This is a genomic window from Paracoccus salsus, assembly GCF_021556615.1.
Classification (GTDB): domain Bacteria; phylum Pseudomonadota; class Alphaproteobacteria; order Rhodobacterales; family Rhodobacteraceae; genus Paracoccus; species Paracoccus salsus.
Genome location: NZ_JAKGGD010000007.1, coordinates 57,672 through 167,161 on the forward strand (window position 1 = coordinate 57,672; position 109,490 = coordinate 167,161).

At 66.1% G+C, this 109,490-nt stretch carries 118 protein-coding genes and 3 pseudogenes (2 of these 121 cut by a window edge); 79 read left to right on the top strand and 42 right to left on the bottom strand.

Features of this window, described 5'->3' with window-relative positions; genetic code table 11:
* The 3 genes in view from L1965_RS13535 to L1965_RS13545 are tightly spaced (at most 44 nt apart) and all read right to left on the bottom strand, a layout consistent with a single transcriptional unit that may run on beyond the window.
* Positions 1-1,658, bottom strand: partial view of a PHA/PHB synthase family protein gene (locus L1965_RS13535; RefSeq protein WP_235756981.1) — the 5' portion only. It extends 229 nt beyond the left edge of the window; only the first 1,658 of its 1,887 coding nucleotides appear in the window; its start codon is at positions 1,656-1,658; the stop codon falls past the left edge of the window.
* Positions 1,659-1,702: 44 nt separating this feature from the next.
* Positions 1,703-2,434 carry an acetoacetyl-CoA reductase gene (gene phbB / locus L1965_RS13540; RefSeq protein ID WP_235756982.1) on the bottom strand — a complete coding sequence of 244 codons (732 nt, stop codon included), beginning with the start codon at positions 2,432-2,434 and terminating at the stop codon, positions 1,703-1,705.
* 39 nt (positions 2,435-2,473) lie between these two features.
* A complete protein-coding gene (locus tag L1965_RS13545; RefSeq protein ID WP_235756983.1) occupies positions 2,474-3,049 on the bottom strand; it encodes a thiolase family protein in 576 nt (191 codons plus the stop codon).
* 342 nt (positions 3,050-3,391) lie between these two features.
* Between L1965_RS13545 and L1965_RS13550 the strand changes: the two genes are divergently transcribed.
* The 7 genes from L1965_RS13550 (at position 3,392) to L1965_RS13580 (ending at position 9,120) form a co-directional block, all read left to right on the top strand.
* Positions 3,392-4,048, top strand: a complete 657-nt coding sequence (locus tag L1965_RS13550; RefSeq protein ID WP_235756984.1) for a hypothetical protein — start codon at positions 3,392-3,394, stop codon at positions 4,046-4,048.
* 12 nt (positions 4,049-4,060) lie between these two features.
* Positions 4,061-4,831: an SDR family NAD(P)-dependent oxidoreductase gene (locus L1965_RS13555; protein WP_235756985.1), complete on the top strand. Its 771-nt coding sequence runs from the start codon at positions 4,061-4,063 to the stop codon at positions 4,829-4,831.
* Positions 4,832-5,175: 344 nt separating this feature from the next.
* Positions 5,176-5,763, top strand: a complete 588-nt coding sequence (locus L1965_RS13560; RefSeq protein ID WP_235756986.1) for a P-type ATPase actuator domain-containing protein — start codon at positions 5,176-5,178, stop codon at positions 5,761-5,763.
* 86 nt (positions 5,764-5,849) lie between these two features.
* Entirely contained in the window at positions 5,850-6,506 is a 657-nt protein-coding gene (locus L1965_RS13565) for a DUF305 domain-containing protein (RefSeq protein ID WP_235756987.1), read from the top strand.
* A gap of 185 nt (positions 6,507-6,691) precedes the next feature.
* Positions 6,692-7,285, top strand: coding sequence for an HPF/RaiA family ribosome-associated protein (locus L1965_RS13570; protein WP_235756988.1), 594 nt, complete (start codon positions 6,692-6,694; stop codon positions 7,283-7,285).
* A 157-nt stretch (positions 7,286-7,442) separates the two neighbouring features.
* Positions 7,443-8,222: a potassium channel family protein gene (locus tag L1965_RS13575; protein WP_235756989.1), complete on the top strand. Its 780-nt coding sequence runs from the start codon at positions 7,443-7,445 to the stop codon at positions 8,220-8,222.
* Positions 8,223-8,304: 82 nt separating this feature from the next.
* Positions 8,305-9,120, top strand: coding sequence for a formate/nitrite transporter family protein (locus tag L1965_RS13580; RefSeq protein ID WP_235756990.1), 816 nt, complete (start codon positions 8,305-8,307; stop codon positions 9,118-9,120).
* An 84-nt stretch (positions 9,121-9,204) separates the two neighbouring features.
* On the opposite strand, the gene L1965_RS13585 is transcribed toward L1965_RS13580, so the two are convergent.
* The 5 genes from L1965_RS13585 to L1965_RS13605 all read right to left on the bottom strand — a co-directional run bounded on the left by L1965_RS13585 (position 9,205) and on the right by L1965_RS13605 (position 13,665).
* On the bottom strand, positions 9,205-10,638 hold the full coding sequence (locus L1965_RS13585) for a mechanosensitive ion channel family protein (protein WP_235756991.1): 1,434 nt from the start codon (positions 10,636-10,638) through the stop codon (positions 9,205-9,207).
* Positions 10,639-10,793: 155 nt separating this feature from the next.
* On the bottom strand, positions 10,794-12,065 hold the full coding sequence (locus tag L1965_RS13590; protein WP_235756992.1) for an MFS transporter: 1,272 nt from the start codon (positions 12,063-12,065) through the stop codon (positions 10,794-10,796).
* A gap of 16 nt (positions 12,066-12,081) precedes the next feature.
* Positions 12,082-12,825, bottom strand: coding sequence for a ZIP family metal transporter (locus L1965_RS13595; RefSeq protein WP_235756993.1), 744 nt, complete (start codon positions 12,823-12,825; stop codon positions 12,082-12,084).
* 88 nt (positions 12,826-12,913) lie between these two features.
* Complete coding sequence (locus L1965_RS13600) at positions 12,914-13,366, bottom strand: sll1863 family stress response protein (RefSeq protein WP_235756994.1); 453 nt, start codon at positions 13,364-13,366, stop codon at positions 12,914-12,916.
* Between the two features lie 11 nt (positions 13,367-13,377).
* Complete coding sequence (locus tag L1965_RS13605) at positions 13,378-13,665, bottom strand: sll1863 family stress response protein (protein ID WP_235756995.1); 288 nt, start codon at positions 13,663-13,665, stop codon at positions 13,378-13,380.
* Positions 13,666-13,790: 125 nt separating this feature from the next.
* Between L1965_RS13605 and L1965_RS13610 the strand changes: the two genes are divergently transcribed.
* From L1965_RS13610 to L1965_RS13640, 7 genes are all read left to right on the top strand, one after another.
* Positions 13,791-14,168, top strand: coding sequence for a cupin domain-containing protein (locus tag L1965_RS13610; protein WP_235756996.1), 378 nt, complete (start codon positions 13,791-13,793; stop codon positions 14,166-14,168).
* A gap of 4 nt (positions 14,169-14,172) precedes the next feature.
* Complete coding sequence (locus L1965_RS13615; RefSeq protein WP_235756997.1) at positions 14,173-15,585, top strand: dihydrolipoyl dehydrogenase; 1,413 nt, start codon at positions 14,173-14,175, stop codon at positions 15,583-15,585.
* A gap of 36 nt (positions 15,586-15,621) precedes the next feature.
* On the top strand, positions 15,622-16,893 hold the full coding sequence (locus L1965_RS13620) for an MgtC/SapB family protein (RefSeq protein ID WP_235756998.1): 1,272 nt from the start codon (positions 15,622-15,624) through the stop codon (positions 16,891-16,893).
* 180 nt (positions 16,894-17,073) lie between these two features.
* Positions 17,074-18,360 carry a DUF2254 domain-containing protein gene (locus tag L1965_RS13625; RefSeq protein ID WP_235756999.1) on the top strand — a complete coding sequence of 429 codons (1,287 nt, stop codon included), beginning with the start codon at positions 17,074-17,076 and terminating at the stop codon, positions 18,358-18,360.
* Between the two features lie 348 nt (positions 18,361-18,708).
* Positions 18,709-19,674, top strand: a complete 966-nt coding sequence (gene folD, locus L1965_RS13630) for a bifunctional methylenetetrahydrofolate dehydrogenase/methenyltetrahydrofolate cyclohydrolase FolD (RefSeq protein WP_235757111.1) — start codon at positions 18,709-18,711, stop codon at positions 19,672-19,674.
* Positions 19,675-19,691: 17 nt separating this feature from the next.
* Positions 19,692-20,576, top strand: coding sequence for a formyltetrahydrofolate deformylase (gene purU, locus L1965_RS13635; protein ID WP_235757000.1), 885 nt, complete (start codon positions 19,692-19,694; stop codon positions 20,574-20,576).
* Between the two features lie 204 nt (positions 20,577-20,780).
* Complete coding sequence (locus tag L1965_RS13640) at positions 20,781-21,062, top strand: glycine cleavage T C-terminal barrel domain-containing protein (RefSeq protein WP_235757001.1); 282 nt, start codon at positions 20,781-20,783, stop codon at positions 21,060-21,062.
* 127 nt (positions 21,063-21,189) lie between these two features.
* Here the strand turns inward: L1965_RS13640 and L1965_RS13645 are convergent, their stop codons facing one another.
* From L1965_RS13645 to glyA, 3 genes are all read right to left on the bottom strand, one after another.
* A complete protein-coding gene (locus L1965_RS13645; protein WP_235757002.1) occupies positions 21,190-21,903 on the bottom strand; it encodes a hypothetical protein in 714 nt (237 codons plus the stop codon).
* Complete coding sequence (locus L1965_RS13650) at positions 21,878-22,978, bottom strand: GSCFA domain-containing protein (RefSeq protein WP_235757003.1); 1,101 nt, start codon at positions 22,976-22,978, stop codon at positions 21,878-21,880. Before L1965_RS13650 ends, L1965_RS13645 begins: the two co-directional genes overlap by 26 nt.
* A 451-nt stretch (positions 22,979-23,429) precedes the next feature.
* The gene (glyA, locus tag L1965_RS13655) at positions 23,430-24,725 is read right to left on the bottom strand and encodes a serine hydroxymethyltransferase (RefSeq protein WP_235757004.1); all 1,296 of its coding nucleotides are present in this window, start codon (positions 24,723-24,725) and stop codon (positions 23,430-23,432) included.
* A gap of 176 nt (positions 24,726-24,901) precedes the next feature.
* Between glyA and L1965_RS13660 the strand changes: the two genes are divergently transcribed.
* Together L1965_RS13660 and L1965_RS13665 are read left to right on the top strand one after the other, a co-directional pair.
* Positions 24,902-25,663 carry an NAD kinase gene (locus L1965_RS13660; protein ID WP_235757005.1) on the top strand — a complete coding sequence of 254 codons (762 nt, stop codon included), beginning with the start codon at positions 24,902-24,904 and terminating at the stop codon, positions 25,661-25,663.
* Between the two features lie 102 nt (positions 25,664-25,765).
* Positions 25,766-26,203 (top strand): hypothetical protein, encoded by a 438-nt coding sequence (locus L1965_RS13665; RefSeq protein ID WP_235757006.1) that lies wholly within the window; start codon positions 25,766-25,768, stop codon positions 26,201-26,203.
* Positions 26,204-26,321: 118 nt separating this feature from the next.
* On the opposite strand, the gene L1965_RS13670 is transcribed toward L1965_RS13665, so the two are convergent.
* The 3 genes from L1965_RS13670 to L1965_RS13680 form a co-directional block, all read right to left on the bottom strand.
* Positions 26,322-27,344: a hypothetical protein gene (locus tag L1965_RS13670; RefSeq protein ID WP_235757007.1), complete on the bottom strand. Its 1,023-nt coding sequence runs from the start codon at positions 27,342-27,344 to the stop codon at positions 26,322-26,324.
* A gap of 91 nt (positions 27,345-27,435) precedes the next feature.
* Positions 27,436-28,344, bottom strand: a complete 909-nt coding sequence (gene rpoH, locus L1965_RS13675; protein WP_235757008.1) for an RNA polymerase sigma factor RpoH — start codon at positions 28,342-28,344, stop codon at positions 27,436-27,438.
* A 161-nt stretch (positions 28,345-28,505) separates the two neighbouring features.
* The gene (locus L1965_RS13680; RefSeq protein ID WP_235757009.1) at positions 28,506-29,534 is read right to left on the bottom strand and encodes an RluA family pseudouridine synthase; all 1,029 of its coding nucleotides are present in this window, start codon (positions 29,532-29,534) and stop codon (positions 28,506-28,508) included.
* Here L1965_RS13680 and L1965_RS13685 point away from each other — a divergent pair.
* Positions 29,533-29,871: a DUF6476 family protein gene (locus tag L1965_RS13685; protein WP_235757010.1), complete on the top strand. Its 339-nt coding sequence runs from the start codon at positions 29,533-29,535 to the stop codon at positions 29,869-29,871. The two genes, L1965_RS13680 and L1965_RS13685, sit on opposite strands and share 2 nt — an antisense overlap.
* Here L1965_RS13685 and L1965_RS13690 read toward each other — a convergent pair.
* Complete coding sequence (locus L1965_RS13690; RefSeq protein ID WP_235757011.1) at positions 29,859-30,110, bottom strand: accessory factor UbiK family protein; 252 nt, start codon at positions 30,108-30,110, stop codon at positions 29,859-29,861. The genes L1965_RS13685 and L1965_RS13690 overlap by 13 nt on opposite strands.
* A 207-nt stretch (positions 30,111-30,317) precedes the next feature.
* On the opposite strand from L1965_RS13690, the gene lgt reads away from it, so the two are divergent.
* The 10 genes from lgt (at position 30,318) to L1965_RS13740 (ending at position 39,220) form a co-directional block, all read left to right on the top strand.
* The gene (lgt, locus tag L1965_RS13695; RefSeq protein WP_235757012.1) at positions 30,318-31,205 is read left to right on the top strand and encodes a prolipoprotein diacylglyceryl transferase; all 888 of its coding nucleotides are present in this window, start codon (positions 30,318-30,320) and stop codon (positions 31,203-31,205) included.
* Positions 31,202-32,260, top strand: a complete 1,059-nt coding sequence (locus tag L1965_RS13700; RefSeq protein WP_235757013.1) for a class I SAM-dependent methyltransferase — start codon at positions 31,202-31,204, stop codon at positions 32,258-32,260. Before lgt ends, L1965_RS13700 begins: the two co-directional genes overlap by 4 nt.
* The gene (gene pgeF / locus L1965_RS13705) at positions 32,244-33,008 is read left to right on the top strand and encodes a peptidoglycan editing factor PgeF (RefSeq protein WP_235757014.1); all 765 of its coding nucleotides are present in this window, start codon (positions 32,244-32,246) and stop codon (positions 33,006-33,008) included. The genes L1965_RS13700 and pgeF overlap by 17 nt, the downstream gene beginning before the upstream one ends.
* 282 nt (positions 33,009-33,290) lie before the next feature.
* Complete coding sequence (gene rpsA / locus L1965_RS13710) at positions 33,291-34,970, top strand: 30S ribosomal protein S1 (RefSeq protein WP_235757015.1); 1,680 nt, start codon at positions 33,291-33,293, stop codon at positions 34,968-34,970.
* A gap of 225 nt (positions 34,971-35,195) precedes the next feature.
* Complete coding sequence (gene ihfB, locus L1965_RS13715; protein WP_235757016.1) at positions 35,196-35,480, top strand: integration host factor subunit beta; 285 nt, start codon at positions 35,196-35,198, stop codon at positions 35,478-35,480.
* Positions 35,481-35,549: 69 nt separating this feature from the next.
* Complete coding sequence (locus tag L1965_RS13720; protein WP_235757017.1) at positions 35,550-35,969, top strand: LapA family protein; 420 nt, start codon at positions 35,550-35,552, stop codon at positions 35,967-35,969.
* A 6-nt stretch (positions 35,970-35,975) separates the two neighbouring features.
* Entirely contained in the window at positions 35,976-36,608 is a 633-nt protein-coding gene (locus tag L1965_RS13725) for a phosphoribosylanthranilate isomerase (protein ID WP_235757018.1), read from the top strand.
* A 60-nt stretch (positions 36,609-36,668) separates the two neighbouring features.
* Positions 36,669-37,124, top strand: a complete 456-nt coding sequence (locus tag L1965_RS13730) for a GNAT family N-acetyltransferase (RefSeq protein ID WP_235757019.1) — start codon at positions 36,669-36,671, stop codon at positions 37,122-37,124.
* A 47-nt stretch (positions 37,125-37,171) separates the two neighbouring features.
* Positions 37,172-38,398: a tryptophan synthase subunit beta gene (gene trpB / locus L1965_RS13735; protein WP_235757020.1), complete on the top strand. Its 1,227-nt coding sequence runs from the start codon at positions 37,172-37,174 to the stop codon at positions 38,396-38,398.
* 111 nt (positions 38,399-38,509) lie between these two features.
* The gene (locus L1965_RS13740) at positions 38,510-39,220 is read left to right on the top strand and encodes a hypothetical protein (protein WP_235757021.1); all 711 of its coding nucleotides are present in this window, start codon (positions 38,510-38,512) and stop codon (positions 39,218-39,220) included.
* Between the two features lie 130 nt (positions 39,221-39,350).
* On the opposite strand, the gene L1965_RS13745 is transcribed toward L1965_RS13740, so the two are convergent.
* A complete protein-coding gene (locus L1965_RS13745) occupies positions 39,351-39,728 on the bottom strand; it encodes a DUF2237 family protein (RefSeq protein ID WP_235757022.1) in 378 nt (125 codons plus the stop codon).
* Positions 39,729-39,887: 159 nt separating this feature from the next.
* Complete coding sequence (gene pth, locus L1965_RS13750; RefSeq protein WP_235757023.1) at positions 39,888-40,616, bottom strand: aminoacyl-tRNA hydrolase; 729 nt, start codon at positions 40,614-40,616, stop codon at positions 39,888-39,890.
* A 169-nt stretch (positions 40,617-40,785) separates the two neighbouring features.
* Between pth and L1965_RS13755 the strand changes: the two genes are divergently transcribed.
* From L1965_RS13755 to L1965_RS13775, 5 genes are all read left to right on the top strand, one after another.
* Positions 40,786-41,418 carry an ATP-dependent Clp protease proteolytic subunit gene (locus tag L1965_RS13755; RefSeq protein WP_235757024.1) on the top strand — a complete coding sequence of 211 codons (633 nt, stop codon included), beginning with the start codon at positions 40,786-40,788 and terminating at the stop codon, positions 41,416-41,418.
* A gap of 165 nt (positions 41,419-41,583) precedes the next feature.
* Positions 41,584-42,849 carry an ATP-dependent Clp protease ATP-binding subunit ClpX gene (gene clpX, locus L1965_RS13760; RefSeq protein WP_235757025.1) on the top strand — a complete coding sequence of 422 codons (1,266 nt, stop codon included), beginning with the start codon at positions 41,584-41,586 and terminating at the stop codon, positions 42,847-42,849.
* Between the two features lie 185 nt (positions 42,850-43,034).
* Complete coding sequence (locus tag L1965_RS13765) at positions 43,035-43,409, top strand: NADH:ubiquinone oxidoreductase subunit NDUFA12 (protein ID WP_235757026.1); 375 nt, start codon at positions 43,035-43,037, stop codon at positions 43,407-43,409.
* Positions 43,410-43,889, top strand: a complete 480-nt coding sequence (gene mlaD, locus L1965_RS13770; protein WP_235757027.1) for an outer membrane lipid asymmetry maintenance protein MlaD — start codon at positions 43,410-43,412, stop codon at positions 43,887-43,889.
* On the top strand, positions 43,886-44,242 hold the full coding sequence (locus L1965_RS13775; protein ID WP_235757028.1) for a DUF2155 domain-containing protein: 357 nt from the start codon (positions 43,886-43,888) through the stop codon (positions 44,240-44,242). Before mlaD ends, L1965_RS13775 begins: the two co-directional genes overlap by 4 nt.
* Here L1965_RS13775 and aat read toward each other — a convergent pair.
* From aat to hisA, 6 genes are all read right to left on the bottom strand, one after another.
* Positions 44,209-44,838, bottom strand: coding sequence for a leucyl/phenylalanyl-tRNA--protein transferase (aat, locus tag L1965_RS13780; RefSeq protein ID WP_235757029.1), 630 nt, complete (start codon positions 44,836-44,838; stop codon positions 44,209-44,211). The genes L1965_RS13775 and aat overlap by 34 nt on opposite strands.
* 10 nt (positions 44,839-44,848) lie before the next feature.
* Complete coding sequence (gene accC, locus L1965_RS13785) at positions 44,849-46,195, bottom strand: acetyl-CoA carboxylase biotin carboxylase subunit (RefSeq protein ID WP_235757030.1); 1,347 nt, start codon at positions 46,193-46,195, stop codon at positions 44,849-44,851.
* Positions 46,196-46,202: 7 nt separating this feature from the next.
* On the bottom strand, positions 46,203-46,709 hold the full coding sequence (accB, locus tag L1965_RS13790) for an acetyl-CoA carboxylase biotin carboxyl carrier protein (protein WP_235757031.1): 507 nt from the start codon (positions 46,707-46,709) through the stop codon (positions 46,203-46,205).
* A 115-nt stretch (positions 46,710-46,824) separates the two neighbouring features.
* Complete coding sequence (locus tag L1965_RS13795; protein ID WP_235757032.1) at positions 46,825-47,136, bottom strand: phosphoribosyl-ATP diphosphatase; 312 nt, start codon at positions 47,134-47,136, stop codon at positions 46,825-46,827.
* A complete protein-coding gene (hisF, locus tag L1965_RS13800; RefSeq protein WP_235757033.1) occupies positions 47,133-47,894 on the bottom strand; it encodes an imidazole glycerol phosphate synthase subunit HisF in 762 nt (253 codons plus the stop codon). Before hisF ends, L1965_RS13795 begins: the two co-directional genes overlap by 4 nt.
* A gap of 104 nt (positions 47,895-47,998) precedes the next feature.
* Positions 47,999-48,715 (bottom strand): 1-(5-phosphoribosyl)-5-[(5-phosphoribosylamino)methylideneamino]imidazole-4-carboxamide isomerase, encoded by a 717-nt coding sequence (gene hisA, locus L1965_RS13805; protein ID WP_235757034.1) that lies wholly within the window; start codon positions 48,713-48,715, stop codon positions 47,999-48,001.
* 138 nt (positions 48,716-48,853) lie between these two features.
* Between hisA and L1965_RS13810 the strand changes: the two genes are divergently transcribed.
* The 3 genes from L1965_RS13810 to L1965_RS13820 all read left to right on the top strand — a co-directional run bounded on the left by L1965_RS13810 (position 48,854) and on the right by L1965_RS13820 (position 52,286).
* Complete coding sequence (locus L1965_RS13810; protein ID WP_235757035.1) at positions 48,854-49,246, top strand: DUF2147 domain-containing protein; 393 nt, start codon at positions 48,854-48,856, stop codon at positions 49,244-49,246.
* A 163-nt stretch (positions 49,247-49,409) separates the two neighbouring features.
* Complete coding sequence (locus L1965_RS13815; protein WP_235757036.1) at positions 49,410-51,335, top strand: acyl CoA:acetate/3-ketoacid CoA transferase; 1,926 nt, start codon at positions 49,410-49,412, stop codon at positions 51,333-51,335.
* A gap of 108 nt (positions 51,336-51,443) precedes the next feature.
* On the top strand, positions 51,444-52,286 hold the full coding sequence (locus L1965_RS13820) for an MBL fold metallo-hydrolase (RefSeq protein ID WP_235757037.1): 843 nt from the start codon (positions 51,444-51,446) through the stop codon (positions 52,284-52,286).
* A gap of 220 nt (positions 52,287-52,506) precedes the next feature.
* Here the strand turns inward: L1965_RS13820 and L1965_RS13825 are convergent, their stop codons facing one another.
* From L1965_RS13825 to L1965_RS13835, 3 genes are all read right to left on the bottom strand, one after another.
* On the bottom strand, positions 52,507-53,670 hold the full coding sequence (locus tag L1965_RS13825; RefSeq protein ID WP_235757038.1) for an NAD-dependent epimerase/dehydratase family protein: 1,164 nt from the start codon (positions 53,668-53,670) through the stop codon (positions 52,507-52,509).
* 109 nt (positions 53,671-53,779) lie between these two features.
* Positions 53,780-54,448, bottom strand: coding sequence for an ABC transporter ATP-binding protein (locus tag L1965_RS13830; protein WP_235757039.1), 669 nt, complete (start codon positions 54,446-54,448; stop codon positions 53,780-53,782).
* Entirely contained in the window at positions 54,445-55,896 is a 1,452-nt protein-coding gene (locus L1965_RS13835; RefSeq protein WP_235757040.1) for a KpsE/RkpR family capsule polysaccharide export protein, read from the bottom strand. The genes L1965_RS13830 and L1965_RS13835 overlap by 4 nt, the downstream gene beginning before the upstream one ends.
* A gap of 121 nt (positions 55,897-56,017) precedes the next feature.
* On the opposite strand from L1965_RS13835, the gene L1965_RS13840 reads away from it, so the two are divergent.
* A complete protein-coding gene (locus L1965_RS13840) occupies positions 56,018-56,860 on the top strand; it encodes an ABC transporter permease (protein ID WP_235757041.1) in 843 nt (280 codons plus the stop codon).
* A 31-nt stretch (positions 56,861-56,891) separates the two neighbouring features.
* On the opposite strand, the gene choV is transcribed toward L1965_RS13840, so the two are convergent.
* The 3 genes from choV to choX form a co-directional block, all read right to left on the bottom strand.
* Positions 56,892-57,911, bottom strand: a complete 1,020-nt coding sequence (gene choV, locus L1965_RS13845; RefSeq protein ID WP_235757042.1) for a choline ABC transporter ATP-binding protein — start codon at positions 57,909-57,911, stop codon at positions 56,892-56,894.
* Entirely contained in the window at positions 57,908-58,756 is an 849-nt protein-coding gene (gene choW / locus L1965_RS13850) for a choline ABC transporter permease subunit (RefSeq protein ID WP_235757043.1), read from the bottom strand. The genes choV and choW overlap by 4 nt, the downstream gene beginning before the upstream one ends.
* 109 nt (positions 58,757-58,865) lie before the next feature.
* A complete protein-coding gene (choX, locus tag L1965_RS13855; RefSeq protein WP_235757044.1) occupies positions 58,866-59,807 on the bottom strand; it encodes a choline ABC transporter substrate-binding protein in 942 nt (313 codons plus the stop codon).
* Positions 59,808-59,894: 87 nt separating this feature from the next.
* Here choX and betI point away from each other — a divergent pair, with 87 nt between their 5' ends.
* Genes betI through betA form a run of 3 tightly spaced genes read left to right on the top strand, consistent with a single transcriptional unit; the run spans position 59,895 to position 63,587 of the window.
* Positions 59,895-60,461 (top strand): choline-binding transcriptional repressor BetI, encoded by a 567-nt coding sequence (betI, locus tag L1965_RS13860; protein WP_235757112.1) that lies wholly within the window; start codon positions 59,895-59,897, stop codon positions 60,459-60,461.
* Positions 60,462-60,478: 17 nt separating this feature from the next.
* Positions 60,479-61,918, top strand: coding sequence for a betaine-aldehyde dehydrogenase (betB, locus tag L1965_RS13865; RefSeq protein WP_235757113.1), 1,440 nt, complete (start codon positions 60,479-60,481; stop codon positions 61,916-61,918).
* Between the two features lie 40 nt (positions 61,919-61,958).
* Positions 61,959-63,587, top strand: coding sequence for a choline dehydrogenase (betA, locus tag L1965_RS13870; protein WP_235757045.1), 1,629 nt, complete (start codon positions 61,959-61,961; stop codon positions 63,585-63,587).
* A 46-nt stretch (positions 63,588-63,633) separates the two neighbouring features.
* On the opposite strand, the gene L1965_RS13875 is transcribed toward betA, so the two are convergent.
* A complete protein-coding gene (locus L1965_RS13875; protein ID WP_235757046.1) occupies positions 63,634-64,386 on the bottom strand; it encodes a DsbA family protein in 753 nt (250 codons plus the stop codon).
* Between the two features lie 153 nt (positions 64,387-64,539).
* Between L1965_RS13875 and L1965_RS13880 the strand changes: the two genes are divergently transcribed.
* The 3 genes from L1965_RS13880 to L1965_RS13890 all read left to right on the top strand — a co-directional run bounded on the left by L1965_RS13880 (position 64,540) and on the right by L1965_RS13890 (position 69,519).
* Positions 64,540-65,673, top strand: a complete 1,134-nt coding sequence (locus L1965_RS13880; RefSeq protein ID WP_235757047.1) for a pyridoxal phosphate-dependent aminotransferase — start codon at positions 64,540-64,542, stop codon at positions 65,671-65,673.
* Entirely contained in the window at positions 65,670-66,872 is a 1,203-nt protein-coding gene (locus tag L1965_RS13885) for an N-acetylmuramoyl-L-alanine amidase (protein WP_235757048.1), read from the top strand. The genes L1965_RS13880 and L1965_RS13885 overlap by 4 nt, the downstream gene beginning before the upstream one ends.
* A 97-nt stretch (positions 66,873-66,969) precedes the next feature.
* The gene (locus L1965_RS13890; RefSeq protein WP_235757049.1) at positions 66,970-69,519 is read left to right on the top strand and encodes a penicillin-binding protein 1A; all 2,550 of its coding nucleotides are present in this window, start codon (positions 66,970-66,972) and stop codon (positions 69,517-69,519) included.
* 103 nt (positions 69,520-69,622) lie between these two features.
* On the opposite strand, the gene L1965_RS13895 is transcribed toward L1965_RS13890, so the two are convergent.
* From L1965_RS13895 to L1965_RS13900, 5 genes and pseudogenes are all read right to left on the bottom strand, one after another.
* A complete protein-coding gene (locus L1965_RS13895) occupies positions 69,623-70,087 on the bottom strand; it encodes a hypothetical protein (RefSeq protein ID WP_235757050.1) in 465 nt (154 codons plus the stop codon).
* Positions 70,088-70,330: 243 nt separating this feature from the next.
* Positions 70,331-70,438, bottom strand: a pseudogene (locus L1965_RS16180) (DAK2 domain-containing protein); the annotation flags it as partial.
* Entirely contained in the window at positions 70,435-70,569 is a 135-nt protein-coding gene (locus tag L1965_RS16185) for a hypothetical protein (protein WP_369334678.1), read from the bottom strand. The gene L1965_RS16185 and the pseudogene L1965_RS16180, both read right to left, overlap by 4 nt.
* Positions 70,570-70,658: 89 nt before the next feature.
* Positions 70,659-70,901 (bottom strand): annotated as a pseudogene (locus L1965_RS16190) (dihydroxyacetone kinase subunit DhaK); the annotation flags it as partial.
* Positions 70,885-71,667, bottom strand: coding sequence for a ZIP family metal transporter (locus L1965_RS13900; protein WP_235757051.1), 783 nt, complete (start codon positions 71,665-71,667; stop codon positions 70,885-70,887). The pseudogene L1965_RS16190 and the gene L1965_RS13900, both read right to left, overlap by 17 nt.
* Before the next feature lie 262 nt (positions 71,668-71,929).
* Between L1965_RS13900 and prfB the strand changes: the two genes are divergently transcribed.
* From prfB to L1965_RS13920, 4 genes and pseudogenes are all read left to right on the top strand, one after another.
* Positions 71,930-73,057, top strand: coding sequence for a peptide chain release factor 2 (prfB, locus tag L1965_RS13905; protein WP_235757052.1), 1,128 nt, complete (start codon positions 71,930-71,932; stop codon positions 73,055-73,057).
* 103 nt (positions 73,058-73,160) lie between these two features.
* Positions 73,161-73,294: pseudogene (locus L1965_RS13910) on the top strand (aldo/keto reductase); the annotation flags it as partial.
* 48 nt (positions 73,295-73,342) lie between these two features.
* Complete coding sequence (locus tag L1965_RS13915; RefSeq protein ID WP_235757053.1) at positions 73,343-73,636, top strand: aldo/keto reductase; 294 nt, start codon at positions 73,343-73,345, stop codon at positions 73,634-73,636.
* Between the two features lie 411 nt (positions 73,637-74,047).
* Complete coding sequence (locus L1965_RS13920; protein WP_235757114.1) at positions 74,048-75,115, top strand: patatin-like phospholipase family protein; 1,068 nt, start codon at positions 74,048-74,050, stop codon at positions 75,113-75,115.
* A gap of 122 nt (positions 75,116-75,237) precedes the next feature.
* Here the strand turns inward: L1965_RS13920 and L1965_RS13925 are convergent, their stop codons facing one another.
* The 3 genes from L1965_RS13925 to L1965_RS13935 all read right to left on the bottom strand — a co-directional run bounded on the left by L1965_RS13925 (position 75,238) and on the right by L1965_RS13935 (position 77,450).
* Positions 75,238-76,161: a pseudouridine-5'-phosphate glycosidase gene (locus L1965_RS13925; RefSeq protein WP_235757054.1), complete on the bottom strand. Its 924-nt coding sequence runs from the start codon at positions 76,159-76,161 to the stop codon at positions 75,238-75,240.
* A 63-nt stretch (positions 76,162-76,224) separates the two neighbouring features.
* Positions 76,225-77,106, bottom strand: coding sequence for a PfkB family carbohydrate kinase (locus L1965_RS13930; protein ID WP_235757055.1), 882 nt, complete (start codon positions 77,104-77,106; stop codon positions 76,225-76,227).
* On the bottom strand, positions 77,103-77,450 hold the full coding sequence (locus L1965_RS13935) for an ArsR/SmtB family transcription factor (protein ID WP_241865537.1): 348 nt from the start codon (positions 77,448-77,450) through the stop codon (positions 77,103-77,105). Before L1965_RS13935 ends, L1965_RS13930 begins: the two co-directional genes overlap by 4 nt.
* A 230-nt stretch (positions 77,451-77,680) precedes the next feature.
* Between L1965_RS13935 and L1965_RS13940 the strand changes: the two genes are divergently transcribed.
* The 5 genes from L1965_RS13940 (at position 77,681) to L1965_RS13960 (ending at position 80,354) form a co-directional block, all read left to right on the top strand.
* On the top strand, positions 77,681-78,028 hold the full coding sequence (locus L1965_RS13940; protein WP_235757056.1) for an AtpZ/AtpI family protein: 348 nt from the start codon (positions 77,681-77,683) through the stop codon (positions 78,026-78,028).
* A 2-nt stretch (positions 78,029-78,030) separates the two neighbouring features.
* Entirely contained in the window at positions 78,031-78,786 is a 756-nt protein-coding gene (locus L1965_RS13945) for a F0F1 ATP synthase subunit A (RefSeq protein ID WP_235757057.1), read from the top strand.
* Between the two features lie 64 nt (positions 78,787-78,850).
* Positions 78,851-79,087 carry a F0F1 ATP synthase subunit C gene (locus L1965_RS13950; RefSeq protein WP_101751961.1) on the top strand — a complete coding sequence of 79 codons (237 nt, stop codon included), beginning with the start codon at positions 78,851-78,853 and terminating at the stop codon, positions 79,085-79,087.
* Between the two features lie 80 nt (positions 79,088-79,167).
* Positions 79,168-79,797, top strand: coding sequence for a F0F1 ATP synthase subunit B' (locus tag L1965_RS13955; protein ID WP_235757058.1), 630 nt, complete (start codon positions 79,168-79,170; stop codon positions 79,795-79,797).
* A complete protein-coding gene (locus tag L1965_RS13960) occupies positions 79,794-80,354 on the top strand; it encodes a F0F1 ATP synthase subunit B (protein ID WP_235757059.1) in 561 nt (186 codons plus the stop codon). Before L1965_RS13955 ends, L1965_RS13960 begins: the two co-directional genes overlap by 4 nt.
* Positions 80,355-80,766: 412 nt before the next feature.
* On the opposite strand, the gene L1965_RS13965 is transcribed toward L1965_RS13960, so the two are convergent.
* Positions 80,767-81,438 carry a YiaD family glycine zipper/OmpA-like lipoprotein gene (locus L1965_RS13965; RefSeq protein WP_235757060.1) on the bottom strand — a complete coding sequence of 224 codons (672 nt, stop codon included), beginning with the start codon at positions 81,436-81,438 and terminating at the stop codon, positions 80,767-80,769.
* Between the two features lie 217 nt (positions 81,439-81,655).
* Between L1965_RS13965 and nth the strand changes: the two genes are divergently transcribed.
* From nth to L1965_RS13995, 6 genes are all read left to right on the top strand, one after another.
* Complete coding sequence (nth, locus tag L1965_RS13970; RefSeq protein WP_235757061.1) at positions 81,656-82,318, top strand: endonuclease III; 663 nt, start codon at positions 81,656-81,658, stop codon at positions 82,316-82,318.
* Positions 82,315-83,328: an adenosine kinase gene (locus L1965_RS13975; protein WP_235757062.1), complete on the top strand. Its 1,014-nt coding sequence runs from the start codon at positions 82,315-82,317 to the stop codon at positions 83,326-83,328. Before nth ends, L1965_RS13975 begins: the two co-directional genes overlap by 4 nt.
* Before the next feature lie 169 nt (positions 83,329-83,497).
* Positions 83,498-84,622, top strand: coding sequence for a Hint domain-containing protein (locus L1965_RS13980; RefSeq protein WP_235757063.1), 1,125 nt, complete (start codon positions 83,498-83,500; stop codon positions 84,620-84,622).
* Positions 84,623-84,762: 140 nt separating this feature from the next.
* Positions 84,763-86,025: a beta-ketoacyl-ACP synthase II gene (gene fabF / locus L1965_RS13985; RefSeq protein WP_235757064.1), complete on the top strand. Its 1,263-nt coding sequence runs from the start codon at positions 84,763-84,765 to the stop codon at positions 86,023-86,025.
* A complete protein-coding gene (gene mltG / locus L1965_RS13990; protein WP_235757065.1) occupies positions 86,022-87,206 on the top strand; it encodes an endolytic transglycosylase MltG in 1,185 nt (394 codons plus the stop codon). Before fabF ends, mltG begins: the two co-directional genes overlap by 4 nt.
* A 123-nt stretch (positions 87,207-87,329) precedes the next feature.
* Positions 87,330-87,767, top strand: a complete 438-nt coding sequence (locus tag L1965_RS13995; protein ID WP_235757066.1) for a hypothetical protein — start codon at positions 87,330-87,332, stop codon at positions 87,765-87,767.
* Between the two features lie 323 nt (positions 87,768-88,090).
* Here the strand turns inward: L1965_RS13995 and L1965_RS14000 are convergent, their stop codons facing one another.
* Positions 88,091-88,438, bottom strand: a complete 348-nt coding sequence (locus L1965_RS14000; protein ID WP_439332095.1) for a transposase — start codon at positions 88,436-88,438, stop codon at positions 88,091-88,093.
* 424 nt (positions 88,439-88,862) lie between these two features.
* Here L1965_RS14000 and L1965_RS14005 point away from each other — a divergent pair, with 424 nt between their 5' ends.
* The 19 genes from L1965_RS14005 (at position 88,863) to cysE (ending at position 104,587) form a co-directional block, all read left to right on the top strand.
* A complete protein-coding gene (locus L1965_RS14005) occupies positions 88,863-89,282 on the top strand; it encodes a hypothetical protein (protein WP_235757068.1) in 420 nt (139 codons plus the stop codon).
* Entirely contained in the window at positions 89,233-90,579 is a 1,347-nt protein-coding gene (locus tag L1965_RS14010; RefSeq protein WP_235757069.1) for a DNA-packaging protein, read from the top strand. The genes L1965_RS14005 and L1965_RS14010 overlap by 50 nt, the downstream gene beginning before the upstream one ends.
* A 112-nt stretch (positions 90,580-90,691) precedes the next feature.
* Positions 90,692-91,876, top strand: coding sequence for a phage portal protein (locus tag L1965_RS14015; protein WP_439332093.1), 1,185 nt, complete (start codon positions 90,692-90,694; stop codon positions 91,874-91,876).
* A gap of 4 nt (positions 91,877-91,880) precedes the next feature.
* Positions 91,881-92,114 carry a GTA head formation protein, RCAP_rcc01685 family gene (locus L1965_RS14020; RefSeq protein WP_235757071.1) on the top strand — a complete coding sequence of 78 codons (234 nt, stop codon included), beginning with the start codon at positions 91,881-91,883 and terminating at the stop codon, positions 92,112-92,114.
* A gap of 3 nt (positions 92,115-92,117) precedes the next feature.
* Positions 92,118-92,648 carry an HK97 family phage prohead protease gene (locus L1965_RS14025; protein WP_235757072.1) on the top strand — a complete coding sequence of 177 codons (531 nt, stop codon included), beginning with the start codon at positions 92,118-92,120 and terminating at the stop codon, positions 92,646-92,648.
* Between the two features lie 135 nt (positions 92,649-92,783).
* Positions 92,784-93,962, top strand: a complete 1,179-nt coding sequence (locus tag L1965_RS14030) for a phage major capsid protein (RefSeq protein ID WP_235757073.1) — start codon at positions 92,784-92,786, stop codon at positions 93,960-93,962.
* A gap of 192 nt (positions 93,963-94,154) precedes the next feature.
* Positions 94,155-94,769, top strand: coding sequence for a head-tail connector protein (locus L1965_RS14035; protein ID WP_235757074.1), 615 nt, complete (start codon positions 94,155-94,157; stop codon positions 94,767-94,769).
* Positions 94,769-95,107 (top strand): head-tail adaptor protein, encoded by a 339-nt coding sequence (locus L1965_RS14040; RefSeq protein WP_235757075.1) that lies wholly within the window; start codon positions 94,769-94,771, stop codon positions 95,105-95,107. Before L1965_RS14035 ends, L1965_RS14040 begins: the two co-directional genes overlap by 1 nt.
* Complete coding sequence (locus L1965_RS14045; RefSeq protein WP_235757076.1) at positions 95,104-95,523, top strand: DUF3168 domain-containing protein; 420 nt, start codon at positions 95,104-95,106, stop codon at positions 95,521-95,523. The genes L1965_RS14040 and L1965_RS14045 overlap by 4 nt, the downstream gene beginning before the upstream one ends.
* A 12-nt stretch (positions 95,524-95,535) precedes the next feature.
* Complete coding sequence (locus tag L1965_RS14050) at positions 95,536-95,949, top strand: phage major tail protein, TP901-1 family (protein ID WP_235757077.1); 414 nt, start codon at positions 95,536-95,538, stop codon at positions 95,947-95,949.
* A complete protein-coding gene (locus tag L1965_RS14055) occupies positions 95,949-96,263 on the top strand; it encodes a gene transfer agent family protein (RefSeq protein ID WP_235757078.1) in 315 nt (104 codons plus the stop codon). Before L1965_RS14050 ends, L1965_RS14055 begins: the two co-directional genes overlap by 1 nt.
* A complete protein-coding gene (locus L1965_RS14060) occupies positions 96,260-96,490 on the top strand; it encodes a rcc01693 family protein (RefSeq protein ID WP_338421490.1) in 231 nt (76 codons plus the stop codon). Before L1965_RS14055 ends, L1965_RS14060 begins: the two co-directional genes overlap by 4 nt.
* An 18-nt stretch (positions 96,491-96,508) precedes the next feature.
* On the top strand, positions 96,509-97,165 hold the full coding sequence (locus L1965_RS14065) for an RcGTA-type gene transfer agent tail tape measure protein (RefSeq protein WP_439332094.1): 657 nt from the start codon (positions 96,509-96,511) through the stop codon (positions 97,163-97,165).
* 16 nt (positions 97,166-97,181) lie between these two features.
* On the top strand, positions 97,182-97,814 hold the full coding sequence (locus tag L1965_RS14070) for a DUF2460 domain-containing protein (protein ID WP_235757118.1): 633 nt from the start codon (positions 97,182-97,184) through the stop codon (positions 97,812-97,814).
* Positions 97,811-98,644, top strand: a complete 834-nt coding sequence (locus tag L1965_RS14075; protein ID WP_235757079.1) for a phage/gene transfer agent baseplate hub protein — start codon at positions 97,811-97,813, stop codon at positions 98,642-98,644. Before L1965_RS14070 ends, L1965_RS14075 begins: the two co-directional genes overlap by 4 nt.
* A complete protein-coding gene (locus L1965_RS14080; protein WP_235757080.1) occupies positions 98,637-99,071 on the top strand; it encodes an NlpC/P60 family protein in 435 nt (144 codons plus the stop codon). The genes L1965_RS14075 and L1965_RS14080 overlap by 8 nt, the downstream gene beginning before the upstream one ends.
* A gap of 22 nt (positions 99,072-99,093) precedes the next feature.
* On the top strand, positions 99,094-102,978 hold the full coding sequence (locus tag L1965_RS14085) for a baseplate multidomain protein megatron (RefSeq protein WP_235757081.1): 3,885 nt from the start codon (positions 99,094-99,096) through the stop codon (positions 102,976-102,978).
* Entirely contained in the window at positions 102,965-103,678 is a 714-nt protein-coding gene (locus L1965_RS14090; protein WP_235757082.1) for a DUF2793 domain-containing protein, read from the top strand. The genes L1965_RS14085 and L1965_RS14090 overlap by 14 nt, the downstream gene beginning before the upstream one ends.
* A gap of 81 nt (positions 103,679-103,759) precedes the next feature.
* Entirely contained in the window at positions 103,760-104,587 is an 828-nt protein-coding gene (gene cysE / locus L1965_RS14095) for a serine O-acetyltransferase (protein WP_235757083.1), read from the top strand.
* Here the strand turns inward: cysE and L1965_RS14100 are convergent.
* Positions 104,584-105,642, bottom strand: a complete 1,059-nt coding sequence (locus L1965_RS14100) for a quinone-dependent dihydroorotate dehydrogenase (RefSeq protein WP_235757084.1) — start codon at positions 105,640-105,642, stop codon at positions 104,584-104,586. The two genes, cysE and L1965_RS14100, sit on opposite strands and share 4 nt — an antisense overlap.
* Positions 105,639-105,974, bottom strand: a complete 336-nt coding sequence (locus L1965_RS14105) for a DUF952 domain-containing protein (RefSeq protein ID WP_235757085.1) — start codon at positions 105,972-105,974, stop codon at positions 105,639-105,641. The genes L1965_RS14100 and L1965_RS14105 overlap by 4 nt, the downstream gene beginning before the upstream one ends.
* Before the next feature lie 155 nt (positions 105,975-106,129).
* On the opposite strand from L1965_RS14105, the gene L1965_RS14110 reads away from it, so the two are divergent.
* From L1965_RS14110 to L1965_RS14120, 3 genes are all read left to right on the top strand, one after another.
* Positions 106,130-107,731 carry a bifunctional metallophosphatase/5'-nucleotidase gene (locus L1965_RS14110; RefSeq protein WP_235757086.1) on the top strand — a complete coding sequence of 534 codons (1,602 nt, stop codon included), beginning with the start codon at positions 106,130-106,132 and terminating at the stop codon, positions 107,729-107,731.
* Positions 107,732-107,900: 169 nt separating this feature from the next.
* A complete protein-coding gene (locus tag L1965_RS14115) occupies positions 107,901-108,143 on the top strand; it encodes a hypothetical protein (protein ID WP_235757087.1) in 243 nt (80 codons plus the stop codon).
* 31 nt (positions 108,144-108,174) lie between these two features.
* Positions 108,175-109,490: the 5' portion of an ABC-F family ATP-binding cassette domain-containing protein gene (locus L1965_RS14120; RefSeq protein WP_235757088.1), read on the top strand. It continues 541 nt past the right edge of the window; 1,316 of the gene's 1,857 nt are visible here — the first part of the coding sequence; its start codon is at positions 108,175-108,177; the stop codon falls past the right edge of the window.

A 109,490-nucleotide genomic window follows, 5' to 3' on the forward strand; every position in this document is an offset into this window, starting at 1 on the left:
TGCCCCGGCTCGCTGACGATCCCGGCATTGTGCCCGCCGCTGGTCAGCACGAAGGTCACCTGCGGTTCTGTCAGCAAATGCAGCTTGTAGACCGAGTGCCACGGCGCGATATGGTCCGAGGTGGTCGAGACACAGAAGATCGGAACCTCGATCGCGTCGAGTGTCACCGGCTTGCCGCCGATACGGTATTGCCCCTGCGCCAACTCGTTGCCCAGATAGAGCTTGCGCAGGTATTCACTGTGCATGCGATACGGCATGCGCGTCGCGTCATCGTTCCAGGCCATGAGGTCGAACATGTCCTGGCGCTTGCCCATGAGGTATTCGTGGATGTAACGCGACCAGATCAGATCGGCCGAGCGCAGCAGCTGAAACGCCCCCGCCATCTGCCTGGTGTCGAGATACCCCTGATCCCACATCATGTTCTCGAGAAACGAAACCTCGCTTTCACTGATGAACAATTGCAGCTCGCCGGGTTCGGTGAAATCGACCTGTGTGGCCAGCAGGGTCAGCGAGGCCAGCCTGTCCTTGCCGTCGCGCGCCATCTGGGCCGCCTTGGCCGCCATCAGCGTGCCACCCAGGCAATAGCCCATGGCATGGACCTTCTGCTCGGGCACGATCGTCTCGACCGCGCCGAAGGCCTGCTCGATCGCGTCGAAATAATCCGACATTCCCATGTCGCGATCCTCGGCGGTGGGGTTGCGCCAGGATACCATGAACACCGTGTAGCCCTGTTCGACGAGGTAGCTGACCAGCGAATTGTGCGGGCTGAGATCGAGGATGTAGTATTTCATGATCCAGGCCGGCACGATCATGATCGGCTCGGCCTTCACCTTGTCCGTCTTCGGGGCATACTGGATCAGCTCCAGAAGCCGGGTCCGGAAGACCACCTTGCCCGGGGTTGTGGCGACATCCCGGCCCGGGATGTAATCCTCTGTTCCAACCGCCGGTTTGCCGGAAATCGCGCGCTCCCAGTCCTCCAGGAAATGCTGCATCCCGCGCATGAGGTTCGCGCCGCCCTCGTGCAGCGTCGCCTCGGCAACCTCGGGGTTGGTGGCAATGAAATTCGAGGGCGAGACCATATCCAGCATCTGCCGCGTGGCGAACGAGACGACATTCTCGTCGCTCTCGGTCACGCCGTCGATGTCGCAGGCGGCATTGTACCACCATTGCTGTGTCAGCAGAAAGCTCTGGTGCATGAGGTTGTAGGGCCAGCGTTGCCAGCCCTCGTGATCGAAGCGGTGGTCGTGGTGCAGGGGCTCGATACAGCCCGGCGTGTTCGGGTCGCGCGCCAGCTGGTTCAGGTAAACGCCAAAGCGCATCGCCTTGCGCGCGGCCTTCTCGGCCAGCTGCACCTGCTTGCCGGGGGCGCCCATCAGGTGAATGCCCCAGGTAAAGAACGTGGATGCCAGGCCATAGGGCGTGACCCCCAGCGTGAAGCGGGCAAGATGGGCATTGAAGGCGCGATCGAGGCTCTTGGTGCTGTAGCGGTCCGGCATCTCGAGGGGAGAATGATGGACGATCTCGGGCGGTTCCGGCGCCAGTTCGCCGCGTGCCTCCGCCTTTTCATCCGCGGTCGCATCCGCGACCGGCGCAGGCTGGTCCTTGTCCTTGGGTTTCCGGTTCTCGGTCTTCTGACGGTCTGTGCGTGTCTCGGGCATCGGGCTCCCTCATGCGTGATCGCTTTGGAACGGAGTTTAGGCGGCTAGCCCATGTGTAGGCCACCATTGATTGCAAGTGTCGCCCCGGTGATGAAGCCGGCGTCGTCCGAGGCGAGGAACCGCACGCAGCGTCCGATCTCGTCGGGATCCGCCAGACGTGAAACCGGCACCATTTCGAGGAGCTTCTTCAGCATTTCCTCGGGCACCGATGCGACCATTGCCGTGTCGGCGTAACCTGGCGCGATCGCGTTCACGGTCACACCCTGTCCCGCAGATTCGCGGGCCAGCGCGCGGGTGAAGCCCTCGATGCCGGCCTTTGCGGCGCAGTAATTCGTCTGACCTGCCTGGCCCCGCGCGGCATTGACCGACGAGATGTTGATGATCCGCCCGAAGCCGCGCTCGCGCATGCCGCCGATCACCTGCCGCGTCACGTTGAACATCGACCCCAGATCGACGCCGATCACGGCATCCCAATCCGCACGGTCCATCTTGTGAAACATGACGTCCCTGTTGATCCCGGCATTGTTGACCAGGATGTCGAGCGGTCCGATGGCCTCTTCCACTTCCTTCAGGCCCTGCACACAGGCGTCATGATCGCTGACATCCCATTCGAAGACCGGCATTCCGGTTTCTTTCGCGAAGTCGTCGGCCCGTTCGCCGGCGCCAAGATGGGCGACAGCAACGGTCACCCCCGCCGCGGAGAGGGCTCTGGCTGCCGAGGCGCCAAGGCCCTGCACGCCCCCTGTCACGAATGCGGTTCTGGTCGCGTTGGTCATTCCATTCTCCCGGTTTTCCTGGTGTTTCATCGTCAGTCATCATCCGTCATCACGCTCGGGCAGCCCTGCGATTCCCTGCCCTCCGGCGATGCAGAGCGTCACCAGCCCACGGCGGATGCCGTCGCGCGCCATGGGGTGCAGCAGCCCTGTGGCACCAACGGCCCCGGTTGCCCCGATCGGAGGGCCGTGCGCGATGGCGCCGCCTTCGACAGTCACGAGGTCTTCGGACCGGCCGGGTTCGTCGGTCAGCGCAAGGGTGATGGCCGCGAACGCCTCGTTGATCCCGGCGCGCTCGACGTCGCCCGCCGCCCAACCGGCGCGGTCGAACGCCTCGGCCCCCGATCCGGAAGCGCGGGTGACGGTCATCGCCGGAATGGAAGCGGGCAGCCCGCCGTTCAACGCGGCCTGGCGTGCGGGGTTCATCGCCGACCCGGCCTGGATCACGTTGCCGAAGACGACCGTAGCGTCCTTTTCCGGATCAAGGCCGCTGCGCCGCAGCTCCTCGCCGACGAGGCGCGCGCCAGGCCCTGACGCTGCGATCGCGTTGACGCTGCCGCCGGATCGTCCGATCGGCGTGCGGACGCAATGACACAGGACGTCGGCGCAATCTGGCATGGTCAGCGCTCTTTCCTTCCGGGTCTGCAACAGGCTGACATGCGCGCCAGCCGGACATCCTCGAGGCCCGTCCGGACCGTTCTCTTTCCGCCGCGTCCCGAAAGGGCGCCCCGGCGGCGTCCCGGCGGCGTCGAGCCCGACGCTAAAGGTTCATCGAGGCGACGCCATTAACGCATGTTAATGTTTGCCGGACATGACACAGGTAACCCTTCTGGTGATGTGTCGGGACAGGTGAGGCTTTGGCCAAGCCGGTCCGGTCATGCGAATGACACGGGGCGGGCCTAGACTCGCCCGATCCGTGACTGCACCGAGAGGTCGAGATGGACGCAGAGGACCCAGTCCATGGATAGTTTCGTCCTGATCGCCGAAGGCGACCCCGGACAGGCGCCACAAGGCCGGTACGAATTCCGCATCTGGCCGCGCGTCTGGCCGCGGGCGGCAAGGCTGGTTCAGAAATCCTGGCCGCTCGCGGGCGCTGACCGGCGATCCGACATCTACCTGTTCACGCCGCATAGCCCTCTCCGGCTGGTGAAGCTGCGCGGCGGAACGCAACTCGAAGCGAAAAGGCGGGGCCGCGATCTTGGACCGCTGCAATACTGGACACATCATTCCTATCCCCGCTTTCCGCTCTCTCATCGGGCGCTTCGGGCCCTGGCGCAGGAACTGGGGACGGCTTGCCTGCCTGCTGAAGCCGGCCTCTCGCCGGCTCATCTGGTTGCCGGTCTCGGCGCATCGGCGCCCGATGTCCTGCCGGTAACCGTGGGCAAGGCGCGGCTGCGTTTCCAGAAGGCGGGCAGCAGCCTCGAGATCTGCCATGTCGTCAGCGCCGGTCAGTCACGGCGCACGCTTGCCGTCGAGGATCCCGATCCCGACAGCGCGCTGCGGGCGCTTGACGGCCTCGGCATCGGCCACCTGCCGAACCTGTCCTACGGCGACGCGCTGTGGGCCCGGACGATACCGGTGTCCCCGACATCGACGCCTTCAAATCGAACACTCTGAAAGGATGAACACATGAAACGCCTCGAAGGAAAGACCTGCATCGTCACCGGTGGTGCCCTGGGCATCGGCAAGGCCACGTGCCTGCGGCTTGCGAGCGAGGGTGCGCGCGTCGCCGTGACCGACATCGCCGACGACGACGCCAAGGCGGTCTGCGAGGCCATCGCGGCACAGGGCGACACCGCCGAATTCTGGCATCTCGATGTCAGCGACGAAGCCGAGGTGCGCGCGGTCTTCGACGCGGTCGCCGACCGCTTCGGCCAGATCGATGTCGTGGTGAACAATGCCGGCATTTCCGGGGTCAACAAGCCCACAGACGAGATCGACGCCGACGACTGGCGCAAGGTGATCGAGGTGAATGTCAACGGCGTGTTCTATTGCACCAAGGCGGCGATCCCCCACATGAAAAAGGCGGGCGGGGGAAGCATCATCAACCTGTCCTCGATTTACGGCCTGGTCGGCGCGCCGGATCTGCCGCCCTACCACGCCTCGAAGGGCGCGGTGCGGCTGATGACCAAGACCGATGCGCTTCTGTATGCCAGGGAAGGGATCCGCGTGAACTCGGTCCATCCGGGCTTCATCTGGACGCCGCTTGTCCAGGCGATCGCGCAGGCCTCGGATGAGGGTGAGGACGCCTTTCGCAAGGGCCTCGACGATCTTCATCCGGTCGGCCATGTCGGCGAACCCGAGGATATCGCCGCGGGGATCGCGTATCTTGCCTGCGACGATGCGAAATTCGTGACCGGATCCGAGCTTGTGATCGATGGCGGATACACGGCGCGATAGGCTGACCGGGTCCACGGGACGGACGGCCCATCGATGCCGCAGCGATCATGCCCGCCATGTGCGGCGCGGTTCCGGCACCGGATGCGGACCGTCACCCGCGCGGTCCGACCGCGGGGACGCTTTCTCCGGCGCGGATCCGGACCGTTCCCGCGGCGGGCCGGCTGAAGAAACACGGCCCCAACCGGCTTCGGAAAACAGCAGCGCCCGAGCCTGATCGTCATCCTCAGGCACCCGTTCGAAAACGTCATCGTCTGGCTTCTGGCCGGGGCTGCGGTCGTTGTTGTCCCGGTCCTGAACGGCGCGATCGGCCTTTTTACCGAACGGCGCGCGGCGCGCGCGATCGGGTGCCCGGCGAGTTTGTCGTGCTTGAGGCCGGCGACGTGGTGACGGCCGATCCGAGGCTTGTCGAGGCATCGAACCCGAAGCCCGACGAAACTGTGCTGACGGACGAGGCGGTTGCCGATGATGCCGCGTCGGGCGAGGGCATCGAAGTCGCGACCGGCATGGCGACCGGGACCGGGCGGATCCGCGACCGCGCGCAAGGCGCCGAGGAAGAGGCGCCGCCGCTGGATCGGCGCCTGATCCGTGGGGCCCGTCCGGTCTGGCTGACGCTGGCTCTTGCGGCGCTGACGATCGCTGCGGGCATCCTGCGCGGCGACGAGATCGAGCCCGGGCAAGACGACCGTCCTGGATGGGCGTGGCCTGTCGGGGCGCTGTGCAACAATGCCGAGCTTGGCGACGGCTTCGAGGATGGCCGGGCCGGCGACCCGATGGAGATCGCGCTGCGGACGCGCGCGGTCGCCCAGTCGTGGAACGTCTTCAACCTGCGCGATCCCGAGGCGGGCCTGACCCTCCGGGAGCCGCCGGGCTCGTCCTGGCCGCGGTCGCAAGCCTCGTGCCTCTGGTTTCAAGGCAGGCCCGGATCGTCCTGAGGTTCAGGCTTTCCGCGATGGCGGGGTGAAGCCCGTCGGTCGCCGCGCGACCTGCAACGCGCGATGTGTGGCCGGCCGGCGCGGCCATGTCCCGTTCAAGCCGCTTTTGGGGCCTGAACGATCAGGGATATCGGCGTTGCCTGCGTGTCCGGTCAACGGTCGTTCGGATCGTGCGTTTCACCGCAGGGAAATGCGGCCATCCCCCGCGCTTGCAAAGCATGCGTTCCTGGGGCGATCATCGCCGACACAGAGGACGAGAGGGAGAACATCATGTCGATTCCGGGTGTATCACCATGGCCTATCTGAGATTCGCCGCAATGATCGCGACATCCACAGCGGCAATGTACATCATGATGTACCTTAACACATACAGCCTTGACCATGTGTTCTGGAGCCAGACCCGCGCATGGATGGCGCTCTACATGGGGGCCGGAATGGCGGTGATCATGCTCGCCTTCATGCTTGGCATGTATAGGCATCGCACGCTCAATATCGCGATCTTTGTCGCAGCCGGACTGGTCTTCGCTTCATCGGTTTACCTGGTTCGCAGCCAGAGAACCGTTGATGATGTCGCCTGGATGCGGGCCATGATCCCGCATCATTCGATTGCCATCCTCACAAGCGAAAGGGCCGGGCTGACGGATCCCCGGGTCCGCGAACTGGCCGACGAGATCATCGCAACCCAGCGCAGAGAGATCGAATTGATGGCAGAACTGATCGCCGACCTCAGGACCCGGCAATAGGCGCGCTGTCGTCCTGTGATCGGCGGGCATTGACGCAGGTTAAGGCGTGACCGCAGCACCGTGTCCTAACCTCGCCGTCCAGGCTCGGCCGAAAGATTTTCGTTTTCACGAACAGAGCCTTCGGCCGGCGACCCGGAATGCGGCGAACGGGTCGAGGCTGTGGCAGATACAAGGGAGACGTCTCGATGCAAACAGCTGTCGAAATTTCCTTCAAGCATGTCGAACCCACGGACGAGATCAAGGCGCTGATCTCTGACAAGGTGGCGCAGCTTGAAAAATTCTATTCAGGCATCACCAGTTGTCATGTCTATGTCCGGGCTCCTCACCGGAGCCAGCGCACCGGAAACCTGTTCGAGGTCACCATCGAACTGCGCGTGCCCGGCAAGGAGCTTGTAGTGCGGCACGATCAGAATGACGTCGCCGAGCACGAGCACCTGAAGGTCGCAATCCGTGACGCCTTCGCGGCGATGGGCACGGAGCTGAAAGGCTGGAAGGCCCAGATCAAGGGCGAGACAAAGCTTCACGATGGGCCGCTTCAAGGCAAGGTCGTCGAGATCCACCACGACCGGGATCATGGCCAGATCATCGCGACCGACCACCGGCTGATCTATTTCCATCGCAACAGCGTCGTCGACGGCAGCTTTGACGATCTGCAGCCGCGCGATGAGGTGGAACTGGTCGTCCAGACCGATGAAAGCGATATCGGGCCGCAGGCCAGCACGGTGCGTCGCATCGGCGCGCTGCAATACGATCCCACGACAAAGCCCAGTCGCCGCTGACCGCCACCGATGCGCAAGCCAACGGGAAGGACGTCTGGTCCGGACGCGAACAGTCGCGGCGGCCCATGCCCTGGGCCGGCCATCAGGACGGCGTCGGGGGCCGAACCGGGGCCATTCGTCCCGTTCCCTGGCCGGGTTTTCTTGCTAACGTGCCGGCATGAAAGAGCTCCATCGCAGAATCATGCTTCTCTACACAGGTCAAAGCAAGAACGCCCGACGGTTCCGCTATGGGCTGATCGGCTTCGATATGGTCAGCATCCTCTATTTCATCGCCACGGCCGCCTTGCCCGCCACCGCGCTTACCGTTGCCCTGAACGCGGGTCTTGGATTTGTGATCCTGCTGGATCTGGGGGCCCGGCTCTGGATTTCCGGGAACCCGCGCAGGGAACTTGCCCGGATCTACACGCTTGCGGACATGATCGTCGTCGCCTCCATCATCCTGACGCCGATCTTCAGCCAGAACCTTGCGTTTCTTCGTGTTCTGAGGGGGCTGCGGGTGATCCACGCCTATCACCTGCTGCGCGATCTGAGGCGCGAGAGTCTGTTCTTCCGCCGTCACGAGGATGCGATCCTCGCGGGGGTGAACCTGTTCGTCTTCATCTTCGTGACGACGTCGTTCGTCTTCGTTCTGGGCTTCGACGAACAGGACGGGGTCGCCGCCTATATCGACGCGCTCTACTTCACGGTGGCGACGCTGACGACCACGGGCTTCGGCGACATCACCATGACGACGCCGGGCGGCAAGCTGTTGGCCGTTTTCATCATGGTTTTCGGCGTCGCACTTTTCGTGCAGTTGGCGCGGGCGATTTTCCAGCCGTCCAAGATCAAGTACAAATGCCCGGAATGCGGCTTGAACCGGCACGAACCGGATGCGATCCACTGCAAGCATTGCGGTGAAGCGCTGAAGATCGAGACCGAAGGCGAGACAGGGACCTGACCAGGCAAGCCCGCGCCCGACCACGCGCCGCGAGGCTGCATGATCCGGGAGTCAGGACCGGGAAAATTGGGGAAACGGGCGCATGGCCGAAGAAGCCGATCTGGACCTGGACGAAAAGCGACAGGCCGACCGATACGAGGCTGTGCCCTCGGCCGTCATCTTCGAGGCGATCCGCCGCGAAGGCGAGCACGAACTGTCGCGCTCGGCAAGCGCGCTGTGGTGGTCCGGCGTGGCGGCGGGCTTTGCGATCAGCACCTCGGTGCTTGCCAAGGGGTCCCTTGCCTCGATCCTGCCCGACTCAGGCTGGGCTGCGGGCATCTCGAACCTGGGTTACACCGTCGGCTTTCTGATCGTGATCCTGGCCCGGATGCAGCTCTTCACCGAGAACACGATCACGCCGATCCTGCCGCTGTTTCTCAGGCCGACATGGGCGAAGGCCGTCAATATCGCCAGGCTCTGGGGCATCGTGTTCGCGGCCAACATGACGGGCTGTCTGGCGGCGGCGCTGGTGCTGGTCCACGGGCATGTCGTGCCGGATACGCGCTTCGAGGGCATCCTGTCCATCTCGTATCATTATGCCGAAGCGACGCCGTTCGAGCATTTCGCCTGGGGCGTTCCGGCGGGTTTTCTCATCGCCGCGCTGGTCTGGATCCTGCCGCGCATGGACAGTGCGGGCGAGGTGCTGATGATCGTGATCATCACCTACATCATCGGACTTGGCGGCATGTCGCATGTGGTGGCGGGCGCGACCGAGCTGTTCATCCTTGTGGTAAGCGGCAAGCTGGGGCTGGCCGAAGCCGTGTTCGGCGGCATCGTGCCGGCCTTCGCGGGCAACGTGCTGGGCGGCACCGGCATCTTTGCGGCGCTGACCTACGCGCAGGTGCGCAACGAGATCTGAGGCGCGGGCCGCGTTCGTTCCCTTGCCGTGTCGAAAGCGCGGCAGGGCCTGCAACGATCGATGCGGCTTGTAGCGTTCTGTCCCTCAGGACGGGTCCGTGCCGCGTTCGTCCGGCGACAAGAGGTTGGTCCTGGCTTCGGGCAGATCGGTGTCCTCGGCCTGGCGCCTGAGATCGCCATCATCGGATTTGAGGTCGCCCTCGCCGGACGAAACGGTCGCCGCATCGGCCTTGTCGCCGGCGGCAAGGGGTCGTGGCGTGTCCTGGGCATCGCCGGCTTCGTCGCGACCGTCGGGGATCCGCAGCAGCGGCACACCCTCGGGAAAGATGACTTCATGGACGGGTGCGGGCATCGAGATCCCTGCGTCCTGAAGCGCACGCTTGACCTGGCGCATCAGGGATGACCGGAGCTTGACGATCGAATAGGTCCTGCCGTCAAACCAGAACTGCACCCGGATGTTCACCGTGGATGGACCCAACTCATCGACGATGGCACCTGGTTCGGGATCGCCAAGAACGGCAGGATGCGCGCGCAGCGTCGCAATGATCAGTTCCTGTGCCTTCGCGATTGAATTGGCATAGCCGATGCCGACGGTGAATTCGGTCCGTCGATTGGGGTTGCTCGAGAAGTTGGTGATGACGCTCTTGAAGACCGCCGAATTCGGGATCTGGATGTGATTGCCATCCAGGGTCAGCAGGATCGTGGTTCGCATGTTGAGGTTCTGCACGATCCCTTCATGTTCGCCGATCCGTATCCAGTCTCCGGCCCTGAAGGGATTGCGGGCACTCAGCAGGATGCTCGCCAGCGAGTTCTCGGCGATTTCGCGGAAAGCCAGACCGACGATGATGCCGACCAGTCCGGTGCCGCCCAGAACCGTGACGGCAAGCCGTGTCAGACCTGCAATCTGAAGGACAAGATACAAGCCGATGAGGAAGATTGGCAAGGCGAGCGCCCGCGCCGCGATGTCCACCAGCAACGGAGACGTCAGTCGGCGTTGCAGGATGCGACGCGACAGGCGGGCAGCGCCCCGCGTCAGCAACCAGAAGATGAAAAGGATGAACAGGGAAACGACAGTCAGCGGAGCGAACCATTGCGCCCGCGCGACCAGTTGCTCCAGCTCTCGCCAGGTCGGGGTCAGGTCCCAGCTGATCGGGCGCTGCACCGCGATCCGGTTCACGACCGCGACCACGTCCTGGGTCCGCCGCGCGAGTTGCTGGGCCCAGTCCCGATGCTCATCCGCCTCGGTCTGCCCGTCCAGGAACACGATCCCCTCGCGCACGGAAACGTCCAGCGGATCGAACCAGTTGCTGGCCTTGAGAATGTTTTCCAGACGCTCCGCGATCTGCGTGTCGCGCGCGCCGGGTTCCACTGCGATCTCGCGCGTGACCTCGGGCGCCGCCGCGCTGTCGTCGATGGGAATATCCTGCGCCCGCGAGGGCGCCGCGCCAAGGCTCAGCATCACGGCCAGAAGGACGATCAGCCGCCCGAAGGGATTGCGCTGGCGACGGTCTGAAGACATCGGACACTCCATTTCAGCGGGCCGCCGCACTCCGCGATGCCGGCGCCACGATGGCGCAACCCGGAACGAATGCGGGACAGGCCCTCGGGACCGGTCGCGCGCGACCGCCCCGTTCGGGCAGGCGGCACCGGCGATTTGCGCCGTGACCGTTCGGCTCACGTCTGCTGGACCTCATCGAGGCCGCGCGCCAGAAATGCACCGAGCGCGGCGATGAGGGCAAAAGACATCAGGACCGGCGCCGGTCCGAAGCGGTCCGCCGCCAGTCCGAAGATCCCGCTTGCCAGCAGCGCGGCGCCGATCAGTGTATTCGACAGCGCGGTGTATCGGGCCCGGAACGCGTCCTCGGCCATGTCGGTCAGGTGCAGCTTGCGACCTGCGCGCACGCCCTCATAGGCGATCTGCGCGGCAAAGATCGCCGCTGCCGCGCCAAGCGCTCCGCCAAGCCCGCCGAAGGCCATGCCGACCGCGCCCACCACGGCGAAGACCGCGGCCCCAAGCGCACCCGCCGCCATCAGCGTCTGGCGGCTTGAACGGTCGGACAGCCGCCCCCAGACATAGGATGCCAGAACCGAAGCGGCGGTCGAGGCCATCACCAGCGGCCCAAGCTGATCCAGAGCATTTCGGCCCGACGCCGCCGACAGCATGACGATGAAGGGCGGCGCCAGCGCAGTCACGGCCAGCGCCGCGCGCGAGGCCACGAAGACGCGAAGCTGGCGGTCGGTCAGGATCGGCTGAACCAGTGCGGCAAAGGATCCGTCGTCATCCTTGTCGTCAGTGTCCGATTCCGGCTCGCGCAGGGTCAGGAAGATCGCCGAAGCCAGCAGAAACGCCGCCCCCGCCACGGCGATGATGACCGCAAGCGGCGCGACGGCGACCGCGAAGAGGCCCGAGGCCATCAAGGCGCCCACGCCGAAGACCGAGACCGAGGCGACGGACGCCGCAAGCCCGGTGATCGCCCCGCGCCGCCGCTTGGTGATCGTGCGTGCCAGCGCGTCCTTGTAGCTGACCGACGAGGCCGAGCGCGCCACCGCAAGCACCGCGAGGCAGGCCACGATGACACCGCCCGCCACCGCGCCCGACAGCAACAGCGCCGCCGCCGCGATGCCAAGCGCCGCGATCCCCTGCACCGCACTGCCCGCGGCCCAGAACCGCTTGCGCCGCGGGCTTGCCTCGACCAGCCGGGCAAGCGCGAGTTGCGGCAGCAGCGCACCGGCCTCGCGCACAGGCACCAGAAGCCCGACCATCGCCCCCGGTGCCGACAGGGCGGTCAGCAGCCACGACAGCACCAGCTTGGGGTCGATCAGCGCGTCCGCCGTCTTGGTCAATGTCAGCGAGACGACATGCACGACCCCGTTGCGCGCCTCGCCGGGGCGAATCGTGTCCCGGTCGGCGCCGGTCAGGGTGGAAAAGGCATCCTTCATGGTCATGTCGCGTAGGTCCGGTTCAGTGGGCGAGGACAAGCATCTGGAAGGCCATCATGGCCGAGAAGGCCAGCGTCACGGCGGTCGCCGCCGAGCCGCTATCGACTTTCTTCGTAGCTTCGGGAAACAGTTCGGAAAAGACCATCCAGATCATCGCGCCCGCCGCAAGGCCGAGGCCCACGGGCAGGAAGGGCCGGAAGGTTTCGACGAAAAGATAGGCGGGTGCGGCCATGATCGGCTGGGGCAGGCTGGTGAAGATCGCCCACAGCGCGGCCTTCCAGACCGGCGTGCCGCGCGGCACCAGAACCAGCGCGATGGCCAGCCCCTCGGGCACGTTGTGGAAGGCGATCGCCGTGGTGATGTAGGCGCCCAGGCCCTCGGACCCGGCGAAGGATACGCCGACGCCCACGCCTTCGGCAAAGGAATGCGCCGTCATGATGCCAAGGATCAGAAGCGCCTTGGCCGCGCCCGCGCCCTGCAGGTCGGCCACCTCGACGTCGCCCGCGCCGGAAAGCAGCCGGTCGGCCACCACAATCGCGCCAAGCCCCGCGAGCACGCCCACAAGCGTCAGCATGACATTCAGCGACACGCCCTCGGCGACCAGGCTGTGGCTGGCGGCCAGCATCAGGCCGGCTGCGGCGGCGTTCGACCAGCCCATGGCCCGGTCGCCGACCTTGTTGACGAACAGGAAGGGCAGCGCGCCAACGCCGGTCATGATCGCGGTCAGCAAGGCCGCCGCGATGACGATCCAGAGGGCTGTGTCCATGATCGTGGTCCCGCAGAGGCAAAGGAGGTCCAACCTTGCGCCGCCTGCGAAAAATTCCCGGGCGGCGCAAGTGCGTCAGTGTGGCGGATCAGTTGGCGGACGAATCCTCGTCCGCCGCGCTCCATGCCTCGGAGAAGGCGCCCCACGCGTCCGAGAAGCCGGTCTTCAGCTCGTCCCAGGCGCTGCTCGCTCCGGATTCGAGCGCGCCGTAGCGCTCGCCCAGACGGTTGCGCGCCTGCCGCAGGTCACGCAGCCGTGCCTCGGCAGTCTTGCGCGCGGCCTCGGACATCTCTGCCCAGTTCTCGCGCAGGGCCTGCTCGCGCCGGTCAATCTCGGCGTCGAGACGATCAAGGGCCTCGCGCGCCTCGGCAAGCGCCTGCTCACGCTCCTGTTCGGAATAGGATCCGATGGCGTCCATCGCTTCCGAGATCTCTGCGCGCACCTCGTCAGCCGTGGTCAGCGATTCGGCATCCTGCGCTGCGGCGGGCAGGGCAAGCAGGGCCGCAACGCCCGCAACGCGCAGGGTATCGAGAAAAGACATCCGCGCCGCTCTCACCTGAACCGTGACATCGCGCTTTCGAAGGCACCCGAGATGCTGTCCCAAGCCTTGTCGAAGCCCGACTTCATGTCGTTCCAGGCGTCATCGCTGGCTTCGCGGACCTCCTTCAGCTTTGCCTCGGCCTCGTCGCGCTGCTTGCGGGCTTCGTCCAGCTGGTTCTGGTACTCGATCTTCGCATCGGCCTCGGCCTCGCCGACCTTGGCCTTCATCTTTTCGATCTCTGCGTTCCACTCGTCGATGCGGGCCTTGGCCTTTTCGATATACGCACTCTTGTCAGACATCGTGGTTCCTCCTGGAATACTGAACGGACGCGAATCCGCCACCCCAACGATAGCGGATTGCTCGGGCCAAGGATACATGCGACCTTCTGAATGGCAACCATGACCATGATTGAAGGGATTCCGCCATGTCCGAAGCCGAAAAACTGACGCTGCATATCGTCGACCTTGCCCGCGGGAATGACGAATTCCGCAAGGTCCTGTGGACCGGCGACAAGACGCAGCTTGTCCTGATGGCGATCCCCGAGGGCGGCGAAATCGGCGGCGAGGTGCATGAGGGACATGACCAGTTGCTGTATTTCGTGGCCGGGTCCGGCGTGGCCAGGATCGGGGATGTGGAAACCGACATCTCGGACGGCGATGTCAGCATCGTGCCGTCGGGCAAGTTCCACAATTTCCGCAATACCGGGTCGGGCATGCTGAAGCTTTTCACCACCTACAGCCCGCCCGAACATGAACCGGGCACCGAGCACGCCACCAAGGCCCAGGCGGATGCGGACGAGTAAGCCCATGAGGGTCGATACCGTGATCGTGGGCGCTGGCAGCGCGGGGCTTTCGGCCCTGCGCGAGGTTCGGCGCTATACCGACGACTTCCTGCTGGTCAACGACGGCCATTGGGGCACCACCTGTGCCGCCGTCGGCTGCATGCCCTCCAAGGCGCTGATCGAGGCTGCGAATGCGTTCCACCGGCGCGACGCGTTCGAGGAATTCGGCATCCGTGGCGCCGACGGCCTGCGCGCGGACATCCCGGCGGTGCTGGCGCGGGTTCGCAGGATGCGCGACCAGTTCGTGAAGGGCCCTGAATCCGTGCCCGACAAGCTGGGCGAGCGCGCCATGTCCGGGCGTGCCCGGTTGCTTGGCCCCGGGCGCCTGACGGTCGACGGCAACGAGATCGAGGCGCGCGCGATCATTCTTGCGCCGGGCAGCCGGCCGGTGGTGCCGGGCCCGTGGCGTGATTTCGGCGACCGGGTCCTGACCACCGACACGCTGTTCGAACAGACCGACCTGCCGCGCCGCATCGCCGTGATCGGCATGGGTGCGATCGGGGTCGAGATCGCGCAGGCGCTGGCCCGGCTGGGGCTGGACGTGGCGGGGTTCGATGCGGTCGATGGCATCGCGGGGATCGACGACGCAAAGGTGCTGGCCGCGTTTCGCCCGCTGATCGAGGCCGAGGTCGCGCTGCATCTGGGTGCGCCGGCCGAACTGCACGAGGCGGGCGGCGCGATTCGCGTGACCGGTGCGGGCGGATCGTTCGAGGCCGACGCGGTCCTGGCGGCCGTCGGGCGAAGACCGAATACCGACCAGCTTGGGCTGGACACTCTGGGTGTGCCGCTCGACGACAGGGGCATGCCCGAAATCGACCCCTCCACGCTGCGCATCGGCGATCTGCCGATCTTTCTGGCGGGCGACGCGAACGGCTATCGGGCGCTGTTGCACGAGGCCGCCGACGAAGGCCACATCGCCGGCCGCATGGCCGACCCGGATGCCGCCGGCGACGGTCTGTGCCGTCGGACACCCCTGTCGATCGTGTTCTCCTCTCCGCAGGTCGCACGGGTCGGTCAGCCACTGTCCGATCTGAAGGACATGGACATCGCCACGGGCAGCTTCGACTTTTCGGGGCAGGCGCGGGCGCGCATGGCGCAGGCGAATGCCGGCGTTCTGCGCATCCATGCCGCGCGCGATACCGGAACGTTGTTGGGCGCCGAGATGTGCGTGCCGGGGGGCGAGCACCTGGCGCATCTGCTGGCCCTTGCGATCGAGCGCGGGTTGAGCGCGGCCGACATGCTGGCGATGCCGTTCTACCACCCCGTCCTGGAAGAGGGTCTGCGCAGCGCCCTGCGCGACCTGTCGAGCGAGGTTTCAGACGCAGGCGGATCCGACTTGTCGAACTGCAAGGCGATCGGGCATGATGGACTGGACTGACGCCGGCCCTGACAGGCCGGCATGACGGCCGCGATCATGGATGACCTCGAGATCCTTCAGCGACTTGGGCTGGCGCTGGCCATAGGCCTGCTGTTCGGGCTGGAACGCGGATGGCATCAGCGCAAACTGTCCGAGGGCGACCGCATCGCGGGCGTGCGGACCTTCGCGATTGCGGGTCTTCTGGGCGGGGTCGGTGGTTGGCTGGCATCGCTGACGCAACCCATCTTTCTTGCCGTGGCCTTTCTTGGCCTCTCGGGGCTGCTTGGGGTCAGCTACTGGATGCGCCTCAAGCAGGACGACGATGTCGGCCTGACCACCGAGATCGCCTTCCTGCTGGTCTTCTCGCTCGGGGCCGCGTCCGTGCTTGGCAACATGCCCGCGGCGGCGGCTGTCGCGGTGATCGCGGCGTTGCTGTTGTCGATGAAAAAGCGGCTGCACCTGTGGGTGGCGCGAATCGAACGGCTTGAACTGGAGGCCGTTCTGAAGCTTGCCCTCATCTCGGTCGTGATCCTGCCGCTTCTGCCGGATCAGGGCTATGGGCCCGGCGCGACCCTCAACCCCTATCAGGTCTGGTGGGCGGTCGTCGTTGTGGCGGGTCTGTCGTTCTTCGGTTATGCCGCCATCCGCCTGGGCGGTGCAAGCCTGGGCATCCTTGTGACAGGGCTGTTTGGCGGTCTTGCCTCTTCGACATCGACGACGCTGGCGCTGTCCCGCCTGGTGCGCGCGCAAGGCGCGCTGGCCCGGCCCGCGGCGGCGGGAGTCGTGATCGCGGGATCGGTCACGTTCCTGCGCATCCTGGTCCTGGTCGCGATCTTTCAGCCCGCGCTGATCGCGCCACTCTCCATCCCGATGGGCGTGATGGCCGCTTCCGGCCTGGTCTCGGCCGGATTGATCTGGCTTCAGGCAAGAGGTGGCGAGGGGAGGCAGAGTGAACTTCATGGCATTGCGAACCCGCTCGAGCTGACGACCGCGTTGCTGTTCGGGATATTGCTGGTCGTCGTGCTGTTGGCCGTCCACCACCTCAAGATCTGGATCGGAACCAGCGGTGTCTTTGCAGCCGCCGCGCTTTCGGGCATCACGGATGTCGATGCACTGACGATCTCGGTCTCGAAACTGGTCGGCGAAGATCTGACCGCCGCGAACGGCGCAACCGCGATCTTCATCGCGGCATCGGTCAACACGGCAGTCAAGGCGGGGATCGCGGTGGCGGTTGGCGGCCGGGCCATTGGCGTTCGCGTCGGTGTCGTCTATGCCGTGGTGATTGCTGCGGGGGCTCTCAGCCTCTGGTTTTTCGGCTGGAAGGGATGAAGGCATGTTGGCAGGCGGCCGGGTTGAAAAATCTTCGGGCCCGGAACCGAGGCGGCGCCTTGACGCTAAGCCGCCAGCGGCGCGGCCGTGCCGGGCGATGGATCGGCGGGTCGGGAATGTCGCAACGGCGATCGCTGCCCCGGCCCACATGCCGCGCGCGGCGTCCGAAGCGGATTGCCGATGATCTCGCGTTTCGCCTGGTATCTCGGCGAGACCCTGAAGCTTTTGTGGGTCCGTGTCGTCGCCTTCGCCATCCTGGCTGTTGTTTCCGCCTTGCTTGCGCGCGTCATGGCGCCTTACCTGCCCGAGGATCTTGCGCTGCAGACCGGGTCCGAGGCCGTGTCGCAACTTCTGGGCATCCTGACATCCTCGATGCTGGCGGTGACGACCTTCTCGCTGTCGATCGCGGTCTCGGCCTTCGCCGCCGCCGCCCAGTCAGCCACGCCGCGCGCCACGGTCCTTCTGCAGCAGGACCGCACCACCCAGAACGTGCTCGCCACCTTCCTCGGCGCGTTCCTGTTCGGCCTGGTCGGCCTCATCGCCCTGCACGCCGAGTTCTACAACAGCTCGGGCAAGGTGGTCGTGTTCCTGTTCACCATCGTGGTGATCGGCCTCGTCGTCCTGGCGCTGATAGGCTGGATCGGACATCTGATGCAGTTCGGGCGCATGGGCGACACGCTCGACCGCGTCGAGCAGGCGGCCGCGGACGCCCTTGGAAAGCGTCTGGAGGATCCGTTCCTTGGCGCAAGGGCGCTGCTCGATGCGCCTGACGGCGCCGGCGCGACCGTCCTCGCCAACGATGCGGGCTACATCCAGCATGTGGACATGAACGCGTTGCAGGACTGCGCCGAAAGCCTCGAGGCCACGGTCATTCTGCGACATCTTCCCGGAGTTTTCGTCGCGCCGGGAACGCCGCTTCTCTCCGTAACCGCCGGATCAGTCGACGACGACGCCACCGAGGTGCTGCGCCAGGCGATCAAGATCGGCGCGAACCGCAGCTTCAGCGAAGACCCGCGCTTTGGCCTCATCGTTCTGACCGAGATTGCCTCGCGCGCGCTCTCTCCTGCGGTCAATGATCCGGGAACCGCGATCGACATCATCGGCCGACATGTCCGCATCCTGTCCCGATGGCATGCGCGCGAGGATGCCGAGGTCCGGTTCGACCGCGTCCTGGTGCCCCCGATCACGCCGCAGGACGCCATCGAGGATGCGTTCCGCCCGATTGCCCGCGACGGCGCCGCCCTGTCAGAGGTCCAGATCCGATTGCAGAAGGCACTGGCCGTGCTGTGCGTCGGCGGCCCGGACCCGCTTGCGTCGGCATGCATGTCCATGTCGCGCGAGGCGCTGGAGCGGCTGGATGCTGAATCCTTCGTCCGGGCCGAGCATGTCGCGATCCGGTCCGCCGCGCCATGCGTGCAGGGGCCGCCCGTGCCGGACGCGGTGGGCCTCATCCCGTCGGCGGGCTAGATCAGGCTTCGGCGCGCGTCCCGCACGATGCCGGAGGCGACGCCTATGCGTCAGCGCAAGGGCGCTGGCGCCTGCACGGCATGTTCGCCGATGAGACGGGAAACAGACCGGACGCCCCGCCACGCCATCCACCTTCGTCCGGCGAAAGCCATGACCGGAGCACGCGAACGCTGCGCCATGCGGTGCCCGATTCAGGTGTGGCGACCAGATGGGCTGCGGGCTATCCGACAACAGGCCGGGCGGTCTTTGCGCGGCAGGTTTTCAGTCTGCGGATGGGCGGCAATCGGGGCTAGATGCTCATGCGGTCCAAATGCTTGGCGATCGGTTCCGACGGAGGATGAATTCATGATGCAACCAAACGGCCTAGGGACAGATCCGCAGGCCGGAAACGCACCCGGGCTGGCGCAAATCATCGACGGCAAGGCCCATGCCGAGGGACTGCGCCGCGAGGTCCGCGACAAGGTCGCGAGGATGAAGGCCGTGCATGGTGTGACACCGGGGCTGGCTGTCGTGCTTGTCGGCAACGACCCCGCCTCCGAAGTTTATGTCCGCTCCAAGGCCAGGCAGGCGATCGATGCGGGAATGCGCTCGCTGGAGTTCCGTTTGCCCGAGGATGCACACGCCGATGAACTGCTGGCGCTGATCGAAAGGCTGAACGGCGATACCGAGGTGCACGGCATCCTTGTCCAGCTTCCGCTACCACCGCATCTTCGCCCGACCCTGGTCATCAACGCCATCGATCCGATGAAGGATGTCGACGGCTTCCACATCTCGAATGTCGGAATGGTCGGCACCGGGCAGGACGCGATCGTGCCCTGTACGCCGCTTGGCTGCATGATGATGCTGCGTCACCTGCATCCCGACCTGCGCGGCAAGACGGCGCTGGTCATCGGCCATTCCAATGTCGTGGGCAAGCCGATGGCTCGGCTGTTGCTGAACGCGGACTGCACGGTGATGATCGCGCACAAATCGTCGACCGACATCCCCACGCTTGCACGGCTTGCCGACATCGTGGTGGTCGCTGTCGGCGTTCCGGGCCTGGTGAAGGCCGACTGGATCAAGCCCGGCGCGACGGTCATCGATGTGGGCATCTCGCGGGTGCCCGCGCCCGGGAACGGGGTGCAGGAAGACGGAAGCGTCAGGACCCGGATCGTCGGCGACGTCGATTTCGAGAATGTCCGCCACGTCGCCGGTGCGATCACCCCGGTACCGGGCGGGGTGGGCCCGATGACAATCGCCTGCCTCCTGGCCAACACCCTGTCGGCCTGCTGCCATCTGCACGGCATCGCCGATGCGTCTCTCCAGTTCGAATGAGAAGGATATCACAAGAGATGAGCAAGTTTGTTCTCACCGTGCAGTGCAAGTCGGTCCGCGGGGTCGTGGCCGCCATCGCCGGCTACCTCGCCGAACACGGCTGCAACATCACCGACGCCGCCCAGTTCGACGATGTCGACACCGGCCGCTTCTTTTCCCGCTTGAGCTTCATCAGCGAAGAGGGTCGGACGCTCGAGGAGCTGCGCAGGGAATTCGCCGATGTTGCCGAGCCCTTCGGGATGGACTTCGCCTTTCATGACGAGGCCGAGAAGACCAAGGTGGTGATCATGGTCTCGCGCTTTGGCCACTGTCTGAACGATCTGCTGTATCGCTGGAAGATCGGGGCGCTGCCGATCGACATCGTGGCGGTGATTTCCAACCACAATGACTACCAGAAGGTCGTGGTGAACCATGACATTCCGTTCTACAGGATCAAGGTGACCAAGCAGAACAAGCCCGAGGCCGAAGCGGCAATCATGGCCGTGGTCGAGGAAACGGGCGCGGAACTGATCGTTCTGGCGCGCTACATGCAGATCCTCAGCGACCAGATGTGCCAGAAGATGTCCGGCCGGATCATCAACATCCACCATTCCTTCCTGCCCAGCTTCAAGGGCGCCAATCCCTACAAGCAGGCCTATGAGCGCGGGGTCAAGCTGATCGGCGCGACGTCGCATTATGTCACGGCCGATCTGGACGAGGGGCCGATCATCGAACAGGACACCGTCCGGGTGACGCATGCCCAGTCCTCGGAAGACTACGTGTCGCTGGGGCGCGATGTCGAAAGCCAGGTGCTGTCCCGCGCGATCCATGCCCATATCCATCACCGGGCCTTTCTCAACGGCAACAAGACCGTGGTGTTCCCGTCGTCGCCAGGCTCGCATGCCTCCGAGCGGATGGGGTAGCAGGCCGCGGCCCGGAGTTCCGGCGCCAGCCGGGGCACGGGTCCAGCCGCCTGCCGGGGATCGCGGCGCGCCGACGCCGCAAGCGGCCGTCATCCCGTCGGCGTGCTGACGATGTCCCGGCCGCAGTGATTGCCCTCGCCACGGCTTGTTTTCCGGCTGGCCGGGCGAGGGCCGGCGCATGACGAGGGCGTTGCCCGCAAGCCGGTGGGGCTGGTCATCGAGGGGGTGCCGCGGAATGGCCCGAACACGTCCTGCTGGCCGATCGGGAAGGACGGCAAGACCATCGGCAAGGTCACATCCGCGGTGTATTCGCCGCGCCGGAAGCAGAACATCGCCCTGGCGATGGTGGCGGCGGAGCATGCCGAGCTGGGCCTGGAGGTTGACGTCGTCAACAGGACCGGGCTTGTCAACGAACCCGGAACGGAACGCGCGATCATCGTCGAGCGGCCGTTTCACGATCCGGGGAAGACGATCGCCGCCTCCTGATCCTCACGCCCCAGAGAGGGACCCCAAGACAGGTCCGAACGTTCCATCCGGCTGCACTGGCAGCGCAGCGCGCCTGATCTCAAGCCAGGCAAGGTCTCGAACGATGGCAGGGCGGCACGGGGACGGTTCAGCCGGTGGCATCCGCATAGCGGATGATGTCGTCAAGCACCAGGCGTCCGTACGCTTCGTTCGCGTGATGATCATCCGCCGGATCAGGGTGATCGTATTTCAGGGCTGTCGTGCCCTGCGGCAGGATCGTCGCGGCCGGTTGCGCCACCACATCGACACCCGCTGCTGCCAGTTCCTGCCTGACAGTCTGGCGATAGACCGTGTCGACATAAAGGCACACGTCCAGCCTTTTGGCCGTGAGATAGCTGGCATTGGCAAAGAAACGCGGCGCCTCCACGACCGCAAGGGCCGGCCAGATCAGCGCGAGGTCCCGAACAAGATTGACAGCATGGATGCTGTCCCGCTCGATCATCTTGGCGATGACCTGATCGGACAGGGCCAGCTCTTCTGTGGCAAGATGCCAGGGTGCATGCGTGTGCCAGGAATAGTCGCGCAGAATTCGCGAGGTATTCAAGGGAAGCGAAACCACGACAATCGCATCCGGGTCGATCGCCGCGATCGTTTTCTGCGAGAATTCCCGGTTGCGCCACAATTCCGGGGTTGTTGTCACGCTTCCCGCATCTGCGTTGAAAACATGGCATGGAACCCGAACACCCGAGCCTTTGCCCAACGGCCAGAAAGCAAACCGCTCTTTCCCCGTTTCGGAGAGGGTTTCCCACCCCCGGCGTATCGCACCAAGGTGCGAATCACCGGTGAGAATTATTGTCTTCATCCCTACCCCCGAACGCATCCAGGATTTCCTCGTCGCATTTGAGATCGTCCGTCGAGGGCGAGCGAGGCTGGTTCCGGCGGAACATGCGCCTTGGTGACGCGGATTTCGTCAATTCAACACGCTCATCGGCGCCCAGACCTGCAAAGAAGCAGTTCATCACATGCGCGACGCCGTGACCGTTCACACCTCGCAGGTTCGGCTCGAAGAACGTGCCGCGAAATACCGGAGAATTGATTATCTCGTATGACGGAAAATACCCGACGCCCTTGAGACTCGCCGCCACGTTGCCTGCCACGGCGCGCAGGATCGACTTGGATTCCATGGTGGCCACCAGGACATGATTGCCTGAATTGGTGGCGGTCAGGGGGACCGGAGAGACCGTCAGCAAGATGCGCGGCCCTTTGTCACGATGCTCGCGAACGAGGGTGATGGCCTTGACCAGGTTGGCGCGCACGAAACTGTAATCCTGATTGCGAAACATGTGTCTGGCGGGGTCGAATGTTCCGGCATGCGTTCCGGGACACATGGGATATTCGAAGCCGCCTTCCGTATCCCACCAGCTTTCAGTCAGGCCCAGTGTGAAGACGAAAAGGTTGCTTTCGAGAATGGATTTCCGGAACGCAGCGATACATGACCTGCGCGAAGCCAGCATCTCCTCGACAGAGCCGAATCCGTCCGGTTCGACAGTCGGTCGAAAGGGATCATGGATCCGGCCATCCTTTTCCCAGTGGATTGCAGGTGGAACGCGCTTTTCCAGCGCCCACTCGACCCATTGAAGCAGCAGCGAGGTCGTATAGATATTGCCGGTCCGAGACGAGAAAACTCCGTAGCTGAACCGTCTGGCCTCGGCCTCGGGGATGCCTCTGGGCGCGGGTTCGGCGTTAAGCCAGGAATAGCCTCGCGCGACCAGCGCCCTGCTGAAATGCTGTGCGAAACACGACCCATAAGTGGCGATCCGTGTCTTCGTCGAGATCGGGAACGGTGCCTTCCACAGGCCGCTGATGTCCAGCATGTGCTTCTGGGCGACGGCCGGCGACCAGAACGCGTCCTGAGGAAGGTCGGTGTAGGGATTCATGCACGCACCATCGTCGCATCCTGAATTTCTCGCATCGGTTTTCCTACATTAGTGCCTGTTCAACCTGGGGTCCACCAGCGGTCTTGCGCCGCCCGCGGGTCCGAACAGGATCGGCATCGTCGTGGATGCGGACCCGGTCGGCCGGGTCTTGTGCAAAAGGCCCCGTGCGCGGCAGTCCGGACAAGGATCGGCAATCCGGCGAAGGGTCGGCAGCAAGGCCTGCGCGATCATGCCAGGCCATAAGCGGCGACAGGCTGGAAGCCAGCGTGATGAGGATGGTCCCGAAGCCGGGCGACCAGCGGACCGGGAACGGGCTTTCCGGGTTGGTGGACGATGCTGCGCGCGCGAAGTGGCGTGAGGCCATGGCGCCAGGCGCAGTGGCCGTGGGAACGTGCAATCCCGCAGGGGCGCGCCCGGCGGGATTGCTTTGCGTGTCGGCAGAGGGCGCGGCTCACATATCCGCGTAAAGCGGGAAACGCGCGCAGAGCGCCGCGACTTCGGTCTTCACCTTTTCCTCGACGTCGGAATTCCCGTCCTCGCCAGACTTGGCCAGCCCATCCACGACTTCGACGATCCAGCGTGCGATCTGGCGGAACTCTTGCTCACCGAAGCCGCGCGTCGTGCCTGCCGGCGCACCCAGCCGGATTCCCGAGGTCACGAAAGGCTTCTCGGGGTCGAACGGCACGCCGTTCTTGTTGCAGGTGATGTGGGCACGGCCAAGCGCGGCCTCGGTCGCCTTGCCGGTCACGCCTTTCGGCCGCAGATCGGCGAGGCAGAGATGGTTGTCGGTGCCGCCCGACACGATGTCGATGCCGCCCTTCATCAACTCGTCCGCCATCGCCTGGGCGTTCCGGACGACCTGCGCGGCGTAGTCCTTGAACGAAGGCTCCAGCGCCTCGCCGAACGCGACGGCCTTGGCGGCGATCACGTGCATCAGAGGGCCGCCCTGAAGGCCGGGGAAGACCGCCGAATTCACCTTCTTGGCGATGTCGGCGTCATTGGTCAGGATCAGCCCGCCGCGCGGACCACGCAGCGATTTGTGGGTGGTCGTCGTCACGACATGGGCGTGGGGCAGGGGCGAGGGGTGCTGGCCGCCTGCGACCAGACCCGCGATATGGGCCATGTCCACCATCAGCCAGGCGCCGACCTCGTCGGCGATCTTGCGGAACGCCGCCCAGTCCCAGACACGGCTGTACGCGGTGCCGCCGGCGATGATCAGCTTGGGCTTGTTCTGGCGGGCGCTTTCGGCGATCGCCTCCATGTCAAGCTGCTGGTCCTGCTGACGCACGCCATAGCTGACCACGTTGAACCATTTCCCCGACATGTTCACCGGCGAGCCGTGGGTCAGGTGGCCGCCCGAATTCAGGTCGAGGCCCATGAAGGTGTCGCCGGGCTGCAACAGCGCCAGGAACACGGCCTGGTTCATCTGGCTGCCGCTGTTGGGTTGGACATTGGCGAATTTGCAGTCGAACAACTGCTTGGCGCGCTCGATCGCCAGGTTCTCGACGATATCGACGAACTGGCAGCCGCCATAGTAGCGCTTGCCGGGATAGCCTTCGGCGTATTTGTTGGTCAGCACCGAGCCCTGAGCCTCGAGCACCGCTTTCGACACGATGTTTTCCGAGGCGATCAGCTCGATCTCGTCTCGCTGCCGACCCAGTTCCTTGTCAATGGCGTCGGCGATTTCGGGATCTCGGCTGGCCAGAGTTTCCGTGAAGAAACCGGCTTCGCGGGTGGGAGCGTTCATCTGTCTCGCATCCTCTCGGGCTGTGGAAAGCTGGAATTGCGGTCGTCATATCTTAACGGCGGCCTGTCTGAAAGCGGCAAAACGACCGCTTTGAGGCGGGTTGCGGCGTGCGGGCGGGGTTGCCAAGACTCAAACCCCGGCCGATGCTGGCGCCGACCCAGGGGGACCGCGCCAGGATGAAGCCAGCCGTTCATTTCACCGCCAGCCATGCCGAGCTTGCGCAGGAGGCCCTGCGCCGGCTGATCGCGCGCTATGGCGATACGCCGCTGGCCGAGGCCGAGATCGTGGTGGCTCTGGGCGGCGATGGCTTCATGCTGCAGACGCTGCATGCCATTCAGGGCCGTGACCTGCCGGTCTATGGCATGAATCGCGGCACCGTCGGATTCCTGATGAACCGCTATTCCGAAGAGGGGCTGATGCCCCGGCTGACCGCGGCGGAAGAGGCGGTCCTCAACCCGCTGCGGATGCATGCCACCAGTGCGGACGGCGCCAGCCACGAGGCACTGGCGATCAACGAGGTCAGCCTGCTGCGCGAAGGCCCGCAGGCCGCCAAGCTGCGCATCCATATCGATGGAAAGATGCGGATGGAGGAGCTTGTCTGCGATGGCGCCCTGATCGCCACGCCCGCCGGATCGACGGCGTATAACTATTCCGCGCACGGGCCGATCCTGCCGATCGGCTCCGAGGTGCTGGCGCTGACCGCGATCGCCCCGTTCCGACCCCGGCGCTGGCGTGGGGCGTTGTTGCCAAAGACCGCCGAGGTGGTGATCGAGGTGCTCAATCCCGACCGCCGGCCGGTGATGGCCGATGCGGATTCGCGGTCGGTCCGGCATGTGACCCGGGTCGCGATCCGCAGCGCATCGGATGTGCGGCACCGGCTGCTGTTCGACAGCGGACACGGCCTCGAGGAACGGTTGCTGCGCGAGCAGTTCGTCTAGGGCGACCGGTCATCGGCAGCCTTCCGCCCGCTCGGGCAAACGTGATGCAACATTCCGTCTGCTGGCGTGTAGAAGCCGAATGATATCTGCGAGGAACCCGATATGAGACCTGTCTCGACGTTCACTGCGCTGGCCGCTGTCGCGGCCATTCTGGCCGCTTCGCCGGCGCTTGCCGATCCCGGCAAGGGACGCGGTCAGGCGGGCCACAGCCGGCTTCAGGTCGAAGACCCCGGTCACAACGGTCGCGGCAAGCAACCGTCGCGCGCGAGCGTCGTCGCCAACTGCCCGCCCGGCCTTGCGAAGAAGAACCCGCCCTGCGTTCCTCCCGGCCAGGCGCGCAAGCAAGCCTATTACGGCAATCGCGTCGGCGATATCCTGAGGATCGGCGACTACGCCATCATTCGCGATCCGCGTCGCTATGACCTGCGCAACCGCGACGGCTGGAACTACTATCGCGACGAGGACCGGATCTATCGGGTCGACAGCAGCACGCAAAGGATTCTGGCGGTGCTGAACCTCATCGACGCCTTCTCGAACTGAGGCGTCCCTCGTCGCCGGCCTGGTCCGATCGTGCCAGCCTCGGCGGACCGTGGCGGGTTTCGCCTCGCCGCTGTTTCGGCCGGCCAACCCCCGGCGCGGGAGGTGAGCCCAGCCCCGCTCACCCCGCGCAGATCTGCTGCAACGCCAGCCATTGCTGATCGGTCAGAAGCGGCATTGGCGGCACCGCATCGCGGAACGGGTCGTTCTCGATCAGGTTCAGCACCGCCTGGCCGGTCGGGTCGATGGTCCGGGCATAGGGTTCGCTGCCGATCCCAACCTGCTGCAAGGCTGCGAGCAACGCGGTGTCGTCGGGCCGCGCGAGCGGGCGCGACAGCAGATCCTCGCCATACCCGGCCAGCGCGCCCGAAGGCAGCCTGCCCAGGGTCAGCAGCCGCAGGACGGGCTGCAACCCGGCGTGCTCGAGGGCCGCGCGGATGGTCGTCTCGGGGGCCGAGGCCAGTCTTGCGGCGACCAGATGTGCCGCGGCCGCCTCGGGTCCGGGCGAGCCGACCAGCAGATCCCCGCCCAGCACATAGAGGTTTCCGGGCAGACGCAGCGCACCGTTCAGCGCGCCGGGCACGACCCGCAGCTTGGCATCCTGACCGACCAGCCGGGGCGTCAGCCAGTCCAGAACCGCCTGCCCCGAGGCGCGGGTGCAGACCGCCCCGGTGCTGCGTTCGATGTCGGCCAGCGCCGCTTCGCCGACCTGACGAGCCTGCGCGGGCGGCGCGATCCGGGCGGCGTGGCGAATGATCGCGTCGGGCAACCACAGCACCGCCGCGGCCAGCATCGCAGCCACCGCCATCATGGTCAGCACACCGCGCAGCCGCCCCGGATGCGCCTTGCGCGACGCGATCGCGCGATGGACCCGCTCAATCGCGTCGATCATCAGGGCATCATCGATTTCGACGGTCTCATCCGCCCCCTGCGAGCCCGGCGCGTAGACCGCCGGCGTCCTGCCGGGGTTCAGGCGGGTCACGGCGGGCAGCGACCAGTGAGACAGCGGCGTGTCGGATTTCGGATCGCTCAGGATCAGGGTCGAATCGCCGACCGATACCACAACCTCGCGCAGACGCGCGTCGGGCGTCTCGCGCCACGAGCCCTGAGCCTCGAGCCGTTGAAATTCCGTCAGCGCGGTCATCTATGTTCTGATCTGCCTGCCTGTCACGCGACCATAGCGCAGGCACGCATCACGTCAATCGCGGGCAAGCCGACCGGCCGCGCCGCGACGGTCAGTCCGCAGGGTCCGGGATCCGCATGCCCTTGTCGCGCGCCAGCGCCCGCATGCGTTCCTGCAACTTCTCGAAGGCGCGGACCTCGATCTGCCGGATCCGTTCGCGCGACACGTTATAGCGGCTGGACAGATCCTCGAGCGTCATCGGGTCGTCGCGCAGCCTGCGTTCCATCAGGATGTCCTTTTCGCGGTCGTTCAGCACGTCCATCGCGGCGATCAGCATCTGCCGGCGGGTGTCCAGCTCCTCGGATTCGGCATAGGCCTCGGCCTGATCGGCGTCGGTGTCTTCGAGCCAGTCCTGCCATTGCGCCGTCGAATCGCCGTCCGCCGAGCCGACCGTCGCGTTCAGCGACGCATCACCGCCCGAAAGCCGCCGGTTCATGTCGATCACTTCGCGTTCGGTGACATTCAGATCATGCGCGATCTGGGCGACATTCTCGGGCCGCAGGTCGCCGTCCTCAAGCGCGCCGATCTTGGACTTGGCCTTGCGCAGGTTGAAGAACAGCTTCTTCTGGGCGCTGGTCGTGCCCATCTTGACCAGCGACCAGGACCGCAGGATGTATTCCTGGATCGAGGCCCTGATCCACCACATCGCATAGGTCGCCAGCCGGAAACCTCTTTCCGGGTCGAACCGCTTGACCGCCTGCATCAGCCCGACATTGGCCTCCGAGATGACTTCCGCCTGCGGCAGGCCATAGCCGCGATACCCCATGGCGATCTTGGCCGCCAGGCGCAGATGGCTGGTGACCATCTTGTGCGCCGCCTCGCTGTCCTCGTGGTCGACCCATGCCTTGGCCAGCATGTATTCCTCTTCGGGTTCCAGCAGCGGGAACTTGCGTATTTCCTGCAGGTATCGGTTCAGACCCTGTTCGGGGCTGGGAGCCGGAAGATTTCCAAAATTCGCCATGGCGGTGGCCTTTCGAGGGGTCCGGGAAACGCGCGAAGCGCCTTTGCAGTTCCGCGCCGGAGGCGGGAGGGGACTGCGAGACCCGGAAAGCAGGAGGGGACTTGAGAGTCAATCTGTCAGGTTTTCGGGGCTGCGTAACGTGACGATGAATCACGATCCTGTCATGAGCCCCTCTCGCGCAACAGGTCCAGCAGCGTCTGCATGTCGGTGGGCAGGGCGGAATCGAAGCTCAGGGTCTGTTCGGTGACCGGGTGGCGAAAGCCCAGATGCGCGGCGTGCAGCGCCTGGCGCGGGAACGCGATCGCGGCTGCCGCTGCCGTCCCCAGCGCCCGCGCCGAGGCCTTGCGCGCCCCGCCATAGACCGGATCGCCGATCAGTCCCAGCCCGGCATGAGCCATGTGCACCCGGATCTGGTGGGTCCGTCCGGTCTCGAGCCGGCATTCGACCAGCATCGCGGCGGCGGGTTTGCCAAAGCTTTCAAGCATGCGCGCACGCGTCACGGCGTGGCGCCCCTTGTCGAAATACACCGCCTGACGCTGCCTGTCGGTCGGGTGACGGGACAGGCGCGAGGTGATCTTCAGGACGCCGCCATCCTCGACGCTGACGCCGGGCGTGCCGCGCAGGCGGGGATCGGCGCCGTCGATCACGCCATGTGCCAGCGCCAGATAGCGGCGCTGCGCGCTGTGCGCCTCGAATTGCGCGGCCAGGCCATGATGGGCGCGGTCCGACTTGGCGACGACCAGCAGCCCCGATGTGTCCTTGTCGATGCGGTGGACGATGCCCGGTCGCCGCGCGCCGCCGATTCCCGACAGGCTGTCGCCGCAATGCGCCAATAGGGCGTTGACGAGCGTGCCGGTGGGGCTGCCGGGCGCGGGATGGACGACCATGCCGGCCGGCTTGTCGATCACGATCAGGTCGTCATCCTCGTGGACCACGCGGAGGGGGATCGCCTCGGGTCGCGCCTCGATCGTGGCGGGCTCCTCGGGCAGGATGATGCGGTACTCCTCGCCCGCCGTGACGCGCGCCTTGCCGTCGCGGGCGATCCCGGACGGTCCGCTGACCGCGCCCCCGGCAATCAGCCGAGACAGGCGCGATCGCGACAGCGCCGCCGCCTCTGGCACCGCAAGGGCAAGCGCCTTATCAAGGCGGTCAGGCGGGTTCGCCGGAATGGTGACGACAAGGTTCGACATGGACACCAAGGATAACGACTGGAACGACGCGGCGAAAGCGGTGCCTGAACTGCGCTTCCTGAAAACGCTGGTCACCGGGCTGTCGCTTGTCATGGGGCTGGGGATGATCGCGCTTGTCGTGCTGCTGTGGCTGCGGCTGGACCGGCCGCCGCTGCCCGACCTGCCGGACCAGATCTCGCTGCCCGAGGGCGCGCGGGTCACGGCGGTGACTTTCGCGGCCGATCATATCGTCGTGCTCACCGAAGCGGACGAGGTGCTGATCTACGATCGCTCGGGCGGCTTGCGCGACCGGATGACGATCGCGCAGCCAGACGGGATGCCGGCTCAGTCGCCCTGACGTCCCGCCTCCAGCGCATCCAGCCGCGACTTCAACGCGGCGTTCTCGGTCCGCGCCTTGATCGCCATCTCGCGCACGGCCTCGAACTCTTCGCGGGTCACGAAGTCGCGATCCGCCAGCCAGCGATCGACCCAGCCCTTCATGGCGGTTTCCGCCTCGGACCTGGCGCCCTGCGCCACGCCCATCGCGTTGGTCATCAGTTTCGAGATATCGTCGAAGAACTTGTTCTGCGTGGTCATAGTCCGGCCCCTTGGCTTGCCTGGCCGCATATATGGGACGTCGGGGCGCGGGGTTCAATCGCGCGCCGATCGCCATTCGCCGTCGGCAATGACCGCCGCAAGGGTCGCCCCGAAGCCCGACGTCCTGCCGACCGGCCTGCGGCCGCGATGTTGACACCGCGCGCCCGGTGGCTAGCGTGCGCGACGAGTTCCGACCCCAGAGGCCGCATGATCCCGTTCCCGAATATCAGCCCCGAGATCTTCACCATCGATCTGGGCGGGCTGTCGCTGTCTTTGCGCTGGTATGCGCTGGCTTATCTGGCCGGTCTGCTGATCGGCTGGCGGATCATGATCGCCATGATGCGCCGCGACCGGATCTGGGGCGACCGGGCACCGATGGCGGCCGACGCCGTGGACGACCTGCTGACATGGGTCATCCTTGGGGTGATCCTGGGCGGACGTCTGGGTTTCGTGCTGTTCTACGAACCGGCCTACTACCTCGCCAACCCGGGGCAGATCCTCAAGGTCTGGCAGGGGGGGATGAGCTTTCACGGCGGCTTTGCAGGCGTGATCGTTGCCACCTGGCTGTTCTGCCGGGCGCGCGCCATCCCGGCCCTGCGGCTGGCCGATGCGATGGCTGTCGTCGCGCCGATCGGGCTGTTCTTCGGGCGCGTCGCCAATTTCATAAACGCCGAATTGTGGGGGCGTCCGACCGACCTGCCCTGGGGCGTGATCTTTCCCGGCGAGGCGGCGCAGGCATGTCCCGGCGTCGAAGGTCTCTGCGCCCGTCATCCCAGCCAGCTTTACGAGGCGGGGCTGGAAGGCATGTTGCTGGGCCTGATCCTGTTGATGCTGGTCCGCGCGGGCGGGCTGCGCCGGCCCGGACTGGCCTTCGGCGTGTTCCTGGCCGGCTATGGGCTGGCGCGCATGTTCGTCGAACTGTTTCGCGTCGCCGACATGCAGTTCATCACCCCGGACAACCCGCTTGGCCATGTCGTCGGCGGGCCGGTGATCGGGCTGACGATGGGCCAGGTGCTGTCGCTGCCGATGGTGCTGGCGGGCCTTGTCCTGGTTGCCCGAGCCTGGCGCCGCAACGCGGTGCCCGCGCGCGCATGACCCCTCTGGCGCAGATCCTCGTCCAGCGCATCCGCGCCACCGGGCCGATCACGCTTGCCGACTACATGGAGATCTGCCTGCTGCATCCGCGCCTTGGCTACTACACCACCCGCGATCCGTTCGGAACGCGCGGCGATTTCACCACCGCGCCGGAAATCACGCAGATCTTCGGAGAGCTGTGCGGGCTGGCCCTGGCGCAGGCCTGGATGGATCAGGGCCGTCCCGAGCCCTTCACGCTGGCCGAGCCCGGGCCGGGGCGGGGAACGCTGATGGCCGACATGCTGCGCGCGATGGGCGCCGTTCCCGGAATGACGCAGGCGGCCCGGGTCACGCTGGTCGAGGCATCGCCGCATCTGCGGCAGGTCCAGCGCGATCGTCTGGGCGATGTCAGCCATGTCGACCATGTCGAGGCGCTGCCGCGGCAACCGCTGTTCCTGATCGCCAACGAATTCTTCGACGCGCTGCCGATCCGGCAGTTCCAGCGTGTCGAGAATGGCTGGGCGGAACGGGTCGTGGGCCTTGGCCAGGACGGGCTGTGCCTCGGGCTGGCGCCGCCCGTCGATCTGCCGCGTCGGGGACAGCTTGGCGACATTGTCGAGGATTGCCCGGCCGCGCCCGCGATAATCGCCCAGATCGCGCACCGAATCGCCGCGCATGGCGGGGCTGCGATCGTCATCGATTACGGCGGATGGAACGGCTGCGGAGACACGTTCCAGGCGGTCCGCGCGCATCGGGCCGAACATCCGCTTGCCTCGCCCGGCGAGGCGGATCTGACCGCCCATGTGGATTTCGCGCCCCTCGCCGTGGCGGCCATGCGGTCGGGGGCGATGGTATCCCGCCCGGTCCCTCAGGGCGACTGGCTGCTGTCGCTGGGGGCCGCCGCGCGCGCCGAACGGCTGGCGAGGGCCGGGGACACGGGCGCGAAAGAGGCAGTTCGGCGCTTGACCGATCCGTCCGAAATGGGTCACCTGTTCAAGGCCATGGCCATCTGGCCGCATGGGGCGCCGCCGGTGCCCGGATTCGACGCGCTGAGGCTTCATGCAGACAACGCTTGAGATCCTGACCCACCCGCTGCTCTCTGGCGTAAAGCACGGATTTTTCACGCGAAAGGGTGGAGCCTCATCGGGGCTCTTCGCAGGGCTGAACTGCGGCAGGCGGTCCAGCGACCAGACCGACATGGTCGTGGTCAACCGGATGCGGGTCGCCACCGCGATGGGCGTGTCGCCCGCTGCTCTGGCAACCGTCAAGCAGGTGCATTCGGCCGATGTCGTCACGCTGGATCAGGACGACGACATCGCGCGCACCCGCGACATCCAGGCCGACGGGATCGTCACCGCGCGGCGCGGCGTGGCGCTGGCCGTGCTGACCGCGGACTGCCAGCCGATCCTGCTGGCCGACGCGCGCGCCGGCGTGATCGGCGCCTGCCATGCGGGCTGGCGCGGGGCGCTGGCCGGTGTGATCGAGGCGACGGTCGCGGCCATGCGTGCGCTTGGCGCGACCGATATCAAGGCGGTGATCGGGCCGACGATCAGCCAGCGCGCCTACGAGGTCGGCGAGGACTTCATGGACGATTTCCTGATGGAGGATCCCGACTATCATCGCTTCTTCAGCGGGGGACCCAATGGCAGGCCGATGTTCGACCTGCCGTCATTCGGCTTGTCGCGGTTGCGCGCCGAGGGCGTCGAGGCCGAGTGGTCCGGACATTGCACCTATTCCGATCCGCAGCGCTTCTTCAGCTATCGCCGTGCCACGCATGAAGGCCAGGCCGATTACGGACGGCTGATCTCGGCGATCGCGCTCTAGTCCCGGCCCTGCGCGGCGTGGGTCCGACCCGGCCGGCCGCCGCAGGCAGGCCCTCGATCCGGCCCGCGACATCGGTCCGACCGTGTCACTTTCCCGTTGAGTTTCGCGTCTCGCGCGCCTATATGACGCGCAGTCAATCGGGCGACATGGTCAGAACAGGCCGCAGGAACACGGGTCGGGCGCAAAGCCGCGACCCTTTGTCGTTGCCACGCATGACATCATACAGACCGGCGGAGCCAACCGTCAGGCCAGTCAAACAGACGCAAAGGAAACTGGATTTATATGTGCGCTAAAGCGACTATGGAGGAATTCGAGGCCCTTCTGAACGAAAGCCTCGACATGGACACGCCCAACGAGGGCAGCGTCGTCAAGGGCCGTGTGATCGCCATCGAGGCAGGTCAGGCCATCATCGATGTCGGCTACAAGATGGAAGGCCGCGTCGAGCTGAAGGAATTCGCAAATCCCGGCGAAGAGGCCAATCTGGCCGTCGGTGACGAGGTCGAGGTCTATCTGGACCGGGTCGAGAACGCCCGTGGCGAAGCCTCGATCAGCCGTGAAAAGGCCCGCCGCGAGGAAGCCTGGGATCGTCTGGAAAAAGCCTATGCCGACGAGGATCGCGTCGAGGGCGCCATCTTCGGTCGCGTCAAGGGCGGCTTTACCGTCGATCTGGGCGGCGCCGTGGCCTTCCTGCCCGGCAGCCAGGTCGATGTGCGCCCGGTGCGCGATGCAGGCCCGCTGATGGGTCTCAAGCAGCCGTTCCAGATCCTCAAGATGGACCGTCGCCGCGGCAACATCGTCGTCTCGCGCCGCGCGATCCTGGAAGAAAGCCGTGCCGAACAGCGCGCCGAGGTCATCGCCAACCTGTCGGAAGGCCAGTCGATCGACGGCGTGGTCAAGAACATCACCGAATACGGCGCCTTCGTCGATCTGGGCGGTGTTGACGGCCTGCTGCACGTCACCGACATGGCCTGGCGCCGCGTCAACCACCCGTCCGAGATCCTGTCGATCGGTGAGACCGTCAAGGTCCAGGTCATCAAGATCAACAAGGACAGCCACCGCATCAGCCTTGGCATGAAGCAGCTTCAGGCCGACCCGTGGGAGACCGTCACCGACAAGTTCCCGATCGGCTCGGTCCATAACGGCCGCGTGACCAACATCACCGATTACGGCGCCTTCGTCGAACTGGAAGCCGGCGTCGAGGGGCTGGTCCATGTCAGCGAGATGAGCTGGACCAAGAAGAACGTGCACCCCGGCAAGATCGTCTCGACCTCGCAAGAGGTTGACGTGATGGTGCTCGAAATCGACGAAGCCAAGCGCCGTGTTTCGCTGGGTCTGAAACAGACGATGCGCAATCCGTGGGAAGTCTTTGCCGAGACCCATCCGACGGGCACCGTCATCGAGGGCGAGGTCAAGAACATCACCGAATTCGGTCTGTTCGTCGGTCTCGAGGGCGATATCGACGGCATGGTTCACCTGTCGGACATAAGCTGGGACGCCCGTGGCGAAGACGCCATTCAGGATTTCCGCAAGGGCGACATGGTCAAGGCCGTCGTCCAGGACGTGGATATCGAGAAAGAGCGGATCAGCCTGTCGATCAAGTCGCTGGAAAACGAGCACATGGCCGAAGCCGTTGACGGCGTGAAGCGTGGCTCGATCGTCACCGTCGAGGTGACGGCGATCGAAGAGGGCGGCGTCGAGGTGGAATATAACGGCGTCAAGTCGTTCATCCGGCGCTCGGATCTGGCCCGCGACCGTCAGGACCAGCGCCCCGAGCGCTTCCAGGTCGGCGACAAGGTCGATGCCCGAGTCACCAATATCGACACCAAGACCCGCCGTCTTGGCCTGTCGATCAAGGCGCGCGAGATCGCCGAGGAAAAAGAGGCGATCGACACGTATGGCAGCTCGGATTCGGGCGCTTCGCTTGGCGATATCCTTGGCGCGGCATTGAAGCGCAACGACTGACCCAGACGCCGGAGCAGATGCCAGGCCCGCCCCCAGACCTGTGGGGGCGGGCTTTTTTCTTGCGCCTTTCGTGGGTTGCGAGGGCCAACCGGCTTGCGCGAAGCCGTCAAAACTGGCATCGCTAGGAAACCGAAGCTGGTTTGATGCGTTTCCGAGATGTCTGGGCCTGGAACGACCATGACCCCGACGCCGAACAGGCTTGATGCCGCGCCTATGGGGGATAGGATGATCCGTTCCGAACTGATCCAGAAGATTGCTGATGAAAACCCGCATCTCTTCCGGCGCGATGTCGAGCGGATCGTGAATACCGTGTTCGAGGAGATCATCGATGCCATGGCGCGCGGAAACCGCGTCGAGTTGCGCGGCTTCGGGGCGTTCTCGGTCAAGAAGCGCGACTCCCGCACCGGCCGCAACCCGCGCACCGGCGAGGCGGTCGATGTCGACGAAAAGCATGTGCCGTTCTTCAAGACCGGCAAATTGCTACGGGATCGGTTGAACGGCGAGGCCTGACCGTCGTAGAAAGGGCCAAGGACCGTGCGGCGCCTCGTTGCCACGGTCGCGCAAGTTCAAGGATTTCCGATGCGCCTCATCCGACTGCTGTTCCTCGCCCTTCTTGCCATTCTGCTGGTCGCGGTCGCGCTGGCCAATCGCGGCGTCGTGACGCTGTCGGCCTTTCCTGCCAATTTCGGACAGTATCTGGGCGGCAGCTGGTCGGTCGATCTGCCGCTGTTCCTGGTGATCTTCGTGACCTTCGCGCTTGGCATGCTGGCGGGACTTGTGTGGGAATATCTGCGCGAGGCCCATATCCGCCGCGAGGCAAGGCAGCGCAGCGCCGAGGTCGCCCGGCTGGAATCCGAGGTCGGCCATCTGCGCCAGAACCACGCCGCCCCGCGCGACGAGGTCGTGGCGATCCTGGACCGGCCCAGGACCGCGCGTCCCGCGGGCCCGGTCGCCTCGGCCGAACCCGCCCGGGGCACGACACTGCCCGCGCAACGCTGACGCGGGATGGCTCAGGTCAAGATTTGCGGGCTCAGCCAGCCCGCCGATGTGGCCGCGGCGGTTGATTCGGGCGCGCGCTATGTCGGCTTCGTGTTCTATCCGAAATCGCCACGCGCGGTGACAGCCGGTCAGGCGCGCAGGCTGGGCGCGGATCTGCCTCCGGGCGTTGCGCGCGTCGGTCTGTTCGTGAACCCCGACGACGCCATGCTCGAAGCGACGCTGGCCCAGGCGCCGCTGGACATGATCCAGCTTCACGGCAAGGAAAGTCCCGAACGCGTGGCGCAGGTCAAGGCGCTGACCGGACTGCCGGTCATGAAGGCTGTCGGGATCGCGGTGCCCGACGATCTGGGCGCGCTGACCGATTACGGTCTGGTCGCCGACATGCTGCTGGTTGACGCCAAGGCGCCGCCGGAAGCCGATCTTCCGGGCGGCAACGGGCTGGCGTTCGACTGGCGTCTGCTGGTCGGCCGGCGCTGGCTGCGTCCCTGGCTGCTGGCGGGCGGGTTGACGCCGCTGAACGTGGCCGAGGCGATCCGCCTGACCGGTGCGCCGGGCGTGGATGTCAGCTCTGGCGTGGAAACAGCGCCCGGTGTCAAGGACGCGGCGCTGATCCGTGATTTCATCGCCGCTTCGCGCTGACCTGGCCCTGCCGGGATCCAGCCGTCCCGCGTTGCCGTGCGTCCTGGGAGGGATCACAGAATGGCCGCACCCAGTCCGGAATTCCGCCACGCCACGCGCGACGACGTGCCCGCGGTGGTCGCGCTTCTTTTTGACGACGTCTTGGGGCGCAGCCGTGAAACAGCGCCCCGCGACCGCTATCTCGCGGCCTTTGACGCGATGCGCGGCGAAGGCCGGAACCACCTGATCGTCGCAGTCGCGGATGGCTTCATCGTGGCCTGCTATCAGATCACCTTCATCTCGGGCCTGTCGCTCGGCGCGTCGCGCCGCGCGCAGATCGAGGGCGTTCGCGTCGCCGCTGGCTGGCGCGGCCGCGGGATCGGCGAGTCGCTGATCCGCGACGCCGAGGCACGTGCCCGCGAGGCCGGCTGCGCCCTGATGCAGTTCACCACCAGCAAGGCGCGCAGCGAGGCCCATCGCTTCTACGACCGCATGGGCTTCACCCCGAGCCATATCGGCTATAAGAAGCCGCTCTAGGCTTCTTCGTCGCCCAGTGATCCATTCCAACCGCGAAGGCATATCCCATGGCCGATGATCTGGTGAACAGCTTCAAGCACGGTCCCGACGAACAGGGACGCTTCGGCATCTATGGCGGACGCTTCGTCAGCGAGACCCTGATGCCGCTGATCCTCGAACTCGAGGCGGAGTACGAACGGGCCAAGACAGACGCCGGTTTCTGGGCCGAGATGGACGATCTGTGGACCCATTACGTCGGCCGACCCTCGCCGCTGTATCACGCCGAGCGGATGTCCGAACGGCTTGGGGGCGCCAGGATCTACATGAAGCGCGACGAGCTGAACCACACGGGCGCGCACAAGATCAACAATGTGCTGGGGCAGATCCTGCTGGCCCGCCGGATGGGCAAGACCCGCATCATCGCGGAAACCGGCGCCGGTCAGCACGGCGTGGCGACCGCGACCGTCTGCGCGCGGTTCGGGTTGAAATGCATCGTCTACATGGGCGCGCATGACGTGGAACGGCAGGCCCCGAACGTCTTCCGCATGCGCCTGCTGGGTGCCGAGGTGGTGCCGGTCACCAGCGGACGCGGGACGCTGAAGGACGCGATGAACGACGCGCTGCGCGACTGGGTGACGAATGTGCGCGACACGTTCTACTGCATCGGCACGGTCGCGGGGCCGCATCCCTACCCGGCGATGGTCCGCGACTTCCAGTCGATCATCGGCAAGGAGGTCCGCGAACAGATCATGCCCCGCGAGGGGCGGCTGCCCGATACCATCATCGCCGCGATCGGCGGGGGCTCGAACGCGATGGGCCTGTTCTATCCGTTCCTCGACGACAAGGAGGTCCGCATCATCGGCGTCGAGGCCGGCGGCAAGGGCGTCGATGACCGGATGGAGCATTGCGCCAGCCTGTCGGGCGGCCGCGCGGGCGTCCTGCACGGCAACCGGACCTACCTGCTGCAGGACGATGACGGGCAGATCCTCGAGGGCCACTCGATCAGCGCCGGGCTCGACTATCCCGGCATCGGCCCGGAACATGCCTGGCTGAAGGACATGGGCCGCGCGGAATATGTCAGCATCACCGATGACGAGGCCCTGGCCGCCTTCCAGTTCAGCTGCGAGACCGAAGGCATCATCCCGGCGCTGGAACCCAGCCATGCGCTGGCGCATGTCATGAAGATCGCGCCCGACCTGCCCGCGGACCACATCATCGTGATGAACATGTGCGGGCGCGGCGACAAGGACATCTTCACCGTCGCCAAGCATCTGGGCTTCGACATCAGGACCTGACGGGGCCGCCTGCGGCGGAAGCCCGCCGAGCGCCCGCCCGGATGTGGCGGGTGCTGAAACCTTCTCGCCGGCGGATCGTTTGCCTCCACACCGCATGAAGGAGGTTGGATCATGCTGAATCACACGCTCAAGGCACTGATGACCGGAGGCAAGGCCGCAGCGCTTGTCGCCCTGATGGGCAGCACCGCGCTGGCGCAGGATGCCGGCACCGAAACCGTGATCGTCCCGGCCCCCGCGCTGGATACCGAAAGCGCGATCGGGGTGGTGGTGGAAGGCGGATTGCCGGTCCTCGAACAGCTGGACAACGATCAGGCCATCGCCGAGACCCTGGTCGCGCAGGGTTTCACCGACATCCATATCCTGCGCGAAGGGGCGCTGATGACCGTCACGGCGCAGCGTGCCGGCCAGCCTGTCAAGCTTGTCTACAGCGTTGCCAATGGCAGCCTTGTGTCGATCGATGACGTAAAGCTGCGCGCCGAGGGCGAGGCCAGTTCCGGCGACGACCCCGCAACCCCGCAGACCGATGCCGACGGCACGGCGTCACCCGATGACACGACCGGCGTCGGGGACGGCAGCACGGGCGGCCAGGACCGGTCCACGGATGGCCCCGATACCGAAGCCGACCGCGACGAAGCCGACACCGGCGCGGATGGTGCATCGGACGGCGGAGACGGGGAAACAGCCGGGTCCGACGATTCCGCGAGCGATGGCGCGGCTTCGTCCGGCGACGGGTCCGACGCCGGGTCGGATGGCGATGCGGGCGGAGACTCCGATGGCGGGACCGGCGGTGACGGCTCGGACGGCGGTGAAACCAACGGGTGATTCGATCAGGCCCCCGCGCTGGAACCGCGCGGGGGCCTTGCCGATGGCGGCCCGGAAGGGTGTCACGCGCACCCGGCCTGGCCTTTCCGGCGCCGCCTCGACCGTATGGGGCGATCCGTCCGTTTGCGGCCTAGTCCTGTGGATCGGCGATCGCATGGGCGCGCAGCAATTCGATCGGTACGATGTCCAGCGTCGCCGCATGGGTGGATTCAAGCACCACTTGCGGGGCCGCCATTTCCTGTGCCGCCTGCAAGAACCGCGCCGCGCACAGACACCAGCGGTCACCCGGCTTCAGACCGGGAAACCGGTACTCCGGACGCGGCGTGCTGAGGTCGTTGCCAAGATAGGCCGACATCGCCAGGAATTCGGCGGTGACGACCACGCAGACCGTGTGTCTGCCTGTATCTTCCGGGCCGGTGTCGCAGCAGCCATTGCGATAGAACCCGGTCAGGGGCTTCATCGAGCAAGGCTGCAAGGACCCGCCCAGCACGTTCAGCGATGGCACCATGAGTGTCCCTCCCGTTCGCCAGCAAGGCTAGCGGGCCGGGCCGCAGAGGCCAAGCCCCTGATCGTTTCAGCCGTCGGTCAAGCCGGCGCTTCGGGGCGCGCCAGCGCAGCCAGCGCCCGTGGAAATCCGCGCGACCCAGCCGCCAGCCGCGCGCCTCGTTCACCTGAAGCGTTCGGTCAGCGCTCGCAGGCGATCGCCAAGGCTCTGCGGCGCTTCGGCTGCCTCGCTGTCGGTTTTCGCGGCGGTGGGCGCGGGTGACGCGGCCGGATCCGGTGTCGGCGCGACACCGCTCTTGCCGCGTTCGCCGGTCGCGCTGCGTGCCGGCGCCGTGCGTGCCGCGACCGCGTTCTGGAACCGCCCCTGATCCCCCGCGGCCAGGAACGCCGCCCCGTCCGAGATGCCGCGCAGCAGGTCGTCCAGCCAGTCCTGTTCCGCCTTGGCGAAATCCGACAGCACATAGGACGCGACCTTGTCCTTGTGCCCCGGATGGCCGATGCCCAGCCTGACGCGGGCGTAATCGGTCCCGATATGCTGATGGATGGACCGCAGGCCGTTATGCCCCGCATGGCCTCCGCCCTGCTTGACCCGCGCCTTGCCCGGCGCCAGGTCCAGTTCGTCATGCAGGACGATGACCTCGGCCGGGGTCAGCTTCAGATAGCGCATCGCCTCGCCCACGGACTGCCCCGACAGGTTCATGAATGTCTGCGGCTTGAGCAGGACCACCCGCGCGTCACCCAGCCGGCCCTCGGCCACCAATCCCTGAAAGCGCGGCTTCCACGGCCCCAGCCCGTGATCGGCAGCGATACGCTCGACGGCCATGAAACCGATATTGTGCCGGTTCGCCGCGTATTTCGCGCCGGGATTGCCAAGTCCCACGATCAGCTTCATGCCCGCCTCCTGCCATGTCCCGTGGATGATCACCGTCGGCGAATTTCGATCCATCCCTTGCGGCGGACCTTGCCGGTTACTAAGACTCTGTCAACCTTTCGCGGCTATGAGATGGGATAACCGCCCGGTCGAATCGCGGGAAACAGGGATAAAAAGGCAAGGACAGAGCATGAGCGATCCGGCAGAATTCTACATGAACACTCTCGTTCCGATGGTCGTCGAACAGACCTCGCGCGGCGAGCGTGCCTACGACATCTTCTCGCGACTGCTGAAGGAACGCATCATCTTCGTGTCGGGGCCGGTCCATGACGGCATGTCCACGCTGATCTGCGCGCAGTTGCTGTTCCTCGAGGCGGAAAACCCGTCCAAGGACATCAGCATGTACATCAACAGCCCCGGCGGTGTCGTGACCTCGGGACTGTCGATCTATGACACGATGCAGTATATCCGGCCGCGCGTCTCGACGCTGGTGGTGGGGCAGGCGGCCTCGATGGGCTCGCTGCTGCTGTCGGCCGGAGAGCCGGGCCTGCGCTATTCGCTGCCAAACAGCCGCGTGATGGTGCACCAGCCTTCGGGTGGATATCAGGGCCAGGCGACCGATATCCTGATCCATGCCCGCGAAACCGAAAAGCTGAAGCGGCGCCTGAACGAGATCTATGTCAAGCATACCGGCAAGTCGCTGGAAGAGGTCGAAGAGGCGCTTGAGCGGGACCGGTTCATGGCGCCGGAAGAAGCGAAGGAGTGGGGCCTGATCGACGAGGTGCTGGCACCGCGCGGCAAGGCCGAGCCAGAGAAGAAATAAGGCCCGTTGGGGATTGTGACTGAGCCACGTGACCCCTAACATGGCGCGAACGCAACGTGGCGGCCCCCGAAGGGTCGCCACGGACGATCACCGAAGCGGCTCGCGGTCAGGAAACCGCAGCCGCCCGCAGGCCAGGCGGGTCGGCGGCAATCAAGGAAATGGACGATGGCGAACCAGTCCGGCGGCGACAGCAAGAACACGCTTTATTGCAGCTTTTGCGGCAAGAGCCAGCACGAGGTCCGCAAGCTGATCGCGGGCCCGACCGTCTTCATCTGCGATGAATGCGTCGAGCTGTGCATGGATATCATCCGCGAGGAAACGAAAGCCACGGGGCTCAAATCCGGTGACGGCGTGCCGACGCCGAGAGAGATCTGCCAGGTGCTCGATGACTACGTGATCGGTCAGGAACACGCCAAGCGCGTGCTGTCCGTCGCCGTCCACAACCACTACAAGCGCCTGAATCACGGCGCCAAGTCGGATATCGAGCTGGCGAAGTCGAACATCCTGCTGATCGGGCCGACCGGCTGCGGCAAGACCCTGCTGGCCCAGACGCTGGCGCGGATCCTGGATGTGCCCTTCACGATGGCCGATGCGACAACGCTGACCGAGGCGGGCTATGTGGGCGAGGATGTCGAGAACATCATCCTCAAGCTGCTGCAGTCCAGCGAATACAATGTCGAGCGTGCGCAGCGCGGCATCGTCTATATCGACGAGGTCGACAAGATCACGCGCAAGTCCGACAACCCCTCTATCACCCGCGACGTGTCGGGCGAGGGCGTGCAGCAGGCGCTGCTGAAGATCATGGAGGGCACGGTCGCCAGCGTGCCGCCGCAAGGCGGGCGCAAGCATCCGCAGCAGGAATTCCTGCAGGTCGATACGACGAACATCCTGTTCATCTGCGGCGGCGCATTCTCGGGGCTGGACCGGATCATCGCTCAGCGCAACAAGGGCACCGCGATGGGCTTCGGCGCGTCGGTCAAGGAAAACGATGACCGAGGCGTGGGCGAGATGTTCAAGGAACTGGAGCCGGAGGACCTGCTCAAGTTCGGCCTGATCCCGGAATTCGTCGGTCGCCTGCCGGTGATCGCGACGCTGACCGATCTGGACGAGGATGCGCTGATCATCATCCTGACCAAGCCGAAGAACGCGCTGGTCAAGCAGTATCAGCGGCTTTTCGATCTGGAAGGCGTGCAGCTGACCTTCACCGATGACGCGCTGAGCGCGATTGCCAAGCGCGCGATCAAGCGCAAGACCGGTGCCCGCGGCCTGCGCTCGATCATGGAGGACATCCTGCTCGACACGATGTTCGAACTGCCCGGGCTGGACAGCGTCGAAGAGGTCGTGGTCAACGAGGATGCGGTCGATAACCCCGCGGTCAAGCCGCTGCTGATCCACGCGGATCAGAAGAAGGAAAGCGCGTCGGCCGGTTGATCCGGCCGCCGGCCATGCCCGGCGCCCCCGGCACCGGCGCATGGTCGCGCTTGACGGGTCGCCGCGACGATATGTCCTGACCCCGATACCGCTCGGACCTTGCTGCGGTCGCCCCGCGGAGGCTGGACCTTCGGGCCGAGTTGCGCCATATCTTGACCAGCCCCTGAAGGATGAGGTTCGCACCCATGTCGTTTCTGCTTCGTGCCCTGACCTGGTGGAACAGCCAGACGCTCAATACACAGTTCTGGACCTGGCGGAACGGCACGAAGGTCGGTGAGGACGAGCAGGGAAACCTGTTCTACCAGAACAAGGATGGCTCGCGCCGCTGGGTTATCTATAACGGCGAATCCGAGGCGAGTCGCGTCACCCCCGAATGGCATGGCTGGCTGCACCACACCTGGAACGAGACGCCGACCGAGGTGCCGCTGATCCACAGGGCCTGGGAAAAGCCGCATGTTCCGAACCTGACCGGCACGTCCGGCGCCTACCATCCCGAGGGTTCGCTGTACCGGGCAGAGCCCGCCACCCGGCGCGATTACGATGCGTGGCAGCCTGAATAGATGACCGCCCAGGCCGAGCATCGGGCGGAACAGCGCGCCGAGCTGATCGCCGGCGCCGTGGTGCTGGCGGTCGCTTCCGGCTTTCTGGCATGGGCTGCGGGAGGTGATCTGATGCACCAGCGCGGCTACGAGCTGGCCGCTTCCTTTCCCGATGTCGATGGCATCGAGGTCGGCACAGAGGTTCGGCTGGCTGGCGTCAAGATCGGGCGTGTCTCGGGCGTCAGTCTCAATCCGCAGACCTACATGGCCGATGCCCGGATCAGCATCCCCGAAAGGATCGTCCTGCCGGCAGACAGCGCCGCGATCATTCAGTCGGACGGGCTTCTTGGCGGGTCCTATATCCAGATCCAGCCGGGCGGAAGCATGGAGAATCTTGGCCCCGGCGACGAGATCGAGGATGTACAGGGCGCGGTCAGCCTGATCCAGCTGATGATGAAATTCGTCGACAGCCAGTCGTCGGACGACGGGGCCGCGCGATGATCCGCTTGCTGGCGATCGTGGCCGCGCTGACGGCCGGACCGGCGGCCTCGGCGCAGGACGTCGCGCGGGCAAGCGGCGCCCTGCTGCGCGGACTGGACAAGGTATCGGGGCGCACCACCGATCTGCAGATGCAGGTTGGCGCGGCCGTGCGTTACGGACGGCTTGAGGTGCGCCTGGGCGAATGCCGATACCCGGCAAGCGATCCCAGTTCGGATGCCTACGCGCAGCTCACGATCACCGATCTGTCGCAGAACGTGATGCTGTTCAGTGGCTGGATGATCGCCAGCTCTCCGGCGCTGTCGTCGCTGGATGATGCGCGCTACGATGTCTGGGTGATTTCCTGCCAGAGCTGATCGGCCGACAGAAGGGCCGCGCCCCCGAAATCCGCCTCTTTCGCCAGGGCGGCCCGCAACCGCCGTCGATAGGCCGTTCGCGAGATCTCGACGCCGCCCATCCGTGAAAGATGAGGGGTCAGGAACTGCGTGTCGAAAAGGCTGAAACCGCAGCGCGCCAGATGGCTGGATGTCCACAGCAGCGCCATCTTCGAGCCGTTCGTGCGCGCCGAAACCATGGACTCGCCGAAGAAGGCAGCGCCCAGGGTGACGCCGAAAATCCCCCCCGCGAAGCCGCCCTCGTGACGGATCTCAAGCGCATGGGCGTGGCCGGCGTCGTGCAGGTCACGGTAGAGCCGCGCCAGCGTCGCGTTGATCCAGGTCACGTCCCGATCCGCACAGGCTGCGACGATCGCGTCGAAATCGCCATCGAGATGTGCGGACCACCCGCCCCTTCGCAGATCGCGCAGCAGCGAACGCGAGGCATGCACGCCGCCCACCGGCACGATGCCTCGCAACGGCGGGTCGAACCAGGAGAGGCGCGGATCATCCGCGGTTTCGGCCATGGGGAAGAACCCCTGCGCATAAGCGGACAGCAATTGCGCGGGGGTCAGCATGGTCGCCTGCTCAGTGGAACTTCTTTTCCAGCCAGCGTTCCAGCCAGTGAATGGAGTAGTTTCCGTTCCGGATATCGGGCTCGGCCAGCAGCGCGCGGAACAGCGGCACGGTGGTATCGACGCCGTCCACGATCAGTTCCCCCAGCGCCCGGTCCAGCCGGGCAAGCGCCTCGCGCCGGTCGCGGCCATGCACGATCAGCTTGCCGATCAGGCTGTCGTAATAGGGCGGGATCGAGTAGCCCTGATAAAGCGCGGAATCGATCCGCACCCCAAGTCCGCCAGGCGCATGATACTGGCTGATCCTGCCGGGGCAGGGGGTGAAGCCCGGGACCTTCTCGGCGTTGATGCGGACCTCGATGGCATGACCGCGGATCGACAGGTCCTCTTGCCGGAACTCCATCTCTTCGCCGGCGGCGACCAGGATCTGCTGGCGCACCAGGTCGACATCGAAGATCGCCTCGGTCACCGGATGTTCGACCTGAAGCCGGGTGTTCATCTCTATGAAATAGAACTCGCCATCCTCGAACAGGAACTCGATGGTGCCGGCGCCGGCATAGGCGATCTTGCCGACCGCGTCGGCGCAGATCGCCCCGATCTCGGCGCGCTGCTCGGGCGTTATGGCGGGGCCGGGGGCTTCTTCCAGGACTTTCTGGTGGCGCCGCTGCAGCGAGCAGTCGCGCTCGCCCAGATGAACGGCGCGTCCCTTGCCGTCGCCGAAGACCTGGATCTCGATGTGGCGGGGTCTTTGCAGATATTTCTCGATATAGACGTCCGGGTTGCCGAAGGCCGCCTTGGCCTCGGCGCGGGCGGTCCTGAAGGCGACCTCGATGCCCTTTTCGTCCGCTGCCACCTTCATGCCGCGCCCGCCGCCGCCAGCGGTTGCCTTGATGATGACCGGATAGCCGATCTCTGCCGCGACGCTCTTGGCCGCGTTCACGTCATCGACGCCACCCTCGCTGCCGGGCACGCAGGGCACGCCAAGTGCCTTCATGGTGTCCTTGGCGGTGATCTTGTCGCCCATGATGCGGATATGTTCGGCACGCGGACCGATGAAGGTGATGCCGTGGTCTTCCAGCATCTGCACGAATCCGGCATTCTCGGACAGGAAGCCGTAGCCTGGATGGATCGCCTGTGCCCCGGTGATCTCGCAAGCCGAGATGATCGCGGGCATCGACAGGTAGCTGGCCGAAGATGGCGCCGGACCGATACAAACCGATTCGTCGGCCATGCGGACATGCATGGCATCGGCGTCGGCGGTGGAATGGACCGCGACCGATGCGATGCCCATTTCGCGGCAGGCGCGAATCACGCGCAGGGCGATCTCGCCCCGGTTGGCGATCAGGATCTTGTCGAACATCCGGTCCTCACTCGACGACCATGAGGGGGGCGCCGAATTCGACCGGGCTGCCATCATCGATCAGGATCCGCTTGACGGTGCCCGCGCGCGGCGCGGGGATGTGGTTCATGGTCTTCATTGCCTCGACGATCATCAGTGTCTCGCCCTCGGCGACGGACTGGCCGATCTGGACGAAGGGCGCAGAGCCGGGTTCGGCCGACAGATAGGCGGTGCCGACCATGGGCGAGGTCACCGCACCGGGCAGGCGCGCCGGGTCCTCGTGCCCCGATGACGGTGCGGCGCCGGATTCAGCGGCCGGAGCCGACACGGGGGCCGCGGGCGCGGGTGCCGGCGCTGGGGCATAGGATATCTGCTTGCCGTGCTTGGAGAGGCTGATCGTCAGCCGGTCATGCTCGCCGTATTCCCGCTTGACCGAAATCTCGCTCAGCTCGCTTGCGTTCAGCAGCTCGGCCAGCGACTGGATGAAGGCCACGTCGCCCTCGTGATGCTTGCCGTTTGTCGAATCGTTGCTCATGCCATCCTCTGCCGTGTTCTGGTCCCGCATTTGTCGCATTCCGGGCGGTTCGGACGCTTATATCCCCGGAAAGCGGTCCAGGGGAAGGGTTTCGCACCATCGCAAGCACGCATGCCTAGTTTCGCGCCGCCTTTTCCGCGATCCCCGAGATCCCCTCGCGCCGCGACAGCTCTGCCTCGACATCGTCCAGCGTAAGGTCCCTTGCGGCCAGCATGACCATCAGGTGGTAGATCACGTCCGCCGCCTCGCCGGTCAGCCGCTCGCGGTCGCCCCTGACCGCCTCGATGATCGCCTCGACGGCCTCTTCGCCGAATTTTTCGGCGCATTTCTCAGGTCCGCTGGCCAGCAGCTTCGCGGTCCAGCTGCTGTCGGGATCGGCGGCCTTGCGGGCGGCGATGGTCGCGGAAAGGCGGGTCAGCGCGCTCATGTCAGCCGCATCGGAATGCCGGCCCGGGCCATGTGGGCCTTGGCCTCGGCGATGGTGAAGGTGCCGAAATGAAAGATGGAGGCCGCCAGAACCGCGCTGGCATGGCCTTCGGTCACGCCCTCGACCAGGTGGTCCAGCGTGCCGACCCCGCCCGAGGCGATCACCGGGATGCCGACCGCGTCGGCGATCGCGCGGGTCAGCGGCAGGTTGAATCCCGCCCGGGTGCCGTCGCGGTCCATGCTGGTCAAGAGGATCTCGCCCGCGCCCCTGGCCTCGACGGTGAGGGCGAATTCCAGCGCGTCGATGCCGGTCGGCTTGCGCCCGCCATGGGTGAAGATTTCCCAGCCTCCGCCGGCGACGGTCTTGGCGTCGATGGCCACCACGATGCACTGGCTGCCGAACCGGTCGGCGGCCTCGGCGACCACAGCGGGATCGGCGACCGCGGCCGAGTTGAAGCTGACCTTGTCCGCGCCGGCCAGCAGCAGGTCGCGCACATCGTTGTGGCTGCGCACCCCGCCCCCGACCGTCAGCGGCACGAAGCATTGTTCGGCGGTGCGGGTCACCAGGTCGAACATCGTGCCCCGATTCTCGTGGGTGGCGTGGATGTCGAGAAAGCAGATCTCGTCGGCGCCGGCGGCGTCATAGGCGCGCGCCGCCGCGACGGGATCGCCGGCGTCGATCAGGTCCACGAAATTCACGCCCTTGACCACGCGGCCATCGGCGACATCCAGGCAGGGAATGATCCGGGTCTTCAGCATCGCCCGCTTCTAGCGTGGCTTGCGGCGGCGGGGAAGGGGGGGCTTGCCGCGCCGGGCCTGGCCTTTTCTGCGCAGCAACCGCGCGCATCCCGCGCCGCCCTGGTTCAGCGCAGCGCCGCCAGCGCCTGGGTCAGATCCAGCGCGCCATCATACAGCGCCCGGCCCGAGATGGCGCCCGCGATGACGCGGGTCCGAGCCAGCGCCTTGAGGTCGTCCATCGAGGAAACGCCGCCCGAGGCGATGACCGGGATATTGACCGTGCGGGCCAGCGCCTCGGTCGCCGCGATATTCGGCCCCTGCATGGCGCCGTCGCGGTCGATGTCGGTGTAGATGATTGCCGCGACCCCGGCATCCTCGAAGCGCCCCGCCAGGTCGGTGGCCGAAAGATTCGTCGCAGTCGCCCAGCCGCGGGTCGCGACCCGGCCGCCCCGTGCGTCGATGCCGACCGCGATGCGGCCCGGAAACGCGTCCGACGCCTCGCGGACAAGATCGGGGTCCTCGACCGCGACGGTGCCCAGGATCACCCGGGTCAGACCGCGGTCCAGCCAGCTTTCGATCGTCGCCATGTCGCGGATCCCGCCGCCAAGCTGGGCGGGGATCGTGATCGACCGAAGGATCGCCTCGACCGCGTCCGCGTTCACCGGGCGTCCCTCGAAGGCGCCATTCAGATCGACCAGGTGCAGCCATTCGGCGCCGGCATCCTGGAACGCGCGGGCCTGCGCGGCCGGATCGCTGCCAAAGACGGTCGCCGCCTCCATGTCGCCGCGAAGCAGGCGGACGCAGTTGCCGTCCTTGAGGTCGATGGCGGGGTAAAGGATCATCGTCGTTCTCGCGGTCGTTTGTTCGCGCCCGGTCTGCCATCTTCGGCGACCGAGGGGAAGGGCGCGACCTCACGTCAGGCTTGCATGAGCGCCATCCCGCGCCGCAAACTTCCCGAAGATGCCGAGGAGGAGCCGAGCATGAAGAAGATAGCCGCCGTCGCCGCCATTCTTGTGGCCGCCGCCACCGCCACCGCCGCTGGCGCCGATCCGATCGAGGGAGTCTGGCAGACGCAGCCCGACGAGGGCGCCTTCGCCTATGTGACCATCGCCCCGTGCGGTGGCGCATTCTGCGGCACGATCGACCGCAGCTTCAAGGACAAGGCGGAATACGCGTCGCCAAATCTCGGACGCCAGATCGTCATCGACATGGTGCCGCAAGGGGATGGCAAATACGTGGGCAAGGTCTGGCGGCCGGCCAACGACAAGATCTATCAGGGCAAGGCCAGCGTGGCGGGCGACCGGATGAGCCTGTCGGGCTGCGTCGCCGGCGGGCTTCTGTGCAAGAGCCAGACCTGGGCGCGCATCCGCTAGCGGGGCATCCGGACCGGTCGCCGTCCGGCCAGGCCGGAGGCGCTGTGCCGTTGACGGCCCGGACCTGCCGGGGCGCCATGCCGCGGGCCAGGACCGGATGGCTTGCACCGGGCGGGATGGGCGCTAGTCTTTCGCCAGCCCGCCCCTGAACAGGATTGTCGCCATGCCGAACAAGGTCGTCTTGCCGCGCGACGCCGCCGCATTGATCCACAGTGGCGACACGATCACCACCTCGGGGTTCGTGGGGGCTGGCGTTCCCGATTGCCTGCTGAAGGCGCTGGCCGACCATTTTGCCGAAACCGGCGAGCCGCGCGACCTGACTTTGGTCTTTGCGGCCGGGCAGGGCGACGGCAAGGGGCGTGGTCTTGACCGGCTCTGCGCGCCGGGACTGGTCCGGCGCGTGATCGGCGGCCACTGGGGCCTGATCCCGGCGCTTGGCGCCCGCGCGGTCAAGGGCGAGATCGAGGGCTGGAACTTTCCGCAGGGCGTCATCAGCCATCTGTTCCGCGACATCGCCGCCGGCAAGCCCGGCACGCTGACCCATGTCGGGCTGGAGACCTTTGTCGATCCGCGGCAGGGCGGGGGACGCGTCAGCCCCGCCGCCAGCGAGGATCTGGTCGAACTGGTCACGCTCGGCGGCGAGGAGCAGCTGTTCTATCACGCGATGCCCATCCATGTGGCGCTGCTGCGCGGCTCGACCGCTGACGAGCGCGGCAACATCACGATGGAACGCGAGGCGCTGATCCTCGACAACCTGGCGCAGGCGATGGCGGTGCGGAATTCCGGCGGCGTGGTGATCGTCCAGGTCGATCAGATCGTGGCGGGCGGCAGCCTGTGCGCGCGCGATGTGGTCATTCCGGGCGTGCTGGTCGATGCCGTGGTCGAAGCGCCGGCCGAGCTGCATCCGCAGACCTATGCCAGCCAGTACAACCGCTACTTCACCGGCCGCTACCGCGCCCCGCAAGGCGCCGACGCCCCGCTGCCGCTGGAGATCCGCAAGGTGATCGCGCGTCGCTGCGCGATGGAACTGCCGATCGGCGGGACCGTCAACCTGGGCATCGGCATGCCCGAGGGGGTGGCTTCCGTCGCGGCCGAAGAAGGCCTTCTGCACCATGTGACCCTGACCGCCGAGCCGGGCGTGATCGGCGGACAGCCCGCGTCGGGGCTGGATTTCGGGGCCGCGATCAACACCGATGCGATCATCGCCCAGAACCAGCAGTTCGATTTCTATGATGGCGGCGGGCTGGACATGGCCTGCCTGGGCATGGCCGAGACGGATCGGCACGGCAATGTGAATGTCAGCCGCTTCGGCGCGCGTCTGTCCGGGGCCGGCGGCTTCATCAATATCAGCCAGAACGCCGGCAAGCTGGTCTTTGCCGGAACATTCTTGGCGGACGGTCTTGATGTCGCGATCGCCGACGGACGTCTGTCGATCCGGACCGAGGGCCGGGCGCGCAAGTTCACGGACGCGGTCCAGCAGGTGACGTTCAGCGGGCCGCGCGCCCGGCGGATGCGCCGCCCGGTCATCTTCGTGACCGAACGCTGCGTGTTCGAACTGGACACGGACGGGCTGCGCCTGACCGAGATCGCGCCGGGCATCGATCCGGACCGGGACATCCTGCCGCTGATGGACTTCACGCCGCTGATGGACCGGCCCGCCACGATGGACCCGCGGATCTTTTCCGATGCGCCGATGGGGCTGCGCGACGAGATGCTGGACATTCCGCTGTCGCGCCGCATCCATTTCGACCCCCTGAAGGACATCCTGTTCATCAACCTGTCGCGCATGGCGATCCGCGAGGCTGCCGATATCGCGGCGGTGAAACAGGCGGTCGAGTCGGCGCTGGCCGGGCTGGGGCGGCGGGTGAACGTGGTGGTGAATTACGACCTGACACGGATCGAGGATCGGCTTGCCCATGACTGGGCCGACATGGTCGGCGATCTGGAAGACCGGCTCTATGACAGGGTCACGCGCTATTCGACCTCGGCCTTCCTGCGCCGCCGCCTGGGCGAGACGCTGGAGGCAAGGCGACGGCCGACCATCTATGACAGCGAGGAGGCCGCGCAGGCGGCCCTGCTTGGCGAATAGCGTTCCCGGGCGTTTTCACGCGCAAGTGAGGCGGGACGGCGGCCATGGCTTTTGGGCGATCCGCCGGGTCTGGGCTATGCTGGCGTCATGCCCAGAGGGAGCCAGGCCATGACGATCAGGACCACCATTGCCGCCGTCCTTGCCTGCTGCGGCCTGTCGCTGCTGCTGGCAACGCCGGCCGACGCGCAGCAGGGGCGCCGGATGAGCCACTGCATCGCGATCGCGGACGCCGCGCCGGGGATCACGTATCTGCACCATGCCTCGTGGACCGAGCCGGCGCCCTCCGGTGCGCTGCGCATCCACTATATCGGCCATTCGATGTTCCTGATCCGCAGCGAGACGGGGGTTTCGATCGTCACCGATTACAATGGCAATCTTGGGCCGGCCGGCTTCCGGCCCGACATTGTCACGATGAACCGTGCCCATTCATCGCACTGGACCGACCGCGTCGAGGGGATCGGACATGTGCTGCGGGGATGGTCCGAGGATCAGTTCGGCATCGCCGCCGACCACCATCTGGAACTCGACGACGTGCTGATTCGCAACGTCACCAGCGACATCCGCAGCTGGGGGACCGTCGAGGAAGACGGCAATTCGATCTTCGTGTTCGAACTGGCCAATCTGTGCGTGGCGCATCTTGGCCATCTGCATCAGGAACTGAACGACGCCCAGTATGCGGCGCTGGGTCGGATCGACGTGCTGATGGTGCCCGTCGATGGCAGCTATACGATGGACCTGCGGGCGATGATGCGCGTCGTCGCGCGGCTGCGCAGCGCGGTGGTCATCCCGATGCACTGGTTCGGGCCATCGCGGCTGGAGATGTTCCTGACCGGCATGGCCGAGGATTTCGTCATCCAGCGGGCAGGCACCAGCCAGATCACCCTGTCGCTGTCCAGCCTGCCCCGGCAACCAACGGTGATCGTGCTGGACCCGCAACCGCTGGCCGAGTGAGGGCCGCGGGCTTCGGCCGTCCCGGGCCCGGGGCTTGATCTCTCGCGGGTCGAACCGGACCGGCCTCTGCCGGTTTTCTCGGCGCGCCGCCTGTCCAGCGGCCTCGCCAGGCGTCAGGGATGCGCGACGACCCCGCATGTCGCGCGGGCGTGCGACCGACACCCTGTTGCGCGAACCGGGCCAAGCGCGAACTGGCCTGGCATCCGGGGCGCGGCGAGCGTCAGGCGCTGCGCCACTGCGAGAGGCAGGGGATCTTTTCACGGTCGCAGCGATCGGCGTATTTGCGCGCGATCTCCTGCACCTCGGTCAGCAGCCCGTCCTCCAGCTTGATCGGCTCCAGCCCCAGCCCCAGGAAGCGGTCGTTGACGACGTGAAGGTCGTTCTCGTCGGCCTCGTTGCGCGGGTTCTGAAGGAACGCCACCTCCACCCCGGTCTGCGTCGCGATCATCTGCGCCAGATCGCGGACGCGATGGGTTTCGGTCATCTGGTTCAGGATGTTGACACGGTCGCCCCTTGCGGGCGGGTTCGCCAGGGCAAGCTCGATGCAGCGGCAGGTGTCCTGGATGTGGATGAAGGCGCGGGTCTGACCGCCCGTGCCATGCACCGTCAGCGGATACCGGACCGCCGCCTGCATCAGGAACCGGTTCAGGACGGTCCCGTAATCGCCGTCATAGTCGAAACGGTTGATGAGGCGCTCGTCCAGGCGGGTCTCCTCGGTCTGGGTGCCCCAGACGATGCCCTGATGCAGGTCGGTGATCCGCACGCCGTCATTCTTGTTGTAATAGGCGAAGAACAGCTGATCCTGCGTCTTGGTCATGTGGTAGATGCTGCCAGGGTTGGCCGGATAGAGGATCTCCTGCCGGTGGGGTCCCTGCGCGGTCTCGACCGTGACCTGCAGATAGCCCTCGGGGATCTTCATGCCCGCCGTGCCGTAGCCATAGACGCCCATCGTGCCAAGATGCATCAGGTGGATGTCCTGGCCGCTTTCGACGATCGCGGCCAGCACGTCATTGGTCGCGTTCAGGTTGTTGTTGACCGTGTAACGCTTGTGCCAGCTGGATTTCATCGAATAGGGCGCGGCCCGCTGTTCGGCGAAATGGATCACGGCGTCGGGCCGTTCCTGCTGAAACAGCGTCAACAGACGGTGGTAGTGCTTGCCAATGGTGAATTTCTCGACGCGGATGGAGCGACCGGTCAGTTGCCGCCAGGCCCGCACGCGTTCGCCCAGAGGCCGGATCGGGGTCAGGCTGTCCACCTCCAGTTCGACGTCGATCTTGCGACGCGACAGGTTGTCCACGATGATGACGTCATGTCCGCGTGCCGACAGATGCAGGGCGGTGGGCCAGCCGCAGAAGCCGTCTCCACCCAGAATGATGATCTTCATGAGAATGCCTTCGTAAGCGTTCCTTGCGCCCGCTTCTTAGAACGCGCGCGCCGGACCCGCCATAGCGTGCAACTTGGCCGACATGAATCTGTCGCAATGACGCGCGCGCTCAACCGGCCGCGGCCCGCTCCATGTTCGCCATATGCGCGTCGATCGCGTCCTCGAGATCGTGGTAATAGCTCAGCCTGCCATGTTCGAGTACCGCCCCGGCGTCGCAGATGCCGCGCAGCGTCGCCAGCGAATGGGACACCACAAGCGCCCCGGATGTCGCCATGCGCGCGTTGAAGACCCGCTTCGACTTGGCCTTGAAGGACGCGTCTCCGACCGCCGAGACCTCATCGACCAGATAGGTGTCAAACGGCACCGCCATGGACACGCCAAAGGCCAGCCTTGCCCGCATCCCCGAAGAATAGGTCCGGAACGGCAGATAGAAATGGTCGCCAAGCTCGGCGAAATCCTCGACGAAATCGCGCATTTCCCCCGTGTCGACGCCATAGACGCGGGCGACGAAGCGGCAGTTCTGCTCGCCCGTCAATTCGCCGTTGAACGACCCCGAGAAACCGACCGGCCAGCTGATCGTGCCGGTCGAGAGGATCCGTCCCGAAGTCGGCAGCATCGCCCCCGAGATCATCCGCAGCAGCGAGGACTTGCCCGCCCCGTTCCGTCCCAGCAGCCCGACCGACACGCCGGTCGGAAAGTCCGCCGTGATGTTGTCGGCGACCATTTTCGTCATGCCGTTCAGCTTGTAGATCTTGGTCAGGTTCTCGAGACGGATCATCGCCGGTCGCGCAGACTGTAGAAGATCAGGACGCCGATCACCCAGATCACCAGAAGGAAACCGCCGATGATCAGCATCAGCTTGGCGCGTTCCGGATATTCGGCCTCTTGCGCCAGGGTCGGCTTGACATAGGCGGCCAGATAGCGGGACTGGCGCGCCGCCTCGGCGCGGGCCGTGTCGAAGCCGGCCAGCGCCGCGGTATAGGTGCGTTCGGCGAACTCGCGATCGACCGACAGCGTTTCGTACTGGCCGACCAGTTCGGACAGCAACTCGCCGGTGGCGGTCTCCGAGCCGAATTTCTGCCGCTCGGCCTGGATCTGGTCGCGGATGACGTCGATCCGCAATTGCGTCTGTTCGATCCGCGGGTCGTTGGGCTGGGCATTGGCCTGCAACAGCCCCAGCGCGACAAGCTGTTCGGCCAGTTGCTGCTGCAACGAGGACACGACGCCGACCTGGCCCTGCACATCCGCGATCGGATCGACAAGCTGGTGGCGATTGCGGAATTCGGTGATCGCCCGGCGAGCTTCCTTCAGCCGCGCCAGCGCCTCGTCCAGTTCGGTGCGCGAATAGCGCAGCGCGTCCTCGCGGGCGATGTCGTTCAACTGGTTGATCAGCAGCGTGCTTTCATCAAAGACCGCCTGCGCGATGCTCTGGGCATCGACCGGATCGAAGGCCAGCACGTGCAGGTCGATCATGCCGTCGTCGTAATAGACGCTGACCTTGCGTTCCCATTCGGACTTCAGGTCCTCGAGCGATCCCGTGCCATCGTAGCGAAAGATCGGGTCGTCGGGCGCCTTCGACCAGATCGCGGCCAGATCCAGCCGTTCGTTCACCCGCTCGACCAGATCGCGGCTCTGGATGAACTTGTAGAGGATGTCGGTGTCGCTGCTGGAACTGCTGGTCATGCCCACCAGAGAGGTCAGCCCGCCAAGCAGTTCCGACGAGGTCGGTCCGGATTCGCTGCGAACCGAAAATCCCAGTGCCGAGGAATACTGATCGACCGCGCGCGTGTAGAGATACCAGCCGCTGGCCGCCACGGGTGCTGCGACCATCAGCAGGAAGCTCAGCAGCACGCCGACATGGCGAAGCCCGATCCGCGCGCGACGCGCCGGGGGCGGCACCGCCTGCTGGCGCGGCAGGCGGCGGCCTGCGGGCCTGCCCGCCTTGCCCGGACCGCGCGCGCGCCTGCCGGCGCCCGGGGTCGCTGCGGGTTCGGGCCGGGTCGCGTCGTCCGCCGCGTCAGCCCTGGCGTCGGGCGCTGCCTCGCGCGCCTTGGCGAGGGCGATCCGACGCATCTGCCGCTTGCGCCGCCTCATCAGCTCAAGATCTTCCGGGTCCTTTTCAGGAGCGGGTGCGGCGGGCTCGGTCGGCTGTGTCGCGCCATCATCGGCTGCCGTGTCGGGATCGTCGTGGGGGCCGGTCTTCGCGTTCGGGTTCTGGGCGGACATGCGCTGGGGCTCCGGCCTGTCTGTTGATCTGTCGCTGCGTCTCATACATAAACACCCGGCACAGTTCCAGCGTCGATCCCCGATCGGATCGCGACCAGCGTAAGGCGACAGGCCTGAGACGATGTCCCAGATTCCACTTCCCAGCCTGCGGCGCGGCCGCGACCCGTCTTCGCCGACGCTGCGTCCGGTGCACAAGCAGCGCAGCTTTGCCAGTCTGCGAACCATCGGGGCGCTGGTCCTGCGCGAAATGTCGACCACCTATGGGCGGTCGGCCGGCGGCTATTTCTGGGCGATCGCCGAGCCGGTCGGCGGCATCGTCCTGCTGACGATGATCTTCTCTCTGGGGTTCCGGACCCCGCCGATCGGCACGAATTTCGCGATCTTCTATGCGACCGGCGTGGTGCCGTTCGTTGCCTATATGAGCATTTCGGGCAAGTCCGCGCAGGCGATCCGCTATTCCAAGTCGTTGCTGGCCTATCCTGCGGTGACCTTCGCGGATGCGCTGATCGCGCGCATCTTCATCAACACGGTGACGCAGGTGCTGGTCGCGTATCTGGTCTTCACGGGCATCCTGATGATGCAGGAGACCCGCACCGATCCGCAGATCCTGGAGATCGTTCAGGGTTTCGCGATGATGCTGGTGCTGGCCTCGGGCGTGGGGGTGGTCAACTGCTTCCTGTTCGCGGCCTTTCCCTGGTGGCAGTCCTTCTGGGCCATTCTGACGCGGCCGCTTTTCATCGTCTCGTGCATCTTCTTCATCTTCGACGACGTGCCCGAGCCGTATCGCAGCTATCTGTGGTACAACCCGCTGATCCACATCGTCGGCCAGATGCGGAAGGCCTTCTTCCCGTCCTATGCGGGCGACTATGTATCGCAGATCTATGTCTTTGCCGTTGGTCTGGGGTTGTTCGCGATCGGACTGGCGCTGCTGCATCGATATCACCGCGACCTGCTGAACAGCTGAGGCGCCGGTGCCTCAGCCGATCCTGCGGTGCTCAGCCGCGCGGGTCGAGCAGCCGCGCCAGCACCCCGTCGCGGGTGATCACGCCGCCGCCCTCGACCGGCAATGCGTCGGTGCCGGCAAGCATGCCCATCACATCGCGCACCGGCATGTCGCGCGGCACGGGCTCACCCTGCGCCTCGCCCGGATGCGCCACATCGGACGCGGTCAACACGCCAAGCGGGTTCATGTGGGCCACGAAATCGGCCACATAGTCGTTGACCGGATTGGCGATGATCTCGCGCGCGGTGCCGATCTGGACGATCCGGCCACCCTCCATCAGCGCGATCCGGTTGCCCAGCTTGAAGGCTTCGTCCAGATCGTGGCTGACGAAGATGATGGTTCGCTGGGTCCGCTGCTGCAGTTCCAGCAACTCGTCCTGAAGACGGGCGCGAATCAGCGGGTCCAGCGCGCTGAAGGGTTCGTCCATCAGCAGGATCGGTGCTTCGGTCGCGAAGGCACGGGCCAGCCCCACGCGCTGCTGCATGCCGCCCGACAACTCTCCGACCTTGCGGTCGGCCCATTCCGACAGGCCGACCGTGTCAAGCTGCCGGTCGACCTTGTCCTTGCGTTCCCTGGCCGAAAGCCCCGCCAGTTCAAGCCCCAGCCCGACATTCTCGCGCACGGTGCGCCATGGCAGCAGCCCGAACTGCTGGAACACCATCGCGACATGGCGCAGCCTGATGTCGCGCAGCGCGCGCCGCCCGGCGGCCGTGACCGACACCATCTGCGCGCCGTCCCAGACGCGCACCTCGCCGCGGCAGACATCGTTCAGCGCATTCACCGCGCGCAGCAGGGTGGACTTGCCCGATCCGGACAATCCCATCAGCACCAGGATCTCGCCCTGCTTCACGTCCACGCTGCAATCATGCACGCCAAGCACCTGGCCGGTCTCGGCCTTGATCGGGCCACGCTCCAGCCCCTCGTCCATCAGCGGCAGGGCGGCTTCGGGGTGATCGCCGAAGACGATGCAGACCCGGTCGAATTCGACCGCGTTGGGGTGTGCCTCGGTCATTTCCGTCCCTCCATGCGCAGCATCCGGTCAAGAAGGATGGCGACCACGACGATCACGATCCCCGATTCGAAACCAAGCGCGGTGTTCACGCTGTTCAGCGCGCGGACGACCGGCACGCCCAGCCCCGAGGCCCCGACCAGTGCCGCGATGACCACCATCGACAGCGACAGCATGATCGTCTGGTTCAGCCCGGCCATGATCTGGGGCAGGGCGCTTGGCAGTTCGACCTTCCACAGAAGCTGGCGTCCGGTCGCGCCAAAGGCGCGCGCGGCCTCGACCAGCGCGGCGGGGGTGGACGCGATGCCAAGCTGCGTCAGGCGAATCGGCGCGGGCAGCACGAAGATCACGGTGGCCAGCAGGCCCGGCACCATGCCGATGCCGAAGAACACGATCGCCGGGATCAGATAGACGAAGGTCGGCAGCGTCTGCATCAGATCGAGGACCGGACGCATCCAGGCGTAAAGCCTTGGCCGGTGCGCCGCCGCGATGCCGATGGGCACGCCGATCGCCATGCAGACGATGCAGGCAGCCAGCACCAGCGTCAGCGATTGAAGGGTCTCGTCCCAGTATCCCTGGTTGAGGATGAACAGCAGCCCGGCGGCCACCAGCAGGCAGGTCCGCCAGTTGCGCTGCAAGGCCCAGGTCAGCGCCACGGCCAGCGCGATGAACAGGAACGGGTGCGGAAATTCCAGCGCCGCGAGGATCCTGTCGATCAGCCACTCCATGCCCGCCGAGATGCCATTGAACAGCCAGGCGGCATTCGTGTTCAACCAGTCGAAGATGGCCTTCGCGGTCTGGCCGACGGGGATCTTGTTGTCGGTCACCAGCGCTGTCAGCGGCTCCATGCGTCATTCCCTCCTTGCGATGTCGCGCGCCGGGCCCGGGCGGGCGCGGCACGCGATCCAGCGGTTCCGACGGCGGCCACGCGCGACGTGATCACGCGGGCCACGTGTTTCAGCCGTTCAGCGCGTCTGCCAGGGCGGCCTGGGCATCGTTGCCATCGACCGTCGTCACGCCGTCCAGCCAGGGCGTGGCGGCGTCCGGATTGTCCTTCAGCCAGGCCCTGGCGGCCTGCGCCGGGTTCTGACCATCATTCAGGATCCTGGCCATCACCTCGTTTTCCATCGCCAGGGTGAATTCGAGGTTCTGCAGGAACTGGCCGACATTCGGGCATTGCTCGACATAGCCATGGCGGGTGTTGGTGCGCACCTCGGCGCCGCCCAGATCGGGCCCGAACACGTCGTCGCCGCCGGCCAGATAGGTCATCTCGAACTGGGCGTTCATCGGATGCGGCTCCCAGCCGAGAAACACCACCGGCGTCGTGTCGCCAGCGCGCTGGACCTGCGCCAGCATGCCCTGTTCGCTGGATTCCACGACCTCGAACGTGCCCAGTCCGAACATGTCGTTGGCGACCATCTCGAGCAGCAGCCGGTTGCCGTCATTGCCCGGCTCGATCCCGTAGATCTTGCCGCCCAGGGCGTCCTTGTGCTCGGCGATCCTTGCGAAATCGTCGATGCCAAGATCCGCGCCCGCCTTGTTCGTGGCCAGCGTGTATTTCGCGCCCGTCAGGTTGGTGCGGACGGTATCGACGGTTCCCGATTCGGAATAGGGGGCGATGTCGGCCTGCATCGTCGGCATCCAGTTGCCCAGAAAGATGTCCACATCGTCGGTGGACATGGCGGTATAGGTCACCGGCACCGACAGGATCTTGGTCTCGGTCTGGTAACCCAGCGCCTCCAACACGGTCGAGGCCAGCGCGGTGGTGGCGGTGATGTCGGTCCAGCCGACATCCGAGAAGATCACCTCGCGGCATTCGTCGGGCTCGGCGGCGAAGGTTGCGGTGCCGGTCAGCGCAGTGGTCATGGCCAGCGCGGCGGCGATGCGGGAAAGGGTCATCTTCGGGCTCCCTGTTATTGATTGACCAGTCAATTAAAGATCGGTTACAGTCGGAAAGCAACCGAAAACTCCGACAGCAGGTCCATGATGCCGAAACTTGGTGCAGAGCCTATCCGAAAAGCCGCGCTGATCAACGCGGCGATTCAAGAGGTCGGGCGCGCCGGCTCGCTGGATGTGACGGTTGCGCAGATCGCGCGGTCCGCCGGCATGTCGCCGGCGCTGGCCCATCACTATTTCGGCTCCAAGGACCAGATGTTTCTGGCCGCGATGCGCCATATCCTGGCCGGATACGGCAGATCGGTCCATGACGCGCTGCCCGGAAAGGGTCCACGCGGGCGGCTGGACGCGATCGTCACCGCCAGCTTTGCGCCCCGGAACTTCCAGCGCGAGGTGATCAGCGCCTGGATCAACTTTTATGCGCTGGCGCTGACCAACGAACAGGCGGCACGCCTGCTGCGCATCTATCATTGCCGGCTGCATTCCAACCTGATCGTGGCCCTGCGCCCGCTGACCGGTCATCCGGCGCGCACGGCGCAGACGCTGGGTGCGCTGATCGACGGGGTCTATCTGCGGGCCGTGCTGACACCGGGACCGACCGATGCCGCGCTCGGCCTGAAAATCATCACCGAATATCTCGAGGAGGCGCTTGCATGAGCCGGTCCGACCCCACCCTGAACGCCCAGCCGGCCGCCAGCCTGTTCATTGACGGCCGCCCGGTGGAAGGGCAGGGCGACACCCTGCCGGTGTGCTATCCCTATACCGGCCAGGAAATCGCCAGCCTGCGCGAGGCCAGCCCCGAACAGGTCGCACAGGCCTGCGCGGTCGCGGCGGCGGCCCAGCCCGCATGGGCCGCGCTTGCGCCGGTCGAACGCGGCCGCGTGCTGAACCGCGCGGCGGCGATCATCCGCGACCGCAATGCCGCGCTGGCCCGGCTGGAAACGCTGGATACCGGCAAGCCGATCCAGGAAACGCTGGTCGCGGACTGGGAATCGGGCGCGCAGGCGCTGGAGTTCTTTGGCGGGCTGGCGGCCACGATCACCGGGCAGATGATCCCGCTTGGGCAGGACTGGGCCTATACGCGGCGTGAACCGCTGGGGGTCTGCGCGGGCATCGGGGCGTGGAACTATCCCAGCCAGATCGCCTGCTGGAAGGCCGCGCCGGCGCTGGTCATGGGCAATGCGATGGTCTTCAAGCCGTCCGAGGAAACCCCGCTAGGGGCCTTGAAACTGGCGGAAATTCTACTTGAAGCCGGGTTGCCCGCCGGCGTCTTCAACGTCGTGCAGGGACGCGGAGCGGTCGGCGAGTCGCTGGTCGGCGATCCCAACATCGCCAAGGTGTCGCTGACCGGCTCGGTCCCGACCGGGCGGCGCGTCTATGCCGCCGCCGCCAGCTTCATGCGCCATGTCACCATGGAACTGGGTGGAAAGTCGCCGCTGATCGTCTTTGATGACGCCAATCTGGAAGACGCGGTCAGCGCCGCCGTGCTGGCGAATTTCTATTCCGCGGGCCAGATCTGTTCCAACGGCACCCGCGTCTTCGTGCAGGAGGGCATCCGCCAGGGCTTTCTCGACCGGCTGGCCGAGCGTGTGCGGCATGTGAGGATCGGCGATCCCCTGGACCCCGCGACCCAGCACGGGCCGATCGTCAGCCCGGCACAGGCCGACAAGATCCGTGCGATGATCGCCGCGGGCCAGGCCGAGGGCGCGCGGATCCTGTGCGGCGGACCGGGCGAGGGTGCGTTCATCCCGCCGACCGTCTTCATCGACGCGACCGACGACATGACCATCGCGCGCGACGAGATCTTCGGCCCGGTCATGACCACGCTGGCCTTCTATGACGAGGACGAGGTCGTGGGGCGCGCCAATGCCACCGGGTTCGGTCTTGCGGCGGGCGTCTTCACCCGGGATCTGACCCGCGCCCATCGCGTCGCCGCCCGCGTCCAGGCCGGAACCTGCTGGATCAACGCCTACAACCTGACCCCGGTCGAGATGCCCTTCGGCGGCGTCAAGCTGTCCGGCATCGGGCGCGAGAACTCGGCCGCCGCGATCGAGCATTATTCGCAGCTGAAATCGGTCTATGTCGGCATGACGGGCGTCGAATCGCCCTACTGATCCCGACCGAAATCGCACATCTACAGGAGGTTATGGTTCCATGGCCCAGCCAGACTATGTCATCGTCGGCGCCGGCAGCGCAGGCTGCGCGCTGGCCTATCGGCTGACCGAGGCGGGGCGCACGGTCACCCTGATCGAATATGGCGGCAGCGATATCGGGATCTTCATCCAGATGCCCGGCGCGCTCAGCTATCCGATGAACATGCCGCGCTATGACTGGGGATTCTCGACCCTGCCCGAGGACCATCTGGGCGGGCGCAGGCTGGCCACGCCGCGGGGCAAGGTCCTGGGCGGATCGTCGTCGATCAACGGAATGGTGTTCGTCCGGGGCAACCGCAAGGATTTCGATCACTGGCAGGATGCCGGCGCCACCGGCTGGGGCTATGCCGATGTGCTGCCCTATTTCAAGCGCATGGAAAGCTGGCATGGCGGCTCCTCGCCCTGGCGCGGTGCGGACGGCCCGCTGCACATAACCCGCGGCAAACGCAAGAACCCGCTGTTCAACGCCTTCATCGAGGCAGGGCATCAGGCCGGCTGGCCCCGCAACGACGATTACAACGGCCAGCATCAGGAAGGGTTCGGACCGATGGAGGCGACCATCTGGAAAGGGCGCCGCTGGTCGGCCGCCAACGCCTATCTGCGCCCGGCCCGCAAATCCGGAAAGCTCACCGTGCTGCGGGGGCTGGCCCGGCGCGTGCTGTTCGACGGGAAGCGCGCCTGCGGCGTCGAGATCGAGCGGAAAGGCCGGATCGAGCAGGTCCGGGCCGGGCGCGAGGTGATCCTGTCGGCCAGTTCGATCAACACCCCCAAGCTGCTCATGCTGTCCGGCATCGGCCCCGCCGATCACCTGCGCGAGCATGGCATCGAAATTCGCGCCGATCGCCCCGGCGTCGGCGCCAATCTGCAGGATCACCTCGAGATCTACATGCAGTACAAGTCGCTGAAGCCGGTCAGCCTGTACACCTACTACAACCTTCTGGGAAAAGGTCGGGTCGGGGTCGAGTGGATCCTGCAGAAGACCGGGCTCGGCGCGTCGAACCAGTTCGAAAGCTGCGGGTTCATCCGTTCCGGCGACGCCGCCGATTATCCCGACATCCAGTATCATTTCCTGCCTCTGGCGGTCCGCTACGACGGCAAGGTGGCCGCCAAGGGCCACGGCTTTCAGGCACATGTCGGGCCGATGCGGTCAAAATCCCGCGGCACCGTTCGGCTGGCCTCGGCAGACCCGGTTGAGGCGCCCGGAATTCACTTCAATTACATGTCGCATCCCGATGACTGGAAAGAGTTTCGGGCTTGCGTCCGCAAGACGCGCGAGATCTTCGGCCAGCCCGCTTTCGCCGAATATCGCGGCGACGAGATCCAGCCGGGCGACGCGATTCAAAGCGACGAACAGATCGACGCGTTCATTCGCGAGCACGCGGAATCGGCCTACCATCCCTGCGGCACGGCCAGGATCGGTCGCGCAGAAGATCCCTGGGCGGTGGTCGATCCGCAGTTGCGGGTGATCGGGGTCGACGGGCTGCGCGTGGCCGACAGCTCGGTCTTTCCGCGCATCACCAACGGCAATCTGAATGCGCCCTCGATCATGACCGGTGAGAAGGCCGCCGATCACATCCTGGGCGTCCAGATGCCCAGGGCCGACCCGGATGCGCTGGCGGATGCCGGGTGAAACCGTATTCTGACCGGTCGGACCCGCGGTTGCCGGCCCGGCCGGTTCAGCCTTCGTCGGCGGCGCCGTTCTGCCTCAGCCCCGCGACGGCCGCCGTCAGGCCCTCGGCCGGGACGCCGCGCAGCAGCTCCTGACCGATGACGAAGGTCGGCGTTCCCTGGATCGCCATGCGCTCGGCCAATTGCCGGTTCTCGCGCAGCACGGCGCTGACGGACTCGGTGTTCATGGTGTTCACCACCGCGTCGGCCTCGACCCCGATCTGGTCGGCGATCTTCGACAGGGCCTCGATCGTGGCCCCGCTGCGCAGCTCCATCAACGCGTCATGGGCCTTCATATAGGCTTCGTCGCCGGCAATCTGCTTGACCGCGATCGCAAAGCGGGACGAGGCCTCGCTATCCTGTCCAAGGATCGGAAATTCCTTCAGGATCAAGCGGATGTTACCATCATCCTGAACCAGATCGTGAACTTCGTCGTTGAAGCGGCGGCAGACCCCGCAGCGATAGTCGATGAATTCCACGACCGTCAGGTCGCCGTCCGGGTTGCCGCCGATCCAGCTGTGGCCGTCCTCGAAGATCGCCTCGCGATTGGCCGTGACCAGTTCCTTGTCGTTGATCGCCGCGTCGGCCGCGCGGCGCTCTTCCAGCACGTTGATCGATTCGATCAGGACCTCGGGGTTGGCCATCAGGTATTCGCGCACCGCCTCTCCGAAATCGGCTTTTTCCTGCTGGGACATGGTCGAGATATCGAACGCGAAGGTCGGGGTCGCGGTCAGAAGCAGTGCGGCGATCAGGCGTTTCATCGAGGTCCTCGTCTCTGGGTAGCGCGCAGCTTGGCCCGACTGCCGCCGCTTGGCAAGAAAGCCCGCAACACGGCTGCGTGAAAGCCGCAAAAGGCTAGAGTCGGGACGCGTCGCGCGCTATGACGAGAAAAAACCATGATCGAGGCCCGAGCAATGCGAGAATCCGTCCGCGGACAGGTCGATCCGTTCATCGTCATGGACGTCATGCAGGCCGCCGCCCGCGCCGAGGCCGAGGGCCGCCACATCATCCACATGGAGGTCGGCCAACCCGGCACGCCGGCGCCGGAACGCGCAAGGGCGGCGCTGGCACGGGCCTTGTCGCAGCCGCTCGGATACACGGTCGCGCTGGGGTTGCCGCGGCTGCGGCAAGGCATCGCGGGGCTGTATCGCCGCTGGTACGGGATCGATCTGGACCCGGCGCGGGTGGTGGTCACACCGGGCAGCAGCGGCGCCTTCATCCTGGCCTTCTCGGCGCTGTTCGATGCGGGGGACCGCGTCGCGATGGGTTTTCCCGGCTATCCCAGCTATCGCCAGATCCTGCGGGCGATGTCTCTGGAACCGGTCGGCATCCCGACTCGCCCCGAGGATCGCTATCAGCCGCGCGCGCAGGACCTGCCGGACGCGCAGGGCCTGATCCTGGCCTCGCCCGGCAATCCGTCGGGAACGGTGCTGCGCCGCGACGAGCTGCGCGCGCTGACCGATGCGGCGGCGGCAAGGGACATGGCGGTCATCTCGGACGAGATCTATCACGGCCTGTCCTATGGCGAGCGCTGCCATTCCGCGCTTGAAGTGACGGATGAGGTTTTCGTCATAAACTCTTTCAGCAAATACTTTTCCATGACGGGCTGGCGGGTCGGCTGGATGGTCGTTCCCGAACGCCATCTGCGCACGGTCGAGCGGCTGGCCCAGAACATGTTCATCTGTCCGCCCCATGCCAGCCAGGTGGTCGCGCTGGCGGCGCTGGACTGCATCGACGAGGCCGAGGCCAATCTTGCCGTCTATGCCGCGAATCGCAGCATGATGCTCGAGGAGCTGCCGAAGGCCGGCTTCACCAGGATCGCGCCGCCGGAAGGGGCGTTCTACATCTATGCCGACATCTCGGATCTGACCGACAACTCGCTGCGCTTTGCCGAGGAGATCCTGGCGGGCGCGGGCGTCGCGGTCACGCCGGGGCTGGACTTCGATCCCGACCGCGGCGCCCGCACGCTGCGGTTCAGCTATGCCCGCGCGACCGGCGACATCGCCGAAGGTCTGCGGCGCCTGAAGGAATTCATGGACCGGCGATGAGGTATCTGGCGCTGATCCTTGCCCTGCTTGTTTCGCTTGCTCCGGTCGCGGCGCAGGAAACGGCGCAGCTTGTGCCGGGAGCCTCGGCGCTGACGACGACCGGGCGCGGCTGGGGTGGCCCGCCGCCGATGAAGCTGCACCTGACGCTGACCCGGGCGGTCCCCTATCGGGTTTTTCTGGTCGGCGATCCGATCCGGTTGATCGTCGATCTGAAGGGCGTGGATCCGACAGCCATGCGCGCTCAGGACCTGTTCGGGGCCGATCTTGTGCCGGCGATCCGCTGGGGGCGCCATCAGCGCGGCTGGTCGCGGCTGGTCATCGAGTTGCCCGGCCCCTATCGCGTCGAAAGCGCGGGCCAAAGGACGACCGCGCCGCAGCCCGAGATCACCGTGGCGCTGCGGCCGGTCAGCACCGACGCGTTCGCCCCGCGGGCCAGCGCCGCGACCGCGTTGCGCGATCTGCCGGCCGCCGCCGATCTGCCGCCGGCCGTCCGGCCGGACGGGCTGGTGGTGGCGCTGGACCCCGGGCATGGCGGGGTCGATTCCGGCGCGCAGGCCGGGGGCGAAACCGAGGCCCATCTGGTCCTGTCCTTCGCCCATCAACTGCGCGCCGCGCTGGAGGCGCGCGGCGTGACCGTCGCCATGACCCGCGAGGATGACAGTTTCGTCCCGCTCGAGGATCGGATGACCCGTGCCCGGCGCGCGGGCGCCGCGCTGTTCCTGTCGCTGCATGCCGATGCGCTGCCTTCGGGGCAGGCCGCGGGGGCGACGGTCTATTTGTGGAACCCGGCCTCGGACGATCGCGCCGCGCAGCAACTGGCGCTGCGGCATGACCGCGCGGATCTGCTGGCCGGCATCGATCTGGCCGGCGAGGACGACATGCTGGTCGCTACGCTGATGGATTTCGCGCGCACCGACACCCAGCCGAGATCGGAGAATTTTGCGCGCTGGCTGACCTCGCGGATGGCGCTGATGGGGATCGGGATGCATGGCAGGCCGGTGCAGGGCGCGGCTTTCTCGGTGCTGAAATCGCCCGACATGCCCTCGGCGCTGCTGGAACTGGGCTTCATCTCGGACGAGACGGACCGCGCCAACCTGACCGATCCGGCGTGGCGCGCGCGGATGGTCGAGGTGGTGGCCGACGCGGTCACGGGCTGGGCGCGCGACGATGCCGTGCGCGCGGCGATGCTGCGGCGCTGAGCGGGCCGCGCGCGCGGCACGGTGATGACCCAGTGTTGTTTTGACCCGTGGCCGGCCGGCCGCTATAGACGGGCAAGTGATTGAAAGGCGTTCGGACGTGTTGCGCAGCATCCTGTCATTCTTCGGTGCGATCTTTTCCTGGGTCGTGACGGCCGGCTTCTTCGCGGCGCTGACGCTTGGGGGCATTTTCTGGGTCTATTCGCGCGATCTGCCCAGCCACGAGGCGCTGGCGCAATACGCGCCCAAGACCATCAGCCGGATCTATTCGGGCGAGGGTCGGCTGATCGACGAGTTCGCCGAGGAACGCCGCCTGTTCGTGCCGGTCGAGGAAATTCCCGACCTGGTGAAGGAAGCCTTCATCAGCGCCGAGGACAAGAATTTCTACGCCCATCCCGGCTATGACGTGCGCGGCATCTTCGGCGCGGCCTATCAGGCGGTCAGTTCCGGCGGCGCGACCATGCGCGGCGCCTCGACCATCACTCAGCAGGTGATGAAGAACTTCCTTTTGTCCAGCGACCGCAGCGTCGAGCGCAAGGTCAAGGAACTGATCCTGGCCTCGCGGCTGGAGCGGACGCTGTCCAAGGACCAGATCCTGGAGCTGTATCTCAACGAGATTTTCCTGGGCCAGAACAGCTTTGGCGTCGCCGCCGCCGGGCAGACCTATTTCAACAAGTCCCTGGCGGAACTGGCCCCGCACGAGGCCGCGATGCTGGCAGCCATGCCTCAGGCGCCCGGGCGGTATCACCCGGTGCGGGCCAAGGAACGGGTGACCGAACGGCGCAACTATGTCCTGCGCGAGATGTGGCAGAACGGCCATCTCGAGAGGGCGACCTACGAAGCCGAGGCCAGGCTGCCGCTGAAATCGGTCCAGAACGGAGATTATCCGTCCTTCAACAGCCAGATGCCGGCCCGCGACTACTTCACCGACGAGATCCGCCGCCAGCTGAGCCGCGAGTTCGGCCACGAGGAGTTCTTTGGCGGCGGTCTGACGATCCGCGCCACGGTCGAGCCGCGGCTGCAGGAATCGGCCGCGAACGCGCTGCGCGTCGCGCTGGAGGATTACGACCGGGGCCGCGGCGTCTGGCGCGGGACGGGCGAGACGATCGCATCCGAGCAGCGCAAGGACGAGGCCGCCTGGCGCGGCGCGCTTTACGAAACCCGCGTTCCGCGCGACATTCCCGGCTGGTATCCGGCGGTCGTGCTTGAACTGGGGGCGAACGACGCACGGATCGGCATCGAGGGCATCGAGGAGGATGCCGACGGCCACTGGGTCCCGGCGCAGGACGTGACATGGGCACGCAAGCTGCGCGCGGACGGATCGCTTGCGCCCAGGGCCCAGGTCGCCGGCGACCTGGTCGCGGTGGGCGATGTGGTCCTGGTCCGCGCCCTGACCCGCGATGGCAGCGACGACTTCATGCGCTGGAGCCTGCGGCAGGTTCCGCAGGTGCAGGGCGGGTTCATGGCGATGGACGTGAATACCGGGCGTGTGATGGCGATGCAGGGCGGGTTCAGCTATCAGTCCTCGGTCTTCAACCGCGCGACGCAGGCCATGCGGCAGCCTGGGTCCAGCTTCAAGCCCTTCGTCTATGCCGCGGCGCTGGACAACGCCTATACCCCCGCCACCATTGTCGTGGACGAGCCGATCCGCATCGATACGCCCTACGGCTTGTGGGAGCCCAGGAACGCCTCGGGCCGTCACTACGGTCCGACGCCGCTGCGGACCGGGATCGAGCAGTCGCGCAACCTGATGACGATCCGCATCGCGCAGGATATCGGCATGGACACGGTGGCCCGGTATGCCGAGAAATTCGGGGTCTATGGACGGCTTCAGCCGTTTCTGGCCAACGCGCTCGGCGCTCAGGAAACCACGCTGTTCCGGATGGTGGCCGCCTATGCGATGTTTGCCAATGGCGGTGAGCGGGTCGAGCCGACCCTGGTGGACCGGGTCCAGGACCGGCGCGGGCGAACCGTCTATCGCCACGACAAGCGGGTTTGCGAGACCTGCGGCATGCAGGCCCTGCCGGCTGGCGAGGGTCCGGTGATCGACAGCAACCGCGAACGCGTGATGGATGCCGTGACCGCCTATCAGCTGACCTCGATGATGGAGGGCGTGGTCCAGCGCGGTTCGGGCAAGGGCGTCGACCTGCCGGTGCCGATCGCCGGCAAGACCGGCACCACCAACGACGCGAAGGATGTCTGGTTCATCGGTTATTCCAGCAACATCGTCGCCGGCTGCTATCTGGGCTATGACCAGCCGCGCACGCTGGGGTCGAACGCCTATGGCGGCACGCTGTGCGTGCCGGTCTTCAACGCCTTCATGCGCGAGGCGGTGCGGGAATTCGGCGGCACCGAGTTCAAGGTCCCGCCGGGCGGGCACTGGGTCAAGATCGATCGCGTCACCGGCCAGCGCCTGCCCGACGACGCCAGCGGCGCGAACGTCATCGCCGAGTATTTCCGTGACGGCACCGATCCCGACTGGCTTTCGCCCTATATCGTCTCGGGCTTCGGCGATGGCGACGTGGTGCTGCCATGGCAGGCCGGAGCCTCGGCGCGCGAGGCCACCTCGATCACCACCTCGACCGGTCAGCGCAAGGTCATCCCCAAGAAGACGGATTTCGGCACCATGTCGTCGGGCGGATTGTACTGAGCCGGCCTGTGGCATGGCGTCCCGCGAAGGCCGGGGGGCTCGCCGCCCCCCGGACCCCCCGGACCCATCCTCGCGAATGTCGGCCCGCCGGCCCGGCGCGGCCTCAGGGGCAGGGCTGGTTCGTCCAGGCATCCGGATCGGTCGCGCGGTAGCATCTCTGCCGGGTGCCGTAGCCGGACGGGATCGCGAAGACGCGCCCCTCGACCTGCGGATCCGGGCGCAGGTCGAATTCGACGACATGCTGCATCGTCCGGACCGAGTCGTCGGCCAGCTGGTTCAGGGTCAGGACCACCGCACCGCGCCCGTCACCGGAATAGGCGTCCAGGGTCTCGCTGTAATTGCCCTCGACCGGCTCGCTGCTGCCAAGCCCGGCCTGCAGCGCAGCCGCCGCCTCGGGCAGCAGCTCGGCCCCGCTCAGCCCGAGCGTGGCCGTATCCTGCAGGGCATAGTCGGCCGGGTTCAGCGCCGGCGCGGTCGGCCAGTCGCCGGTGGTGGTCGTGCCCGGCGACGGGGCACAGGCGGCCATGGCGAGGCACAAGGCGAGGGTCATCGAATAGCTGCGCATCATGATCGGCATCTCCTTTCGGACCTTGCAAGAACACGGGGCGGGGTTCCCCGCAGCGATGGTCCGTATCATGCGCCTGCGCCGCGCGCATTTCCAGACCGCCTGCGTCCGCCGCCCCAGCGGACGTACCTGCGGACACCCGTGCGGACACCCCTGCCGACGCAAGCGCTGCCGGACGGGAGGTCGGCCGGAAACGCGCGGTCCGGTCGCGGCGATCGCCTCTTCCAGCGCCGAGGCGATGGCGCGCAGCATGATCCAGCTCGACGCGGCTCCGGGATCGATATGGCCGATCGACCGCGTGCCAAGCCTGGCCGAACGGCCGCGCCGGGATTGCATCCCGACGGTTGCCTTCATGCCGGCCTCGTCCCCGTCGCATAGAGCGGCCCCGACGACGCGCCCACCGCGTCCAGGAAAGCCCTGGCCATGCGCCCGCAACCGGCCTCGATCGTCTCGTCCCGGGTTGCGCTGGACAGCACGTCCTGCACGGCTTTCCAGCCGATCTCCGTGGTGACGCCGTGATCGAGGCGCCGGCCATGTCCAGCGAGGTCGCGTATTCCCCGACCCGCGAGCGATGGATGCTGACGCCGCGCGCATTCAGCACCTGCCTGAGGCGGTCGACGATGATGCAAAGCTCGACCAGCGCGGTCGAGCCCAGCCCGTTGACCAGCACGGCGACCCGGTCGCCGGGGTCGGGCGCCATCTCGGACAGGATCGCGGCCAGCCGATCGTCCGTGACGCGATCCGCGCTCGCCAGCGTTTCGCGCCGGATGCGGCCCGGCCCGGGCACACGCTGCCGCCGCTCAGCCCAGCCAGACATCCAGAAACAGCATGATCACGAGCCCGATTGCCAGACCCAGCGTCGCCTGCCTCTGGTGCCCGCAGCGATGGGTTTCGGGGATGATCTCGTGGCTGATGACATACAGCATCGCACCCGCCGCGAAGGCGAGGCCCCAGGGCAGGAGCGCCGTCGAGAAGGTGACGACCCCGGCCCCGATGAGGCCGCCCAGAGGCTCGACCAACCCGGTCAGCGCCGCGACCCCCCAGGCCCGCGATCTTGAATACCCCTCGGCCAGCAGCGAAACCGCCACGGCGAGCCCCTCGGGCGCGTTCTGAAGCCCGATCCCGATGGCGATGGGCAGCCCGCCCTGAAGCCCGCCCCCGCCAAAGCCGACGCCCACCGCCAGACCTTCGGGAAAGTTGTGGATCGTGATTGCGATGACGAACAGCCAGACCCGCTGCAACGAGGCCGCCCGGCCCCCCTCGCGCCCGGTCTGGAAATGCTCGTGCGGCAGATATTCGTTCATCAGCGCGATGGCGCCCATGCCGATGAGGATCGCGATGCAGACGATCGCAGCGGGCCCGGCGCGGCTGTCATGGCGAGACCCGGCGGCCTCCAGCGCCGGGATGATGAGCGAAAAGAACGAGGCCGACAGCATGACTCCGGCCGCAAATCCAAGGGCAAGATCGCGGGTCCGAGGCGAGGGCACGCGCCCGAACAGGACCGGGATCGCGCCGATTGCGGTCATCAATCCTGCCGCCAGGCTGCCCAGGAAACCCAGCATGAGAGGCGAGAGCGTGGTCACGGTCCGGTCCTTTCCGAGACCCGGCCGGCAACGGTGCCGGGCAGGCCGGCTCAGACCATAGCCCGCGACATGGGCCTGTCGAGTGCCCGCCGTGCCCGGGCGGGCGCGCGTCCGCTTGAAAAGCCGCGCAAGCGGACGCCGCCAAGACGCGCCGCGAATCCGTCCCGCGCCGGCTGACGCGGGGGGCGGAACGCCTCGTCCCCTTGTGAGTCGGTACCGTGCAAGCTATCTGTCGCCCCTGAAACTTCGAGGGAAACCGCCCATGCGCGCCGAGACGCAGTCCAGAATCGAGGCCATCCGCAAGTCGCTGACCCTGCTGGGGCAGCGCATGGACTGGCAGACCGCACCGCATCGTCTGGAAGAGATGAACGCGATGATCGAGGATGGCGATCTGTGGTCCGATCCGGCCCGCGCGCAGAAGCTGATGCGCGAGCGGCAGGCCCTGTCGGACGCGATCGAGACCTATCGCCGGATCGACGACGACCTGACCGCCAATGCCGAGATGGTCGAACTGGCCGAGGCGGAGGGCGACCCCGAACTGGTCGCCGAGGCAGAGGCCAACCTGAGATCCCTGGCCGATCTGGCCGCGCAGAAAGAGCTGGAGGCGTTGCTGAACGGCGAGGCCGACGCGAACGACACGTTCCTCGAGATCAACGCCGGGGCGGGCGGCACCGAAAGCTGCGACTGGGCGGCGATGCTGGCGCGCATGTATGTCCGTTGGGCCGAGAAGAAGGGCTACGAAGTCGAACTGGTATCGGAAACCCAGGGCGAGGAAGCCGGCATCCGCAGCGCCGCCTACAAGATCAGCGGGCACAACGCCTATGGCTGGCTGAAATCGGAATCGGGCGTACACCGGCTGGTGCGCATCTCGCCCTATGACAGCGCCGCGCGGCGTCACACCAGCTTCAGCAGCGTCTGGGTCTACCCGGTCGTGGACGAGAATATCGAGATCACGGTGCCCGACAACGAGATACGGATCGACACCTACCGGTCCTCGGGCGCGGGCGGACAGCATGTGAACACCACCGACTCGGCGGTGCGGATCACCCACCTGCCGACCGGGATCGTCGTCACCTCGTCAGAGAAATCGCAGCACCAGAACCGCGCCAATGCCATGGCCGCGCTGAAATCCCGGCTCTACGAGATGGAGTTGCGGCGCCGCACCGAAAGCATACAGGCGCAGCACGACGCCAAGGGCGATGCCGGCTGGGGCAACCAGATCCGGTCCTATGTGCTGCATCCCTACCAGATGGTGAAGGATCTGCGCACCGGCGAGGAAACCAGCGACACGCAGGGCGTTCTGGACGGCGCCCTTGACACCTTCATGGCGGCGACGCTGGCGATGGATGTGGCCGGCAAGAGCCGCGCCGAGGCGCAGGCTGACGACTAGCATGCCGACGCCGTGCCACGCTTCGGACAGCGGCGCGGCCAGCATGCCGAAGCGGCAGCTGGGCCGGGGCGGGCCCCTGGTCGGCGCTGTCGCGCTGGGGACGATGAATTTCGTCGGCAGCTATGGTGAGGCCGATTCCGGCGACGCGCTGCGCTGCATGGAAGCCTGTCTCGACATGGGCGTCGATCATCTCGACACCTCGAATGTCTATGGTTCGGGCCGCGCCGAGGACTTGCTGGCGCGGTTCCTGAAAAAGTTCCGGCACCGCGTGGTCCTGGCCAGCAAATGCGCGATCCCGCGCGATCCCGGCCATCCGTTCGACAATTCGCGGCCTTCGCACGCGACCATGGCCAGAGCGCGGCCGCGATGGCGATCGCCTGGGTGCTGGCGCGCGGGCCGCATGTGATCGCGCTGCCGGGTTCGCGCAGCATCGCGCATATGCGCGACAACATCCGCGGCGCGACCCTCACGCTGACCGCGACCCAGAGGGACGAGATCGCGCGCCTCCTTCCCGTCGGCTGGGCGCATGGCGCGCGCCATGGCGAGGCCATGTCGCGCGGGCCGCAGCCCTATTGCTGACAGCGTGCCGCGGCGCGGCCAGGCTGCCGAAACGTGCCGCGCGGATGACGGGCCCTTGAGAGCCCGGACCGCAGACTCGGATCTGCGCCCGAATTTGCGGGGCGGTTCCTGCGGTCAGCAAGTCAGGGCATCTTCCATCGGCGGAGGGATTGCGTGCCGTTTCGATCCTGCTCTCGCCGGTCGGCCATGCGGCCGTGACCCGCAAAGCCCCGGCCGATTTTGGGGTGACGGTGCTCGTCGTCCCGTCTGGCCATCGTCATCGCCATGATGCCGGGCTTCGTGACGCTGCGCGATATCCTGATCCCGCTGGCGGCCATCCTCGCCGGCGCAACGCGCGCTGCATCGCGCAACCCTTGCGGTGCTGCCGAGGGTGACTACTATGCTGCATGTGCAAAACGGGGGCGCGGGCGGATGGAAGACAAGAGCATCAATCTGGCCTTGCAGGGCGGCGGCGCGCATGGCGCCTTCGCCTGGGGCGTGCTGGACCGGCTTCTGGACGAGAACTGGCTGCATATCGCCGCGATCAGCGGCACATCCGCCGGTGCGCTGAACGGCGCCGCCCTGAAGGCCGGGTTGGCGCGCCATCCGGGCCCGCAGGGGCGACGTGCCGCGCGCCAGAACCTGGACTGCCTGTGGGGCGAGATCGGCCAGCTTTCGGACAACCGCATGGTGCGCTGGATGCATTCGCTGATGCCGCTGCCGCGCAGCATGCATCGCCTGACCGAGATGTTCTCGCCGGCCGCCTGGCTGGACGGGCTGAACCGGATCTTCAGCCCCTATGATTACGGCCCGTTCTACCTCAATCCGCTGGGTCCGGTCCTGCGCGAGTTGCCCTATCCGGATTTCGGCAATGATCGCGGTCCGCAACTCTTTGTCAGTGCCACGAATGTCCGGACCGGGCGTATCCGGGTCTTCACCCGCCTGGCCGTGTCGGTCGAGGCGGTGATGGCCTCGGCCTGCCTGCCGACGCTGTTCCAGGCCGTCGAGCTGCGCGATCCCGACACGGGCCGGATCGAGGCGTTCTGGGATGGCGGGTTCACCGGCAACCCGGCGCTTTTCCCGCTGTATCGGGCTGACCTGCCGCGCGACATCATGATCGTGCACATCAACCCGCTGATCCGGGACGGGGTGCCCAAAAGCCCGGTCGAGATCACCGACCGCGAGAACGAGATCAGCTTCAACAGCGCCCTGATGTCCGAGTTGCGGGCGATCAACTTCGTCAAGCGCCTGCACGCCGAGGAACGGCTGCACAACCGCGCCATGAAGAACCCGCTGATCCACATGATCCTGGACGACCTGCTGATGAACGACCTGAATGCCCGGTCAAAGGTGATGCCGGCGCCCGGCCTGCTGGCACGCATGAAGAAGGCGGGGCAGGTGGCGGCGGACCGGTTCCTCAACGATCACGCCGACGCGCTGAATGTTCAGGACAGCGTCGATCTGTCCGAACTGCTTCGGGGATCAGGCGTCGTCGGATAGACCGGCCGGACCCCGCCCCCGCCTCGCCCTGCGAAGGGCGTCCTGCAAGGCTGCAAGGGCCGGAGCGGCGGGGTCTCGGGGTGACGCAGCCGCGGATCGGAACGGCCGGGATTCGCGCCCGGTCAGGCGGGGTTCGTCATCGCGATCGCGATTTCGGCCGCCAGCCGCGCGTTGTTCAGCACCAGCGCGATGTTCGAGGTCAGCGACTTGCCGCCGGTCAGATGGAAGATCTGTTGCAGCAGGAAGGGAGTCACGGATTTCGCCGCGATGCCCTGCTGTTCGGCCTCGTCCAGCGCGCGCAGGATCACCGGCAGGATCTGGGACTGGGTGATCTCGTCGGCTTCGGGGATCGGGTTGGCGACCAGCTGGCCACCCGGAAGCCCCAGCCGCGCGCGCATCCGGGCCGCGGCGGCGATCTCGGCGGGGCTGTCCATGCGAAGCGGGGCCGGGATGCCGCTGCTGCGCGACCAGAAGGCCGGCAACTCGTCCTGGCCATAGGCGATCACCGGCACCCCCAGCGTTTCCAGAACCTCCCACGTCTTGGGCAGGTCGAGGATCGCCTTGGCACCCGCCGCGACCACGGTGACGGGGGTCTGCGCCAGTTCCTGCAGATCGGCCGAGATGTCGAAGCTGTGCTCGGCGCCGCGGTGCACGCCGCCGATCCCGCCGGTGGCGAACACCCGGATGCCTGCCAGATGCGCGCAGATCATGGTGGCGGCGACGGTCGTCGCGCCGGTGCGGCCGTTCGCCAGGCAGACCGCCAGATCGGCGCGGCTGAGCTTCATCACCTCATCGGGCGGGGTGCGGGCCAGTTGGTGCAGGCTGTCATCGGTCAGGCCGACATGGATCCGGCCCCCCATCACGGCAAGGGCCGCGGGCGTCGCGCCGATGACGCGGATCACCTCTTCGACCTCTCGGGCCATGTCCAGATTCTGCGGATAGGGCATGCCGTGGGTGATGATCGTGGATTCCAGCGCAACAACGGGGCGGTCCTCCGCCAGCGCCTCGGCGACCTCGGGAGAGTACAGCAGGGGGGCATCGGTCATCGCGGGGGTCCTTTGGTCCAGAGCGTTCGAGAGAAGGGGCGTCAAGCGGATGACAGGCAGCGCCTAGGGCATGTCGCGGCCCGACACATGCGCGGCCGAGGCCTCGACGGCCTGGCGCAGCGCCGCGTCGCGCGGCCGGTTCGCGATCCCGGCCGCCAGATGCGCGGCCAGGAAGCAGTCGCCCGCGCCGGTCACCCGTGCGACCGCGACGGACGGCGGGGCGGCGATCAGCGTCGGGCCGTTCGCGATCGCCTCGGCCGCCGGATGGGGGCCGTCGGTGACCAGAACCCGTGCGGCACCGCGGGCCACCACCGCCTCGGCGGCGCTGGCCGCGTCGGGGCAGGCGCGACCGGCCAGGATCTCGGCCTCCAGCCGGTTCAGGTAAAAGCAGCCGCGCCGCGCGGCGATCAGGGGTTCCAGCCGCTCTGCCTTGCCGGGGCTTGCCGGCACCAGCCGCAGATCGGCAGCGCCCAGACGCGCATCGCGGACGATCGCGGCCAGCAGATCCTCGGTCACGTTCCCATCCAGCACGACCGGGCCGGTCCAGCCGGCCAGATCATCGTCCAGCGGCGCAAGGATCGTCGCGCCGGCCGCTTCGAGGCCATGGGCATCGGCGATGGCCGCGATCAGCCCCTGGCTGTCCTCGATTCCCATGTAGCAATCCGTGGGCAGGCCGCCATCGCGGGTCAGCCACCGGGTCAGCACGCCGAGCCGTTCGGCTTCGGCCACCAGCGCCGCGCCCTCGGGATCGCGGCCGACGGCGGACAGCACGGCCGGGGCAAGACCCCAGCGGGCCAGCGCGACCGCGACGTTCAACGCGACGCCGCCTGGCATGTGACGGATCCGGCCCGGCACGTCCGCGCCGGGCGCCATCCGGCGCGGGGCGCGACCGATCACGTCCCACAGCATCGCGCCGATGCACAGGATGTCGGGGCGCGTGCTCATTCCGGGGTCCATTCCTTCAGCTCCGTTTCCAGGAAACGCTCGAACGCATCCAGATCCACCGGGTCGAACTGTCCGAAGCCCTGCATCCAGACCGAGGCCGTTCGCATCCCCTGGGGGTCCAGCTTGCACCAGGTGATCCGGCCGCGGCGTTCCTGCCGGATCAGCCCGGCCGCCGCAAGCACCGCCAGATGCTTCGAGATCGCGGCAAGGCTCATCGCGAAAGGCTGGGCGACGTCGCTGACCGCCATGTCGTCTTCCAGCAGCATCGACAGCACACGCCGCCGCGTCGGGTCGGCAAGCGCGGCGAAAATCAGGTCCAGCCCGTCATGCACGGGGGCGGTCATGGCGGTGGACAGCGGGGGGGCATGGCGGGATCCGGATGCGCAGGGTCTGGGAAAGCTCAACTTGCCGGTTGAGTATTGATCGGGAGCGAACCGGATTGCAACCCGGAGGCCGGAATCGGGCGCGAGGGAAAGTGACGGAATATCAATATGCTATGCGCGTCCCTCTGTTGCTTGACTTGGGAGGCGATCCACCCTAGACACCCCATCGAGCGATAACGGGGGCGTGAGAGATGGCCGAGAGGCCCCGGAGCGGCGAAGACAGGGATGCGGATGCCTCCCGTCTGAGCGATCTGGAGGCGCGACTGGCCAGGTTGACGCCCAAGCCGAAGGCCAAGGGCCCGATGGCGGGCCATGACCAGGCGCATCTGGCATGGCGGATGGTGATCGAGATCGTGGCCGGCATCGGGATCGGCTTCGGGATCGGTTTCGGTTTGGATCATCTGTTCGGCACCACGCCGTTCCTGATGATCCTGTTCTTATTCCTCGGCTTCGCGGCCGGTATCAAGGTGATGATGCGGACCGCGGCCGAACTTGGCAGAACCCCCGGCAAGCCGCCGGGAACGGATGAGAGGGATTGATCGTGGCGACCGAAGCGCAAGGTGAAGAAGCCGGCCTGGCCTTCCACCCGATGGACCAGTTTCTCGTCAAGCCGCTGTTCGGCGACGGGCCGGTCCACTGGTACACCCCCACGAATGTCACGCTGTGGCTGTTCATCATCGTGATCGCCATTACCGCCTTGCTGGTCATGGGCACCCGCGGACGTGCGATCGTGCCGAACCGCGTCCAGTCCATCGCCGAGCTTGCCTATGGCATGATCCACAAGATGGTCGAGGATGTCGTCGGCAAGGACGGGCTGAAATATTTCCCCTACATCATGACGCTGTTCATGTTCATCGTGTTCGCCAACATGCTGGGTCTGCTGCCCAAGGCCTTTACCGTCACCTCGCATATCGCGGTGACAGGGGTTCTCGCGATGGCGGTGTTCCTCAGCGTGACGGTGCTGGGTTTCGTCAAGAACGGCACGCATTTCCTGGGGCTGTTCTGGGTCACGTCGGCGCCGCTGGTGCTGCGGCCGGTGCTGGCGATCATCGAGGTGATTTCCTACTTCGTGCGCCCGGTCAGCCATTCCATTCGTCTTGCCGGCAACATGATGGCAGGCCACGCGGTCATCAAGGTGTTCGCAGGCTTTGCCGCGATCGCGGTGATCTCGCCCGTGTCGATCCTGGCCGTGACGGCCATGTACGGGCTGGAGGTGCTGGTCGCCTTCATCCAGGCCTATGTGTTCACGATCCTGACCTGCGTCTATCTGAAGGACGCGCTGCATCCGGGCCACTAGGCGCCGCGCATCAGGGTTCCGCTTCAATCAGAATTCAAATCTTCCAACCGCAAGGAGTATCATCATGGAAGGGAATATCGCCGAACTGGGTCAGTACATCGGTGCCGGTCTGGCTGCCATCGGTTCTGGCGCCGCCGCAGTCGGTGTGGGCAACGTTGCCGGCAACTTCCTGTCGGGCGCGCTGCGCAACCCGTCGGCAGCAGCCGGTCAGACCGCCACGCTGTTCATCGGCATCGCCTTCGCGGAAGCTCTGGGGATCTTCGCGTTCCTCGTCGCGCTTCTGCTGATGTTCGCGGTCTGATCCACCCCATCCTTGCGGCGGGGTGGGGGCGCAACGCGCGTTCCCGCCCCTTCGTGACCTTAAAGGCCAAGGGGTAGGATATGTTCAGCCTGTTGCAAGAGGCCGCCACCACCGCGGCCGAACATTCTGAAGACGCCGCCGAGCTGGTGTCGCAGCACGGTGAGACCGCCGCGCATGAAGCCGAGGCGGCAGCGCACGCGGCCGAGGGCGCAACCGGCATGCCGCAGCTTGATTTCAGCACGTTCCCGAACCAGATCTTCTGGCTCGTGGTCGCGCTGGGGCTGCTGTACTGGGTGCTGTCGCGGATCGCGCTGCCCCGGATCGCCGCGGTCATTTCGGACCGTCAGGGTGCCATCACCGGCGATCTGATGGCTGCCGAGGAATTCAAGCGCAAGGCGCGCGAGGCCGAGGCGGCCTATGACAAGGCGCTGGCGGACGCGCGCAGCGAGGCACAGAAGATCGTCGCCGCCAACCGTGCCGAGATCCAGAAGGATCTGGATGCCGCGATCGCGCATGCCGATGCCGAGATCGCCGCGCGCACGGCGGAATCGGAAAAGCGCATCGCCGAGATTCGCGATTCGGCCGCGACGGACGCCCGCGAGGTCGCCCGTGACGTGACCGCCGAACTGGTCCGCAGCTTTGGCGGGAGCGTCGACGAGAATGCGCTCGACAAGGCAGTGGACAGCCGCATCAAGGGGGCCGTGCAATGACAAGACTGAGTGCCATCGCGCTGATCGCGCTGAGTGCCGGCCCCGCAGCTGCGGCCACCGGCCCGTTCTTCTCGCTGCGCAACACCGATTTCATCGTGCTGCTGGCCTTCCTTCTGTTCGTCGGCATCCTTGTCTACTACAAGGTGCCCACGATCATCGGCTCGCTGCTGGACAAGCGCGCCGACGGCATCCGCAAGGATCTGGACGAGGCTCGCCGTCTGCGCGAGGAAGCGCAGGAAATCTATGCCAGCTTCGAGCGGCGCCAGCGCGAGGTGAAGGGTCAGGCGGACGAGATCGTCGCCAATGCCAAGCGCGAGGCCGATGCGCAGGCCACCAAGGCGAAGGAGGATCTGAAGCGCTCGATCGAGCGTCGCCTTCAGGGCGCCGAGGACCAGATCGCCAGCGCCGAGAAGGACGCCGTTCGCGCCGTGCGCGATCAGGCCGTCAGGGCCGCGGTCGGAGCCGCGTCCGAACTGCTGGCAGGTCAGGTGCAGGCCGGCAACCGCTCGGCGGGGATCGACGACGCCATCGAAGACGTGGCGCGCCTTCTGAACTGAGAAAACCGCCCGTCATCGACGGAGCACCGGTTTCAACGAGGGACATGAGGGACCCCCGGCCATCCAGGCCGGGGGTTCTTTCATGCGGCATGATCGTCTGCTCGCGCGCATGAAAGGTCTTGGTCGGCAGCAGGACTGCCGCGCAGGAAAGGACAAGGCGACCGGCATGGATGGCGCATCGCGGCGCCGATCTGCCCTGGGGAACCCGTAGCCTGTCGCTGACGTCTTCGGGCAGGAAAACTGCTGTGGTCATCCGGAATCGGCACCGTGACGTTGCGTCAGTTCCGGCGAGCCGGATTCGGTTTGCCGCGTACCCGCCCCTTGCCGGGAAACGCGGCGAGTCTTGTCGATGCGGCCGCAAACGCAGAAGGGGCCGACTTGCGTCGGCCCCCTTGCCCCGTTCGTGATCCGCTCAGCGCGTCGGGCGGATGAGAATCTCGACCCGGCGGTTCTGCGCGCGTCCGGACTCGGTCGCATTCGAGGCGACCGGCTGTGTGGCGCCGCGACCCACCGCGACGAGGCGCGCGGAGGAAACGCCGGCCGCCGCCAGGATGCCAGCGACCGACTGCGCGCGGCGCTGCGACAGGTCCTGATTGTAGGCGGCGGTGCCGGTGCTGTCGGTATGGCCGATCACCTCGACGCGGCTGTTCGGATACTGGTTCAGGTTGCGCGCGACGGCATAGAGGTCGTTCTGCGCCACGCCCGAGACGGCGGCCGAGTTGGTCGCGAACAGGACGCCTTCGGGCAGGATGACCTGAAGATACGAGCCGCGATTGACGATCTGGACGTTCGGGTTCTGCACCGCCTGTTCCAGCGCGGCAGCCTGCCGGTCGAGAATATTGCCGGCGACCGCACCGACCGCGGCGCCAACGATGGCGCCCTTGGCCGCGTCCCGGCCCTGGTTGTTCTTGTCATCATCGCGCGTCGCGCCCAGTACCGCGCCGATCGTGGCGCCGGCCAGCGCGCCCTGCTGGGTCCGGCTCATGCCGGTCGCGGTCCCGTTCGCGTTCATCGAGGGATCGGTGCAGGCCCCGAGGGCGATCAGCCCGGATGCCGCGGCGATGGTGCTCAGACGGAAGTTCATCTTTCTCCCCTTCCTGTTTGTTCCTGCGGCGCCGGTGGCGCCGCGCCTGGGAAACGAACCCGTTCCCGGGTCACGTCTCCAATATGTCGCAACCTGCCCCGGTTCCCGCGGAAAGGAAAGCCGTGCCGGGCTGAAAGTCGCTGACGGCCCGTCACGATCAGGCGACGGGACGGGCGGACTTGCATTGCCGCGCGACGGCGGTCAAAAGGCGATCGTCATGGCCCAGACCCGTCGCATCCCGTCCGCACTGCCATTCACCGATCAGGTCGCGCTCTTTTCGCGACTGGCCGAGGCCAATCCCGCGCCCCGGACCGAACTGAATTTCCTCAATCCCTACACGCTGCTTGTCGCCGTCGCGCTGTCGGCGCAGGCGACCGACACGGGCGTGAACAGGGCCACGAGAGAGTTGTTCGCGCTGGCCGACACGCCGCAGAAGATGCTGGATCTGGGGCTTGAAGCCGTCACAAGGCATATCCAGACCATCGGGCTCTATCGCCAGAAGGCCAGGAACGTGATCGCCCTGTCGCGGCTTTTGGTGGACGAATACGGCGGTGAGGTGCCCGACAGCCGTGCTGCGCTGATGGGCCTGCCCGGTGTCGGGCGCAAGACCGCCAACGTGGTGCTGAACTGCGCCTTCGGGCATGCCAGCCAGGCCGTGGACACGCATATCTTCCGGGTCGGCAACCGCACGCGGATTGCACCTGGCCGCGACGTGGAAGCGGTCGAGCGCGCGATCGAGGACAATGTGCCCGTCCGGTTCCAGAGCCATGCCCATCACTGGCTGATCCTGCATGGCCGCTACATCTGCCAGGCGCGGCGTCCGCGCTGCGGGGTCTGCATCATCCGCGACCTGTGCCCCTATGAGGAGAAGACCCAATGACCACCCCCTATGTGATCGGCATCGGCAACGCTGTCATGGACGTCATCTCGCCCATCGACGACGCCGGCCTGACGGCGCTGGGGGTGCAAAAGGGGATCATGCAGCTGGTCGAACGCGAGCGGTCGGACTGTCTGATGGCCGCGCAGGCCGGCGATCAGCGGCCGGGACGCGCGCAGGCCCGTCTGGTTCCGGGCGGCTCGGTCGCGAACACGCTGGCCGGCATTGGCGCGCTGGGGCTGAAGACCGCGTTCATCGGCCGGGTGGCCGAGGACGCGCTGGGGCTGTCCTATGCCGAACAGACCGAGGCGGCCGGCACGGTCTTTGTCAACCCGCCGGTGGCCGGCGAGCAGTTGCCGACCTCGCGCAGCATCATCCTTGTGACGCCCGACGGCGAACGGTCGATGAGCACCTATCTGGGAATATCGGCGGAACTGGGACCGGACGATGTCAATCCGTCCGTGTTTCAGGGATCCGGCTGGCTGTTCCTGGAAGGCTACCTGTTCGACAAGCCGAAGGGCAAGGACGCGTTCCTGAAGGCCGCGCGCTGTTGTCACGAGGCGGGCGGGCAGGCCGGCATCGCGCTTTCCGACCCGTTCTGCGTCGATCGCCACCGCGAGGACTTCCGGCGTCTGGTGGCCGGCCCGATGGATTACGTCATCGGCAATGTCCATGAGTGGTCGTCGCTCTATCAGACCGAGGATCTGGAAACGGCGCTGGCCTTGGCGCACGCGGATTGCGGCACGGTGATCTGCACCCGCTCGGGCGAGGACGCGATCCTGATCCGCGACGGGCAGCGGGTCACGGTGCCGGTCCACAGGATCGTGCCGGTGGATGCGACCGGGGCGGGCGACCAGTTCGCGGCCGGCTTGATCCATGGCCTGGCGCTGGGTCTGCCGCTTGATGTCGCCGGCCGGATGGGCTGCATCGCGGCGGCCGAGGTGATCGGCCATGTCGGGCCGCGTCCCGAACGCGATATCCGGGCCGATTTCCGGGCGGAAGGACTGATCTGAAGGAACGCAGAGATTGCCGAACGGGCCGGTTTCCGGGCCGGTGGCACCGTTCGGACCCTTGCCTTTTGCGCTGGACGCAAAACCCGCTTTCGGGGTATTGGTGCAGCAGATCAATTGGTCTTTTTGGTGGCTCGCCTGCTTGTTCGAGCGCCTGATCTGTTAGGAGTGGATGATGCCGACGACGTGGAATGCCATCTTTCTGGGAAATGGCGGCGGGTGGAACATCGACCCCGTCGAGGGCAACAGCACCAGTGAGAGCGCCGGTGATCTGGTCGGCCAGTCCGCCGGGACGCCGGACGACCCGCTTTACGAACGCATCGTCAGTGTAACCGCCGAGGATATTGCCGGGCGGGATGGCGCTCTGGACACGAGCCGGTCGGGCGGCGGCGATCAGGTCACCTATACGCTTCCCGGCGAAACGTCGCCCACGACCGCGACCTTCGAGGGGGTGGGCGTCTATGAGGCGACGATCACGTTCCTTGATGGTTCGACCGCCGATGTCAGCGCAGTCGTGTTTCAGGACGAGGCGGGCAACCTGTTCCTTGCGCCGGAACTGTCCGAAAACGCGGATTCCGCCGCGTATCAAAGCGGCCCGATCGTTTCGGGCACCTTGAACAGGCTCATCCTCAACAGGGCCGATCTGGGCGACGACCGCAACGCGAACGATTTCGTCGTCTGCTTCGTCGCCGGCACGATGATCGCGACGCCGGCCGGGCCGCGCCCGGTCGAGGATTTGCGCGAAGGCGATCTGGTCGAAACGGTGGATCACGGCGCGCAGCCGCTTCGCTGGGTCGGGTCCCGCAGCCTTGACGTGCGCGGCAGCGAGTCCCTGCAACCGGTCCGCATCCGCGCCGGGGCGTTGGGCCCGGGCGTGCCGCAGGCCGACCTGCTGGTATCGCCGCAGCATCGCGTTCTGGTGCGATCCGCCATCGCGCAGCGGATGTTCGGCACCGACGAGGTCCTGGTCGCCGCCAAGCAGTTGCTGGTGCTGCCGGGGATCGAGGTGGTCGAGGACGCCGCCGAGGTGATCTATGTCCATCTTCTGCTGGAACGGCACGAACTTGTGTTCTCGAACGGGGCGGTGACCGAGACTCTGTTCACCGGCGCCCAGGCGCTGAAAAGCGTGCCGGAATCCGCCCGCGCCGAGATTCTGGAGCTGTTCCCGCAACTGGCCGAGATCGGTGCGGAAATCGAGGGACCTGTCCCCGTGCGTCCGCTGGTGTCGGGCCGGCATGGACGAAAGCTGGCCGACCGGCATCTGGCGAACAACAAGCCGGTGATCGCCGGCTTCTGACGTCCAGGCCAGCAGGCCTGGGCTCTCCGGGCCTGAGCTCTCCGGGCCCGAGCGTGGTCTCGGCGCAAGACTCTCATGCGTTGCCTGATCGGTTTCGGGCGTGTATCACGTCCCGAAATTGAACAGGCAAGGACGTGAACATGCGCAGGGTTGTTGTCACCGGTCTGGGGATGGTCACGCCCCTCGCTTCGGGCGTCGAGGCGACATGGGAAAGGCTGCTGGCCGGCCAGTCGGGCGCCGGGCCGATCACGCGCTTTGATCCCAAGGACGTGGTGACGCAATATGCCTGCGAGATCCCCTTTGGCGACGGAAGCGACGGCAGTTTCAACCCCGATGACTGGATGGCACCCAAGGACCGGCGCAAGGTCGATGATTTCATCCTTTACGGCATGGCTGCGGCCGACCAGGCGGTCCGCGATTCCGGCTGGCGGCCAGAGGCCGAGGAAGATCGTCTGCGCACCGGCGTGATGATCGGTTCGGGCATCGGCGGACTGACCTCGATCGCGGATACGGCGGTGCTGATCAAGGAACGCGGGCCAAAGCGGGTCTCGCCATTTTTCATCCCCGGCGCGCTGATCAATCTGATCTCGGGTCAGGTCAGCATCCGCTATGGATTCAAGGGTCCGAACCACGCGGTCGTGACCGCCTGCTCGACCGGCGCCCATGCGATCGGCGACGCGGCGCGGCTGATCATGCTGGGCGATGCCGACGTCATGGTCGCCGGCGGCGCCGAGGCCCCGATCAGCGAGATCGGGATCGCCGGCTTCAACGCCTGCAAGGCGCTGTCCACCAAGCGCGCGCATGATCCGCAGGCGGCCAGCCGTCCCTATGACGAGGACCGCGACGGTTTTGTCATGGGCGAGGGCGCGGGCTGCGTCGTGCTGGAGGAATACGAGCATGCCGTGGCGCGCGGGGCGCGCATCTATGCCGAGGTGCTGGGCTACGGATTGTCGGGCGACGCCTATCACATCACCGCGCCCGCCGAGGACGGCGATGGCGGATATCGCGCGATGCAGAATGCCCTGCGCAGCGCCGGGATCGGTCCCGAACATGTGGATTACATCAACGCGCATGGCACCAGCACCATGGCCGACACGATCGAGCTTGGCGCGGTCGAGCGGCTGATGGGGGACCACGCGGGCAATGCCGTGATGTCATCGACGAAGTCCAGCATCGGACATCTGCTGGGCGCCGCGGGCGCGGTCGAGGCGATCTTCTGCATCCTGGCGATCCGTGACCAGATATGCCCCCCGACCATCAACCTGGACAACCCGGCCGTGACGCCCAGGCTGGACCTGGCCGCAAACGCCGCGGTGCGGCGCAAGGTCGAGGTGGCGCTGTCCAACAGCTTCGGATTTGGCGGAACCAATGCCAGCCTGGTGCTGGGGAAGGTCAAGGGATGATCTGGCGCAACATCGCCTCGAATTTCCTGACCCTTCTGATCGTTCTGCTGGTCGCCGCCGCCGCGGCGGTGGCCTGGGGCAAGCATGAGTTCAGCGGGCCGGGCCACAGCGAGGTGGCGCAATGCGTGCAGATCGCGCCCGGCGCCAGCCTGAACGCGGTCAGCCAGCAACTGGCCGCTCAGGGTGCCGTCAGCAGCGCCTATATCTTCCGCGCCGGCACGGACTACATGGGCAAGGCACGCGACCTGAAATTCGGCAGCTATCTGGTGCCGCCGCGCGCCAGCATGGAGGACATCGTCGGCGTCATCACCGCGGGCGGCCCCTCGACCTGCGGGACCGAGGTGATCTTGCGGGTCGGCGTGCGCGAGAACACGGTCCTGCTGCGCGATATGGATGTCGAGACGGGTGTCTTCAAGGAAATGGCGCGCTACGATCCGGCGGGCGAGCAACAGCCCGAGGCGATCGCCGCCGCCGCGCAGAAGCCGGACGCCCGTTTGCGGGTCACGGTGGCCGAGGGCGTGACAAGCTGGCAGATCGCCGAGGCGTTGCGGCAGGTGGACTTCCTTGCCGGCGAGGTTGCGGAGGTTCCGCCCGAGGGCAGTCTGGCGCCCGACACCTATGAGGTCGAGCGCGGCTCGGACAGGGCGGCGCTGCTGGCCGAGATGTCGCGGCGGCAGGCGACCATCCTGGCCTCGGAGTGGGAGGCGCGTCCCTTTGGCCTGCCCTATGACAGCCCCCAGGAGGCGCTGATCATGGCCTCGATCGTCGAGAAGGAGACCGGCGTTCCCGATGAGCGTCCGCAGGTCGCCAGCGTGTTCGTCAACCGTCTTGAACGGGGCATGCGCCTGGAAACCGACCCGACGGTGATCTATGGCGTGACCAAGGGACAGCAGGTTCTGGACCGGGGCCTGCGCCGGTCCGAACTGAACGCCACGACACCCTACAATACCTATCGCATCGATGGGTTGCCGCCGACGCCGATCGCCAATCCGGGGCGGGCCGCGATTCGCGCCGCGCTCAATCCGGCGCAGACCGACTATGTCTTCTTCGTCGCCGATGGAACCGGCGGCCACGCCTTTGCGCGCACGCTGGACGAGCACAACAGCAACGTCGCGCGCTGGCGCGAGATCGAGGCGCAGCGGGGCGAACCGACCGATACGCCGGTCCAGGGCGGGGGCTGAGCCGCCCGTCCAGAGGGTTTGACAAAGCCCGTTCCTCGCAGCAGGCTTGACGGCGAAGGGGCGGGCCGTGTCCCAAGGCGCAGGCTGCGCCGGTCCGGTCCCTGTGAATCAGGAGAATTTGCCATGAAACTGTCCGACATGTTTTCGACCCTCGCCGACAATGCCCGCTCGTTCGAAAAGCGGGCCGCCGAATGGCAGGACCAGATCAGCTCGCGCAATGACGAGATGATGGCCAGCGCCCAGAAATGGCAGGAGACCGCCTTGCAGCGCCAGGACGAGATGAACAAGCAGATGCGGAGCTATTTCGAGAACGCCAACGAGAATGTCCGCGAGCAGTGGGAGGCGATGCAGGCCGCCTGGGAGGAACAGTTCCAGAAGATGCGCGAGAAGGGCGAGGAGATGCGCGAGTCGGCCGCGAAAGGCGGTCAATTCCCCGACTGGGCCGAGGCCTATGCCGCGCAGATGGTCGCCTTTGCCCAGAAGATGCAGGACGAGGCCAGCAATGCCATCGCCGCCGCGACCGAGGCGCGCGCCAAGGACAGCAACAAGAAGAAAGGCTGAGCGGTTTCCGTGTCTGCCGCCCGCGCTGCAAGAAGGTTCTGACCTTGTTGGCGCGTGATCGAGTGCGAATTTCTGTCAGCCCTCGTGATGCGGCACGTCTTGAAGCCGCGGGCCGGGATGGGGAGCAGCGGATCGGGTCCAGATCGGCGCTTCGAGCTTTCAGCTCGTATCGCTGGACCGGTTTTCCCAATCCGCTGCTGTTCGATCGTTCTGCCCATTCAGGTCGTCGTCCTCTCACGCCCCCGTGGCACCGTCGCCAGCGGTTCGCCAGGAACATCATGCCGTGACGGCCTGCGCCGGATCCTTGTCATCTTCGTTCTTTGTCAACGTCGTCCAGATCTGCCGAACCATCGTGTTGGCCGACGCAATGGTGCACCGCCCAAGCCAGCGCCGTCGCGACATTGCGCCAACAGGATCAGGACGCGTCGGATATCGGCCTGGCCCGCCTTGGTCATGCGCCCCAATCGCTCCTTGCCTGCCGAGGAATGCGGCCAGGGCACAAGGTCCGACCAGGTCGCAAGGTCGCGCCCTGTTTCGAACGGGACCATGTCGGGGCCGAATGCCTCCACCGCGACGGCCGTCGGCGATCCAACGCCCGTCATGGTCTGAAGCCGGCGCGCCGTGTCCGACCGGGAGGCCAGCGCCGTGCGTTTCGTGCGGCGCCCGATAATGCGCGCCGCCGGACGCCTCGATGATGACCGGACCGGGCGCCTGCTGCATCATGAACGCGAAGAAGCGTGGCACGCTGCAATGCCGTCTGGAGAGGGCGGCAACCACCCCATCTGCGCTGCCGCGATGACCGGGGCGCGTCGCGAGATTGCGGCGGGCGATTCCGTTCCGGTTGGCCCTGGTGTTGCGGTTTTCGCGCCGTGTTGCACGGCGTGCGCTGGGGGTGTTGCGTGGGTTAAGAAGCTGTTTTGAAAGAATAAGATTGTCTGAAGGGATCGTCCTTGGGTTTAGCGATTGACTCACCGAACGCCCTGAAGTAGAAATTACACATGCTGGGAGAAATGGGCAAGCGGCCGGGGGGCAACCCCGCGCCGCTTTTTCCGTTTCTTGGCTCGTGCGGACAGGACACGAGGCGGGACAGTTTGCATGAACGATATGGAATGGGGCGGGGTCGGTGATCCCGGAGGGCCGTTTATGGCCGAAACGCAAGTCACCGATGGCGCTGCTGACCTGATCGGGGAAGAGCGACGCCGGTGCGATGCGGAAGAGGCAATTGCCGTCGCCGAAGGGCTTTTCTGGTCCTACGTCAAGGATCTGGAGAGCCACAAGGAAACGCTGGCGGCGCGCGAAAGCGCCGCCATCGATCCGGCGGAACTGAAAAAGGCGATCCAGATGGCAAGGGACGTCCGCGAGGCGGTCCATCTGATGATGACGGAAAGGAACAGGGTTGACAAACTTCGCAAGGACATCGCCGGCGGGGTCGGAGGAGGCAGTCTCGACCTTGACGCGGCAAGAGATGAAGTCGGGCGCCGCCTGGCTTGCCTCCGCCGGGCCGGAGGAGGTTGACGCGTTTCTTGGAGGGCTGAGCGAGAACGCCTTGATGGCGTTGCCGTGGCTGTTCGAGTTCTGGGCGCTGCCTCACCAGGTGCCGCCCGAGGGCGACTGGAAAAGCTGGGTGATCATGGGCGGGCGCGGCGCGGGCAAGACCCGCGCCGGGTCCGAGTGGGTGCGGCGGATGGTCGAGGGATCGACCGCCGTCGCACCCGGCCGCTGTCACCGCGTCGCGCTGGTCGGGGAAACCTTCGACCAGGCACGCGAAGTGATGGTGTTCGGCGAGTCGGGCATCCTGGCCTGCTCGCCCCCCGATCGCAGGCCGGTCTGGGAGGCTGGCAGGCGACGGCTGGTCTGGGCCAATGGCGCCACCGCGACCGTCTATTCGGCGCACGAGCCAGAGGCGCTGCGCGGCCCGCAGTTCGACGCGGCCTGGGTGGATGAACTGGCCAAGTGGAAGAAGGCCGAGGATAGCTGGGACATGCTTCAGTTCGCATTGCGCCTGGGGTCGCATCCCCAGCAGGTCGTGACCACGACACCGCGCAATGTCGGCGTGCTGAAGCGGATTCTGGGGAACGCCTCGACGGTGACGACACACGCGCCGACCGATGCGAACCGGGCCTATCTGGCCGAAAGCTTCCTGGCCGAGGTGCAGTCGCGCTATGGCGGAACCCGGCTGGGGCGGCAGGAACTGGACGGCGTGCTGCTGGACGATGTCGAGGGCGCGCTGTGGACGACCGGCATGCTGGAAAGCGCGCGGATCGACACGGTGCCGAAGCTGACACGTGTCGTGGTCGCCGTCGATCCGGCGGTGACGGCGGGCAAGGCCAGCGACGAATGCGGGATCGTGGTGGCCGGGGTCGTGGCCGAAGGCGAGCCGCGCGACTGGCGCGCCGTGGTGCTGGAGGATGCGACGATCCGCGGCGGACCGACCGAGTGGGCGCGGGCCGCCATCGCCGCGATGGACCGCCACGGTGCCGAGAAGCTGGTCGCCGAGGTCAATCAGGGCGGCGACCTTGTCGAGAGTGTCATCCGCCAGGTCGATCCGCTGGTCCCCTTCAAGGCGCTGCGGGCCGGTCGCGGCAAGGGGTTGCGGGCCGAACCCGTCGCGGCCTTGTACGAGCAGGGCCGCGTGAAGCATGTCCGGTCCGGCAATCTGGGCGCTCTCGAGGATCAGCTGTGCCAGATGACGGTTCGGGGCTTTGAAGGGCGCGGCAGCCCGGACCGTCTGGATGCGCTGGTCTGGGCGATCCACGAACTGATGATAGAGCCGGCCGCAGGCTGGCGGCGGCCGCAGATGCGGCGGCTGTAGCGTGTGATCCGGGGGCGGTGTCCCCGGGTTCCTCAAGGTTATTTGCACAGAAGATGTAGAAGGCCGCCCCCTCGGGAGCGGCTTTTTTCATGGCCGAGGCATGGAGGCGAACATGGCGTTTCGATTGTTTTCGCGGGAGGAGAAATCCGCTCCCGTGCAGGAGAGGAAGGCCAGCGCGACCGGCCGGGTGGTGGCATTCGCGACGGGTTCGGGCCGACCGGTCTGGTCGGCGCGCGACACCGGGTCGTTGACGCGCGGCGGGTTCGTGAGCAATCCGGTCGGTTTCCGATCGGTCAGGCTGATTGCCGAGGCCGCGGCCGCGGTGCCGCTGGTCTGCGAGGATCGCGAAAGGCGTTACGAAACGCATCCCATCGTCGATCTGCTGCGGCGTCCCAATCCGGGGCAGGGTCGCGCCGAGCTGTTCGAATCGCTGTTCGGACAGATGCTTCTGTCCGGCAACGGCTATCTTGAGGCGGTCGGACTGGGCCCGGACGGGTTGCCCGAGGAACTGCACGTGCTGCGGTCGGACCGGATGAGCATCGTTCCCGGCGCGGATGGCTGGCCGGTGGCGTTCGAGTACTCGGTCGGCGGTCGCAAGCATCGCTTCGACATGACCGGCAGTCCCGATCCGATCTGCCACATCAAGAGCTTTCACCCTCAGGATGATCACTACGGTCTGTCGCCGATGCAGGCCGCGGCGGTCGCCGTGGACGTCCACAACAGCGCCTCGGCCTGGTCGAAGGCGCTGCTGGACAATGCGGCCCGACCTTCGGGGGCGATCGTCTACAAGGGCATGGACGGGCAGGGCGTGCTGAGCCCCGAGCAATATGACCGGCTGGTGGGTGAGATCGAGATGAACCACCAGGGGGCGCGCAACGCGGGTCGCCCGATGCTTCTGGAAGGCGGGCTGGACTGGAAGCCGATGGGGTTCAGCCCCAGCGACATGGAGTTCCACGAAACCAAGATGGCTGCCGCCCGCGAGATCGCCCTTGCCTTCGGCGTGCCGCCGATGCTGCTGGGCATTCCCGGTGACGCGACCTACGCGAACTATGCCGAGGCGCACCGGGCTTTCTATCGGCTGACCGTACTGCCGATGGCCATGCGCGTGGCGGCGTCGGTTGCGTGGTGGCTGTCCGAGCACCTGGGCGCCGAGATCGTGCTGCGGCCCGATCCTGACCAGGTCCCCGCCCTGGCCGCAGAACGCGATCAGCAATGGGCGCGCATCAGCGCAGCCAGCTTTCTGACCGATGCCGAGAAGCGGGTGCTGCTGGGGCTGCCGCCGCAGGCCGATGGGTGAGGCGATGGAGGGATCGCGCTTCGTCAAGGACGCCTTCGGCTGGCACGATCAGCGGTTCGAGGCGCAGGAACGGATCATGGCGCTGCAATTCGGCACGGTCGAGAAGCGGCTGGAGCGCATCGAGACCTTGATCGAAGGGCTGGAGCGGCGGCTGTGGATGACGGTTTACGGCGTGGTCGCGGTGATCCTGACGCAGGCGGTGCAGGGAATTCTGGAGTTCGCGCCGAAAGGAGGCTGAGGGATGGTACCGGGACTTGAGGTGAAATTCGCGGGCGGGGCTCCGACCCTGTCGGACGGGCATGTGATCGAAGGCTATGCCAGCATCTTCGGAATGACCGATCAGGGCGGCGACGCCGTGCTGCCGGGGGCGTTCTCCGCCAGCCTGAACAGGTTGGCCGGCAAGGGCGACAAGGTGCGGATGCTGTGGCAGCACGACCCGACCCGGCCGATCGGGGTCTGGGACGAAATCCGCGAGGACGAAAGGGGTCTCTGGGTCAAGGGGCGACTGCTGCCGGATGTTGCACAGGCGCGGGAAGCTGCGGTGCTGATCCGGGCCGGCGCGATCGACGGGCTTTCGATCGGCTATCGCACCATCCGCGCGCAACGTGACCAGAAGGGGCGCCGGGCCCTGGCCGAGGTCGAGCTGTGGGAGGTGTCTCTGGTCACCTTCCCGATGCTGCCCGAGGCGAAGGTCGGCCGAAAGGAATCCGAGGATCTGCGTGAGGTGGCCGCGTTGTTCAGCGCGGCGGCCGAGGCGCTGCGGCTGGAGTGATCGGAACGGGGCTTTTGCCCCGATCCGGGACGGGGTGGGGCAAAAGCCCCACCCGACGAGACGGGACCGTGCCTGGTGGGGCGGTTCCGGCAACAGGGGCGGGTCGGCCCCGGACATCGCGATGAGGAGAAGACCATGACCGAGGTGAAGGCCGCGGGCGGCGGGGACGCGCCCGCCGACGTCGGGGGCGTCGATCTAAAGGGGGCAATGTTTGGGTTCGTAAGCGAACTCAAGGGCTTCCGCCAAGACATTCAGAACAAGTTGCAAGCACAGGAAGAGCGTATGAACATGCTTGATCGCAAGACCGCCATCCGGGGCCGCGCGCCTCTGTCGACCACCGCCGAGACCGAGGTCCCGCACCAGAAGGCGTTCAACGCCTATCTTCGCTGCGGCGACGATGACGGCCTGCGCGGCCTGGTGATCGAGGAGAAGGGCCTGACGGTCGCCAGCGACGGCGGGTTCCTGGCCGCGCCGCAGGTCGCCGAGACGGTGCAGAACGTGCTGCGCTCGGGCGCTTCGCTGCGCAAGCTGGCCAATGTCGTGGCGGTGGAATCGTCTGCCTACGAGGTGCTGGTCGACAAGGGCGATGTCGGGGCCGGCTGGGCCACCGAGACGGCGGCGACCGAAAGCGCTTCGGGCGGCATCGAGCGGATCTCGATCCCGGTCCACGAACTGTCGGCGATGCCAAAGGCCAGCCAGCGCCTTCTGGACGACGCGGCCTTCGACGTGGAATCCTGGCTGGCCGAGCGGATTGCCGACAAGTTCGCCCGTTCGGAAGCGGCGGCCTTCATCAATGGCGACGGTCTGTCCAAGCCGCGCGGCATCCTGTCTTATCCGACCGCGCCGGTCGCAACGGCAGCGGACGGTGAGATCGGTGTCATCACCAGCGGCGCACTGGGCGATTTCAGCCCCGAGGCACCGGCCGATGCCCTGATCGACCTGATCTATGCCCTGGGTGCGGAATATCGCGCCAACGCCAGCTTCGTGATGAACTCGAAGACGGCCGCGCGCGTGCGCAAGATGAAGGATGCCGAGGGACGTTTCCTGTGGGCTGATGCGCTTTCGGCCGGCCAGTCGGCGCAGCTGATGGGCTATCCGGTTCTGATCAGCGAGGACATGCCCGACATCGAGATGGAATCGCTGTCGATCGCCTTTGGCGATTTCCACGCCGCCTATACCATCGTCGAGCGTCCCGATCTGCGCGTGCTGCGCGACCCGTTCAGCGCCAAGCCGCATGTGCTGTTCTATGCGACCAAGCGTGTCGGCGGCGGGATCACCGACTTCCGTGCCCTGAAGCTGCTGCAGTTCGCCTGATCCTTCGCGGATCTGGCGAGGGAAAGGGGCGCGCACGGGTCGCTGGCCATACCGGCTTTGCAACTGTCCGCGCGCGCTGATGGCCGGCGCGCGGGCGTGCCCCTTTTTCCGCAACTGAGAACCAGGCGGGGCCAATGTGGGCCCCGCCGTCATGGAATGTTGAGGCGGACGGCAGCACGGGAGGTTCGCGACATGATGCTGATAGAGGAAACGGCGCCGGCGGTGGAGGCGCTGCCTGTCGCCGCGCTGCGAGAGCATTTGCGCCTTGGCTCGGGCTTCCAGATTGCCGAGGACAGTGCCGAAACGGCGGCGCTGACGGGATATCTGCGCGCTGCGATCGCCACCATTGAGGCCCGCACGGGTAAGGTGCTGCTGACGCGGCGCTTCCGGATGCAGCTGGATGACTGGCGCGACAGGCTGGGACAGCCCCTGCCGCTGGCACCGGTCATCTCGGTCCAGGGGATCGAGATCGATGACGGCTCCGGAACGGTCACGACCCTGCCGGCTGATGGCTGGCGGTTGCTGCCCGATGGCCAGCGCCCGATGATCCTGCCTACGGGGGTCATCCTGCCGAATGTGCCGCGCCGGGGCAGCGTGACGGTGACGTTCACCGCGGGCTTTGGCGCGGAATGGGCTGCGGTTCCAGCGGATCTGGCGCAGGCGGTCCTGATGCTGGCTGCGCGATACTATGAGGATCGCAGCTTCGAAGGGTCGAAAGGCGCGATGCCCTTCGGGGTCAGCGCGCTGATCGAACGCTGGCGACAGGTTCGCACGCTGGCCGGGCGTGGCAGCCGGGAGGCACGCTGATGGGCGCGCCGAGGCTGAATGTGCGACTGATGCTGGAAACGGCAGAGCGGCAGGACGATGGGATGGGCGGCCACAGCGTCGTCTGGCGACAGATCGGGACGCTGTGGGCCGAGATGGACGCCGGGGCTGGTCGCGAACGGTTCGCAGAGGTCGGCCCGCAAAGCGTGGTGTCCTGGCGGATCACCGTGCGCGGACAGCCGTCGGGTGATCCGCGGCGGCCCGCGGCCGGACAGCGATTGCGGCTTCAGGACCGGTTGTTCCGGATCGAAGCCGTCGCAGAACGCGATCCCGCGGGTCGGTGGCTGACCTGCTTTGCAAGAGAGGAGGACCAGGCATGACCTATGCAGCAGGCGTGGCGCTGCAAGGAGCGGTCTACCAGAACCTGCGCGCGGATGCTGCGCTGTCGGCACTGGTGGGCGACGCGATCTTCGACGCCATGCCGGTCGAGGCGCCGGCGGGCGTCTATGTCTCTCTGGGGCCGGAAGAGGTCAAGGATGCCGGCGACATGACAGCGCCCGGTTCGCAACATGATTTTGTCGTTTCGGTGCTGTCCGGGACGCATGAAAGCGCAGGCTTTGCCGCAGTCAAGGCGGCAGCCGTTGCAGTCAGTCAGGCCCTCGAGAGCGGCGCGTTGGCGCTGGATCATGGGCATCTGGCTGGGATTTGGTTCCTGCGCGCGAAAGCGCGGAGGGTGGAAAACGGGGCAGCAAGGCGGGTCGACCTGACCTTCCGGGCCCGCATTGATCTGGGCTGAGGAGACGGACCCATGGCGGTACAGAACGGACGCGATCTGCTGATCAAGATGGACATTACGGGCGACGGCGCCTTCGAGACGGTGGCCGGGTTGCGCGCCAGCCGCCTCTCGTTCAATGCCGAGACGGTGGATGTCACCAGCCTGGAAAGCGAAGGCGGCTGGCGCGAATTGCTGGGCGGCGCCGGGGTTCGCAGCGCCTCGATCTCGGGTTCGGGGGTGTTTCGCGATGCCGATACCGATGCGCGCGCGCGTCAGGCTTTCTTCGATGGCGAGGTTCCGCAGTTTCAAGTCGTGATCCCGGATTTCGGCACTGTCGAAGGTCCGTTTCAGATCAGCGCGCTGGAATATGCCGGCAGCTACAACGGCGAGGCAACCTACGAGTTGACCATGGCCTCGGCTGGTGCGCTGAGCTTTACGGCGCTGTGATGGTCAATCCGATGCGAGGCGAGGTCGAGGTCGTGCTGGATGGCCAGCCCCATGTGGCACGGCTGACGCTGGGTGCGCTGGCCGAACTCGAGCAGGCTCTGGGCGCCGACAGTCTCCTGGCGCTCGCGGAGCGCTTCGAGGCCGGTCGCTTTTCCAGCCGGGATGTCCTTGCGGTGGTGGTCGCGGGGCTTCACGGAGGCGGCTGGCAGGGTCGGGCCGAGGATCTTCTGGCGGTCGAAATCGACGGCGGACCCGTCGCCGTCGGACGACTGGCCGCCGAACTGCTGGCGCGGGCATTCCGGATCTCGGCGTGAACGGCGGCGGAAGACAGGCCGGGCTCGATTGGCCCGGCCTGATGCGGGCGGGCCTGCACGGGCTTGGGCTGCGGCCGGACCAATTCTGGACGCTTACACCGGCTGAACTGGCCCTGATGCTGGGGATCGAAGGCGAATCGCCGGCGATGACCCGAGGCCGGCTCGCCGAACTTGCGGCGCGTTTTCCCGATCAGGGAACTGCGCAGAGCGACAACGACGACAACTGACAAGCGGGGGCCATCAACATGGCGAACAAGGACGGCTTCGGTTCCACGCTGGACCAGGTGGACGAGGGTTTCAGCCAGACAACCCGAATGACGGCAGAGTTCGAGGCCGAATTGGCCCGCCTGCGGCAGTCGATGGTCTTCACATCAAAGGAGGTGGGGACCCTGAGTTCGGGCATCGAGACCGGTCTGCGCCGGGCATTCGACGGGCTGATCTTCGACGGTCAAAAGCTTTCGGAGGCGCTGAAGGGAATTGGCCGGCAGATTGCAGACACGGTGTTCTCGATCGCGATGAAGCCGGTTGAAAGCGCGCTGGCAGGGTCGCTGGCGAACGGCGTCGGCGGAATATTGTCGGGCGCCTTGCCATTCGCAAACGGCGGTGCCTTTGTCCAGGGACGGGTGATGCCGTTCGCCAAGGGGGGCGTGGTCGCGGAGGCGACCCATTTCCCGATGCGTGGGGCAACGGGACTGATGGGCGAGGCCGGTCCCGAGGCGATCATGCCCTTGCGGCGCGGTGCCGATGGACGGCTGGGCGTCGCGGCTCAGGCCGGCGGTGCGCGCGCTGTCCATGTCACGGTGAATGTCACGACTCCGGATGTCGCCGGGTTCCAGCGCAGCCAGTCCCAGATCGCCGCCCAGCTTGGTCGCGCGCTTTCGCGCGGCGACCGCAACCGCTGAACGCACGGAGGATATGATGGCATTTCACGAGGTGAGGTTTCCCGCAAACCTGTCATTCGGATCGATCGGCGGTCCCGAACGGCGCACCGAGATCGTGGCGCTGGCAAGCGGTTTCGAAGAGCGCAACACGCCCTGGGCACATGCACGGCGACGCTATGATGCCGGCATGGGCCTGCGATCGCTGGATGACCTTTCGGCCCTGGTCGCATTCTTCGAGGCAAGAGCCGGTCAGCTTCACGGGTTTCGCTGGAAGGATTGGTCGGATTTCAAGAGCTGCATTCCCTCGCGGTCGCCCGCTTTCGAAGATCAGGAAATTGCGCGAGGCGACGGAAACACCGTCGAATTCCAGCTGACCAAGGCCTATGCCTCGGGTCCGGCACGCTATCATCGCCCCTTGACCAAGCCGGTCATCGGCAGTGTTCGCGCGGGCGTCGGTGGGGTCGAAAGATTTCCTGGCGATGACTACGAGGTTGATCATCTACGCGGGTTGGTGACCTTTCACGACGCGCCCGAGCCGGGAGCCCGGATTACTGCGGGCTATGAATTCGACGTTCCGGTGCGCTTTGACACAGACCGGATTTCTGTCTCGGTCGCTTCGTTCCAAGCAGGTGAAATGCCGCAGATTCCGGTGGTAGAGGTTCGGGTATGAGCACGACAACGGTTTGCCGCGCCTGGTGGATCCGCCGTGGCGACGGGATGGTTCTGGGCTTCACCGATCATGATACAACGTTGAATTTCGACGGCGTCACCTTCCGTCCCGATCACGGCATGAGCGCGCGCGCGCTGGTCCAGGGATCCGGGTTGTCGGTCGACAATTCCGAGGCAGAAGGCGCGCTGTCGCACGACGCGATCACCGAAAAGGATCTGATGGCCGGGCGCTGGGATGGTGCCGAGTTGAAGATGTGGGAGGTGGACTGGCGTGATGGCGACAGGCGCAGGCTCGTCTTTGCCGGCAGCCTGGGCGAGATATCGCGATCGCGCGGAGCATTCCGCGCCGAGTTGCGCGGCCTGTCCGAACCGCTGAACTCACCCCAAGGACGTGTCTATCACCCGCGATGTTCAGCCCGTCTGGGTGACGCGGCCTGCAAGCTGAACCTGACCACGCCCGCGGTTCGTGCGGATGTGGCCATTCAGGGTTGCGAAGAGGGTGTGCTGTTTCGCTTTGCCGAGTTTCCTCCGTTCGAGAATGGCTGGTTCGAACGTGGCTCGCTGCTGATGCGCGGTGGCGGTGCCAAGGGCCTGCAAGGCGTTGTCAAGAACGATACCGTTCTGCCCGGAGGTGGGCGCGAGATCGAGCTTTGGCAGGGTCTTGGCATTGTACCCACGGCCGGGGATCCGGTCAGGCTGACCGCCGGATGCGACAAGCGCGCCGAAACCTGCCGACAGAAGTTCGGGAATTTCGCGAATTTTCGAGGCTTTCCGCATCTGCCGACCGAGGACTGGTTGATGGCTCCGCGCGCCGGAGGCCGCAATGTCTGAGCCGGCGGTGGTTGTCGCCGCGGCGCGCGCATGGATAGGCACGCCGTATGTGCATCAGGCGAGCGTTCAGGGTGGAGGCGCCGATTGTCTCGGCCTGATCCGCGGTGTTTGGCGGACCCTTCATGGCGACGAGCCGGAAACTGCGCCGCCTTACACGCCTGACTGGGGTGAGTTCGAGGCCAACGAATTGCTGTTGGAGGGGGCCACGCGACATCTGCTGTCTGTGGCGCGTGACAGCGAGCTGGGTCCGGGGCAGATATTGCTCTTCCGGATGCGCGCAGGTGCGATCGCCAAGCATCTGGGTATCGTCGTCGAGACCGGCGAGGCACCACGCTTTGTTCATGCATATTCTCATCACGGCGTGATCGAAAGTCCGCTGACCGCGCCTTGGCGCAGCCGGGTCGTTGCCCGGTTCCGCTTCCCATGAAGATCTGACGAAGGAGGTCGCGATGGCCACGATTGTGCTGTCCGCAGTTGGTGCATCTGTCGGAGGCGGCTTCGGGGGCGCGTTCCTCGGCCTGTCCGGCGCCGTTATCGGCCGTGCCATCGGGGCGACGGTGGGTCGCGCCATTGACCAGCGTCTGCTGGGCGCAGGTTCAAAGGCAGTCGAGACAGGTCGCATCGACCGCCTTCGACTGCAAACCGCGGGCGAAGGCGCACCCGTGCCGCGGATATGGGGGCAAATGAGGGTGCCCGGACACGTGATCTGGGCTTCTTCTCTGGAAGAGGTCAGCCGCTCCGATGACGGCGGCGGCAAGGGAGCGCCGACGTCCAAGGTGACGCAGGTCAGCTATCGTCTGTCGGTCGCGTTGGCGTTGTGCGAGGGGCAGATTTTGGGCGTGGGTCGCGTCTGGGCGGACGGCGAAGAGGTCGCCGCGTCCAGCTTGAACATGCGTGTCTATCGCGGCACCGAGACCCAGATGCCAGACCCCGCCGTCGCGGCCCGTGAGGGTGACTCCGCACCGACCTATCGCGGCGTTGCCTATGTGGTGCTGGAGGATCTGAACCTTGAACGCTGGGGCAACAGAATGCCACAGTTGAGCTTCGAGGTGACCTGCCCTGCACGAGACGGAACCGGTCTGTGCCGGGACGTGCGCGCCGTGGCGCTGATCCCGGGGACTGGCGAATATGCGCTGGCCACGACACCCGTCACCCAGGATCTGGGTCTTGGCGAGGTCCGGTCGATCAATGTCAGTTCGCCAATGGGCGGGACGGATTTCAGTGTCTCGATGGACACTCTGGGACGCGAACTGCCGAATGTGGGATCAGTTTCGCTGGTGGTATCGTGGTTCGGAGACGACCTTCGGATCAATCGCTGCGGTCTTCGCCCCAAGGTCGAGCAGACTGAGGTCGATGGCAGCGAAATGCTCTGGCGCGCGGGTGGACTCACCCGGAACGAGGCGCAGACCGTGGCGCGCGTCGAGGGGCGGCCGATCTATGGCGGCACGCCATCGGACGGCTCGGTGATCCAGTCACTGCGCGCAATCGCGGCATCGGGTCGCCGCGCGGTATTCTATCCCTTCATCCTGATGGAGCAGCTTTCCGGGAACGGGCTCACAGATCCTTATGGCGGGTCGGAGCAACCGGTGATGCCCTGGCGCGGGCGCATCACCACCTCGGTCGCTGCCGGCGGCGCTGGATCACCCGACGGCACGCAGGTGGCGGAAGATCAGGTCGCGGCATTCTTCGGAAATGCCGAAGCTGCCGATTTCAGCCGCTCTGGCGACCAGGTCAGCTATCACGGGCCGGACGAGTGGTCCTATCGCAGGTTCATCCTGCACTACGCGCATCTATGCGCGGCGGCGGGCGGAATAGACGGGTTCCTGATCGGCTCCGAGATGATCGGCATGACACAGATCCGGGGTCCGCAGAATCGTTATCCGGCGGTCGCGCAGCTCAAGCGTCTGGCTGCGGATGTGCGCGCGATCCTGGGACCCGAGGTGAGGATCGGCTATGCTGCTGACTGGTCGGAATATTTTGGCCATCACCCCGGCAACGGGGAACTCTTCTTTCACCTTGATCCACTCTGGTCGGACGACAACATCGATTTCATCGGAATCGACAACTATATGCCGTTGTCGGACTGGCGCGACGGAGATGACCATCTGGACGCCCGGTGGGGCCGTATCGACAACCCCGAATATCTTGGGTCGAATGTCTGCGGTGGCGAAGGATACGACTGGTACTATGCCAGCGATGCCGATCGCGACGCGCAACACCGCACGCCCATCACCGATGGACAATATGACGAGGCCTGGGTCTGGCGCTACAAGGACATCAGAAGCTGGTGGCAGAACCTGCATTTCGACCGACCCGGCGGTGTCCGGTCTCGGGAGGCCACGGGCTGGATTCCGGGTTCGAAGCCGGTCTGGTTCACGGAGTACGGCTGCGCGGCACTGGACAAGGCAACCAATCAGCCGAACAAGTTTCTCGACGCCATGAGTTCGGAAAGCGTGCTTCCGTTCTATTCGACCGGGCAGCGCGACGATGCCATCCAGGCCGCCTATGTGCAGGCGTTCAACGCCTATTGGTCAAAGGCCGACAATAACCCTTCCATGGAGGGCGGCGGCCGGATGGTCGATCTGGACCGTGCCCATGTCTGGTGCTGGGATGCCCGACCCTATCCCGCCTTTCCCGCGCGGGGCGACCTTTGGTCCGATGGACCGGCATGGGAGCGTGGACACTGGCTGAACGGCCGGGCGGGTGCGGTGATGCTGCCCGCAGTCGTGGGCGATATCTGTCGCGGCGCGGGGGTGTCGTCGTTCGATACCAGCGGCATCTCCGGTGTGGTTCGCGGCTATGGTCTGGGTGGCGGCGAAAGCGGTCGGGCGGCGCTGCAACCACTGATGCTGGCGCACGGCTTCGATGCGGTCGAGCGCGAGGGAGTGCTGCGATTTGTCAGCCGCGACGGGCTGGCGCGCGCTGATCTGAGCGCGGACGACCTTGCCATCGCGGACGAGATTGTCGGCCTTGAAACAGTGCGCGCTCCCGAGCCGGAACTGGTTGGCCGGCTACGGCTGACCCATGTCGAAGCGGGCGCGGACTATGCCGCAGCAACCGCCGAGACGAGCCTTCCACAGGCCGACCAGGAGACCGTCACGGAAAGCGAGTTTCCGATGCTGCTGACGCGCGCTGAAGGACGCGCGATCGCCGAACGCTGGCTGTCCGAGGCCGTCGTCTCGCGCGATACGGTGCGTTTCGCCCTGCCGCCATCCTTGTCCGGGCTGGGGCCCGGCGATGTCGTCAGGATCCATCAGGTCGGGATCGAGCCGCGCCGTTGGCGCATCGACCGGGTCGAGCGCGCGGGGGCCATCACCGTTGATGCCGTCAGGGTCGAGCCAGGAGTCTATCGTCCCGCCTTGTCCAACGAGGATGAAACGAGGATCCGGCGCTATGTGCCTCCGATGCCGGTTCTGCCGGTGTTTCTGGACCTGCCGCTGTTGCGAGGCGACGAAGTGCCCCATGCGCCGTATCTTGCGGTGACGGCCCATCCCTGGCCCGGCACCGTTGCCGCATATGTCTCGATCGAGCAAGAGGGAGGATACGAGTTCAACCTGGCTCTCGATCGACGTGCCGTGATCGGGCGCTCGTTGTCGGTGCTTGAGAGTGCGCGACCCGGTGTGCTGGATCGCGGCGCGCCGCTGCGCGTCCGGATCAAGTCCGGCGCCCTCAGATCAGTCACCCAGAGGGCCTTGCTGGCAGGCGCCAACGTCCTGGCGATCGGTGACGGGTCGCCCGAAAACTGGGAGATCCTGCAGTTCCGAAAGGCGGAGCCCGTCGGCCAGGGTGTCTGGGAAATCAGCGAGCGCCTGCGTGGTCAGGCGGGTACGGATGCGACCATGCCTCACATCTGGCCCGAAGGTAGCATGGTTGTTCTGCTTGATGGCGCGCCGCAGCAAGTCAAGCTGTCGCCCACCGCCAGAGGCCAGGAGAGGTTCTGGCGGATCGGACCTGCAACACGGGCTCCCGACGATTCCAGTTATCGCGATCGCCTCACTCAGGCGCGCGGTATCGGATTGCGGCCATACGCGCCCTGCCATCTTCGCGCGGATGGACGAAAGCTGAGCTGGATTCGCAGGACACGGATCGAAGGCGACGGTTGGGAAGGTCTCGACGTTCCGCTGGGTGAAAGCCGCGAGGTCTATCTGCTGCGGATCTCGCAATTCGGAACGCGACTGCATGAGGTGCAACTCGGCGCTGCCGAGTACACCATTCCCGGCGACATCTGGCAGATCATCAACGCCGGCGGAGCGTACACCGTCGCGGTCGCGCAATTGTCGGACCAGTTCGGTGCCGGCGCGTTTCTAAGGAGGACTTTCAATGCCGACGAATGAGAGCACCCGGCTTGGGATGCCGCTTCTGCAGCCAGCCCAGGCACAGAAACATGTCACGGTCAACGAGGCGCTCGCGCGGCTCGACGGGCTGGTCAACCTGGTGCTTCAAAGCGTCTCTTCTGCGCAGCCTCCGGCGTCGTTTACCGATGGCCAGTGCTGGGGCGTGTCTGGGAACGGCGCCGGCGCTTGGGCGGGACGCGGCGGACAAATCGCGATCGCAAGCAATGGCGGCTGGGTCTTCCTGACCCCCACGCCCGGGATGCAAGCCTTCGTGGCCGACATGGGCGTGGCGGCGATCCACGATGAAAGCGGCTGGGTCGCTGGCGCGATGACGCTTGGCGCGCTGGGTTCGGCCCTGACCGCGGGGATGGCTGAGGCTGAAGTGACCGTCGCGGCGGGCGGCACGTTCGACACTGGCGTGACGATACCGTCTGGCGCCATGGTCATAGGTGCTGCCGCACGGGTGACACAGGCGCTTTCCGGATCCCTTTCCGGCTGGCGGCTTGGTACCGCAGGCGCTGAAAACCGCTTCGGTCAGGGCATTGGAATCGCGAAAGACTCCTGGGCCCGCGGCATGCTGGGAACGCCGATGACCTATTATCAACCCGCGGCCCTGTTGATGACCGCAGAGGGCGGGACCTTCAGTGCGGGCACCGTCAGCCTGGCGGTGCACTGGCTGTCCATGCGCCTGCCGGGCTGACGATCTTCGGCACCACCTGTGTCTTTTCCCCTGATCCATTCTGGGCTATGAAAGGGGTTCAATTTGACGCGGGTGGTTCCGATGAACATTCAAGACAGCCGCAAGAGGGCACTGGATCTGGACCGGGACGCGGTCTGGTCGCAGGTACGCGACGAAGCGACCGAAGCCGTACGCGACGAGCCGCTGCTGGGTGCACTGATCCATGCCGGTTTGCTGCATCATCACAATCTAGAGGCGGCGCTGGCTTATCGGTTTTCGTTGAAGCTTGCATCTGGTGAGATGAGCGAGCAGATCCTGCGAGAGTTGGCGGATCAGGCTTATGCCTCGACACCGGACCTTGGCGATGCGGCGCGGGCGGATATCCTGGCGGTCTATGACCGCGATCCCGCGACGCATCGGCTCATACAGCCAATCCTGTTCTTCAAGGGTTTCCAAGCGTTGCAGGCTTACAGGATGGGGCATTGGCTGTGGAAGCACGATCGCCGTGACATGGCGTATTTCGTGCAGATGCGCTGCTCCGAGTGTTTCGGCGTGGATATTCACCCTGCCGCGCAGATCGGCACGGGAGTGATGATCGACCATGCCCATTCCATCGTCATCGGCGAGACGGCGACCGTTGGCAATGATGTGTCGATGCTGCACTCCGTGACGCTTGGCGGGACCGGGAAGGAAGATGGTGACCGCCATCCCAAGATCGGCGACGGCGTGATGATCGGCGCTGGCGCCAAGGTGCTGGGCAACATCCGGGTGGGGCATCATTCGCGCATCGCGGCTGGCTCGGTCGTGTTGCATGATGTGCCTTGCTGCAAGACCGTGGCGGGCGTTCCAGCGCGCGTGATCGGCGATGCAGGCTGTCCGGAGCCTTCGCACAGCATGAATCAGTTGCTGGGAACTGAGGAGTATTTCTAGACCCAGTCGGCGATACCGCTGCCCGTCAGTTCGGGTAGCGTGACCGCTTCGCGTCCCAGTCTGGCGTCTAGGTCTTCGGCGATGCGTGCCGCCAGCGAAAATCCCTCATAGATCAGTGCGGAATAGATCTGGACCGCCGTCGCGCCTGCCCGCAGCTTTTCCCAGGCCTGCCCGGCAGAGCCGACGCCGCCGACGCCGATCAGGGGAATTTCGCCATTCAACTGCCTGTAGAGCCTTGCGAGGACTGTCGTCGAACGCCGAAACAAGGGTGCGCCCGAAAGCCCGCCGGCTTCGGATCTTTGCGGGTCTGTGAGGCCTTCGCGCGACAGCGTGGTGTTGGTCGCTATGATCGCATCGACGCGCGCGTTCCGGGCGACCGCTGCGATATCGGACAGCGCGGCTTCATCCAGGTCGGGTGCGACCTTGACGAAAACCGGCCGCCTGTCGGGCAGCGCGTCGCGCGCCGTGATCACCCTCTCCAGCAACGCCGCCAGCGCATCGGCGCCCTGCAGGTCTCGTAGTTTCTCGGTGTTCGGAGAAGAGACATTCACTGTCAGGAAATCTGCCGAAGCGCCCGCAATACGGACGACTTCGGCAAAATCGGCCGCCCTGTCCACGCTGTCCTTGTTCGCGCCGATGTTCAGACCGACCGGGACGCCGTCAGGCCGCGCGGCGAGGCGCTCGGCAATCTTGGCGGCACCCTCGTTGTTGAAGCCGAAGCGGTTGATGATCGCCCGATCCCCGGCCAGGCGGAACAGGCGGGGCTTGCTGTTGCCTGGTTGTGGCCGAGGCGTGGCGGCACCCAGTTCGACAAAACCAAATCCGGCGCGCATCAGCGCGGCCAGGGCTTTCGCGTTCTTGTCATATCCGGCCGCCAGGCCGATTGGATTCGGCAGGTCCAGCCCGGCAAGCTTGGTGTGCAGCCTGTCCGAGGTGACAGGTGCACCCGGCAGCGGAACAAGCCCGGCCCCCAACGCCCTGATGGACAGGTCATGTGCATGCTCGGGATCGAGCCGATGCATCGCGGCCAGCCCCAGCCGCTCGATCACATTCATTCCAGCCGTCCCGTGACATGCCCCTCGGAGCCCATCTGTATCAGCCTTGTCCAGCGAATATCTGCGATCAGCAATGGACGGTAGAGATGCGGAAACAGATCGCCTCCACGCGACGGCTCCCATTGCAGGTCATCGCCCATCGCGGCCGCGTCGCAGGCCAGAAGGACCAACCCGTCCACGCCCGCGAAATGCCTCGACAAGGTTTCCGGCAATTGCTCGGCGGTGGAAAGATGGACGAACCCATCCGCGACATCGACCGGCGCGCCCTCGGTCTTGCCGGCGCCCTGCATCGTCGCCCATTCGTCCGCGAGAAGTATTTTGTAGATCAACATGGGCGCATTTGCCTTGTCACGCGCGCTGGCGTCAAGCACGCGATGCGGGCGATTCTGGTTCTGAGTGGGCGATCTGCTGACTGCGGCGTTTGACCGGCTGTCGCTACTGGGCCAATCTGCGCAGACAAGATCAACGGAGTTGAAAGGAATCACGGATGACCCTCCGCCTTCTGACGGCTGTTTCCGTCGCAGCCTTGTTTGCGGGATCCGCGCAGGCCGAGACCGTGCTGCATATCCTTCATACGAACGACTTTCACAGTCGAATCGAATCGATCAACAAATACGACAGTACCTGTGACGGCGAAACCGAAGAGGCGGGCGAATGCTTCGGCGGCAGCGCCCGATTCGTGACCAAGATCGCCGAACTGCGCAAGCAGCTGGAAGAAGCCGGCGAACCGGTGATCCTTCTGGATGCGGGCGATCAGTTTCAGGGCAGCCTCTTCTACACCACCTACAAGGGCAAGGCTGCAGCCGAGTTCATGAACAAGCTGGCCTATGACGCGATGGCGGTAGGCAACCACGAATTCGACGATGGCCCCGAGACGCTGGCGGCATTCATGGACATGGTCGAATTTCCTGTGATCTCGGCCAATATCGATGCGTCGCAGGACACGCACCTGCATGGAAAGCTTGTCGGCAGCACGATCATCGAACGCGGCGGCGAAAAGATCGGCATCATCGGGGGCACCACGCTCGACACGCCCGAGATCTCTTCTCCGGGTGACGACGTGATCTTCATGGACGATGTCGAAAGCATCAAGGCCGATGTCCAGGAGCTGACCGAACAGGGTGTGACCAAGATCATCGCGCTGACGCACGAGGGCTACAAGCGCGATCAGGAACTGGCGGCGGCAGTCCCGGGTCTTGACGCGATCGTGGGCGGCCACTCGCACAGTGCGTTGGGAACGATGGACAACGCCGTCGGCCCCTATCCGACGATGGTGGCGGGCGCCGACGGTGTCGAGGTTCCGGTCGTGCAGGCCTATGCCTACTCGAAATATCTTGGCCATCTCAAGCTTACATTCGACGATTACGGCAAGGTCACCAGAGTCGAGGGCGAGCCGATCCTGATGGATGCGTCGGTCACCCCGGACGAGGAAACGCTGGCCCGGATCAGGGAACTGGCCGCGCCGATCGATGAGTTGCGCAACAAGGTGGTGGCCCAGACATCCGCACCCATCGACGGTGACCGGGTGAACTGCCGCGCCAGGGAATGCGAGATGGGCAATCTGGTCGCCGACGCAATGCTCGATCGCGTGAAGGATCAGGGCATCGGGATCGCCATTGCCAATGGTGGCGGGCTGCGGGCCTCGATCGATGCAGGGCCGGTGACGATGGGTGAAGTCTATACTGTCCTGCCGTTCCAGAACACGCTTGCGACCTTCCAGTTGCTTGGATCGGATGTGATCGCCGCGCTGGAAAACGGGGCAAGCCAGATCGAGGAAGGCGGCGGTCGCTTCGCTCAGGTCGCGGGAATCCGATACACGATCGATCCAGAGGCCGAGCCCGGTAGCCGGGTCAGCGATGTCATGGTCCGGGATGGCGACGAATGGAGCGCGATCGACCCGACGGCGACGTACGGCGTCGTGTCGAACAACTTCATGCGCGGCGGCGGGGACGGCTATGATGTCTTTGCCACAAACGCCCGCAACGCTTATGATTTCGGCCCCGATCTGGCCGAGGTGCTTGCCGATTACCTGGCCGGGCAGGGGCCTGCATACGCCCCCAGCCTGGATGGTCGGATCACCATCCGGTAGTCGCGATCCCGGGGCATTCAGCCCGCCCCTGCCGCCCCTTCGCGGCGGGGGCCATGCTTGAGCGCAACCACCCTTGTCGCACCATTGCGCGGTCTTCGGCGCGGGCCAGGCATTGCAGATCCCTCGCTTGGCGATGCGACGGCGTTGGGCGCAATCCGAAAGGGGGCACTTGGCAAGGATCGTGCCGGGCTTCGTTTCGCCCGGCCATTCGCCGATCTTGCGCGCCGCGGCGATCCGGGTGTTCCCCGCATCCGTGAGCTTGTTCAGGATGATGAACTGCGCGAACTCGAACTGGTCGTTCTGCCGATCCGCCAGCCGGCGGTCATTTGCCCCGACCAGCACCTCGCCCTTCGAGCCAGCAGGTCACTCTGGAAAAATCACGCAGGAGATTTGCGGCGTCGAGGCCCATTGACGACCTGCGTTGCTTGCGCCATGCCGCGTCCATGCTGCATATCGACGACATTTCATTCGCCATCCAGGGCCGCCCGCTGTTCGAACACGCCTCGGCCTCGATCCCTCAGGGCCACAAGGTCGGACTTGTCGGTCCCAACGGCGCGGGCAAGACGACGCTGTTCCGCCTGATCCGTGGCGAGCTGGTGCTTGACGGCGGAGAGATCAGCCTGCCCTCGCGCGCCCGCATCGGCGGCATCGCGCAAGAGGCGCCCGGAACCGACCGCTCGGTGCTTGACACGGTGCTGAGCGAGGATCGTGAACGCGCGGAACTGCTTGGCGAAAGCGACAGGGCGACCGACGCCCACCGGATCGCCGAGATCCAGACCCGGCTGACCGATATCGATGCCTGGTCGGCCGAGGCGCGGGCTGCGTCGATCCTTGATGGTCTGGGGTTTTCGGCTGCCGACCAGGGGCGACCCACCAGCGACTTCTCGGGCGGGTGGCGGATGCGCGTCGCGCTGGCCGGAGTGCTGTTTTCCCAGCCTGACCTGTTGCTGCTGGACGAGCCGACCAACTATCTCGACCTGGAAGGCGCGCTCTGGCTGGAGACCTATCTGGCGCGTTATCCGCATACGGTCATCATCATCAGCCATGATCGCGACCTGCTCAATCGTGCGGTTGGCCATATCCTGCATGTCGAGGCGCGCAAGCTGACGCTGTATACGGGTGGCTATGACAGCTTTGCCCGGCTCCGGGCCGAGAAACGCGCATCGCAGGCGGCCGAAGCCAAGAAGCAGCAGGCGCGACGCGAACATCTGCAAAGCTTCGTGGACCGGTTCCGGGCCAAGGCCACCAAGGCGCGACAGGCTCAGGCCCGCGTGAAGATGCTGGAAAAGATGCAGCCGATCACCGCGCCCGAAGAGGCAAAATTTCACCGCTTCGGCTTTCCCCAGCCCGAGGAATTGTCGCCGCCGATCGTGGCGATGGAGAATGTGTCGGTCGGTTACGGTGACCGGGCGGTGCTGCGGCGTCTGAACCTGCGAATCGACCAGGATGACCGGATTGCGCTGCTGGGACGGAACGGGCAGGGCAAGTCCACGCTGTCCAAGCTGCTGGCCGAGCGGCTTGGGACGATGGAGGGCAAGTTCGTGCGTTCGGGGAAGCTGCGGGTCGGCTATTTCGCGCAGCATCAGGTCGATGAATTGTCGCTGGATGAAACCCCCGTCGAACATATCCGCCGCCTGCGCCCGGCCGAGGCGCCGGCCCGGCTGCGCGCCCGGCTGGCCGGGTTCGGGCTCATGGAGGCTCAGGCCGGGACCCGGGTCGGTCTGCTGTCCGGGGGGCAGAAGGCGCGGTTGTCGCTGCT

What these genes read in the sequence shown, in the direction of transcription:
- L1965_RS13955 (WP_235757058.1), top strand. Translation starts at nt 79,168, where the DNA reads ATGTTCAGCCTGTTGCAAGAGGCCGCCACCACCGCGGCCGAACATTCT.
- L1965_RS13620 (WP_235756998.1), top strand. Translation starts at nt 15,622, where the DNA reads ATGGATGACCTCGAGATCCTTCAGCGACTTGGGCTGGCGCTGGCCATA.
- mltG (WP_235757065.1), top strand. Translation starts at nt 86,022, where the DNA reads ATGATCTGGCGCAACATCGCCTCGAATTTCCTGACCCTTCTGATCGTT.
- lgt (WP_235757012.1), top strand. Translation starts at nt 30,318, where the DNA reads ATGATCCCGTTCCCGAATATCAGCCCCGAGATCTTCACCATCGATCTG.
- L1965_RS13975 (WP_235757062.1), top strand. Translation starts at nt 82,315, where the DNA reads ATGACCACCCCCTATGTGATCGGCATCGGCAACGCTGTCATGGACGTC.
- L1965_RS13950 (WP_101751961.1), top strand. Translation starts at nt 78,851, where the DNA reads ATGGAAGGGAATATCGCCGAACTGGGTCAGTACATCGGTGCCGGTCTG.
- choV (WP_235757042.1), bottom strand. Translation starts at nt 57,911, where the DNA reads ATGACCGAGGCACACCCCAACGCGGTCGAATTCGACCGGGTCTGCATC.
- rpsA (WP_235757015.1), top strand. Translation starts at nt 33,291, where the DNA reads ATGTGCGCTAAAGCGACTATGGAGGAATTCGAGGCCCTTCTGAACGAA.
- accC (WP_235757030.1), bottom strand. Translation starts at nt 46,195, where the DNA reads ATGTTCGACAAGATCCTGATCGCCAACCGGGGCGAGATCGCCCTGCGC.
- purU (WP_235757000.1), top strand. Translation starts at nt 19,692, where the DNA reads ATGAGCAAGTTTGTTCTCACCGTGCAGTGCAAGTCGGTCCGCGGGGTC.
- L1965_RS14110 (WP_235757086.1), top strand. Translation starts at nt 106,130, where the DNA reads ATGACCCTCCGCCTTCTGACGGCTGTTTCCGTCGCAGCCTTGTTTGCG.
- L1965_RS13725 (WP_235757018.1), top strand. Translation starts at nt 35,976, where the DNA reads ATGGCTCAGGTCAAGATTTGCGGGCTCAGCCAGCCCGCCGATGTGGCC.
- L1965_RS13550 (WP_235756984.1), top strand. Translation starts at nt 3,392, where the DNA reads ATGGATAGTTTCGTCCTGATCGCCGAAGGCGACCCCGGACAGGCGCCA.
- L1965_RS13545 (WP_235756983.1), bottom strand. Translation starts at nt 3,049, where the DNA reads ATGCCAGATTGCGCCGACGTCCTGTGTCATTGCGTCCGCACGCCGATC.
- fabF (WP_235757064.1), top strand. Translation starts at nt 84,763, where the DNA reads ATGCGCAGGGTTGTTGTCACCGGTCTGGGGATGGTCACGCCCCTCGCT.
- L1965_RS14055 (WP_235757078.1), top strand. Translation starts at nt 95,949, where the DNA reads ATGGTCAATCCGATGCGAGGCGAGGTCGAGGTCGTGCTGGATGGCCAG.
- L1965_RS13570 (WP_235756988.1), top strand. Translation starts at nt 6,692, where the DNA reads ATGCAAACAGCTGTCGAAATTTCCTTCAAGCATGTCGAACCCACGGAC.
- choW (WP_235757043.1), bottom strand. Translation starts at nt 58,756, where the DNA reads ATGGAGCCGCTGACAGCGCTGGTGACCGACAACAAGATCCCCGTCGGC.
- trpB (WP_235757020.1), top strand. Translation starts at nt 37,172, where the DNA reads ATGGCCGATGATCTGGTGAACAGCTTCAAGCACGGTCCCGACGAACAG.
- L1965_RS13610 (WP_235756996.1), top strand. Translation starts at nt 13,791, where the DNA reads ATGTCCGAAGCCGAAAAACTGACGCTGCATATCGTCGACCTTGCCCGC.
- L1965_RS13745 (WP_235757022.1), bottom strand. Translation starts at nt 39,728, where the DNA reads ATGGTGCCATCGCTGAACGTGCTGGGCGGGTCCTTGCAGCCTTGCTCG.
- L1965_RS13730 (WP_235757019.1), top strand. Translation starts at nt 36,669, where the DNA reads ATGGCCGCACCCAGTCCGGAATTCCGCCACGCCACGCGCGACGACGTG.
- L1965_RS13880 (WP_235757047.1), top strand. Translation starts at nt 64,540, where the DNA reads ATGCGAGAATCCGTCCGCGGACAGGTCGATCCGTTCATCGTCATGGAC.
- L1965_RS14030 (WP_235757073.1), top strand. Translation starts at nt 92,784, where the DNA reads ATGACCGAGGTGAAGGCCGCGGGCGGCGGGGACGCGCCCGCCGACGTC.
- nth (WP_235757061.1), top strand. Translation starts at nt 81,656, where the DNA reads ATGGCCCAGACCCGTCGCATCCCGTCCGCACTGCCATTCACCGATCAG.
- ihfB (WP_235757016.1), top strand. Translation starts at nt 35,196, where the DNA reads ATGATCCGTTCCGAACTGATCCAGAAGATTGCTGATGAAAACCCGCAT.
- pth (WP_235757023.1), bottom strand. Translation starts at nt 40,616, where the DNA reads ATGAAGCTGATCGTGGGACTTGGCAATCCCGGCGCGAAATACGCGGCG.
- L1965_RS14025 (WP_235757072.1), top strand. Translation starts at nt 92,118, where the DNA reads ATGGTACCGGGACTTGAGGTGAAATTCGCGGGCGGGGCTCCGACCCTG.
- L1965_RS14085 (WP_235757081.1), top strand. Translation starts at nt 99,094, where the DNA reads ATGGCCACGATTGTGCTGTCCGCAGTTGGTGCATCTGTCGGAGGCGGC.
- L1965_RS13555 (WP_235756985.1), top strand. Translation starts at nt 4,061, where the DNA reads ATGAAACGCCTCGAAGGAAAGACCTGCATCGTCACCGGTGGTGCCCTG.
- L1965_RS13600 (WP_235756994.1), bottom strand. Translation starts at nt 13,366, where the DNA reads ATGTCTTTTCTCGATACCCTGCGCGTTGCGGGCGTTGCGGCCCTGCTT.
- L1965_RS13660 (WP_235757005.1), top strand. Translation starts at nt 24,902, where the DNA reads ATGAAGCCAGCCGTTCATTTCACCGCCAGCCATGCCGAGCTTGCGCAG.
- L1965_RS13995 (WP_235757066.1), top strand. Translation starts at nt 87,330, where the DNA reads ATGAAACTGTCCGACATGTTTTCGACCCTCGCCGACAATGCCCGCTCG.
- L1965_RS13650 (WP_235757003.1), bottom strand. Translation starts at nt 22,978, where the DNA reads ATGAATCCCTACACCGACCTTCCTCAGGACGCGTTCTGGTCGCCGGCC.
- prfB (WP_235757052.1), top strand. Translation starts at nt 71,930, where the DNA reads ATGCGCGCCGAGACGCAGTCCAGAATCGAGGCCATCCGCAAGTCGCTG.
- L1965_RS13840 (WP_235757041.1), top strand. Translation starts at nt 56,018, where the DNA reads ATGTCCCAGATTCCACTTCCCAGCCTGCGGCGCGGCCGCGACCCGTCT.
- L1965_RS13665 (WP_235757006.1), top strand. Translation starts at nt 25,766, where the DNA reads ATGAGACCTGTCTCGACGTTCACTGCGCTGGCCGCTGTCGCGGCCATT.
- L1965_RS14010 (WP_235757069.1), top strand. Translation starts at nt 89,233, where the DNA reads ATGAAGTCGGGCGCCGCCTGGCTTGCCTCCGCCGGGCCGGAGGAGGTT.
- L1965_RS13920 (WP_235757114.1), top strand. Translation starts at nt 74,048, where the DNA reads ATGGAAGACAAGAGCATCAATCTGGCCTTGCAGGGCGGCGGCGCGCAT.
- pgeF (WP_235757014.1), top strand. Translation starts at nt 32,244, where the DNA reads ATGCAGACAACGCTTGAGATCCTGACCCACCCGCTGCTCTCTGGCGTA.
- L1965_RS13645 (WP_235757002.1), bottom strand. Translation starts at nt 21,903, where the DNA reads ATGAAGACAATAATTCTCACCGGTGATTCGCACCTTGGTGCGATACGC.
- L1965_RS13685 (WP_235757010.1), top strand. Translation starts at nt 29,533, where the DNA reads ATGGACACCAAGGATAACGACTGGAACGACGCGGCGAAAGCGGTGCCT.
- L1965_RS13670 (WP_235757007.1), bottom strand. Translation starts at nt 27,344, where the DNA reads ATGACCGCGCTGACGGAATTTCAACGGCTCGAGGCTCAGGGCTCGTGG.
- folD (WP_235757111.1), top strand. Translation starts at nt 18,709, where the DNA reads ATGCAACCAAACGGCCTAGGGACAGATCCGCAGGCCGGAAACGCACCC.
- L1965_RS13700 (WP_235757013.1), top strand. Translation starts at nt 31,202, where the DNA reads ATGACCCCTCTGGCGCAGATCCTCGTCCAGCGCATCCGCGCCACCGGG.
- L1965_RS13765 (WP_235757026.1), top strand. Translation starts at nt 43,035, where the DNA reads ATGTCGTTTCTGCTTCGTGCCCTGACCTGGTGGAACAGCCAGACGCTC.
- L1965_RS14090 (WP_235757082.1), top strand. Translation starts at nt 102,965, where the DNA reads ATGCCGACGAATGAGAGCACCCGGCTTGGGATGCCGCTTCTGCAGCCA.
- L1965_RS13775 (WP_235757028.1), top strand. Translation starts at nt 43,886, where the DNA reads ATGATCCGCTTGCTGGCGATCGTGGCCGCGCTGACGGCCGGACCGGCG.
- hisF (WP_235757033.1), bottom strand. Translation starts at nt 47,894, where the DNA reads ATGCTGAAGACCCGGATCATTCCCTGCCTGGATGTCGCCGATGGCCGC.
- L1965_RS13935 (WP_241865537.1), bottom strand. Translation starts at nt 77,450, where the DNA reads ATGACCGCCCCCGTGCATGACGGGCTGGACCTGATTTTCGCCGCGCTT.
- cysE (WP_235757083.1), top strand. Translation starts at nt 103,760, where the DNA reads ATGAACATTCAAGACAGCCGCAAGAGGGCACTGGATCTGGACCGGGAC.
- L1965_RS14070 (WP_235757118.1), top strand. Translation starts at nt 97,182, where the DNA reads ATGGCATTTCACGAGGTGAGGTTTCCCGCAAACCTGTCATTCGGATCG.
- L1965_RS13720 (WP_235757017.1), top strand. Translation starts at nt 35,550, where the DNA reads ATGCGCCTCATCCGACTGCTGTTCCTCGCCCTTCTTGCCATTCTGCTG.
- clpX (WP_235757025.1), top strand. Translation starts at nt 41,584, where the DNA reads ATGGCGAACCAGTCCGGCGGCGACAGCAAGAACACGCTTTATTGCAGC.
- L1965_RS13625 (WP_235756999.1), top strand. Translation starts at nt 17,074, where the DNA reads ATGATCTCGCGTTTCGCCTGGTATCTCGGCGAGACCCTGAAGCTTTTG.
- L1965_RS13795 (WP_235757032.1), bottom strand. Translation starts at nt 47,136, where the DNA reads ATGAGCGCGCTGACCCGCCTTTCCGCGACCATCGCCGCCCGCAAGGCC.
- L1965_RS14080 (WP_235757080.1), top strand. Translation starts at nt 98,637, where the DNA reads ATGTCTGAGCCGGCGGTGGTTGTCGCCGCGGCGCGCGCATGGATAGGC.
- L1965_RS14075 (WP_235757079.1), top strand. Translation starts at nt 97,811, where the DNA reads ATGAGCACGACAACGGTTTGCCGCGCCTGGTGGATCCGCCGTGGCGAC.
- L1965_RS13885 (WP_235757048.1), top strand. Translation starts at nt 65,670, where the DNA reads ATGAGGTATCTGGCGCTGATCCTTGCCCTGCTTGTTTCGCTTGCTCCG.
- L1965_RS14040 (WP_235757075.1), top strand. Translation starts at nt 94,769, where the DNA reads ATGGGCGCGCCGAGGCTGAATGTGCGACTGATGCTGGAAACGGCAGAG.
- L1965_RS13810 (WP_235757035.1), top strand. Translation starts at nt 48,854, where the DNA reads ATGAAGAAGATAGCCGCCGTCGCCGCCATTCTTGTGGCCGCCGCCACC.
- L1965_RS13590 (WP_235756992.1), bottom strand. Translation starts at nt 12,065, where the DNA reads ATGACCATGAAGGATGCCTTTTCCACCCTGACCGGCGCCGACCGGGAC.
- L1965_RS14005 (WP_235757068.1), top strand. Translation starts at nt 88,863, where the DNA reads ATGAACGATATGGAATGGGGCGGGGTCGGTGATCCCGGAGGGCCGTTT.
- L1965_RS14020 (WP_235757071.1), top strand. Translation starts at nt 91,881, where the DNA reads ATGGAGGGATCGCGCTTCGTCAAGGACGCCTTCGGCTGGCACGATCAG.
- L1965_RS14065 (WP_439332094.1), top strand. Translation starts at nt 96,509, where the DNA reads ATGGCGAACAAGGACGGCTTCGGTTCCACGCTGGACCAGGTGGACGAG.
- L1965_RS13585 (WP_235756991.1), bottom strand. Translation starts at nt 10,638, where the DNA reads ATGTCTTCAGACCGTCGCCAGCGCAATCCCTTCGGGCGGCTGATCGTC.
- L1965_RS14035 (WP_235757074.1), top strand. Translation starts at nt 94,155, where the DNA reads ATGATGCTGATAGAGGAAACGGCGCCGGCGGTGGAGGCGCTGCCTGTC.
- L1965_RS14015 (WP_439332093.1), top strand. Translation starts at nt 90,692, where the DNA reads ATGGCGTTTCGATTGTTTTCGCGGGAGGAGAAATCCGCTCCCGTGCAG.
- L1965_RS13580 (WP_235756990.1), top strand. Translation starts at nt 8,305, where the DNA reads ATGGCCGAAGAAGCCGATCTGGACCTGGACGAAAAGCGACAGGCCGAC.
- L1965_RS13575 (WP_235756989.1), top strand. Translation starts at nt 7,443, where the DNA reads ATGAAAGAGCTCCATCGCAGAATCATGCTTCTCTACACAGGTCAAAGC.
- L1965_RS13605 (WP_235756995.1), bottom strand. Translation starts at nt 13,665, where the DNA reads ATGTCTGACAAGAGTGCGTATATCGAAAAGGCCAAGGCCCGCATCGAC.
- L1965_RS13565 (WP_235756987.1), top strand. Translation starts at nt 5,850, where the DNA reads ATGTCCCGTTCAAGCCGCTTTTGGGGCCTGAACGATCAGGGATATCGG.
- betI (WP_235757112.1), top strand. Translation starts at nt 59,895, where the DNA reads ATGCCGAAACTTGGTGCAGAGCCTATCCGAAAAGCCGCGCTGATCAAC.
- L1965_RS13815 (WP_235757036.1), top strand. Translation starts at nt 49,410, where the DNA reads ATGCCGAACAAGGTCGTCTTGCCGCGCGACGCCGCCGCATTGATCCAC.
- L1965_RS13680 (WP_235757009.1), bottom strand. Translation starts at nt 29,534, where the DNA reads ATGTCGAACCTTGTCGTCACCATTCCGGCGAACCCGCCTGACCGCCTT.
- L1965_RS13820 (WP_235757037.1), top strand. Translation starts at nt 51,444, where the DNA reads ATGACGATCAGGACCACCATTGCCGCCGTCCTTGCCTGCTGCGGCCTG.
- L1965_RS13740 (WP_235757021.1), top strand. Translation starts at nt 38,510, where the DNA reads ATGCTGAATCACACGCTCAAGGCACTGATGACCGGAGGCAAGGCCGCA.
- L1965_RS13965 (WP_235757060.1), bottom strand. Translation starts at nt 81,438, where the DNA reads ATGAACTTCCGTCTGAGCACCATCGCCGCGGCATCCGGGCTGATCGCC.
- accB (WP_235757031.1), bottom strand. Translation starts at nt 46,709, where the DNA reads ATGAGCAACGATTCGACAAACGGCAAGCATCACGAGGGCGACGTGGCC.
- L1965_RS13830 (WP_235757039.1), bottom strand. Translation starts at nt 54,448, where the DNA reads ATGATCCGTCTCGAGAACCTGACCAAGATCTACAAGCTGAACGGCATG.
- L1965_RS13925 (WP_235757054.1), bottom strand. Translation starts at nt 76,161, where the DNA reads ATGACCGATGCCCCCCTGCTGTACTCTCCCGAGGTCGCCGAGGCGCTG.
- L1965_RS13895 (WP_235757050.1), bottom strand. Translation starts at nt 70,087, where the DNA reads ATGATGCGCAGCTATTCGATGACCCTCGCCTTGTGCCTCGCCATGGCC.
- betA (WP_235757045.1), top strand. Translation starts at nt 61,959, where the DNA reads ATGGCCCAGCCAGACTATGTCATCGTCGGCGCCGGCAGCGCAGGCTGC.
- L1965_RS13755 (WP_235757024.1), top strand. Translation starts at nt 40,786, where the DNA reads ATGAGCGATCCGGCAGAATTCTACATGAACACTCTCGTTCCGATGGTC.
- L1965_RS13940 (WP_235757056.1), top strand. Translation starts at nt 77,681, where the DNA reads ATGGCCGAGAGGCCCCGGAGCGGCGAAGACAGGGATGCGGATGCCTCC.
- L1965_RS13835 (WP_235757040.1), bottom strand. Translation starts at nt 55,896, where the DNA reads ATGTCCGCCCAGAACCCGAACGCGAAGACCGGCCCCCACGACGATCCC.
- mlaD (WP_235757027.1), top strand. Translation starts at nt 43,410, where the DNA reads ATGACCGCCCAGGCCGAGCATCGGGCGGAACAGCGCGCCGAGCTGATC.
- L1965_RS14045 (WP_235757076.1), top strand. Translation starts at nt 95,104, where the DNA reads ATGACCTATGCAGCAGGCGTGGCGCTGCAAGGAGCGGTCTACCAGAAC.
- L1965_RS14100 (WP_235757084.1), bottom strand. Translation starts at nt 105,642, where the DNA reads ATGAATGTGATCGAGCGGCTGGGGCTGGCCGCGATGCATCGGCTCGAT.
- L1965_RS13875 (WP_235757046.1), bottom strand. Translation starts at nt 64,386, where the DNA reads ATGAAACGCCTGATCGCCGCACTGCTTCTGACCGCGACCCCGACCTTC.
- rpoH (WP_235757008.1), bottom strand. Translation starts at nt 28,344, where the DNA reads ATGGCGAATTTTGGAAATCTTCCGGCTCCCAGCCCCGAACAGGGTCTG.
- L1965_RS13825 (WP_235757038.1), bottom strand. Translation starts at nt 53,670, where the DNA reads ATGAAGATCATCATTCTGGGTGGAGACGGCTTCTGCGGCTGGCCCACC.
- L1965_RS14050 (WP_235757077.1), top strand. Translation starts at nt 95,536, where the DNA reads ATGGCGGTACAGAACGGACGCGATCTGCTGATCAAGATGGACATTACG.
- L1965_RS13930 (WP_235757055.1), bottom strand. Translation starts at nt 77,106, where the DNA reads ATGAGCACGCGCCCCGACATCCTGTGCATCGGCGCGATGCTGTGGGAC.
- aat (WP_235757029.1), bottom strand. Translation starts at nt 44,838, where the DNA reads ATGCTGACCCCCGCGCAATTGCTGTCCGCTTATGCGCAGGGGTTCTTC.
- L1965_RS13615 (WP_235756997.1), top strand. Translation starts at nt 14,173, where the DNA reads ATGAGGGTCGATACCGTGATCGTGGGCGCTGGCAGCGCGGGGCTTTCG.
- glyA (WP_235757004.1), bottom strand. Translation starts at nt 24,725, where the DNA reads ATGAACGCTCCCACCCGCGAAGCCGGTTTCTTCACGGAAACTCTGGCC.
- L1965_RS13915 (WP_235757053.1), top strand. Translation starts at nt 73,343, where the DNA reads ATGCGCGATCCCGCGCGATCCCGGCCATCCGTTCGACAATTCGCGGCC.
- L1965_RS14105 (WP_235757085.1), bottom strand. Translation starts at nt 105,974, where the DNA reads ATGTTGATCTACAAAATACTTCTCGCGGACGAATGGGCGACGATGCAG.
- choX (WP_235757044.1), bottom strand. Translation starts at nt 59,807, where the DNA reads ATGACCCTTTCCCGCATCGCCGCCGCGCTGGCCATGACCACTGCGCTG.
- L1965_RS13595 (WP_235756993.1), bottom strand. Translation starts at nt 12,825, where the DNA reads ATGGACACAGCCCTCTGGATCGTCATCGCGGCGGCCTTGCTGACCGCG.
- hisA (WP_235757034.1), bottom strand. Translation starts at nt 48,715, where the DNA reads ATGATCCTTTACCCCGCCATCGACCTCAAGGACGGCAACTGCGTCCGC.
- L1965_RS13960 (WP_235757059.1), top strand. Translation starts at nt 79,794, where the DNA reads ATGACAAGACTGAGTGCCATCGCGCTGATCGCGCTGAGTGCCGGCCCC.
- phbB (WP_235756982.1), bottom strand. Translation starts at nt 2,434, where the DNA reads ATGACCAACGCGACCAGAACCGCATTCGTGACAGGGGGCGTGCAGGGC.
- L1965_RS13690 (WP_235757011.1), bottom strand. Translation starts at nt 30,110, where the DNA reads ATGACCACGCAGAACAAGTTCTTCGACGATATCTCGAAACTGATGACC.
- L1965_RS13980 (WP_235757063.1), top strand. Translation starts at nt 83,498, where the DNA reads ATGATGCCGACGACGTGGAATGCCATCTTTCTGGGAAATGGCGGCGGG.